The 115,343-nt window shown below is 65.7% G+C and carries 102 protein-coding genes and 4 pseudogenes; 45 read left to right on the forward strand and 61 right to left on the reverse strand.

Features of this window, described 5'->3' with window-relative positions; all coding sequences use genetic code 11:
* The 7 genes and pseudogenes from QM685_RS27045 to QM685_RS27075 all read left to right on the forward strand — a co-directional run.
* Positions 1-337 (forward strand): annotated as a pseudogene (locus QM685_RS27045) (hypothetical protein); the annotation flags it as partial.
* A complete protein-coding gene (gene bcsQ / locus QM685_RS27050) occupies positions 334-1,119 on the forward strand; it encodes a cellulose biosynthesis protein BcsQ (RefSeq protein WP_415121214.1) in 786 nt (261 codons plus the stop codon). The pseudogene QM685_RS27045 and the gene bcsQ, both read left to right, overlap by 4 nt.
* Complete coding sequence (gene bcsA / locus QM685_RS27055) at positions 1,116-3,323, forward strand: UDP-forming cellulose synthase catalytic subunit (RefSeq protein ID WP_415121216.1); 2,208 nt, start codon at positions 1,116-1,118, stop codon at positions 3,321-3,323. Before bcsQ ends, bcsA begins: the two co-directional genes overlap by 4 nt.
* A gap of 3 nt (positions 3,324-3,326) precedes the next feature.
* A complete protein-coding gene (gene bcsB, locus QM685_RS27060) occupies positions 3,327-5,894 on the forward strand; it encodes a cellulose biosynthesis cyclic di-GMP-binding regulatory protein BcsB (protein WP_415121218.1) in 2,568 nt (855 codons plus the stop codon).
* A gap of 19 nt (positions 5,895-5,913) precedes the next feature.
* A complete protein-coding gene (bcsZ, locus tag QM685_RS27065; protein ID WP_415121220.1) occupies positions 5,914-7,095 on the forward strand; it encodes a cellulose synthase complex periplasmic endoglucanase BcsZ in 1,182 nt (393 codons plus the stop codon).
* Positions 7,086-11,840, forward strand: a complete 4,755-nt coding sequence (locus QM685_RS27070; RefSeq protein ID WP_415121222.1) for a cellulose synthase subunit BcsC-related outer membrane protein — start codon at positions 7,086-7,088, stop codon at positions 11,838-11,840. Before bcsZ ends, QM685_RS27070 begins: the two co-directional genes overlap by 10 nt.
* Positions 11,841-12,110: 270 nt before the next feature.
* Positions 12,111-14,726 (forward strand): response regulator, encoded by a 2,616-nt coding sequence (locus QM685_RS27075; RefSeq protein WP_415121224.1) that lies wholly within the window; start codon positions 12,111-12,113, stop codon positions 14,724-14,726.
* Between the two features lie 152 nt (positions 14,727-14,878).
* Here the strand turns inward: QM685_RS27075 and QM685_RS27080 are convergent, their stop codons facing one another.
* The gene (locus tag QM685_RS27080) at positions 14,879-15,442 is read right to left on the reverse strand and encodes a MarR family winged helix-turn-helix transcriptional regulator (RefSeq protein ID WP_415121226.1); all 564 of its coding nucleotides are present in this window, start codon (positions 15,440-15,442) and stop codon (positions 14,879-14,881) included.
* Between the two features lie 260 nt (positions 15,443-15,702).
* On the opposite strand from QM685_RS27080, the gene QM685_RS27085 reads away from it, so the two are divergent.
* From QM685_RS27085 to QM685_RS27110, 6 genes are all read left to right on the forward strand, one after another.
* Positions 15,703-16,857 (forward strand): M20 aminoacylase family protein, encoded by a 1,155-nt coding sequence (locus QM685_RS27085; protein ID WP_415121228.1) that lies wholly within the window; start codon positions 15,703-15,705, stop codon positions 16,855-16,857.
* 35 nt (positions 16,858-16,892) lie between these two features.
* On the forward strand, positions 16,893-18,209 hold the full coding sequence (locus tag QM685_RS27090) for an MFS transporter (RefSeq protein WP_415121230.1): 1,317 nt from the start codon (positions 16,893-16,895) through the stop codon (positions 18,207-18,209).
* Between the two features lie 83 nt (positions 18,210-18,292).
* On the forward strand, positions 18,293-19,048 hold the full coding sequence (locus tag QM685_RS27095) for a GntR family transcriptional regulator (RefSeq protein ID WP_415121232.1): 756 nt from the start codon (positions 18,293-18,295) through the stop codon (positions 19,046-19,048).
* Between the two features lie 11 nt (positions 19,049-19,059).
* On the forward strand, positions 19,060-19,938 hold the full coding sequence (locus tag QM685_RS27100; protein ID WP_415121234.1) for a sulfite exporter TauE/SafE family protein: 879 nt from the start codon (positions 19,060-19,062) through the stop codon (positions 19,936-19,938).
* Positions 19,935-20,291: a DUF1634 domain-containing protein gene (locus tag QM685_RS27105; protein WP_415121236.1), complete on the forward strand. Its 357-nt coding sequence runs from the start codon at positions 19,935-19,937 to the stop codon at positions 20,289-20,291. The genes QM685_RS27100 and QM685_RS27105 overlap by 4 nt, the downstream gene beginning before the upstream one ends.
* Positions 20,292-20,446: 155 nt before the next feature.
* Entirely contained in the window at positions 20,447-20,713 is a 267-nt protein-coding gene (locus tag QM685_RS27110; RefSeq protein ID WP_415121238.1) for a hypothetical protein, read from the forward strand.
* A gap of 55 nt (positions 20,714-20,768) precedes the next feature.
* Here QM685_RS27110 and QM685_RS27115 read toward each other — a convergent pair whose 3' ends face one another.
* From QM685_RS27115 to QM685_RS27125, 3 genes are all read right to left on the reverse strand, one after another.
* Positions 20,769-22,133 (reverse strand): ATP-binding protein, encoded by a 1,365-nt coding sequence (locus QM685_RS27115; protein ID WP_415121240.1) that lies wholly within the window; start codon positions 22,131-22,133, stop codon positions 20,769-20,771.
* Positions 22,130-22,843 (reverse strand): response regulator, encoded by a 714-nt coding sequence (locus QM685_RS27120; RefSeq protein ID WP_415121242.1) that lies wholly within the window; start codon positions 22,841-22,843, stop codon positions 22,130-22,132. The genes QM685_RS27115 and QM685_RS27120 overlap by 4 nt, the downstream gene beginning before the upstream one ends.
* Before the next feature lie 126 nt (positions 22,844-22,969).
* Entirely contained in the window at positions 22,970-23,260 is a 291-nt protein-coding gene (locus QM685_RS27125) for an EF-hand domain-containing protein (RefSeq protein ID WP_415121244.1), read from the reverse strand.
* 482 nt (positions 23,261-23,742) lie between these two features.
* Between QM685_RS27125 and QM685_RS27130 the strand changes: the two genes are divergently transcribed.
* Positions 23,743-23,994: a hypothetical protein gene (locus tag QM685_RS27130; protein ID WP_415121246.1), complete on the forward strand. Its 252-nt coding sequence runs from the start codon at positions 23,743-23,745 to the stop codon at positions 23,992-23,994.
* Between the two features lie 136 nt (positions 23,995-24,130).
* Here QM685_RS27130 and QM685_RS27135 read toward each other — a convergent pair whose 3' ends face one another.
* Positions 24,131-24,718, reverse strand: a complete 588-nt coding sequence (locus tag QM685_RS27135; protein WP_415121248.1) for a hypothetical protein — start codon at positions 24,716-24,718, stop codon at positions 24,131-24,133.
* Positions 24,719-24,803: 85 nt separating this feature from the next.
* A complete protein-coding gene (locus QM685_RS27140) occupies positions 24,804-26,054 on the reverse strand; it encodes an arsenic transporter (RefSeq protein WP_415121249.1) in 1,251 nt (416 codons plus the stop codon).
* 225 nt (positions 26,055-26,279) lie between these two features.
* Between QM685_RS27140 and QM685_RS27145 the strand changes: the two genes are divergently transcribed.
* The 4 genes from QM685_RS27145 to dinB all read left to right on the forward strand — a co-directional run bounded on the left by QM685_RS27145 (position 26,280) and on the right by dinB (position 29,558).
* Positions 26,280-26,843 carry a cytochrome b gene (locus QM685_RS27145; RefSeq protein WP_415121251.1) on the forward strand — a complete coding sequence of 188 codons (564 nt, stop codon included), beginning with the start codon at positions 26,280-26,282 and terminating at the stop codon, positions 26,841-26,843.
* 135 nt (positions 26,844-26,978) lie between these two features.
* Positions 26,979-27,554, forward strand: coding sequence for a YceI family protein (locus tag QM685_RS27150; protein ID WP_415121253.1), 576 nt, complete (start codon positions 26,979-26,981; stop codon positions 27,552-27,554).
* Positions 27,555-27,613: 59 nt separating this feature from the next.
* Positions 27,614-28,192: a YceI family protein gene (locus QM685_RS27155; RefSeq protein WP_415121255.1), complete on the forward strand. Its 579-nt coding sequence runs from the start codon at positions 27,614-27,616 to the stop codon at positions 28,190-28,192.
* 199 nt (positions 28,193-28,391) lie between these two features.
* A complete protein-coding gene (gene dinB / locus QM685_RS27160) occupies positions 28,392-29,558 on the forward strand; it encodes a DNA polymerase IV (protein WP_415121257.1) in 1,167 nt (388 codons plus the stop codon).
* On the opposite strand, the gene QM685_RS27165 is transcribed toward dinB, so the two are convergent.
* The 6 genes from QM685_RS27165 to QM685_RS27190 all read right to left on the reverse strand — a co-directional run bounded on the left by QM685_RS27165 (position 29,525) and on the right by QM685_RS27190 (position 38,731).
* Entirely contained in the window at positions 29,525-30,985 is a 1,461-nt protein-coding gene (locus QM685_RS27165) for a heavy metal sensor histidine kinase (protein WP_415121259.1), read from the reverse strand. The two genes, dinB and QM685_RS27165, sit on opposite strands and share 34 nt — an antisense overlap.
* Positions 30,982-31,668, reverse strand: a complete 687-nt coding sequence (locus tag QM685_RS27170; protein ID WP_042328199.1) for a heavy metal response regulator transcription factor — start codon at positions 31,666-31,668, stop codon at positions 30,982-30,984. The genes QM685_RS27165 and QM685_RS27170 overlap by 4 nt, the downstream gene beginning before the upstream one ends.
* A gap of 144 nt (positions 31,669-31,812) precedes the next feature.
* Positions 31,813-33,318 carry an efflux transporter outer membrane subunit gene (locus tag QM685_RS27175; RefSeq protein ID WP_415121416.1) on the reverse strand — a complete coding sequence of 502 codons (1,506 nt, stop codon included), beginning with the start codon at positions 33,316-33,318 and terminating at the stop codon, positions 31,813-31,815.
* Positions 33,319-33,395: 77 nt separating this feature from the next.
* Positions 33,396-34,616 carry an efflux RND transporter periplasmic adaptor subunit gene (locus QM685_RS27180; RefSeq protein ID WP_415121261.1) on the reverse strand — a complete coding sequence of 407 codons (1,221 nt, stop codon included), beginning with the start codon at positions 34,614-34,616 and terminating at the stop codon, positions 33,396-33,398.
* A gap of 23 nt (positions 34,617-34,639) precedes the next feature.
* A complete protein-coding gene (locus tag QM685_RS27185; protein ID WP_415121263.1) occupies positions 34,640-37,894 on the reverse strand; it encodes an efflux RND transporter permease subunit in 3,255 nt (1,084 codons plus the stop codon).
* 402 nt (positions 37,895-38,296) lie between these two features.
* A complete protein-coding gene (locus QM685_RS27190; RefSeq protein ID WP_415121265.1) occupies positions 38,297-38,731 on the reverse strand; it encodes a VOC family protein in 435 nt (144 codons plus the stop codon).
* 54 nt (positions 38,732-38,785) lie between these two features.
* Between QM685_RS27190 and QM685_RS27195 the strand changes: the two are divergent.
* The 3 genes and pseudogenes from QM685_RS27195 to QM685_RS27205 form a co-directional block, all read left to right on the forward strand.
* Positions 38,786-38,962: pseudogene (locus tag QM685_RS27195) on the forward strand (helix-turn-helix domain-containing protein); the annotation flags it as partial.
* 166 nt (positions 38,963-39,128) lie between these two features.
* Entirely contained in the window at positions 39,129-39,767 is a 639-nt protein-coding gene (locus tag QM685_RS27200) for a LysE family translocator (protein WP_415121267.1), read from the forward strand.
* A 94-nt stretch (positions 39,768-39,861) separates the two neighbouring features.
* Positions 39,862-40,224, forward strand: coding sequence for a hypothetical protein (locus tag QM685_RS27205; RefSeq protein WP_415121269.1), 363 nt, complete (start codon positions 39,862-39,864; stop codon positions 40,222-40,224).
* Between the two features lie 39 nt (positions 40,225-40,263).
* On the opposite strand, the gene QM685_RS27210 is transcribed toward QM685_RS27205, so the two are convergent.
* The 11 genes from QM685_RS27210 to QM685_RS27260 form a co-directional block, all read right to left on the reverse strand.
* On the reverse strand, positions 40,264-41,976 hold the full coding sequence (locus QM685_RS27210) for a SulP family inorganic anion transporter (protein WP_415121271.1): 1,713 nt from the start codon (positions 41,974-41,976) through the stop codon (positions 40,264-40,266).
* A gap of 471 nt (positions 41,977-42,447) precedes the next feature.
* Complete coding sequence (locus QM685_RS27215) at positions 42,448-43,497, reverse strand: substrate-binding domain-containing protein (RefSeq protein ID WP_415121418.1); 1,050 nt, start codon at positions 43,495-43,497, stop codon at positions 42,448-42,450.
* Positions 43,498-43,542: 45 nt separating this feature from the next.
* The gene (locus QM685_RS27220) at positions 43,543-44,739 is read right to left on the reverse strand and encodes an ABC transporter ATP-binding protein (RefSeq protein WP_415121273.1); all 1,197 of its coding nucleotides are present in this window, start codon (positions 44,737-44,739) and stop codon (positions 43,543-43,545) included.
* A gap of 3 nt (positions 44,740-44,742) precedes the next feature.
* Entirely contained in the window at positions 44,743-45,669 is a 927-nt protein-coding gene (locus QM685_RS27225) for a carbohydrate ABC transporter permease (RefSeq protein WP_415121275.1), read from the reverse strand.
* Positions 45,669-46,634 (reverse strand): carbohydrate ABC transporter permease, encoded by a 966-nt coding sequence (locus QM685_RS27230; protein WP_415121277.1) that lies wholly within the window; start codon positions 46,632-46,634, stop codon positions 45,669-45,671. The genes QM685_RS27225 and QM685_RS27230 overlap by 1 nt, the downstream gene beginning before the upstream one ends.
* Positions 46,635-46,643: 9 nt before the next feature.
* Complete coding sequence (locus tag QM685_RS27235) at positions 46,644-47,882, reverse strand: ABC transporter substrate-binding protein (RefSeq protein WP_415121279.1); 1,239 nt, start codon at positions 47,880-47,882, stop codon at positions 46,644-46,646.
* 188 nt (positions 47,883-48,070) lie between these two features.
* A complete protein-coding gene (locus tag QM685_RS27240) occupies positions 48,071-49,486 on the reverse strand; it encodes a GH1 family beta-glucosidase (RefSeq protein ID WP_415121281.1) in 1,416 nt (471 codons plus the stop codon).
* 364 nt (positions 49,487-49,850) lie between these two features.
* Positions 49,851-50,663, reverse strand: a complete 813-nt coding sequence (locus QM685_RS27245) for an ATP-binding cassette domain-containing protein (RefSeq protein ID WP_415121283.1) — start codon at positions 50,661-50,663, stop codon at positions 49,851-49,853.
* Positions 50,663-51,673, reverse strand: coding sequence for an ABC transporter permease (locus QM685_RS27250; protein ID WP_415121285.1), 1,011 nt, complete (start codon positions 51,671-51,673; stop codon positions 50,663-50,665). Before QM685_RS27250 ends, QM685_RS27245 begins: the two co-directional genes overlap by 1 nt.
* On the reverse strand, positions 51,673-52,782 hold the full coding sequence (locus QM685_RS27255) for a sugar ABC transporter substrate-binding protein (RefSeq protein ID WP_415121287.1): 1,110 nt from the start codon (positions 52,780-52,782) through the stop codon (positions 51,673-51,675). Before QM685_RS27255 ends, QM685_RS27250 begins: the two co-directional genes overlap by 1 nt.
* A 413-nt stretch (positions 52,783-53,195) precedes the next feature.
* Entirely contained in the window at positions 53,196-53,813 is a 618-nt protein-coding gene (locus QM685_RS27260) for a dihydrofolate reductase family protein (protein WP_415121289.1), read from the reverse strand.
* A 107-nt stretch (positions 53,814-53,920) separates the two neighbouring features.
* Here QM685_RS27260 and QM685_RS27265 point away from each other — a divergent pair.
* Positions 53,921-54,097, forward strand: a pseudogene (locus QM685_RS27265) (FAD-dependent monooxygenase); the annotation flags it as partial.
* Positions 54,098-54,258: 161 nt separating this feature from the next.
* Here QM685_RS27265 and QM685_RS27270 read toward each other — a convergent pair.
* Both QM685_RS27270 and ftrA read right to left on the reverse strand, forming a co-directional pair.
* A complete protein-coding gene (locus QM685_RS27270) occupies positions 54,259-55,473 on the reverse strand; it encodes a DUF2252 domain-containing protein (RefSeq protein ID WP_415121291.1) in 1,215 nt (404 codons plus the stop codon).
* A gap of 182 nt (positions 55,474-55,655) precedes the next feature.
* Entirely contained in the window at positions 55,656-56,621 is a 966-nt protein-coding gene (ftrA, locus tag QM685_RS27275) for a transcriptional regulator FtrA (protein WP_415121293.1), read from the reverse strand.
* Positions 56,622-56,746: 125 nt separating this feature from the next.
* Here ftrA and QM685_RS27280 point away from each other — a divergent pair, with 125 nt between their 5' ends.
* Positions 56,747-57,163, forward strand: a complete 417-nt coding sequence (locus QM685_RS27280) for a rhodanese-like domain-containing protein (RefSeq protein ID WP_415121295.1) — start codon at positions 56,747-56,749, stop codon at positions 57,161-57,163.
* 66 nt (positions 57,164-57,229) lie between these two features.
* Here the strand turns inward: QM685_RS27280 and dapA are convergent, their stop codons facing one another.
* A complete protein-coding gene (dapA, locus tag QM685_RS27285; RefSeq protein ID WP_415121297.1) occupies positions 57,230-58,135 on the reverse strand; it encodes a 4-hydroxy-tetrahydrodipicolinate synthase in 906 nt (301 codons plus the stop codon).
* 429 nt (positions 58,136-58,564) lie between these two features.
* Between dapA and QM685_RS27290 the strand changes: the two genes are divergently transcribed.
* Positions 58,565-59,857 (forward strand): aspartate carbamoyltransferase, encoded by a 1,293-nt coding sequence (locus QM685_RS27290; RefSeq protein WP_415121299.1) that lies wholly within the window; start codon positions 58,565-58,567, stop codon positions 59,855-59,857.
* 27 nt (positions 59,858-59,884) lie between these two features.
* Here QM685_RS27290 and QM685_RS27295 read toward each other — a convergent pair whose 3' ends face one another.
* Together QM685_RS27295 and QM685_RS27300 are read right to left on the reverse strand one after the other, a co-directional pair.
* Entirely contained in the window at positions 59,885-60,733 is an 849-nt protein-coding gene (locus QM685_RS27295) for an alpha/beta hydrolase (protein ID WP_415121301.1), read from the reverse strand.
* 178 nt (positions 60,734-60,911) lie between these two features.
* On the reverse strand, positions 60,912-61,736 hold the full coding sequence (locus QM685_RS27300; RefSeq protein ID WP_415121302.1) for an NAD(P)H-dependent oxidoreductase: 825 nt from the start codon (positions 61,734-61,736) through the stop codon (positions 60,912-60,914).
* Between the two features lie 70 nt (positions 61,737-61,806).
* Here QM685_RS27300 and QM685_RS27305 point away from each other — a divergent pair, with 70 nt between their 5' ends.
* Positions 61,807-62,715 (forward strand): LysR family transcriptional regulator, encoded by a 909-nt coding sequence (locus QM685_RS27305; RefSeq protein WP_415121304.1) that lies wholly within the window; start codon positions 61,807-61,809, stop codon positions 62,713-62,715.
* 16 nt (positions 62,716-62,731) lie between these two features.
* Here QM685_RS27305 and QM685_RS27310 read toward each other — a convergent pair whose 3' ends face one another.
* A complete protein-coding gene (locus QM685_RS27310; protein WP_415121306.1) occupies positions 62,732-63,619 on the reverse strand; it encodes an aldo/keto reductase family oxidoreductase in 888 nt (295 codons plus the stop codon).
* Positions 63,620-63,724: 105 nt separating this feature from the next.
* On the opposite strand from QM685_RS27310, the gene QM685_RS27315 reads away from it, so the two are divergent.
* The gene (locus QM685_RS27315; protein WP_415121308.1) at positions 63,725-64,699 is read left to right on the forward strand and encodes a LysR family transcriptional regulator; all 975 of its coding nucleotides are present in this window, start codon (positions 63,725-63,727) and stop codon (positions 64,697-64,699) included.
* Here QM685_RS27315 and QM685_RS27320 read toward each other — a convergent pair.
* Positions 64,635-64,997 carry a response regulator gene (locus QM685_RS27320; protein ID WP_415121310.1) on the reverse strand — a complete coding sequence of 121 codons (363 nt, stop codon included), beginning with the start codon at positions 64,995-64,997 and terminating at the stop codon, positions 64,635-64,637. The genes QM685_RS27315 and QM685_RS27320 overlap by 65 nt on opposite strands.
* 225 nt (positions 64,998-65,222) lie before the next feature.
* Here QM685_RS27320 and QM685_RS27325 point away from each other — a divergent pair, with 225 nt between their 5' ends.
* Both QM685_RS27325 and QM685_RS27330 read left to right on the forward strand, forming a co-directional pair.
* Positions 65,223-66,431 (forward strand): sensor histidine kinase, encoded by a 1,209-nt coding sequence (locus QM685_RS27325; protein ID WP_415121312.1) that lies wholly within the window; start codon positions 65,223-65,225, stop codon positions 66,429-66,431.
* Between the two features lie 136 nt (positions 66,432-66,567).
* Positions 66,568-67,059 (forward strand): GNAT family N-acetyltransferase, encoded by a 492-nt coding sequence (locus QM685_RS27330; RefSeq protein ID WP_415121420.1) that lies wholly within the window; start codon positions 66,568-66,570, stop codon positions 67,057-67,059.
* 11 nt (positions 67,060-67,070) lie between these two features.
* On the opposite strand, the gene QM685_RS27335 is transcribed toward QM685_RS27330, so the two are convergent.
* The 10 genes from QM685_RS27335 to QM685_RS27380 all read right to left on the reverse strand — a co-directional run bounded on the left by QM685_RS27335 (position 67,071) and on the right by QM685_RS27380 (position 76,774).
* The gene (locus tag QM685_RS27335; RefSeq protein ID WP_415121314.1) at positions 67,071-67,493 is read right to left on the reverse strand and encodes a hypothetical protein; all 423 of its coding nucleotides are present in this window, start codon (positions 67,491-67,493) and stop codon (positions 67,071-67,073) included.
* Positions 67,490-68,509: a hypothetical protein gene (locus QM685_RS27340; RefSeq protein ID WP_415121316.1), complete on the reverse strand. Its 1,020-nt coding sequence runs from the start codon at positions 68,507-68,509 to the stop codon at positions 67,490-67,492. The genes QM685_RS27335 and QM685_RS27340 overlap by 4 nt, the downstream gene beginning before the upstream one ends.
* A gap of 275 nt (positions 68,510-68,784) precedes the next feature.
* A complete protein-coding gene (locus QM685_RS27345; protein WP_415121318.1) occupies positions 68,785-69,363 on the reverse strand; it encodes a hypothetical protein in 579 nt (192 codons plus the stop codon).
* A gap of 257 nt (positions 69,364-69,620) precedes the next feature.
* A complete protein-coding gene (pcaF, locus tag QM685_RS27350) occupies positions 69,621-70,823 on the reverse strand; it encodes a 3-oxoadipyl-CoA thiolase (RefSeq protein ID WP_415121320.1) in 1,203 nt (400 codons plus the stop codon).
* 324 nt (positions 70,824-71,147) lie between these two features.
* Complete coding sequence (gene denD / locus QM685_RS27355) at positions 71,148-72,128, reverse strand: D-erythronate dehydrogenase (protein WP_415121322.1); 981 nt, start codon at positions 72,126-72,128, stop codon at positions 71,148-71,150.
* A gap of 49 nt (positions 72,129-72,177) precedes the next feature.
* Positions 72,178-72,966, reverse strand: a complete 789-nt coding sequence (gene otnI / locus QM685_RS27360; protein ID WP_415121324.1) for a 2-oxo-tetronate isomerase — start codon at positions 72,964-72,966, stop codon at positions 72,178-72,180.
* Between the two features lie 114 nt (positions 72,967-73,080).
* Positions 73,081-73,743 (reverse strand): aldolase, encoded by a 663-nt coding sequence (locus tag QM685_RS27365; protein WP_415121326.1) that lies wholly within the window; start codon positions 73,741-73,743, stop codon positions 73,081-73,083.
* The gene (gene otnK, locus QM685_RS27370) at positions 73,740-75,068 is read right to left on the reverse strand and encodes a 3-oxo-tetronate kinase (protein WP_415121328.1); all 1,329 of its coding nucleotides are present in this window, start codon (positions 75,066-75,068) and stop codon (positions 73,740-73,742) included. The genes QM685_RS27365 and otnK overlap by 4 nt, the downstream gene beginning before the upstream one ends.
* A gap of 15 nt (positions 75,069-75,083) precedes the next feature.
* Positions 75,084-75,974, reverse strand: coding sequence for an L-threonate dehydrogenase (gene ltnD / locus QM685_RS27375; protein WP_415121329.1), 891 nt, complete (start codon positions 75,972-75,974; stop codon positions 75,084-75,086).
* A 95-nt stretch (positions 75,975-76,069) separates the two neighbouring features.
* On the reverse strand, positions 76,070-76,774 hold the full coding sequence (locus tag QM685_RS27380) for a FadR/GntR family transcriptional regulator (RefSeq protein ID WP_415121330.1): 705 nt from the start codon (positions 76,772-76,774) through the stop codon (positions 76,070-76,072).
* A gap of 236 nt (positions 76,775-77,010) precedes the next feature.
* On the opposite strand from QM685_RS27380, the gene QM685_RS27385 reads away from it, so the two are divergent.
* Complete coding sequence (locus tag QM685_RS27385) at positions 77,011-77,835, forward strand: IclR family transcriptional regulator (protein WP_415121331.1); 825 nt, start codon at positions 77,011-77,013, stop codon at positions 77,833-77,835.
* A 28-nt stretch (positions 77,836-77,863) separates the two neighbouring features.
* On the opposite strand, the gene QM685_RS27390 is transcribed toward QM685_RS27385, so the two are convergent.
* The 10 genes from QM685_RS27390 to phnF form a co-directional block, all read right to left on the reverse strand.
* Complete coding sequence (locus tag QM685_RS27390; RefSeq protein ID WP_415121332.1) at positions 77,864-79,054, reverse strand: M20 aminoacylase family protein; 1,191 nt, start codon at positions 79,052-79,054, stop codon at positions 77,864-77,866.
* A 231-nt stretch (positions 79,055-79,285) separates the two neighbouring features.
* Positions 79,286-79,672 carry a RidA family protein gene (locus QM685_RS27395; RefSeq protein ID WP_415121333.1) on the reverse strand — a complete coding sequence of 129 codons (387 nt, stop codon included), beginning with the start codon at positions 79,670-79,672 and terminating at the stop codon, positions 79,286-79,288.
* Positions 79,673-79,729: 57 nt separating this feature from the next.
* Entirely contained in the window at positions 79,730-80,479 is a 750-nt protein-coding gene (locus QM685_RS27400; RefSeq protein WP_415121335.1) for an IclR family transcriptional regulator, read from the reverse strand.
* 102 nt (positions 80,480-80,581) lie between these two features.
* Positions 80,582-81,334, reverse strand: a complete 753-nt coding sequence (locus QM685_RS27405; RefSeq protein ID WP_415121336.1) for an amino acid ABC transporter ATP-binding protein — start codon at positions 81,332-81,334, stop codon at positions 80,582-80,584.
* Positions 81,331-81,975, reverse strand: coding sequence for an amino acid ABC transporter permease (locus QM685_RS27410; protein WP_415121337.1), 645 nt, complete (start codon positions 81,973-81,975; stop codon positions 81,331-81,333). Before QM685_RS27410 ends, QM685_RS27405 begins: the two co-directional genes overlap by 4 nt.
* Positions 81,976-81,996: 21 nt before the next feature.
* Positions 81,997-82,713 carry an amino acid ABC transporter permease gene (locus tag QM685_RS27415; protein ID WP_415121339.1) on the reverse strand — a complete coding sequence of 239 codons (717 nt, stop codon included), beginning with the start codon at positions 82,711-82,713 and terminating at the stop codon, positions 81,997-81,999.
* Positions 82,714-82,764: 51 nt separating this feature from the next.
* On the reverse strand, positions 82,765-83,598 hold the full coding sequence (locus QM685_RS27420) for a transporter substrate-binding domain-containing protein (RefSeq protein ID WP_415121341.1): 834 nt from the start codon (positions 83,596-83,598) through the stop codon (positions 82,765-82,767).
* 350 nt (positions 83,599-83,948) lie between these two features.
* Positions 83,949-84,500 (reverse strand): phosphonate metabolism protein/1,5-bisphosphokinase (PRPP-forming) PhnN, encoded by a 552-nt coding sequence (phnN, locus tag QM685_RS27425; RefSeq protein WP_415121343.1) that lies wholly within the window; start codon positions 84,498-84,500, stop codon positions 83,949-83,951.
* Between the two features lie 7 nt (positions 84,501-84,507).
* The gene (locus QM685_RS27430; RefSeq protein WP_415121345.1) at positions 84,508-85,260 is read right to left on the reverse strand and encodes a DUF1045 domain-containing protein; all 753 of its coding nucleotides are present in this window, start codon (positions 85,258-85,260) and stop codon (positions 84,508-84,510) included.
* A complete protein-coding gene (gene phnF, locus QM685_RS27435; RefSeq protein WP_415121347.1) occupies positions 85,257-86,015 on the reverse strand; it encodes a phosphonate metabolism transcriptional regulator PhnF in 759 nt (252 codons plus the stop codon). Before phnF ends, QM685_RS27430 begins: the two co-directional genes overlap by 4 nt.
* 187 nt (positions 86,016-86,202) lie before the next feature.
* Between phnF and phnG the strand changes: the two genes are divergently transcribed.
* The 7 genes from phnG to QM685_RS27470 all read left to right on the forward strand — a co-directional run bounded on the left by phnG (position 86,203) and on the right by QM685_RS27470 (position 92,207).
* Positions 86,203-86,700: a phosphonate C-P lyase system protein PhnG gene (phnG, locus tag QM685_RS27440; RefSeq protein ID WP_415121349.1), complete on the forward strand. Its 498-nt coding sequence runs from the start codon at positions 86,203-86,205 to the stop codon at positions 86,698-86,700.
* Complete coding sequence (gene phnH, locus QM685_RS27445; protein WP_415121351.1) at positions 86,700-87,311, forward strand: phosphonate C-P lyase system protein PhnH; 612 nt, start codon at positions 86,700-86,702, stop codon at positions 87,309-87,311. The genes phnG and phnH overlap by 1 nt, the downstream gene beginning before the upstream one ends.
* Positions 87,311-88,444: a carbon-phosphorus lyase complex subunit PhnI gene (locus QM685_RS27450; protein WP_415121353.1), complete on the forward strand. Its 1,134-nt coding sequence runs from the start codon at positions 87,311-87,313 to the stop codon at positions 88,442-88,444. The genes phnH and QM685_RS27450 overlap by 1 nt, the downstream gene beginning before the upstream one ends.
* A complete protein-coding gene (locus QM685_RS27455; RefSeq protein ID WP_415121355.1) occupies positions 88,441-89,385 on the forward strand; it encodes an alpha-D-ribose 1-methylphosphonate 5-phosphate C-P-lyase PhnJ in 945 nt (314 codons plus the stop codon). Before QM685_RS27450 ends, QM685_RS27455 begins: the two co-directional genes overlap by 4 nt.
* Entirely contained in the window at positions 89,382-90,152 is a 771-nt protein-coding gene (gene phnK / locus QM685_RS27460) for a phosphonate C-P lyase system protein PhnK (RefSeq protein ID WP_415121357.1), read from the forward strand. The genes QM685_RS27455 and phnK overlap by 4 nt, the downstream gene beginning before the upstream one ends.
* An 8-nt stretch (positions 90,153-90,160) precedes the next feature.
* The gene (gene phnL, locus QM685_RS27465; protein ID WP_415121359.1) at positions 90,161-90,949 is read left to right on the forward strand and encodes a phosphonate C-P lyase system protein PhnL; all 789 of its coding nucleotides are present in this window, start codon (positions 90,161-90,163) and stop codon (positions 90,947-90,949) included.
* A 124-nt stretch (positions 90,950-91,073) separates the two neighbouring features.
* Complete coding sequence (locus QM685_RS27470) at positions 91,074-92,207, forward strand: alpha-D-ribose 1-methylphosphonate 5-triphosphate diphosphatase (protein WP_415121361.1); 1,134 nt, start codon at positions 91,074-91,076, stop codon at positions 92,205-92,207.
* Positions 92,208-92,238: 31 nt separating this feature from the next.
* On the opposite strand, the gene QM685_RS27475 is transcribed toward QM685_RS27470, so the two are convergent.
* The 5 genes from QM685_RS27475 to manD form a co-directional block, all read right to left on the reverse strand.
* Entirely contained in the window at positions 92,239-93,108 is an 870-nt protein-coding gene (locus QM685_RS27475; protein WP_415121363.1) for a GntR family transcriptional regulator, read from the reverse strand.
* Between the two features lie 58 nt (positions 93,109-93,166).
* Complete coding sequence (locus QM685_RS27480) at positions 93,167-94,471, reverse strand: MFS transporter (RefSeq protein ID WP_415121365.1); 1,305 nt, start codon at positions 94,469-94,471, stop codon at positions 93,167-93,169.
* Between the two features lie 120 nt (positions 94,472-94,591).
* A complete protein-coding gene (locus tag QM685_RS27485; protein WP_415121366.1) occupies positions 94,592-95,638 on the reverse strand; it encodes an L-idonate 5-dehydrogenase in 1,047 nt (348 codons plus the stop codon).
* 32 nt (positions 95,639-95,670) lie between these two features.
* Positions 95,671-97,080, reverse strand: coding sequence for an MFS transporter (locus QM685_RS27490; protein ID WP_415121368.1), 1,410 nt, complete (start codon positions 97,078-97,080; stop codon positions 95,671-95,673).
* Positions 97,081-97,120: 40 nt separating this feature from the next.
* Entirely contained in the window at positions 97,121-98,329 is a 1,209-nt protein-coding gene (gene manD / locus QM685_RS27495; protein ID WP_415121370.1) for a D-mannonate dehydratase ManD, read from the reverse strand.
* 235 nt (positions 98,330-98,564) lie between these two features.
* On the opposite strand from manD, the gene QM685_RS27500 reads away from it, so the two are divergent.
* On the forward strand, positions 98,565-100,064 hold the full coding sequence (locus QM685_RS27500) for a mannitol dehydrogenase family protein (protein WP_415121372.1): 1,500 nt from the start codon (positions 98,565-98,567) through the stop codon (positions 100,062-100,064).
* 62 nt (positions 100,065-100,126) lie between these two features.
* Here QM685_RS27500 and QM685_RS27505 read toward each other — a convergent pair whose 3' ends face one another.
* Positions 100,127-101,950 (reverse strand): diguanylate cyclase domain-containing protein, encoded by a 1,824-nt coding sequence (locus QM685_RS27505; protein ID WP_415121422.1) that lies wholly within the window; start codon positions 101,948-101,950, stop codon positions 100,127-100,129.
* Positions 101,950-102,987 carry an extracellular solute-binding protein gene (locus QM685_RS27510; RefSeq protein WP_415121374.1) on the reverse strand — a complete coding sequence of 346 codons (1,038 nt, stop codon included), beginning with the start codon at positions 102,985-102,987 and terminating at the stop codon, positions 101,950-101,952. The genes QM685_RS27505 and QM685_RS27510 overlap by 1 nt, the downstream gene beginning before the upstream one ends.
* On the opposite strand from QM685_RS27510, the gene QM685_RS27515 reads away from it, so the two are divergent.
* The 4 genes from QM685_RS27515 (at position 102,938) to QM685_RS27530 (ending at position 107,490) form a co-directional block, all read left to right on the forward strand.
* Positions 102,938-103,192 carry a hypothetical protein gene (locus tag QM685_RS27515; protein WP_415121428.1) on the forward strand — a complete coding sequence of 85 codons (255 nt, stop codon included), beginning with the start codon at positions 102,938-102,940 and terminating at the stop codon, positions 103,190-103,192. The genes QM685_RS27510 and QM685_RS27515 overlap by 50 nt on opposite strands.
* Before the next feature lie 601 nt (positions 103,193-103,793).
* Positions 103,794-104,576 carry an ABC transporter substrate-binding protein gene (locus QM685_RS27520; protein WP_415121376.1) on the forward strand — a complete coding sequence of 261 codons (783 nt, stop codon included), beginning with the start codon at positions 103,794-103,796 and terminating at the stop codon, positions 104,574-104,576.
* 251 nt (positions 104,577-104,827) lie between these two features.
* A complete protein-coding gene (locus QM685_RS27525; protein ID WP_415121378.1) occupies positions 104,828-105,943 on the forward strand; it encodes a succinylglutamate desuccinylase/aspartoacylase family protein in 1,116 nt (371 codons plus the stop codon).
* A gap of 398 nt (positions 105,944-106,341) precedes the next feature.
* Entirely contained in the window at positions 106,342-107,490 is a 1,149-nt protein-coding gene (locus QM685_RS27530; RefSeq protein WP_415121380.1) for a porin, read from the forward strand.
* Between the two features lie 115 nt (positions 107,491-107,605).
* Here QM685_RS27530 and QM685_RS27535 read toward each other — a convergent pair whose 3' ends face one another.
* Positions 107,606-108,511 (reverse strand): LysR family transcriptional regulator, encoded by a 906-nt coding sequence (locus QM685_RS27535; RefSeq protein ID WP_415121424.1) that lies wholly within the window; start codon positions 108,509-108,511, stop codon positions 107,606-107,608.
* A gap of 169 nt (positions 108,512-108,680) precedes the next feature.
* Between QM685_RS27535 and QM685_RS27540 the strand changes: the two genes are divergently transcribed.
* Positions 108,681-109,973: an MFS transporter gene (locus QM685_RS27540; RefSeq protein WP_415121382.1), complete on the forward strand. Its 1,293-nt coding sequence runs from the start codon at positions 108,681-108,683 to the stop codon at positions 109,971-109,973.
* A 19-nt stretch (positions 109,974-109,992) separates the two neighbouring features.
* On the forward strand, positions 109,993-111,048 hold the full coding sequence (locus QM685_RS27545) for a serine hydrolase domain-containing protein (RefSeq protein WP_415121384.1): 1,056 nt from the start codon (positions 109,993-109,995) through the stop codon (positions 111,046-111,048).
* Positions 111,049-111,152: 104 nt separating this feature from the next.
* On the opposite strand, the gene QM685_RS27550 is transcribed toward QM685_RS27545, so the two are convergent.
* The 3 genes from QM685_RS27550 to QM685_RS27560 all read right to left on the reverse strand — a co-directional run bounded on the left by QM685_RS27550 (position 111,153) and on the right by QM685_RS27560 (position 114,100).
* The gene (locus QM685_RS27550) at positions 111,153-112,886 is read right to left on the reverse strand and encodes an IlvD/Edd family dehydratase (RefSeq protein WP_415121386.1); all 1,734 of its coding nucleotides are present in this window, start codon (positions 112,884-112,886) and stop codon (positions 111,153-111,155) included.
* Positions 112,887-113,116: 230 nt separating this feature from the next.
* Positions 113,117-113,530, reverse strand: coding sequence for a DUF1801 domain-containing protein (locus tag QM685_RS27555; RefSeq protein WP_415121388.1), 414 nt, complete (start codon positions 113,528-113,530; stop codon positions 113,117-113,119).
* A gap of 165 nt (positions 113,531-113,695) precedes the next feature.
* The gene (locus QM685_RS27560) at positions 113,696-114,100 is read right to left on the reverse strand and encodes a VOC family protein (RefSeq protein ID WP_415121390.1); all 405 of its coding nucleotides are present in this window, start codon (positions 114,098-114,100) and stop codon (positions 113,696-113,698) included.
* Between the two features lie 412 nt (positions 114,101-114,512).
* Here QM685_RS27560 and QM685_RS27565 point away from each other — a divergent pair, with 412 nt between their 5' ends.
* Positions 114,513-115,049, forward strand: a complete 537-nt coding sequence (locus QM685_RS27565; RefSeq protein WP_415121392.1) for a methylated-DNA--[protein]-cysteine S-methyltransferase — start codon at positions 114,513-114,515, stop codon at positions 115,047-115,049.
* Between the two features lie 130 nt (positions 115,050-115,179).
* Positions 115,180-115,287, forward strand: a pseudogene (locus QM685_RS27570) (VOC family protein); the annotation flags it as partial.
* Positions 115,288-115,343: the final 56 nt, after the last annotated feature.

The raw sequence follows: 115,343 nt of genomic DNA on the forward strand, positions 1-115,343 counted from the left end.
CGCGCCGATTCCACCCGCCGCGCCGGCCTGGGCGCGCGCCGCCGCTCCCATCCGCGTCGGCCCGGGCAGCGCGCCCACGGCCCCTATCGTATTCGCATCCACGGCCTCGACGCAGCCCGCCCAGCCGCCGCAATCTCCGTCGATCCTCGGCAGGCTGTTCGCCCCGACATCGTCCGCGCCGGCCGCGTCTGCCCAGGAATCCACGCCGCTGCAATCGGTGTTCGACCGTCTGCGCGGCACGCCCGCCCGGGGTGCCGCCGCGCCGGCCGGCGCTTCCGGCTCCGCCACGCCTCGCGCCTTCCACTCGTGGCTCACCAACGGTCCGCGCCGCTCATGAAAGTCATTGCCGTGGTGTCCGCCAAAGGCGGGGTCGGTAAAACCACCCTCGCCGCCAATCTTGCGTCCGTGCTCGCCAGCAGCGGCCGGCGCGTGATCGCGCTCGACCTCGATCCGCAGAACGCGCTGCGTCTGCACTTCGGCGTGCCGCTCGACAGCATCGACGGCCTGTCGCGCGCGACGCTGTCCGGCAACCCGTGGCAGTCGGTGATGTTCGACGGCATCGACGGCGTGACCGTGGTGCCGTACGGCGCCGTGCTCGAGGACGACCGCCGCCGCTTCGAGACGCATATCGACCAGCATCCGCAGTGGCTCACGCAGTCGCTGCAGAACCTGCGCCTCGACGCCAACGACATTGTGATCGTCGACACCCCGCCCGGTTCGTCGACCTACGTGCGCACCGCGCTGACCGCCGCGACCTTCGCGCTGAACATCGTGCTCGCCGACGCCGCGTCGTACGCGGCGATCCCGCAGATGGAGCGGCTGATAGAAACCTACGCGGCGCCGCGCCCCGAATTCGGCGGCGTCGGCTACGTGATCAACCAGATCGACCAGTCGCGCCAGCTCACCAAGGACGTGCTGAAAGTGCTGCGCCAGATGCTCGGCGCGCGGATCTTTCCGGGCGTCATCCATCTGGATGAAGGGGTGAGCGAAGCGCTCGCGTGCGACACCACGCTGATTCACTACGACCCGCTGAGCCAGGCCGCCGCCGACTTCCGCGCGTGCGGCGCATGGCTGATGGCGGCGCTCGACGCGATCGCCGCGCCGAGGAGCGTCGCATGAGCACCCAGGCCGCGCCGCGGGATCCGGAGGGCGGCGAGCCCTCGCGCTTCTCGCGCTTCATCGACGCGCGTTTCTGGAACAGCCGCATCGTCACCGGACTCCTCACGCTGCTCGCGCTGTACATGCTGTACTTCGTGTTCACGGTGCCGCTCGCCTTCTTCCAGCAACTGACGTTCGCGACCTGCTGCTTCGCGCTCGCGCTCATGTTTCGCCGCATGCGGGGCCGTTACGCGACGATGGTGATGATCATGCTGTCGGTGGTCGCGTCGGGCCGCTATATGTACTGGCGGCTCACCGAGACCACCTCCTGGGAGCATCCGCTCGACGCCTTCTGGGGTCTGCTGCTGGTGTCGGCAGAGGTCTATTCGACGCTCGTGCTGATGCTCGGCTACTTCCAGACCGCGTGGCCGCTCAAGCGCAAGCCGCTGCCGCTGCCCGCGAACCGCGACGCATGGCCGAGCGTCGACGTGTTCATCCCGACCTACAACGAGCCGCTCGGCGTCGTGAAGCCGACCATCTACGCGGCGCTCGCGCTCGACTATCCGGCCGAAAAGCTGTCGATCCACGTGCTCGACGACGGGCGCCGCCCCGAGTTCAAGGCGTTCTGCGAGGAAGTCGGCGTGAACTGGACGATCCGCACGCACAACCGTCACGCAAAGGCCGGCAACATCAACGAGGCGCTGAAGATCACGAGCGGCGAGTACATCGCGATCTTCGACTGCGATCACATCCCGACCCGCTCGTTCCTGCAGATCGGCCTCGGCTGGTTCCTGCGCGACAAGCTGCTGTCGATGCTGCAAACGCCGCACCACTTCTTCAACGCCGACCCGTTCGAACGCAATCTCGGCACCTTCCGCAAGGTGCCGAACGAAGGCGAACTCTTTTACGGGCTCGTGCAGGATGGCAACGATCTGTGGAACGCAACGTTCTTCTGCGGCTCGTGCGCGCTGCTGCGCCGGAGCATGGTCGAGGAAATCGGCGGCATCGCGGTCGAAACCGTCACGGAAGACGCGCACACCGCGCTGAAGCTGCACCGCCTCGGCTACACCACCGCGTATCTGGCGATTCCGCAGGCCGCCGGGCTCGCGACCGAAAGCCTGTCCGGCCACATCGGCCAGCGCATCCGCTGGGCGCGCGGCATGACGCAGATCTTCCGGATCGACAATCCGCTCACCGGCAAGGGGCTGAAGCTCGGCCAGCGGCTCTGTTATCTCAACGCGATGATGCACTTCTTCTACGGCGTGCCGCGGCTCGTGTTCCTGACCGCGCCGCTGTCGTACCTGTTTTTCGGCGCGCACGTGATCGAGGCGGCCGCCGGCACGATCGCGATTTACGCGCTGCCGCACATGATGCACGCGAGCATTACGAACTCGCGCATGCAGCGCCTGTTTCGCCATTCGTTCTGGGCCGAGGTGTACGAATCGGTACTCGCGTCGTACATCACCGCGCCGACGCTGCTCGCGCTGATCAACCCGAAACTCGGCAAGTTCAACGTGACGGCCAAGGGCGGCCAGATCGAGAAGAGCTATTTCGACTGGGCGATCTCGCGGCCGTATCTGTTCCTGCTGCTGCTGAACCTGCTCGGTTTTCTCGCGGGGCTCGTGCATATCTATCTGAACTGGCACGTGCGCAGCGTCGTCGAGACCACGCTGCTGAACCTCGCGTGGACCGGCTACAACATGCTGATCCTCGGCGCGAGCGTGGCCGCCGCGAGCGAGCGCCGGCAGATCCGCGCGGTGCACCGCGTCGCGATGAAGATGCCGGTGATGCTCAAGTTCTCGACCGGCCGCACGCTCGCCTGCGAGACGATCGACTACTCGGAAGGCGGTGTCGGCGTCGCGCTGCCCGCCAGCATCGAAGTGCCGATGCACGAGCGCGTGAGCGTGTCGCTGTTTCGCGGCGACGAGGAGTACGCGTTCCCCGCCACCGTCAGCTTTACCGCGCCGGGACGGGTGGGTCTGCGCTTCTCGTCGATGTCGCGCGAGCAGGAGTACGAGTTCGTCAAGACCACGTTCGCGCGCGCGGACGCGTGGACCGGCTGGGCCGAGGGGCGCAAGCAGGACACCCCGCTGCGCGGCCTGTCGCACGTGCTGGGTGTCGGCGCGCGCGGCATCGCGGGTCTGTTCGAGCATCTTTACGACGACTTGCGCAGTTCGATCAAAGGCCGTCCGGCGGACGTCAGGAAGTTAAAAACCAAAGACTGATTTATGGGCTACAGGATGGTGCAGGCCAATATCGAACGTCCGGTTCACGGACGCAGCAGGACCGGATCACCCTCGCAGTTCCTCGCCCGCCACGGCTCCCGGCGGGTCGTGCGCGGCCTCGCGTGCTGGCTCGCGCTGCAGACCGCGCTCGCGGCGCCGCTCGCGTCGTTCGCGCCGCGGGTCGCGGCGGCCCCGGCAGCCGCCCAATCCGCGTCGGGACCGGCTAAAGTCGCTGACGCGGCGGCGCCGGCGCAGACCCCGCAGGTCGCGACCGGCGTCGGCAACGTGCCCGCGCCCGGCCCGGCGGCGCCGTTCGATCCGAACGCGATCGCCCAGGGGCCGCTCGCGACGCCGTCGCCCGCGCTCGCGGCGGCGTCGGTGAAAGCGCTCGGCCTGCGCACGCCGACCACCGCCGAGCCGGGCACGCTGGTGCCGGGCGGACGCCGCCAGACGCTCACCTTCGCCGACTTCGGCGCGCTCGATCCGCTGCAGTTGCGCGGCGTCGACGGCCAGAACGGCATTGCGTTCTCGGTGCGCGCCGACGAGGTGGTGACGGGCGCGACGCTGCATCTGATCTACAGCTACTCGCCCGCGCTGCTCGCGAACCTGTCGCAACTGAAGGTACTGGTGAACGGCGAAGTCGCCGCGACGCTGCCGCTGCCGCACGAGCAGGCCGGCATGCTGGTCGCGCGCGACATCTCGATCGATCCGCGCTTCATCACCGACTTCAACCACCTGAACGTGCAGTTGATCGGCCATTACACGGTGCGCTGCGAAGACCCGTCGAACTCGTCGCTGTGGGCCACGATCAGCAACGCGAGCTCGCTCGACCTGACCTTTGCGTCGCTCGGCGCCAAGCCGGATCTGGCCGCACTGCCGCAGCCGTTCTTCGACCGCCGCGACGTGCGCCGCCTCGAGCTGCCGTTCGTGTTGCCGCAAAAACCGGGCAACGGCACGCTGGAAGCGGCCGGTATCGTCGCGTCATGGTTCGGCTCGCTGGCCGGCTATCGCGGCGCGCTGTTTCCGGCGCAGCTCGACCACCCGCCGCTGTCGGGCAACGCGGTAATCTTCGCGACCAGCGACGAGCACCCGGCCGGCGTGACGATTCCGGAGATCAGCGGGCCGACCATCGCGGTGGTCGACCGCGAGGCGCCCGCGCGCGGCAAGCTGCTGCTCGTGCTCGGACGCACCGAGGCCGAGCTGAAGACCGCCGCGACATCGCTCGGCATCGGCCACAGCACGCTCTCCGGCACGAGCGCGACGATCACCGCGCTCAACGAGATCACGCCGCGCGTGCCGTACGACGCGCCGAACTGGCTGCCGACCAACCGCGCGGTGAGCTTCGGCGAGCTCGCCGATCCGAAGGATCTGACCGTGTCCGGCTACGACGCCGACGCGGTGCGCATCAACATGCGCGTGCCGCCCGATCTCTTCATGTTCCACACCCACGGCGCGCCGATCGATCTGCGCTACCGCTACACGGTGCGCCCCGCGCGCGACCGCTCGTCGCTGAACGTCAGCGTGAACAACGGCTTCGTGCAGGCGCTGCCGATTCCGTCGCGCAGCACGTCGATATTCGAATTGAGCCGCTACTTCGGCCTCGTGATGCCCGACGGCACCGCCGACGCGCGCCGCAACGTGCGCATTCCGCCGCTGCTGCTGACGCCGCGCACGCAGTTGCGGCTGCACTTCTATTACGACATCCCGAACACCGGCGAATGCACGGGCCGCCTGTTGCAGAACGTGGTCGGCGCGATCGATCCGAACTCGACGATCGATCTGTCGTCGTTCCCGCATTACATGGCGCTGCCCGATCTGGCCGCGTTCGCGAACAGCGGCTTCCCGTTCACGCGCATGGCGGACCTCTCCGAGACAGCGGTGGTGCTGCCGAACGACGCCGATTCGAGCGACTACAGCGTGTACCTGCTGACGATGGGCCGCATGGGCGAATCGACCGGCTACCCGGTCACGGGCGTAACCGTCGTGAATGCCGCGGACGTCGACAAATACGCGGACAAGGATCTGCTGATCTTCGGCGAGCCCGGCAAGCAGCCGCTGTTGCAGCGCTGGGCGAAGTCGATGCCGTTCTCCAGCAACGGCTCCGCGCACACGTTCCAGCTCTCCGACATCGTGTTCAAGCTGCAGGACTGGTGGCACGGCGAGCGCGGCGTCGAGCGCGCGCCGGCGCGCGCCGATCTGACGATGGTCAGCTCGAACGGCGCGGCGCTGCTGACCGGCTTCGAGTCGCCGCTGCACGGAGGCCGCAGCGCGGTCGCGCTGGTGAGCGCGGCCGGCCAGTCGGACGCCGATCTGTCCGCCGCGCTGCTCGACGCCGACGTGCTGCCGAAGATTCAAGGCGCGATGGCGGTAATTCACGGCCGCGACGTGACGATCACGTCGAACGGCAGCGCGTACTACGTCGGCCATCTGTCGCCGCAGGAGTACCTGCGCTGGGCACTGTCGTCGCATCCGCTGCTGTTGCTGCTCGGCGGCGTGCTCGCCGCGCTGATCATCGCGGGCCTGTTTTACCGGATGCTGCGTGCAATCGCCGCGCGTCGCCTGAAGGACTGATAGGACTGATATGGCTCGTATGCGGTTTCGGATCGGCCGGAATACCTCTATTGCGCTGGCGCTCGGCGTCGCCGCGTCGGCGGGTTTCGCCGCCGGCGCGCCAGCCGCTCAGGCGAGCACCGCGCCTGGCGCGTGCGGCGACTGGAGCGCTTATCGCAGCTTCATCGAGCGCTTCATGCAGCCCGACGGCCGCGTGATCGACTACTCGACACCGGCCCAGCAGACCACTTCGGAAGGCCAGTCGTACGCGCTCTTCTTCGCGCTCGTCGCGAACGACCGCGCGACCTTCGACAAGCTGCTCGGATGGACCCGCGCGAACCTCGCGGGCAATCAGTTCGATCCGCGCAACGCGCGGCTGCCGGCCTGGCAATGGGGCAGGAAACCGGACGGCTCGTACGGCGTGCTCGATCCGAATTCGGCGTCGGACTCCGACCTGTGGATCGCCTATGACCTGTTGCAGGCCGGCCGTCTGTGGCGCGATCCGGACTATACGCAGCTCGGCGAAGCGCTCGCCGTGCGCATCGCGCACGACGAAGTCGCGAATCTGCCGGGGCTCGGGCCGATGCTGCTGCCGGGGCCGCAGGGCTTTCGCGACGGCAACCTCACGCGCCTGAATCCGAGCTATCTGCCGCTGCCGGTGCTGCGCGGGCTCGCGCACGACGTGCCGGACGGTCCGTGGAGCCAGATCGCCGGCAACGCGCACCAGTTCGTGCGCATCGTGTCGCCGCAGGGCTTCGCGCCCGACTGGGCGGCGTGGCAGAACGGCCGGTTCGTCGTCGATCCGAAAAACGGCGACGTCGGCAGCTATGATGCGATCCGCGTCTATCTGTGGGCCGGCCTCGCGGCGAGCGACGATCCGCTCGCAAAGCCGTGGCTCGCCGCGCTCGGCGGCATGCGCGCAAAGGTCGCGCAAAACGGCTTCCCGCCCGAAAAGGTGTCGTCGACCACCGGCGCGTCGAGCGGCGAAGGCCCGCTCAGCTACTGGGGCGCGCTCGCGCCGTACTTCAAGGCGCTCGGCGACGAGCACGGCCTCGGCCTCGCGCGCGCCCGGCTCGCCGCGCTCGACGCGGGCGTGCCGGGCCGCGAGCCGGTTTACTACGATCGTGTGCTGGGTCTGTTCGGCACGGGGTTTATCGACGGCCGCTACCGCTTCGATGAAGCCGGCCGTCTCGTGCCTGCCTGGAGGAATGCATGCGATTGAACGCTGTCGCCGTGTCGTTGCGCATCGCGCTGTCCGCCGGCGCGCTCTGCTGGGTGGCCGCGGCCGCGCCGGACGCGCTCGCGCAGGCGTCGAAAGACCCGCTGGCTGTGCTGGTCGATCAGGGCAAGTACTGGCAGTCGCATCAGCGCGGCGACCTCGCCGAGCAGGCGTGGCAGAAGGTGCTCAGCATCGATCCGAAGCAGCCCGACGCGCTCTTCGGCATGGGCATGGTGCTCGCCGACCGCAAGGACGGCGTGGGCGCTCAGCAGTATCTCGCGCGCCTGAAGGCGGCCGCGCCGAACTATCCGGATCTCGACGAACTGGGCCGCCGCCTCGGCGAAACCAGCGTGCGCGACCAGACCATCAACGACGCGCGGCGGCTCGCGCAAAGCGGCCATAGCGCGAGCGCGGTGCAGCAGTATCAGCACGCGCTCTCCGGCAAGCCGGCCACGCCCGAACTGCAGCTCGAGTACTACCAGGCGCTGTCGGCGACGCCGCAGGGCTGGGACGAGGCGCGCCGCGGGCTCGAGCAGCTCGCGCGCGACAACCCGGACGACCCGCGTTACGCGCTCGCGTACGCGCAGCATCTGACCTATCGCGACGTCACGCGGCGCGACGGCATCGCACGTCTGCAGAAGCTCGCGGGCGACAGCGCGGTCGGCGCGGCCGCGAAAAAGAGCTGGCGCCAGGCGCTCCTGTGGCTCGACGCGCGGCCGTCCGACGCGGCGATTTACGAGGCCTATCTGCAAACCGCCGGCGACGACGCCGCCGTCAAGGCGCGCTACGAGTCGATGGTCCAGCAGGACAGCGCGGCGCGCGCCCGCGCACAGGAAAACGCCGCCGCCGACGCGCGCGGCCGCGTGATCGCCGACGGCTTCGCCGCGCTCGACCGCAACGACGTGACGACCGCGCGCGCGAAGTTCTCGTCGGTGCTGGCGACGAGCCCGAACGACACCGACGCGCTCGGCGGCATGGGCATCGCCGCGCTGAAGCAGGAGCGCTTCGCCGAGGCGCGCAACTATCTGGAGCGCGCGTCGCGCGGCGGCAACCCGGCGCGCTGGAAAACCGCGCTCGACAGCGCGACCTACTGGACCTACACGAGCGACGCGATCGGCGCGCGCAGCAACGGCGAGTTCGCGAAAGCGAAATCGCTGTTCGAGCGCGCGATCGCGCTGAATCCGTCCGACGTCACCGCGCAGGTGCTGCTCGGCGAAATGCTGCTGCAGAACCGCGACCCGGCCGGTGCCGAGCAGGCATACCGGATGGCGCTGCGCCGCCAGGCCGACAACCCCGACGCGATCCGCGGTCTGGTCGGCGCGCTCGCGGCGCAGGGCCGCGGCGACGAAGCGCTGCGGTTCGCGAACCAGTTGAACGCCGAACAGCAGGCGAAGGTCGGCGGCATCGACCGTCTGCGCGGCGACGCGCAAGCGGCGCAGGCGCGCGCGGCCGAAGCGCGCGGCGATCTCGGCGCCGCGCGCAGCCTGTTCGAGGACGCGCTGCTGAACAAGCCCGACGACCCGTGGCTGCGGCTCGACCTCGCGCGCATCTACGTGCGCGAGGGCGCGGTCGCGAACGCGCGCAGCATGATGGACGGCCTGCTCGCGACGCACCCCGACATGACCGACGCGTTGTACGCGAGCGCGCTGCTGTCGGCGGAAACACAGGACTGGTCGACCGGTCTCGCGCAGCTCGACCGCATTCCGGCCGCGCAGCGCACCGACGCAATGACGACGTTGCAGCATCGGCTGTGGGTGCATCAGCAGGCCGAGCTCGCCACGCGGATGGCGAAGAGCGGCCAGACGCAGCAGGCGTTCGCCACGCTGCGCGCGGCCGAGCCGACGGCCAGCGGCAGCCCGGAGCTGATCGGCGTGATCGCCGGCGCGTACCAGCAGGCCGGCGACCCGGCGCGCGCGCTCAGCCTCGTGCGCGGCGCGATGAGCGCGGCGCCCGGCAACACCGACCTGCTGCTGCAATACGCGGGCATCCTGTCCGCGACCAACCAGCAAGCGGAACTCGGCAACGTGATGCGCCAGTTGCAAGGGATGCAACTGACGCCGCAACAGCGCACCGACTTCAACAATCTGAATCTCGGCATCGTCATCCGGCAGGCCGATTCCGTGCGCCAGCGCGGCGATCTCGCGAGCGCGTACGACGTGATCGCGCCGTGGCTCGCGGCGATGCCCGACAACCCCGACCTGCAGGCGGCGCTCGGCCGCATGTACTCGAGCGCGAGCGACGACCGCGACGCGCTCGCGAGCTATCGCGTCGCGTTGCAGCGCCGCCCGGACGACCTGAATCTGGTGCAGGCGGCGATCTCCGCCGCGTCCGGCGCGAAGGAGTTCAAATACGCCGAATCGCTCGCGCAGCAGGCGCTGAAACTGGCGCCCGACGATCCAGGCGTGCTCGCGACGGTGGGCCGCATGTACCGGGCCGAGGGCAAGCTGTCGCTCGCGTCGACCTATCTGCAACGCTCGCTGGTTGCGGCCAATACGCCGCTCACGCCGAACGCGCCGCGCAGCGGCGCGGCCGGCAACGTGCCGCGCGGCTGGGAAACGGCGCTGAGCCGGATCGGCGCGACGCCGCTGCCGGGCACCAATCCGTTCGAAGGGAAAACGGCGATCGTCACGTCGACCGATGCCGACGCCGCCGCGCGTCCGGCGCCGACGTTTCCGCCGACGTTCCCGCCGACGCTCCCGAATATGCAGTCCTCTTCGCCGACGCAGACCGTGCCGAACTATCCGCCGCCTCCCCCGCCCGCGCCGTATGTTGCGCCTTATACGGCACCCTATAACGCGCCGGCCGCGCAGCCTTATATGCCACCGGCGCCGAATGCCGCACCCGTCGCACCCGTGGCGGCGCCGTACGGCGCGCCGCGCTCCGACGCCGGATCCGGCGGCTACGGCCAGGAAGCCTACGGTTCGAGCCAGTCGGGCGCGCCGCCGCAGCCCTATCCGGGCCAGGGCCAGCCGATGCCGGCGCCGCCCCAGCAGCCGTATAACGCGGGCTATGCGCAGCAGGCTCCGCAGCAAGCCCCCTACGCGGCGCCGCAACAGCCCCCTTATGGCGCGCAGGACGGCTATACGACGACGCCGTGGCCGATGTCGCCGGCCGCGCGCGAAGCACAGGCCAACGGCGGCTCGATGCAGCCGCTGCCGTACGGGTCGCCGCGCGCCGCGACGAAGCGTGCGGCCACGGCCGCGAAGCACGGCGCGTCGAAGACGAACCGCGGCGCGTCGAAGACGAACCGCGGCGCGCCGGTCTATGCGCAGCAGCCACCGTATCCGCCGCCGCAGCAGGGTTACGCGCAGCCTTATCCATATCAGCCATACCAGCCGTATCCGCAACAGCAGCCGTACCAGCCTCAGCCCTACCCGCCCTACGCGAACCAGGGCTACTACGCGCAGCAGCCGTACATTCCGCAGCCGCCGGCCGGTTACGCGCAGCCGTACTACCCGCCCGGTGCTCAGCCCGGAACCTCGCCCGGCGGCACCGGCAACAACGCGCAGACCAACGTCGCGAACGCGCAGACGCTCGGCGTCGCCGAAGAACTCGCGCAGGTCAATCGCGAGCAGTCGAGCACCGTGACGGGCGGCATCGTGTTCCGCAACCGCGTGGGCGAGGACGGCCTGTCCTCCGTCACCGACATCGAAGCGCCGATCCAGGGGCGCATCAAGGCGGGCAACGGCCACGTCGTCGTCACCGCGACGCCGGTCACGCTCGACGCCGGCACCGCGTCGAACAGCACGTCGACGCTGGCGCGCTTCGGCTCGGGCCTGTCGACGGCGTCGTCGTCCACCGCGGCGATCGGCGGCAACAACACGTATGGCAGCCAGACCGCGAGCGGCGTGGGGCTGTCGGTCGGTTACGAGAGCCGCAGCATCAGCGGCGATATCGGCGTGACGCCGCTCGGTTTCCGCGAGACGAACATCGTCGGCGGCGCCGAATACAACGGCGGCATCACCGACAAGGTTTCCTACTCGCTCGCGGTCGCGCGGCGCGCGGTGACCGACAGCCTGCTGTCGTACGCGGGCGCGCGCGACGACGGCGCGGGGCTCGAATGGGGCGGCGTCACGTCGAACGGCGCGCGCGCCGCCCTCTCGTGGGACGACGGCACGAGCGGCCTCTACGCGAACACATCGTTCCAGTATTACGACGGCCACAACGTGCCGAGCAACAACGCGATCAAGGGCGGCGGCGGCGTCTATACGCGTCTGCTGAAGGACGCCGACCAGACGCTGACGGTCGGCGTGAACACGACGCTGATGGGCTACAACCGCAACCTGTCGTATTTCACGTACGGCCAGGGCGGCTACTTCAGTCCGCAGCAGTACGTGATCCTGAATCTGCCGGTCGAATGGTCGGGCCGCAACGGCCAGTTCACGTACGACGTGAAGGGCTCGATCGGCGTGCAGCATTACCGCGAGGATCCATCGAATTACTTCCCGACCGACGGGTCCCGGCAACGCGACGCAGTCGGGTTCGCGAACAACGCCACCGGCATTCAAAGCAACCAGATCTACCCCGGCCAGAGCAAGACCGGTGTGTCGTATTCGATCAGCGGGGTCGGCGAATATCAGCTCGCGCCGCAACTCGCGTTCGGCGCGACCGCTTCTTTCGGCAACGCTTACGAATATCGCGAGTGGCTTGCGGCCGTGTACGTGCGGTACAGCTTCAGCAAGCAGACCGGTTTGCAGCCGTTCCCGCCGGTGCCGCTGACGTCGCAATATCTGTCGTTGTCGAACTGATGGTTGCTTGCGGTAGCGTGGGCCGTTTCGTGTGATGTTTCTCCCGCGCAAAGCCGTCCTCGGGTAAAAGCGGCGCGCGCCGGCGCGCGCCGCAACGGCGCGGTGTTGTGACCTACAATGATCGCAGCCCATGAGGCTGCCTGCCGCCGCTTCGCGCCGCAAGCTAGCCTCGCCTCGCTGTCCGCGCTTCGTCCGCCCGCCGTGCACGCAGCCCAGGAAGCGCCGGCAACGAGGACACACTCATCGACGTGATCTCACGTGGAGCGCAGCATGCCCTTTCCGGCACAAGACTACGGCTGCGCCGGCTGGCGCGGCGAGATGGCGCGGCGCATCAGCGAATTCGACTGGCGCTCCACCAGCCTCGGCGCGCTCGAAACCTGGCAGCGCAGCCTGAGCTCGACGGTCCAGTTGATGCTCGCGTCGCCGGTCCCGCTCGTGCTGTTATGGGACGAGCCCGGCTACATGATCTACAACGATGCGTACGCGGTGTTCGCGGGCGGACGCCATCCGTATCTGCTCGGCTGTCCGGTCGAAAACGGCTGGCCCGAGGTCGCGGACTTCAATCGTCACGTGATGAACACCTGCCTCGCGGGCGGCACGCTGTCGTACCGCGACAAGGAGCTCGTGCTGCTGCGCGACGGCAAGCCCGAAGACGTGTGGATGGACCTCTACTACAGCCCGGTCGCGGGCGACAGCGGCGCGCCGGCCGGCGTGCTCGCGATGGTCGTCGAAACCAGCGGACGCGTGCTGGCCGAGCGCCGCCGCCAGAGCGCCGAAACCGAACTGCACGAAATCAACGAGCGCTTGCAGCTCGCGCTGAACACGGGCGCGGTGCTCGGCACCTGGGTGCTCGACGTGCACACCGGCAAGGTCACCGGCGACGAACGTTTCGCGCGCACCTTTTCGTTTTCGCTCGACGAAGCCACCAAAGGCGTCGTGCGTCACGACGCCACGCAGATGATCCACCCGGACGACCAGGCGCAAAACGATCGCCTGACCGCCGAGGCGATCCGCACCGGCGAGCCGTTTCGCGCCGAATACCGGATCCGGCGGCCTGACGGCGACTATCTGTGGGTACAGGCGAACGGCCGTTGCGAGTTCGACGAGCGCGGCGAGCCGACGCGTTTTCCGGGCGTGCTGATCGACATTCACGAACGCAAGATTGCCGAACAGTCGCTTGTCCAGCTAACCGAAACACTCGAGCAGCGCGTCGCCGATTCGATCGCGGCGCGCGCGCTCGCCGAGGAGCAGCTACGCCAGGCGCAGAAGATGGAAGCGATCGGCAGCCTCACCGGCGGCGTCGCGCACGACTTCAACAACGTGCTGCAAGTGATCAACGGCAATCTGCAGATGCTCGCCGCCGATACGGGCCAGGATCCGGTCACGCAGCGGCGTCTGTCGGCCGCGACCCATGCGGTCAAGCGCGGCGCGAAGCTGGCCGCGCATCTGCTCGCGTTCGCGCGGCGCCAGCCGCTGTCGCCGATCGTGCTGAATCCGCGCCGCCTGCTCGGCGGCATGAGCGAAATGCTGCATCGCGCGCTCGGCGAAACGGTGCGCATCGAAACGGTCGTCAGCGACGATCTGTGGAACGTGCAGATCGACCGCAACCAGCTCGAAAACGCGCTGCTGAATCTCGCGATCAACGGGCGCGATGCGATGCGCGCGGACGGCGTGCTCACCGTGTGCGCGACGAATCGCGTGCTCGACGATGAGTTCTGCCGCGACAAGCCAGAGCTGTCGCCCGGCGAATACGTCGAGTTCTCGGTCGCCGACACCGGTTCGGGAATGACGCCGGACGTGTTGCAGCGCGTGTTCGAACCGTTCTTCACGACCAAGCCCGACGGCCACGGCACCGGACTTGGCCTGTCGATGGTGTTCGGCTTCGCGCGGCAAAGCGGCGGCCATGTCGCGATAGAAAGCGAAGTGGGACGCGGCACGCTCGTGTCGCTGTTCTTTCCGCGCTGCTGCGAGCCGGAGACGCCGGAGTCCGTCGACGGCGGCACCGCGGCATCGATCGGCGGCGGCGGCGAAACGATCCTCGTGGTCGAGGACGATGCCGACGTGCGTCTGACCGCCGTCGAAATGCTCGCGCAGCTCGGCTACAAGGTGCTGATCGCATCGAATGGCGACGCGGCGCTCGAATTCATCGACAGCGACGTGCCGATCGATCTGCTGTTCACCGACGTCGTGATGCCCGGCAAGCTGAAGAGCGTCGAGCTCGCGCAACGCGCGGCGGCGCGCACGCCGCCGGTGCCGACATTGTTCACGTCCGGCTATACGCGCGACGAAATCGTCCACCACGGCAGGCTCGACGCGGGCATCACGCTGCTGTCGAAACCCTACCGGCGCGACGATCTCGCGAACATGGTGCGCGACGTGCTGCGCGTGAACGCGGCGGCGGACATACGCGATGAACGCGTCGCCGCGAGCGTGCCGGCCGGCGCGTACAGCGATACTGCCGCGTCCGGCAGCACACGCGAACCGCCGATACCGGGCCAGCCGCGCGCGGCGAACCGGGCCGCGCGCGTGCTGTTCGTCGAAGACGACGCCGCCTCGCGCGACGCGCTCGGCGAACTGCTCGGCGCGTTGGGTCTCGACTGCACCGCGGTCTCGAGCGCCGAGGAAGCGCTGCCGCTCGCGGCCGCGCAACGCTACGACGTGCTGCTCACCGACCTCACGCTGCCCGGCATGGCCGGCGACGCCCTCGCGCGCGAGGTACGGCGCGTGCAGCCGGAGATACACGTGCTGCTGGTGTCGGGTTACGGCCGCGGCGCGCAGATCGGGGAAACGATTCCGGACGCGCGGCTGCTGGGCAAGCCGCTCGATATCGCGCAGTTGCGACGCGAACTCGCGCAATGGCTCGATCACAGCGAGACGGCGTCGTAGGGATCGTCGTATTCGGGGATGACGGTAAGGCTTTGCCGGATGTAGTCAACCGGGACATTGCGGTTGCAAGCTGATTGCATCGGGCCCTGACGCGACCCTCGAATAACCGCAAGCAATTCTCCTTGACCGGAACGAACCAGCGGCGCCGGCCATTACCGCTCCGCCCCACCCCTCCCCGCTTTACGGAACACGTCGACGAGCTTGTCGACGATACGGTTCAACTGGCCGCGCTCGTCGGCCGACAGCATCGACAGCATCTCCGTTTCCAGCGACTGACCCAGTTCGTCGCTCGCCACGCGCACCCGCTTGCCGGCCGCGGTCGCCCATAGCTGGAAGTGCCGCGCATCGTCGGGATGAATCGAGCGCCGCACCAGCTTGCGTTCGATCAGGTCGGCGACGAGCTTCGACAACAGCGTCTTCTCGATCAGCGTCTGCTCCTTCAGCGCGGTCGCGGTGATGCCGGCCGCGTCGCAAATGATCCGCAGCACGCGCAGCGAACGCACGTCGAGCCCGAATGCGGGCCGGTACGCCGCGTTCGCGCGGCTGATCATTTCGCTCTTGATCAGATCGAGCTTGAAGGTCAGGAAATAGGCCCGTTCGCGGTCGGCGGCGGCACCGTTGCCGTTCGGCGTCTCGTTCCCCGCATCCCTGGCCGGATCGTTCGAGCGGTCTTTCGCATTGCCCTTCTCTACCGCCGATGGCGTACCTGCTCGCATGTGCTGGCGTCCTGTCTGAAGACTTTGCTTAACTCGAGACCCGTTGGCCGGCGCGGCCGCCTCGCAATCCGCCCGAGCCCCCGCCGGCCCGCTGCCCGGTCAACGACGATGATATCCCAGCCATCCCGCCGCGGCCGATTACCAGGGAAAAGCATTAGTTGAAAATTTCAACTAATGAATTATTCTTCGAACCGCGCCGGGTGCCTTGCGATTGCACGGGTGCCCTGCACATTGATCCATCACAGGCGAGGGTTGGCGGTATGCAGACGGACATCGAATTGAACGCGCTCGGCGAGCAGATGCGCGCATGGCGCAGGGATATCCACCAACACCCCGAGCTGGGTTTTCACGAGCATCGCACCGCCGGTCTCGTCGCGAAGCTGCTCGCCGACTGGGGAATCGACGTGCAGACCGGCATCGGTGGCACCGGCGTGGTCGGCACGCTTCGCGGCACGCGCGGCGACGGTCCGTCGCTCGGGCTGCGCGCCGACATGGACGCGCTGCCGATGAGCGAAAAAGGCACGCCCGCGCACCGCTCGACCCACGACAACGTATTTCACGGCTGCGGCCATGACGGCCATACCTCGATCCTGCTCGGCGTCGCGAAGTACCTCGCGTCGCATCGCGACTTTCGCGGCACCGTCCGCCTGATCTTCCAGCCGGCCGAGGAAACGCTGCGCGGCGGCTCCGCGATGATCGACGACGGCCTGTTCGAGCGCTTCCACTGCGACGAAATCTACGCGCTGCACAACAACAACCAGTTGCCCGCCGGCAAGATCGGCGTGCGCAGCGGCGCGATCCTGTCCGCGTGCGACCTGTTCCGGATCAACATCAAGGGTGTCGGCAGCCACGCGGCGATGCCGCACAAATCGATCGACCCGCTGATCGTCGGCACGACCATCGTGCAATCGATCCAGAGCATCGTGAGCCGCAACATCAATCCGCTCGACACCACCGTGGTCAGCGTCTGCAAGTTCCTGTCGGGCACCGCGATCAACGTGATTCCCGATACCGCGGTACTCGAAGGCACCGTGCGCACGCTGTCGGTCACAGCGCAGGAAACCACGCTCGCGCGTCTGCGCGCGATCTGCGAAGGCGCGGCCACGATGTACGGCTGCGAAGTGAGCTTCGAGCATCTGCAAACCTCGCCGCCGACGCTCAACACGCCCGCCGAAACCGAGACCGTGCGCCGCGCCGCCGGGCGCGTGCTTGGCGTGGACAACGTGATCGTCGACGTCGCGCCGCTGATGGCCTCGGAAGACTTCGCGTTCATGCTGCAACAGCGCCCCGGCTCGTATTTCTTCCTTGGTCACGACGGGCTCACGTGCCACCACCCGGAGTTCGACTTCGACGACGACACCGCGCCCGCCGGCGCGGCCGTGTTCATCGAAATCGTCCGGCAACGGCTCGGCTAATCCGCATTCAGGCAATCGATCAGAGGGGAACGGCAATGAGCGGAAAAACGGCGCCTTCGCCGGCGATGGTGCGAAAAGTAGTCATTGCTTCGGTACTCGGCAATGCATTCGAATGGTTCGACTTCGCGATCTACGGCCTCTTCGCCGTGATGATCGCGAAGCTGTTTTTCCCGGGCGGCAACGACTTCGCGTCGATGTTGCTCACGCTCGCGACGTTCGGCGTCGGCTTCGCGGTGCGTCCGCTCGGCGGCGTGCTGCTCGGCCTGTACGGCGACCGCGTGGGCCGCAGGAAAGCGCTGTCGCTGACGATCGTGCTGATGTCGGTCGGCACCGGCATGATCGGCTTGCTGCCGACGTATGCGGCGATCGGCATCGCGGCGCCGATCCTGATGGTGCTCGCCCGATTGATCCAGGGCTTTTCGGTCGGCGGCGAATTCAGCGGCGCGACGACGATGCTGGTCGAGTTCGCGCCCGAGAATCGCCGCGGCTTCTATGGCAGCTTCCAGATGTGCTCGCAGGCACTGGCGTTTTCGCTCGGCGCGCTGGTCGCGTGGCTGTTGACCGTCAATCTCGCACCGCGCGATCTCGAGTCGTGGGGCTGGCGTCTGCCGTTTCTGCTCGGCATCCTGATCGGCCCGGTCGGCTGGCTGATCCGCTCGACGGTCGACGAGTCGCCGGAATTCCTTGCGTACGCGAGCGAGGTGCAACGCGGCAGGATCAAGCCCGTCGACACGCCGCTGCGCACGGTGTTCCGCGACTATCCGCGCGCGGTGCTCGGCAGCATCGGCATGTCGGTGGTCGGCACCGTGTCCGCTTACGTGTTCGTGTTCTTCCTGCCGATCTTCGCGAAGAAGCAACTCGGCATGTCGGCCTCCGACGTGAACCTGAGTACCTTTATCGGCACCGCGATCATTCTCGTGCTCTGCCCGCTCGCCGGCTATCTGTCGGATCGCTATGGCCGCAAGACCGTGCTGCTGCCGGCGATCGTCGCCTACGGCATCGCGTCGTGCGTGCTGTTCAGGCAGCTCGTCAACGTGCCGACGTTCGGCTCGCTGCTCGCGGTGCAGATCGGCGTGTCGTGCCTGATGAGTTTCTTCTGGGGCCCGACGCCGATCGTGCTGACCGAGGTCTTCCCCGTCAGTGTCCGTTCGACCGGCGCGGCCGTCACGTACAACCTCGCGGTACTGATTTTCGGCGGCCTCGCGCCGTTCGTGAACACGTGGCTCGTGCACGTGACGGGCAGCAATCTCGCACCGGTCTACTACGTGCAGGCGAGCGTGGTGATCGGCATTGCCGGCGTGCTGGTGTTGCCGTCGACCGCGCGCCGCACGTCGGCCGGATTCGCGACCTGAGCCTCTTCCGCTTCCGCGGCCACCACGACGGCCGGCATCGGCGACTGAACCGGCGATTGACATAGTGACGTCATGACGTCACTATGTCACGCATGACTCCCGGCCGCCCCAGCTCGCTCCCCCTTTACGCGCAAGTCGAGGAAGCCCTCGCCGCGCGCATTACCGACGGCACCTATCCGCCCGGCTCCCAGTTGCCCAACGAAGCCAGCCTGCTCGCGAGCTTCGGCATCAGCCGCACCACGTTGCAGAAAACGGTGCAGAACCTGATCGCGCGCGGGCTGATCGAGATCCGTCGCGGCAAGGGCACGTTCGTCACGCAACCGCGCCTCGCGCAGCCGCTCACCGAGCTGAGCGGCTTTGTCGAAGACATGCGCGCGCATGGCCGCGAGGCGAGCGCGCGCGTGCTGGCCAAGCGAATCGAAAGCGCCAGTGAAAACGTGGCCGCGAGGCTGTCGCTCAAGGCGGGCGCATCGGTCGTGCATATCCAGCGCGTGCGCCTCGCGGACAACACCCCGCTCTCCTTCGACGAAACCTGGCTGCCCGCGGACATCGGCGAAAAGATCATCGAAGAAGATCTCGAAGCCGAGCCGATCTTCACGCTGCTCGAGGAAAAGTACGGGGTGCCGCTGATCGAAGCCGAATACCGGCTGGAAGCAGTCGCCGCGGACAAGGCCGTCGCGCGGGCGCTGGAAATCAAGGGCGGCAGCCCGATTTTCCGGATCGAACGCACGTCGTATCGCGACGGCGGCCGTCCCGTCGATTACGAAAAGCTGTACTACCGCGGCGACCAGATCCAGTTCGTCACCCGGCTCGCGCGGCGCAAGCCGGCCGGCTCATGAGCGGCGCGGCGATGGATCTGCACTACACGCTGTGGCTGTTCACGGTGTCGTTCGGCGCGAGCGCGCTCGGCGGCATGCTCGGCATGGCGAGCGGCATCTTTATCGTGCCGATCCTGACGACGTTCGGCCACCTCGGCATTCACGTCGCGATCGGCGCGAGCATCGTGTCGGTGATCGCGTGTTCGTGCGGCGGCGCCGCGCCGTTTCTGCGCGGCCGTCTGACCAACGTACGGCTCGCGGTCGTGCTGGAAACGGCGACCACGCTCGGCGCGTTGTCCGGCGTGCTGTTGAGCGGACTCGTGCCGGTGGCGGCGCTGTATTTCATCTTCGGCGTGATCCTGATCGTGTCGGCACGGCAAATGCTCGCCCGGCGCGCCGATCCGGCCCCGGCCGAAACCGCCGCCGGCGACGACGCCATGCACCGCCGCTCATGGGGCGCCGCGCTGCAACTCGATTCGAGCTATCCGGATCGCGCGAGCGGCCGCGAGCTCGCGTATCGCGTGCGGCGCATTCCGCTCGGTCTGTCGCTGATGTACTGCGCCGGCCTGATTTCGGCGCTGCTCGGCATCGGCAGCGGCGTACTGAAGATTCCCGCGATGGACACCGCGCTGCGTCTGCCGATCAAGGTGTCGTCGGCGACGTCCAACTTCATGATCGGCGTGACGGCGGCGGCCAGCGCGGGCGCGTATTTTCTGCGCGGCGAGATCGTCACCGCGATTGCCGGACCGGTCGCGCTGGGGTCGGTTGCCGGCGCGGCGCTCGGCGCGCGCCTGCTGATGCGCGTATCGAACGAGCGGCTGCGCCTGCTGTTCGTCGCGGTGCTGGCGCTGCTGGCCGTGCAGATGCTGCTGGAGGCGTTCGGCGTTCATCTGTTCGGAGCGTCGCCGTGACGCGCGCGGCCGGCGGCCTGACGCGCGGCGTCAGGAGACGAAGCGCGCGGCTCGAACATTGGCTCGCCAATCTGCTGCACTACGGCACGTGGCTCGCGTCGATCACGATCGCCACCGGCCTCGCTCTGACGCTCGCGCTGCCCGCCGCGCCGACCGGAACCGCCGCATCCCATGCGACATCGGCCGGCATGTCCGTGATGACCGCCGGTGTCGCGCTTTTTATCCTGCTGCCGATAATGCGGCTTATATTGATGTTAGGGGTGTTCCTGCGGCGGCGGGACTACCGGTTCGGCGCGATTGCGGCGCTCGTGCTGGCGATCGTCGCCGTCGGGCTGGTGGTCGGCGCGGCCTGATCCGCGCCCCGATCTGCATGAACGATGCGCGTGCGGGTATGATGCCGGGCGCGCCCCGCCGTCATTCGAGCGGGAGCGGTGTGGCGGCGCAGAGCAAGCGCGGTGCGGGCCACCGTCCCCGCTCCCGAAGCCGCTTTTTTGTCACGAGAACCATCATGCCTGCCCAACACGACGAAGCCCCCGGCACGCGCAACGCGCCGGACAAGGCGAAGCGCAAGACGCTGTCCATGACCGTGCGCAATCTCCTGATGGTCCTGATCGGCGTGATCGTGTTCGCGATCGTGGCGGGCGTGGTGCTGTACGACCCGATCATGTACGGCGACCAGATCCCGAACTTCGGCATCATCCTGATGCTGACGGTGCCGGTCATCGCGGGTGTCGCGTTTCGCGTCGGGCTCGATGCGTGGGTCGACCGGGAGTGAGCGCCCCGGCGCCGTCACCGTCCTCACGCCCTCACGTCCTCACCGCCGCGCGCGCTTATCGTGCCGCCCTGACCGGCAGCACGACCCACACCTCGAGCCCGCCGCCGTCGCGCGCATGAAACTGAAGGCCGCCGCCGTGCAGCCGCGCGATCCGTTCGACGATCGACAAGCCGAGCCCCGTGCCACCGCTGTGCGCGCGCGCATTGCGGCCGCGCTGAAACGGCGCCTTCAGCTTCTCCAGCTCCTGCGCCGACAACCCCTTGCCGCGATCGCCGACCGCGACCGTCACCGCGTCCGCCGTGGCCCACGTGCGCACCGCGAGCCCTGTGCCGCCGTAGACGATCGCGTTCTGCATCAGGTTCATCAATAGCCGCATCATGCTGATCGGCCGGTACGGGATGGCCGGCAACGTCCCGAGCGACAATTCGAACTCGTGCCCGAGCCCCGCGAAGTCGCCGGCGAGCCGTTCGATCAGCGCGTTCAGATCGCCGGGCCGCGCTTCCTCGCGCTCGCCGCTGCCCGCGTAATCCATGAACTGTTGCAGGATCGTCTCGATCTGGTCCAGATACGATTCGGCGGCGATCACGAAGTTGCTGTCGTCGTCCCGCGGCATGGCCATCGCCATCGACAGGCGCAGCTTCGTCAGCGGCGTGCGAATGTCGTGCGAGATGCCGGCGAGCATCAGCGCGCGCGTCGCTTCGGCTTCCTGTAACGCTTGCGTCATCTGATTGAAAGCGCTGCCGACCGCGGCGATTTCGACGGGCCCGTCGGTCGGCAGCGGCGCGGGCGTTTCGCCGGCACTCACGCGGCGCGCCGCGCCCGTCAGCTCGCGCAGCGGCTCGTTCAGATGCAACTGGATCGCGTAGCCGGCAAGCGCCGCCAGCACGGCGAGTCCGAGCGACAGAAAAATCGCCGCTTCGAGTCCGTTGCCCTGCGCGTCCTCCGGAATCGGCAGCGCGATCCAGTACGGCGTGCCCGGCGCGGCGCCGTTCCCCGCCGCCGGCGCATGCATGCGAATCCACAGCCGCTGCGCGCCCTTCATCTGCCACGTGACGGGCATGTCGGCGGGCAAATGCTTGCGCAGGCTGTCGAGAAACACGCCGCGCTGATAGGTACGATACGCGCGCAGCAAACCGGCCGGCGGCATTTCGCCGGCCTCGGGCGGCAATTGCTCGCGCGCATCGAGGCGCGCGGTCAGCGCGGCGCGCGGCGCGGCCGGCGTCGCCGCGAGCAGACTGTCGAGCGTGGACACGTAAGTCGCGAACACGGCCGCCGCGCGCTCGACGCGCGGGCGCTGCACGTAATGCAGCAGCACGAGGATCGAGCAGATCTGGCTCAGCATCACGAGCACGATCAGCAGCGCGATGTTGCGCGCGAGCAGCGTTCTCGGCAGCAGCTTTCGCAACAATGGGCGCGTCATGCTTCGACGTCCGCGACGAGCATGTAGCCGACGCCCCATACCGTCTTGATGAAACGCGGCTTCGACGGATCGGCCTCGACGATCTGCCGCAGCCGCAGCACCTGCACGTCGATGCTGCGATCGAGCGCGTCATGGTCGCGCCCACGTGCGCGCGCGAGCAGGTTGTCGCGGCTCACCGCGCGATTCGGCGACGACGCGAGCGCGACCAGCAGCAGCATCTGCGCCGAATGAATCTCCAGCGGCTCGCCCGCGCGCGACAGTTCCTGCTTGCCGACGTCGAGCGTGAAGTCGCCGAAGCGCACGCATTGCGAGGTCACGGTCGGGTCGCCGGCGGCCATCTTCTGGCGGCGCAGCAGCGCGTTGATGCGCGCAACCAGTTCGCGCGGCAGGAACGGTTTGGCGAGGTAGTCGTCGGCGCCGGTTTCGAGGCCGGTCACGCGGTCGAGCGGATCGCCCTTCGCGGTTAGCATCAGGATCGGCAGCGTCTGTCCCTGCGCGCGCAACTTCGCGCAGATTTCGAGGCCGTCCTCCTCGCCGATCATCAGATCGAGTATCAACAGATCGAACGGCTCGCGCTCGAGATAGCGGTTCAGACGCTTGCCGTCCTCGGCCGCGCGCACGTCGAAGCCGTGGCCGCGCAGAAAACGCAGCAGCATGTTGCGCAACTCGACTTCGTCGTCGAGCACGATGATCCTGGCGGGGCGTTCCATGCGAAAGCTCCTCGTTTAGACGTCCGCGTATGGCCGGGCGCTCCGTGGAGGGTTGCGGAAAATGCTCGGGAGAATGCGTCGCGGCGCGCGGCCGCGCCCCTACGATCCCGCCGATATCCGCGCCGTTCAGTGCGCTGCCCCGCGCTCCTGCATGAATGCCTCGATCTGCGGCAGGGTGATGTAGCCGGCTTTTTGCGTGTGGATTTCGTCGAAATGGCGCGCGACCATCGGCATGCCGGAGGCGGCCTGCTCGCGGGTGAGCTTGCCGTCGTGCGTGGTATTGGCGTTTGAAAAGCGCGTTTGCAACTGCTGCTCCATGCGCGCCATCCGCTGCGGATTCATGCCTTGCGGCGCGGCCTGAGCGAACGCGACGGTGGACGCGCAGCACAACAAAACGGCGGCGAGCAACTTCTTCATGACTGACTCCTTCGGTTGAGCCATCGGCCGTCGCCTGCTTCGTGCCGCGATCCGTTTCGATGACAGGCCGAATTCTTGGTCAGGCGCCGCCGGATCGCAATTGAAGAATCATGTCGAGTTATGTCACGGCTTGTGTCGCGGTTTTGTCGCGACATCGAATGAAATGAGTTTGCCGTTTCGTTTTTCCCGCGCCGGTGGTCGGCTACGCGCAGCCGGTCATGGACCTGGGCCACGCGGGCCTGCCTCGCGAATTCCCGTAGTCCTGATGAAAGGAAGAACGGTCGTGCGGCGCACGCCGCGCCGTGCGTAAAGCTTGCACATGTTGGCGGGTTTTTACCGTCGCGTGGCGCACGCAACCTGATTTCCAACGGTGCGGCCGCCCGCCAAACCTTATGCGGACGGCATGCATTCAACCTGGAACGAAGCTTGCTACCAGGTTAAGGTTCGCGCGGGCTAATCCCCCATTTTTCCGGAACCTTCAGATGAGTTACCAGGACATCGACAAAGAAATTGCCCATCTTCAAGTCGTCTTCGGGCTGATCTCCGCGCGCGACCGTTTTCCGTTGTCGTATTGGTATAGTCGGCTGCACGCGCTGAACCGTTTATCGATGATGCCCGCGCAACGCGAACGTGTCGCGCACCTTGAAACCATGTTGCGCTCGATCGGCGCGAGGATCGATCAGGTCACGGGGGCGGCGCGGCTGCGTTGCTCGACGGCGCACACCGGCGCGTGACGTGCGGATGGCGAAACCGGGCGCGGAGCCGGATCGCCGCCAAGCCTCGTGGCGTTGTTGCCCGCATCCTGGGCGCACGTGATGCCACCGGCTTGAACGTTGGCCATGCTGGGCGGTATGCCCTCGACGAGCAATACTAGCGGCTATGGCCGAATCGCCGTCGTAACCTTGTCCAGAGTCCCGCAGGATTTTGCTTTGCCATGTCTTGCTGGAGATGCAGGCCATCCAGCCGGATTTGCGCCAACCGGTCGTCGTCCGTCACACCAAGCGCCAAAGGCGGGGCAACCGCATACCAGGTTGATACGTCGTCCCACGAGAGGTAGAGCGTGCCACGAAGCGGTTCATAGAGAGCGGCAGGCTCCGGCATGCTCTCGCCCTGTCCGTTTTCATCGAATACCGTGTCGACGTGCAGCGAGCGCGGCGCCGCGTCGACAAACGGAATCGAGCATACCGTCCATTGCTCCGGGTTAGTGTAAAAATCGAACGCCTTGATCCGCTTCCCGGAATCGAAGAGCATCGACAACATACCGGCATTAATCACGTACTCTGGCGCGCGAATATCAAACTGCTCATCGATCAACTGCCTGAGATCGGGATTTGACGCGTGACGAAGCGATTGCGTCGCGTAGTCAATTTTGCAGATTACGGAGCGGCCATCCTCGTCCCATCGCACATTTGCGGTCGGATTCTCATATTCCGCGACGCGAACGTGGACTTGGCTCATTTCAGGTGCTCATACATAAGGTAAGTGACAACGACGTCATGCAATGTAATTCCGACGTTCGCAATGTGTAGCGTACGGCGTCCACTCAACCAGTCAGAATCCGCGCCCCAAACGCAAGCACCAGCGCGGGCACCATCACGAGCGCACCGACCCTCAGGAACTTCATGAAGCTCACGTCTTCGCCCTCGCGGCGAATCGCGTTGAGCCAAAGAATCGTCGCGAGCGACCCGGTGATCGACAGATTCGGCCCGAGATCGACGCCGATCAACAGCGCGTCGATCACGCGCTCGGGACTATGCGCCTGCATCACGGTCGAACTCGCGATCAGCCCGGCCGGCAGGTTGTTCATCAGGTTGCTGCCGAACGCGATGATCGCGCCGGCCCAACCCGCCGCGGCCATTTCGTTGCGCTCGGTCGCACGCCGCAACTCAGTCGCGAGCGTCGTGATGACGCCCGTGTGATCGAGCATTTCGACCAGCACGAACAGCGCGGCGACGAGCGGCAGTACGTTCCACGAGATTTCGCGGATCATCGGCAGCGGCGATTTGCGTTCCTTGATCAACACGACGAGTGCGGTCAGCGTGCCGAGTATCGCGGTCGGCATGCCGAGCTGGATGTCGTATGCGGAGACCGTCAGCAACGCGCCGGCCGTGACGGCGATGCCCGCGAGCGCGACGCGCCCGCTTGCCGACAGTTCCACCGCTTCGAGATTCGCCTCACAGACGCCCGCGAGCGCATCGCGCTGCGTCCAGCGCAGCATCACGAAGGTCGCGGCGATCGACAGCAGCGAAGGCAGCGTGAAGCGCAGCATCCACGGTCCGAGCGGCGGCGTGTGATTGCCGTACAACACGATGTTGGCCGGATTCGAAATCGGCAGCACGAAGCTCGCCGCGTTGGCGACGAACGCGCAGACGAACAGCAGCGGCAGCGGCGGCGTCTTCGCCTTTTTCGCGGCGGCGAACACGGCCGGCGTGAGCACGACCGCGGTCGCATCGTTGGAGAGAAACGCGGTAATCACGACGCCGACGAGATATACGAGCACGAACAGCTTGCGCGGCGAGCTGCGCGCATGATTGACTGCGAGCACCGCGACCCAGTCGAACAGCCCTTCGCGGCGGCCGACTTCGGAGAGCAGCATCATGCCGAACAGGAACAGATAGACGTCGGTGCCCTTGCCGATCGCCTCGAACGCGAGATCTACCGGCAACAGGCCCAGCGACACGAGCAGCACCGCGCCGGCCACGGCCCACACGGCCTCCGGCCATTTGAACGGCCGCGCGATGACGCCGGCGGTGGCGACGGCGGCGATACCCCACGAAAGGAAAACGGAATTCACTGCGTGAGCCTGGATAATGGGTTGGTCCGGTGCTGCGCAAGCCCGCGCAACATCGTTGTTCGGGCCACAAATTACCACAGCGCCAGGTCCGGCGCGAACGCCTTTCAAACCCATTAGCATCACGGCGACAACAATCTGTTCCCGCGCACCCGCCTATTCAGTTTCTATTGCCATCCCTACTATCCGCATTCTCACGCGGCCCTCGCGAGCAACGGATAGAACACGATGCGAACTCAAGCTTCCGCTCCCGCACGCTACAACGGCGCGGCCATCGCGCTGCACTGGCTGATCGCGGCACTGATGATCTGCGGCTTCTATATCGGCTGGATCATGACCGATATCCCCGGCTTCACGCCCACCAAGCTCAAGTACTTCTCGTGGCACAAATGGATCGGCGTCACGGTCTTCGCGCTCGCGGTGGTCCGCCTGCTGTGGCGCGCCACGCACCGCGCACCCGCGCTCGACGCCGCGACGCCCGTGTGGCAGAAGGCCGCCGCGCATGCGGTGCACGGCGTGCTGTACCTGCTGATGCTGGCGATTCCGCTGTCCGGCTACTTCTATAGCTCGGCGGCCGGCATTCAGGTCGTGTATCTCGGCATCGTGCCGCTGCCGACGATCATCGGCCCCGATCAGGCGCTCAAGGCCACGCTGCGCACGGTCCATGTGCTGCTCAACTACGCGCTGCTCGCGCTCGTCGCGATGCACGTACTCGCGGCGCTCAAGCATCAATTCGTCGATCGCGACGGCTTGCTCGCGCGAATGGTTCCGTTTCTGAAGGTCCGTCAGTAACGCCCCGGCGCGCGGCCCGGCACCGCATAAACGGCTTCGACAGTCTTTAACCGCCGATTGGCTACGGCTGGTTGGCAATCTAATTCCTCGCGGTGTGCAATCCGGCCGCGCGGCTCGGATAGGATGCGTACCACCATGAAAACCACCTTCTATCAATCCACCCTTCGCGCGGCATTCGCTTCTGTTGCCGCCCTCGCACTGTTCGGTGCCAACCTCGCGCACGCCGATGTCGACCTCGCCAGGAGCAGCGTCATCGCGACGACGAAACAGATGAACGTGCCGGTCGACGGCAAGTTCAGGAAGTTCTCCGCGCAACTGAATTTCGATCCGGCCAGACCCGCCGCGGGCAGCGCAAGCGTATCGATCGACACCGCGAGCTACGACCTCGGCGCCGACGACTACAACAGGCAGGCGCAAGGCAAGGAATGGTTCGACAGCGCGACGTGGCCCGCCGCGACTTTCGTGTCGAGCTCGATCGCGCCGGCCGGCGGCAACCAGTACAAGGTGACCGGCAAGCTGACGATCAAGGGCAAATCGCAAACGGTCGTCGTGCCGGTCGTGATCGCCAGCCAGGGCGCGACGCAAACCTTCGACGGCTCGCTGCCGATCAAACGCACGCAGTTCGACGTCGGCACCGGCGAATGGAAAGACACGTCGGTCGTCGCCGACGAAGTCGTCATCAAATTTCATCTGGTCGCTTCGAAGAAATAACCCGGCACGCCGAAGCGCCACCTGAAACACCACACTACCTTCCGACCTCTGGAGTTCAAATGAAGCAATCCTTCCTGCTCGCCGCCGGCGCACTCGCCGCCGCGCTGTCGTTCAACGCGATGGCCGCCGACACGTACATGCTCGATCCGACCCACACGGCCCCGAGCTTCGAGACCGACCACTTCGGCGGCCTGTCGATCTGGCGCGGCAAGTTCAGGAAAAGCAGCGGCACCGTCGTGCTCGATCGCGCGGCGAAGACCGGCACCGTCGACGTGACGATCGACCTGAACTCGGTCGATATCGGCAACGACAAGCTCGACGCCGAACTCGTTACCGACAAGTTCTTCGACACCGCGAAGTACCCGAGCGCGACCTACAAGGGCACGCGGGTCCGCTTCGACGGCGACAAGCCGGTCGAGGTGATCGGCACGCTGACGATGCACGGCATTACGAAGCCGGTCAATCTGAAGATCGAGTCGTTCAAGTGCATGCAGCACCCGATGCTGAAGCGCGAAGTGTGCGGCACGGAATCGACCGCGACGTTCAATCGCGACGACTTCGGCATCGACTTCGGCAAGGCGTACGGCTTCAACATGAAGACGACGCTGCATATTCAGGCTGAAGGCATCAGGCAGTAAACGCATTACACGGTTGCGGCAATCGAGGTTGCCGCAACCGCTCGAAAGCCCGTGGTGAACGACCACGGCGCGTCCCGACCCCGCACCGGACCCGGCTCCCTACCCGCCGCAAGGTACTATTACGCATTGGCGCCGGCGCAACGCCCGCCAGCACAGCCATCGTTCACCGCCATCGCGCCATCGCCCGCCTCGACCGTCCATGAACTCCCCGCTCCGCCGCATCGCGCACCTCGACATGGACGCGTTCTACGCATCCGTCGAGCTGCTGCGTTATCCGGAGCTGCGCGGGCGCGCGGTGGTGATCGGCGGCGGCCGCAACAGCGCGCCGGAAGTGCTCGCGGACGGCAGCCGCCGTTTCGCGAAACTGCGCGATTACGCGGGCCGCGGCGTCGTAACCACGTCCACGTACGAAGCACGCGCGCTCGGCGTGTTTTCGGCGATGGGCATGATGAAAGCCGCCGCGCTCGCGCCCGACGCGGTCCTGCTGCCGACCGACTTCGAGTCGTACCGCCACTACTCGCGGCTTTTCAAGGCGGCGGTCAGAACCTTCACGGACCGCATCGAGGATCGCGGCATCGACGAAATCTATATCGATCTGACCGGCCTCGCCGGAGAATCGCGCGATATCGGAATGCGCATCAAGCAGGCCGTCAACGAGGCGACCGGCCTCACGTGCTCGATCTGCGTCGCCCCGAACAAGCTGCTCGCGAAGATCGGCTCCGAGCTCGACAAGCCCGACGGCCTCACGATCCTCACGCCGGCCGACGTGCCGCTGCGCGTGTGGCCGCTGCCGGTGCGCAAGGTCAACGGCATCGGCCCGAAGGCCGCGGAAAAGCTGACCGCGCTCGGCCTCGCGACGGTCGGCGAGCTGGCCGCCGCGGATGCGGGGCTGTTGCAGGACAACTTCGGGCGCAGCTATTCGGCGTGGCTGATGCGGATCGCGCAGGGTCACGACGAGCGGCCGGTGATGGTCGAATCGGAGCCGAAGTCGATCAGCCGCGAGACCACCTTCGAGCGCGATCTGCATCCGCGTCATGACCGGCCGGCGTTGTCGAGCGCATTTACGGGGTTGTGCGTGCGCGTCGCCGAGGACCTGGTGCGCAAGGGCTACGTGGGCCGCACGATCGGCATCAAGCTGCGCTACGACGATTTCCGCACCGTCACGCGCGATCTGACGCTCGACGACCCGACCGCCGACGCGACCGAAATCCGCCGCGCGGCGACCGAATGTTTGCGACGGGTGGAGTTGAACCGCAAGCTGCGGCTGCTGGGCGTGCGCATCAGCACGTTGACCCCGGCGAGTGAGCAGGCGCTGAAGCCGCGCCTGCCGGTTCAGGCCGACTTGCCTTTTGCGAGCGACGAATAGGCGGTATCGGAAGCCACACCCGCGTTCGCGCGCGCCGCCGCGGATATCTCGCTCACCGTCGCCATCGCCGAAGCCGCCACCGAAAATGCAAACGTATTGACGCCGTTCGCGCTATGCGCGGACACGGTGCCGCTATGCATCTCCGCAATCGCCTTCACGATCGCGAGCCCGAGCCCGTGGTTTTCGCGGCTGTTGGTGCGCGAGACTTCCGCGCGATAGAAGCGGTCGAACAGATGTTCGAGAATGTCCGGCACGATCGGCGCGCCCGGATTCGCCACCGCGACGCGCACCTGGTCGCCGTCGCGCGCGATCGTCACGCTGATCGACGCCCCCGGCTCGCAGTGCTGGATCGCGTTCATCAGCAGGTTCGTGCAGGCGCGGCCGAACAGCGAGCGGTTCACGCGCGCGAGCGCGTCGCCCTGCAATTGCGCGTGCACGCGCGCCTCTTCGAGCGGAATCTCCAGAAACTCCAGCGTATGCGCGACTTCCGCGGCCAGCGACACCTCGACGAGCCCCGTCGCGCGTTCGCCCTGATCGGCGCGCGCGAGGAACAGCATGTCGTTGATGATCGCGCGCATGCGCTCGAATTCCTCGAGGTTCGATTGCAGCGTATGGCGCAGATCGTCGACCGAGCGGTTGCGCGTGAGCGCCACCTCGGTCTGGCCGATCAGGATCGTGACCGGCGTGCGCAATTCGTGCGCGACGTCCGCGTTGAACGATTCGAGACGGCCATATGCGCCGTCCAGACGTTCGAGCGCGCCGTTGAACGAGTTCGCGAGATCGTTCAGTTCGAGCGGCAGCGACGCCGTGTTCAGGCGCTGCGAACGATTGTTCGGACTCACCGCCGACGCGTCGCGCGTGAGGCGCGTGAGCGGCGCGAGGCCGAGCCGCGTGACCGAATAGCTGAGCAGCAGCACCGCGAGACTGCCGAGCGCGGACAGCGCCGCGAGCGCCGAGCCGAACACGCGCATCGTGCGCAGGTTCGGCGAATAGCTCGCGGCAACCTGCAATTGCACGGGCGGGCGCGCGCCGTTGGCCGGCAGCGTGACCGTGGAAGTCAGCATGTCCTGACCGCCCCCCTCGGGCGTGATACGCGCGTAGCCGCCGGACCAGCTCTTCACGACCGTGCCCTGCACCGCCGTGCCGAAGTGGAAGTTCGGGTCCTCGCTCGACACCGCGTACACGGTACTGCTGTCGTGCGGCGTCATGTCGGTGAGTTTTTCGCGGGCCATCCGCCATTTGTCCGGCGTGACCGCGTGATAGACGATGATGCGCGCGATCTGCGTGCGATCGTCGAGCGATTCGCGCAGATGATGCTCGAGTTGCGTGCGCAGCACGAGAAAGAGGCCGGTGCCGATGAGCGTGAACACGAACAGCGCGACGAGCGCGAACATCGACGCGAGACGCCGGGCGATCGAGCGGTTCATGACGACTCAGCCTCTTCGCGCACTTCGAGCACGTAGCCCATGCCGCGCACGGTGTGCAGCAGCTTCGACGGGAACGGGCCGTCGAGTTTCGCGCGCAACCGCTTGATCGCGGTTTCGACGACATTCGTGTGGCTGTCGAAATTGACGTCCCACACGAGTTCGGTAATCGCGGTCTTGGAGAGAATGTCGCCCTGACGGCGCGCGAGCACGCTGAGCAACTGGAATTCCTTCGCGGTGAGGTCGAGCCGCACGCCGTCGCGTGTCGCGCGCCGGCCGATCAGATCGACGAACAGATCACCGACCGAGATCAGCGTGGATTCCTGCGAACGCGTGCGGCGCGCGAGCGCATGCAGCCGCTCGACGAGTTCGAGAAATGAAAAGGGTTTGGTCAGATAGTCGTCCGCGCCTTCGCGCAGGCCGCGCACGCGGTCGTTCACGTGATCGCGCGCGGTCAACATGATGACCGGCGTCGACTTGCGCATGCGCAATGCCTTCAGCACGCTGAAGCCGTCGCGCTTGGGCAGCATCACGTCGAGCACGATCACGTCGTAATCGAATTCGGTGGCCAGATGCATGCCTTCCTCGCCGTCGAGCGCGACGTCGACGACCCAGCCCTGCTCTGTCAAACCGGAGCGCAGGTAGTCCACCACCTTGTGCTCGTCTTCAACAATCAGCAATTTCATGCCCATCCCCTGTCGATCGGCGTGAGCGTATTAGCTCCGATCCGATCCCATGCAACGCCGTTGCACGACTCTGCATTATACGAAACGCCCCGGATTTCTCGCGCCGACGCCAACCCATCGGCGTGGCGACCGGGCCGCGGCGGCTCAGCGTGCGGGAGCCGGCGTCTCCTTCTGCTGTGCACTCTTCGGCACGTTGGCGACGTTCGCTACGTTCGTGGCCTGGGTGCCGCCGTCGCCACCCGCGCTATTCCCACCGCTATCCCAACCCCCGCCCAACGCCTTCACGAGCGCGACCGACAGCGTCAGTTGCTGACCGTGAATCTGCACGTCCTGGCGTTCGCTCGTGAGCAGCGACTGCTGCGCGTCGATCACGTTCAGATACGCGACGAGGCCGCCCGAATAGCGGTCGTTCGCGAGCGACAGCAGCCGCTGCGCATCCTCCACCGCCTCATGCGACTGCTTCGCCGCGCCGTCCAGCACCGACAGGCCCGTGATGCCGTCCTGCACCTGCTGGAACGCGGTCAGCACGGTCTGCCGGTAAGTCGCCTCGGTGGCCTTGTAACCTTCGCTCGCATACTTGACGTTGGCCACGCGGCGCCCGCCGTCGAACAGCACCTGGCCGACCGTCGCGCCGAGCGTCCACATCAGCGTCGGCGCGCTCAGCAGATTGGCGAACTCGGTGCTTTCCCAGCCGATGCCGGGTGTCAGCGTCAAGCTCGGGAAGAACGCGGCCTTGGCCACGCCGATCTGCGCGTTGGCCGCCGCCATCGCGCGTTCCGCCGACGCGACGTCGGGCCGGCGTTGCAGTACGTCGCTCGGCACGCCGAGCGGAATCGTGGGCGCCTTGATGTCGAGCACCTTCGGTTCGATCGCGAACTGCGGCGCCGGCACGCCGACCAGCGCGGCGATCGCATGCTCGAACTGCGCGCGCTGATTCACCAGCAGTTGCGCCTGCACGCGCGTCGCGTCGAGCTGCGATTTCTGCTGCAGCACGTCGAGGCCCGACACCGCGCCGAGGTCGTGCTCGGAGTTCACGTAGTCGAGCGCTTTCTGCTGCAGCTTGACCGACTGGTTCAGCACGTCGATCTCGGCGTCGAGTTCGCGCAGCGAGAAATAGTCGGTCGCGAGATCGGTCGTCAGCACGAGGCGCGCATTCGCGAGATCGTCGGCGGACTGCTCGGCCGATGCCTGCGCGCCTTCCACCTCGCGGCGGATGCGGCCGAACAGATCGGTGTCGTACGTGAGCGTCGGGCCGAGCTGGATGTTGTTCTGCACCGTCGATTGCGTGGGCGTCGCGTAGTTCGTCAGCGGCCGGTCACGCGAAATCCGGAAGCGCGAGCCCGATGCGCCCAGATCGACTTCCGGCACGCGCTGCGCGCTGACGTTCGCGAGCGTCGCCTTCGCCTGCTCGTAGTGCGCGCTCGCGGCGACGAGCGTCTGGTTCTGCGCGAGCGCCTGCGTTTCCAGCCCGGCTAGCATCGGGTCGGCGAAGCCCGTCCACCAGTCCGGCGCGATCGGCGCATGCGACGGCGCGGCGACGCGCCAGAACGAATCGGTGTGCCAGTCGGGCGGCACCTCGGCTTGCGGCCGTTGATAATCCGGACCGACCGTGCAGGCGGCGAGCAGCACCGCGCCCGCGCAGGCGGTGATCGTCGTGAACGCCGTGCCCGAAGCGCGTGCCGCGAGCGCCGTCAGCGCCGCGCCGGCCCGGTTGGGAGCCGCGAACTTCACGACGCCCCCTTGCCGCTCTTCTGCGGCTCGACCTGCACGTGATCGCCGTCGGCGATCGAATCGCTCGGGTTGATGATGATGTGATCGCCCGGCTCGATGCCGCTTTCGATTTCGAGCGTCTGACCGAGGTCCTGCGCGATCACGACCTTGTGCAGGCTCACGTTGCCCTTCGCGTCGACGACCGCGAGGCGCGGACCTTCGGCGCGAAACAGCAGCGCATTGCCCGGCACAGTCAGGCGCGCATGCGCGGCCGCGGGCACCGCGACCTGCACGTAAGCGCCGGGGCGCAACTTGTCGTCCGGATTGGGCAGCGTCACCTCGATCTGCAACGAACGCGTGGGCACGTCGATCGCGCCGGATATGTGCGTGATCGTGCCGTCGAACTGCTGGCCCGGCAACTCGGCCTGCGTGACCACGACCTTCTGCCCGACCGCGACGTTCTGCGCATACGCCTGCGGCAATTGCACGTAGACGCGCAGCGGATCCGACTGCGCGAGCGCGAAGAGCGCCCGGCTGGTGCCGCTGCCCGCGTCGATCAGGTCGCCGACGTCGACGTTGCGCTGCGTGACCACGCCGGTAAACGGCGCGACGATCCGCTTGAACGATTCGAGCTGCTGCAAGCGCTTGACGTTCGCGTCCGCCGCGGCGAGATTCGCGACGTCCTGCGTGTAGGTGCTTTGCCGTTCGTCGAGTTCCTGTTGCGAGACCGCATCGCGCTGGCGCAACTGCTGCCAGCGTTCGAGCGAGCTTTTTGCGAGGCCGAGGCTCGAACTGATCTGCTGACGCTGCGCCAATGCCTGCGCGAGCTCCTGGTCGATTTCGGGCGTGTCGAGTTCGGCGAGCAACTGGCCCTGCTTCACGTGCGCGCCGATATCGGCGTACCAGTGCAGCAGATAGCCGGTCGCACGCGCGTAGATCGGCGACTCGACGTAGCCGCGCAACGTGCCCGGCAGCAGCGTGCTGGCGCCGCTGTCGGTCTGCTTCGGCATCACGGTGTTCACGTACTGGGTGGCGTTCTGCTGCGTCGTCGCCTCGACCTCGCGGCTTTGCAGCACGTTCGCGATCACCGTGCGCAACGCGCCGATCGCAAGCAGCACGAGAACGATCAGGGCCGCGATCTTCGCGCGCTTCCATTCGCGATGGCGCGGCGGCAGCATGTGCCCGTCTTCGGTTTCCCGCGCGGGGATCGCCAGCGATGCATGAGTCTTTTCTGTCATCTCAGTCAACCATCGTTTAACTTTTACGCGGGCGTGGCCGCACTGCTGTGCTCGGGCGCGGCACCGCCGCCCTCGCCACCGTTGCCGCCGTTGCCGTCACCACCGCCATGAGGATCCGTCGGGTCCGTGTCGCCGTCACCCTTACGGTGTGCCAGCCACGAATGAATACCCGCGAACACGAGCGGCACGAAAAACAGCGTGGATACCGTCGCGAACAGCAGGCCGCCGATCACCGCGCGGCCGAGCGGCGCGTTCTGCTCGGCGCCTTCGCCGAGACCGAGCGCCATCGGAATCATGCCGATGATCATCGCGAACGCGGTCATCAGCACCGGGCGGATCCGGCTTGCGCCCGCCTCGAGCGCGGCCGTGAGCGGCGGCGCGCCGCCCGACAGCCGCTGCCGCGCGAACGCGACCATCAGAATACTGTTCGCGGTCGCGACGCCCATCGTCATGATCGCGCCGGTCAGCGCCGGCACGCTCAGATGCGTACCGGTCAGGAACAGCATCCACACGATGCCCGCGAGCGCCGCCGGCAGCGCGCTGACGATGATCAGCGGATCGACCCACGACTGGAAGTTCACGACGATCAACAGATACACGAGCACGATCGCCACCGCCACGCCAATTCCTAGCCCGAAGAACGAGCTGCGCATCGTCTGCACCTGGCCGCGCACCGTGATCGTACTGCCGCGCGGCAGCGACGCGCGCACCTGATCGACCAGCTTGTCGACCTGATTCGCGACGCTGCCGAGATCGCGCTTCTCGACGCTCACGTACAGATCGATCACCGGCCGGATGTTGTAGTGCGAGACTTCCGCGAATTGCGCTTGCGGCGAGATGCGCACGAGGTTGCCGAGCAGTTGCGTCGGCCCGTTCATCGTCGCCGACACCGGCGTGCGCAGCAGCTCGTCGATCGACGACACCTGGTATTGCGGCGTCTGCACCGCCACCTTGTATTCGACGCCGTTGCGGTTATTGATCCAGAATCCCGGCGACGTCTGCGAGCTGCCCGACAGCGAAACGAGCACGTTCTGCGCAACGTCGTTCGCGCTCAGGTTCAGTTGCTGCAGGCGCGTGCGGTCCATGTGCAGATCGATCACCGGTTCGTCCAGCTTCTGCTGGATATGCGTGTCGACCGTGCCGGGAATCAGCCGCACCTGTTTCAGCAGCTTGCGCGCGACGTCGAAGTTGCCCTGCTGGTTCGCGCCGGAAATCTGCACGTCGACCGCGGCGGGCAGGCCGAAGTTGAGGATCTGCGTGACGATGTCGGCCGGCTGGAAGAAGAATTCGGTACCCGGAAAGCGCTGCGGCAGGATCTTGCGCAGCTTGTCCATATAGAGCTGCGACGACTCGTGGCCTTCGTTCAACGCAATCTGGATCTCGCCGTCGAGCGTGCCCATCGTGCCCGAGTTGCTGTACGACAGGTTGATGCCGCTATACGGCAGGCCGAGGTTGTCGAGAATCGTGCCCAGTTCCCGCGGCGGCACGACTTCGCGGATCACCTTTTCGACCTCGTCGGCAAGCCGCGCGGTTTCCTCGATGCGCGTGCCGGTCGGCGCGCGCATATGCAGACGGATATCGCCCGCGTCGACGCTCGGGAAGAAGTCTTCGCCGAGCGCGAAAGCGAGCCCCATCGACAGCACGCAGAAGCCGAGGAACACGCTGCAAAACAGCTTGCGACGCACCAGCAGGCTGCTCAGGATCATGATGTAGGTCGCGCGCATGCGCTCGAAGCCGGCGTCGAAGCGGTGATAGAGCCGCATGAACAGATTCGGCCTGGTGCCCGCCTTCGGCTTGTGCGCGTGCCCCATCAGCAGCATCGCGAGCGTCGGCACGAGCGTCCGCGACAGCACGTACGACGCGAGCATCGCGAACACCACCGCTTCGGCGAGCGGCACGAACAGATAGCGCGCGACGCCGGTCAGGAAGAACATCGGCACGAACACGATACAGATACACAGCGTCGACACGAGCGCAGGCACCGCGATTTCGCCCGCGCCGTCGAGAATCGCATCGTGCAGATTGGTGCCTAAATGCAGATGCCGTTCGATGTTCTCGATCGTCACCGTCGCGTCGTCCACCAGAATCCCGACCGCGAGCGCCAGGCCGCCGAGCGTCATGATGTTGATGGTCTGCCCGAGCGCGTGCAGCACGATCAGCGACGAGAGAATCGACAGCGGAATCGAAATCGCGATGATGCAGGTGCTGCGCCAGTTGCCGAGAAACAGCAGGATCATCGCGGCGGTCAGCGCGGCGGCGACCAGCGCCTCGCGCACCACGCCCTGCACGGCCGCCTTCACGAACACCGACTGATCGAACAGCGCGGTGATCTGCAGATCGGGCGGCAGCGAGGCGCGCGCACCCGGCAACAGCTCTTTCAGCGAATCGACGATCGACAGCGTCGACGCGTTGCCGTTCTTCAGCACCGACATCAGCACGCCGCGATGGCCGTTCTGCCGCACGATATTGGTTTGCGGCGAATAACCGTCGCGCACGTGCGCGACTTCGCGCAGATAGGTGGTCGCGCCGTTGACCGTGCGCACCGGAATGTCGTTGAGCCCTTCGATCGTGGCCGGCGACCCGTTCATGTCGACCGTGTATTCCTTCGGCCCGATCTTGGCCGTGCCGGTCGGCAGAATCAGGTTCTGCGCGTTGAACGCGTTGACCACGTCGGTGGGCGTCAGGCCTTTCGCAAGCAGCGCGCGCGTGTCGAGGTCGACCGAAATCAGGCGCGATTTGCCGCCGTATGGATAGGGCACGGCGGCGCCGGGAATCGTCACGAGTTGCGGACGCAGGAAGTTCAGCGCGACGTCGTTGAGATCCTGTTCCGAGAGCTTCGGACTCGACAGGCCGAGCTGGATCACCGGAATACTGGAGGCCGAATAGCTGATGACTAGCGGCGCCGTGGCGCCCGGCGGCATCTGCTTCAACTGCGCCTGTTCGACGGCCACGGTCTGCGCGATCGCGGTCTGGATATTCGCGTTCGGCTGCAGAAACACCTTCAGGATCGCGATGCCCGGCAGCGATTGCGATTCGATGTGCTCGATGTCGTTGACCGTGGTGGTCAGACTGCGCTCGTTGACCGACGTCATGCGGTCGGCCATGTCCTGGGCCGACAAGCCCGTATACGTCCAGATGATACTGACGACCGGAATGTTGATTTCCGGCAGCACGTCAACAGGCGTGGTGAACAGCACGAATGGCGTCGCCAGCACGATCAGAATCGCCATCACGATGAACGTGTATGGCCGCTTAAGCGCTACGTTGACGATCCACATTGAAACGGGCCAGAGAGGATGCTGGGTGGGAGGGAGGGATTCAATCTGCGCTTATGCTAGATCGATAGGACCAACACCTGCATGGCGCCAAAATGGCGAAATTGTCAGGAAGGTAGTTGTAAGGAGATGGGGAGTTTTTGGCGATGCGTGAGGCGTCGCGGGTTTATCGCCTGTTTGCCGATATGCAAACGTTTGTTGAATCAAGTTAACCGCAGTTAATGGAACGTTTGCCGAGGCGCCGCGCGGCTCTGCGCGAAATATTGTGAAACATGCTTTCGGATTGATTCGCGCGAAGCGGCGATCTGCATGCATGCGCTCACAAAAAAGGCCGGTCAACCCGCGCGGTTGACCGGCCTTGTCATCTGCAATTATTCGCCTGTTTGGTAGCGGCGCGGTCGGCGCTTATTTGGCGAACAGCGACGACATATCGGCGAATGCCTTGAGCTCGAGCGCATTGCCCGACGGATCGAGGAAGAACATCGTCGCCTGCTCGCCGACCTCGCCCTTGAAGCGCACGTGCGGCTCGATGATGAATTCGATGCCGGCCTTCTGCAGTTTGTCCGCGGCGGCCTGCCATTGCTCCATCGACAGCACCGCGCCGAAGTGGCGCACCGGCACCGCGTCGCCGTCGACCTTGCTCGTATGACGATGGCCGATTTCGTCCGGCGCGAGGTGCGCGACGATCTGATGGCCGTAGAAATTGAAATCGATCCACGCTTCCGAGCTGCGCCCTTCCGGACAACCGAGCAGTTCGCCGTAAAACTCGCGCGCGGCGGCGAGGCTATGAACAGGAAACGCCAGATGGAACGGCGGCAAAACGGTGTCGGCAACGCTCATGGTGAAAGACTCGCTGGTGAATATGTAGGGATGATTGTCGGGCCAAGTTTAACCATAAATAAAAATGCTGAGAAACGATATATATTTGATCTGACCAACACGAAAATCGATCAATCGATCATGCCCGGCGAACTGAAGACCTTCATCGCCGTCAGCCAGTACGGCACGTTTTCCGGCGCGGGCGCGCGCATCGGGCTCACACAATCGGCCGTGAGCGCGCGGATGCAGCGGCGCGGATCGGATCGGCGGCATTCGCGCCGGTGAACCGCGCACCGATTGTCCTGCCATACGCACGGGCAACTGTATCTGTGCGTTGCGCGTCGCGGCGCGCAGAATCGGCGCTTGCGCGCCATCTCACATCATCTCGCGCGTTCCGTCGCCCTCACTTCTTCCCGCCATGATCGCCAGCCCGCTGCTCACCGCCGATGTCCTGATCGCCTACAGCGCCTATTTCGTCGGCACCGCGAGCCCCGGACCGAGCAATCTCGCCATCATGTCGCTCGCCATGAGCTCGGGCCGGCGCGCCGCGCTCATGTTCGCACTCGGCGTGGTGTCGGGCTCGTTCTCGTGGGCGCTGCTCGCGTCGCTCGGTTTGTCGGCGATGCTCGCCAGCTACTCGCAATGCCTCGTCACGATCCGGATCGCGGGCGGCCTGTATCTGCTGTGGCTCGGTTTCAAGTCCGCGCGCTCGGCACTCGGCGCCGGCCAGCCGGCCGCGAGCGCGGCGCAAGCCGACGAACCGCTCAGGCGGCTTTATCTGCGCGGCCTGCTGCTGCATCTGACCAATCCGAAGGCGGTGCTGGTGTGGCTGTCGATCGTGTCGCTCGCGATGTCGCCGGTACACGGCGCGGCACACGTGATGCCGGTCGTGCTCGGCTGCATGGTGATCGGCGCGACGGTGTTCAGCAGCTACGCGGTGCTGTTTTCCACCGCGTCCGCCCGGCGCATCTATACGGCGATCCGGCGTTGGCTCGACGGCTCGCTCGCCGTCATGTTCGGGATTGCCGGGCTCAAGCTGCTGACGTCGAAAAACTAGCGCGTGGCTTGCGGTCCGGCCGGATTTGCCGCCGCTCTGCGATACTGGCGCCATCGCTCCAGGAACGGCCAGCCAGCGCGCCCCTACACAAACGATGACCGGCAAAGACAACGAAACACCCCCGTCGACCCACCGCTCGCCGCTGCAGAAGCGGCTCTATTTCACCGGCACGGCGATCCTGCTCGCCGGCTTCATCGCCGCCGCGCTCATCTATGCGAGCGCGCCGCCGCCGGATAAAGCAGTCGCGATGTACGGCATGGTCGATCCGCGCTACCAGATCGAGCTACAGCAAATCGGCGGCAATGCGGCGGTGCTGATGGCCCAGCTTCACCAATGGTTCGACAGTCTGTGGCACGGCGTCAGGCTCGCCTATACCGTCGCGGTGCTCGGTATCGCGGTCGCGGGCGTGTGCTTTTTCATCGGCTATTTTTTCGCGGACGACGCGGCGCCGCGCTAGGTGCGGCGTCGGCGCGCCGTCCGTCCGCTACGGCGCGCCCTACAGCGCCCCCTTCACCTGCTCATGCGGCTTCTCGACCCCAACCGCCAGCAACGCCTCGTGCAGCGTGCCGAAAATACAGCGCTCCTCGACAATCGGCGTGATCCCGTGCCGCTCCATATCGGAGCGCAGATACCGGTTCACACGCGCGAAAATCACCTCGATGCCGCCGTGCTTGAGCGACGCGCACAGCTCGCCCACCGAGCGCGCCGCCGAATAGTCGAGATCGGTGATCGCGCTCGCGTCGACCACGAACCAGCGCACCGCGCTCGGCGCGTGATCGATCAGGCGGCGCGTGTCGTCGGCGAAAAAGTGATCGTTCGCGTAGAACAGGTCGGCGCCGAAGCGATAGACGATCAGCCCCGGCGCGGTCTCGATGCCGGGCACGGCCGGCACCGGCACCCACGTGCCGTCGTCGCCGGGGGTGAGCACCATCGTGTGCGGCCGGTAGCTGTGCCGTACGTGACGCAGTAGCGACAACGCGACCGCCACCAGAATGCCGTGCTCGACGCCGATCAGCACGACCGCCGCCGCGGTGAACACGGCCAGCGCGAATTCACCGGGACTTTCGCGGCGGATCGCGAACAGCGTCCGCAGATTGACGAGGCCGACCGCGATCGTAAACACGATGCTCGCGAGGATGCAGTGCGGCAGGTACTGCAGATAGCGGCTGAAAAACAGCAGCACCACGACGACGACCGCCGCGAACACGAGCTGCGCAAACTGGCTGCGCGTGCCGGCGCGATCGGCCATCGCGGTCTGCGTCGGGCTGCCGTTGACGACAAACGCCCCCGAGAACGCCGCCGCCGCGTTGGCCGCCGCGATGCCGAGCAGGTCCGCGTCGATATCGACCGGTTCGTGGTAACGCTCGGCGAACACGCGGCTCGCGGCGGCGCTTTGCGCGACGATCATCACGAAGCAGGACGCGGCGACCGGCATCAGGTCGAGCATCTGCTGCCACGTCACCGACGGGACGCGCAACGGCGGCAGTCCGCCCTCGACAGGTCCGAGAATCGAAATGCCGTGGGCCGCGAAGCCGAGCACGTCGCTGGCGACAATGCCCGCGACGACCACGATCAACGGCACCGGCAGGCGCGGCCAGAAACGTTTGCACACGAGAATCGCGACCACGACGAGCACCGAAATCGCGAGCGTCGGCGGGTGAATCCGCGCGGCGTCGCGCACGACCAGCAGCAATTGATCGACGCTGCGCGCCGCGTGTCCCGACACGCCGACCATGTCGCCGAGCATCGCGATGCCGACCTGCACGCCGACGCCGGCGAGAAAGCCGACCAGCACGGTACGCGACAGGAAATCGGCGAGAAAACCAAGCTTGAAGATGCGCGCGACGAGCAGCAACGCGGCGGTCAGAAGCGCGACCATCGCGGCAAGCGCGGCATAGTCGGCGCTCGACGCAGGCGCCATCGTCGACAGACGGCTCGCGAAAATAGTGGCGGTGGCGGAGTCGGCCGCGACGACCAGATGCCGCGACGCGCCGAAAAACGCGAACGCGACGAGCGGCAGGAAAGCGGTGTAAAGCCCCGTGACGGCGGGCATGCCGGCAATGCGCGCGTAGCCGAGCACCTGCGGAATATCCATCGACGCAAGCTGCACGCCGGCCAGCGCATCGCGCGCCGCCGCGACCCGGCTCAACGGAAGAACGCCCTTCAGCACGCCGATGCGTGCCCCCTTCTGCTCCAGAAAATCTCGCATACGCGATAGTGCCCTCAAAACCTTAGGTTATCGCGCATCGTGCCGCGAGTCGGCACGCAAAGGCAAGACTTGATAAATGGCCGGGGGGTTATCTCGGGAAATGGAAAACAGAAAGCTTATCGAAAGAAATCGAATGGCCGCTCATCTGGAAACTAACTAAAAGCTGACCATACGCGAGGTTCTTCCCGGCGTTTCCGCAGGGAAGAACCGGCTTAAGAATTTAACGTTTGAACTGGCCTGTCTGTGGATCCACATGCCGCGCAAAACCGAACAGCGCAGCGATACAGATCGGACAGGCGATCAGGAAGATAGCCAACATCACTCACCCCGTAACAAATTGTTACCGGCAAGTTTAAAGAAATTCAGAACGAATTAAATGAGGGAAAACGCAAAGCACTATTGCAAAGGATTACAACAGTCTTCTAAAAAGATCACAGCCGACGCCAGCGGGTTAGAAGAAAACCGTTTCTATCACGCTGCCCCCGGCGCCCTCTTCTTCATGCCGGCCACCGATCCCACCGACTCGCGCATCGTCACGCTCACCGGAAACTCGCGAAAAATCTCCCACGTGGTCCGGTAGCACCGGTTGATCAGCCAGCGCACCGCGTTCCGCGTCAGCTCCGCGGTCGGAATATGAACCGACGTGAGTCCGGGCGCCGCATACGCGGCCGAGTAATCGTCGTCGTAGCCGATCACGGACATATCGTTCGGTACCGAGATGCCCGCCTGATGAAAGCGCGCGAGCACGCTGACCGCCATCGTGTCGTTCGCGCAGAACAGACCCGTCACGCGCCGCTTCGAATCGAGCAGCGTCTGCGCGGCGGCATAGCCGCCTTCGGGCGAGAAGTCCGATTCGATCAGCGTGACGTCGTCGCGCGCGATGCCGGCGCGCGCCAGTTCGGCGAAAAAGCCTTCGATCCGCATCAGGTTGTCCGACGCGGTGGACGGCCCCGAAATCACCGCGATGTCGCGATGCCCGAAGTCGAGCAGCGTGCGCGCCGCCAGTTCGCCGCCGCGCCGGTGGTCCGCGCAGAACGACGCGTCCGGCAACTGCTCGAACGCGCGATTGAGGAACACCATCTTCGGATGCATGCCGTGCAGCATGATCAGGTCTTCGTCGTGCAGATCGTGGCTGATCACGACGACGCCGTCGCAATCGCGGCCGATCAGGAAGCGCACCGCCTCGATCGCCTGCTCGCGCGGCGACACTTCCCCGCAACCGGTCGCGACCACCACGTGGCGGCGCACCGCGCGCAGCTCGGTGTCGGTCTGCTTCAGGATCGTGCCATAGTAGGAGCCGAAAAACGTCGGCACGAAAATACCGATGATGCCGAGTTGCTGCGTCGCCATCGCCCGGCCGATCGACGACGGGCGGAAGTTCAGCGCCTCGATCGCCGCCTTCACGCGGGCCGCGGCATCGGCTGAAACCGGTCCTTTACCGGAAATGGCTCGTGAGGCGGTCGACATGCCCACGCCGGCCAGTTCCGCGACATCCTTGAGTGTTGCCACGCGGTTCTCCATCAAGCCTTGTGTCGACGAGCCGCGGCGCACGTGCGCGCTGCGGCGTTACAGGCGCGCGCCGCCCGCTTCGTCGAACAGCGAGACATGCGCGGCGTCGAGCGAAAACGCCACGGTGCCGCCTTCGGCAACCGGCGTTCTGGTCTGATCGATCGACGCGATCTGTTCGCCATGATAGTCGAGCCAGATCACCCGGTGGTTGCCCATCGGCTCCATCAGCGAAACTTTTGCGCACTCCGCGCCGCTCGTGCCAGCGCCGGTGCCAGCGCCCGCGCCCCCGTTTGCATCGACGCGCACGTCTTCGGCCCGCACGCCGAGCACGCACGGCAGTCCTTGCGCGGGTGCGGCCTTGAACGCATACGCGGACACGTCGAGCCGCAGGTGCGCGGAGCGGAAGTGCACCGCGCCGTCGCGCAACTCGAGCGTGCCCTTCAGCAGATTCATCGCGGGCGAGCCGAGGAACGTCGCGACGAACAGATTGTTCGGCCGCGTGTAGACCTCGGCCGGCGTGCCGAACTGCTGGATCACGCCGCCGCGCATCACGGCCATGCGGGTTGCGAGCGTCATCGCCTCGACCTGATCGTGGGTCACGTAGATCATCGTCGCGCCGAGCCGTCGATGCAGTTGCTTCAGTTCGCGGCGCAGCTCGGTGCGCAGCTTCGCGTCGAGATTCGACAGCGGCTCGTCGAACAGGAACACGTCGGCTTCGCGCACGATCGCGCGGCCGATCGCGACGCGCTGCCGCTGTCCGCCGGAAAGCTGCGCCGGCTTGCGCTCGAGCAGCGATCCGAGTTGCAGCATTTCGGACGCGCGCGCGACGCGCCGCGCGATTTCCGCCTTCGGGGTGCCGTTGATGCGCAGCGCGAACGACAGGTTGCGCTCGACGCTCATCGTCGGATACAGCGCGTACGACTGGAACACGAGCGCAATGCGGCGGTCCTTCGGGTCCGCCCACGTCATGTCTTCGCCGGCAATCTCGATGCTGCCGTCGCTGACGTCGATCAGCCCCGCGATGCCATGCAGCAGCGTGGACTTGCCGCAACCCGACGGGCCGAGCAGCACGACGAATTCGCCGGCGAGCACGTCGAGATCGAGATTCTCGATGACGGTGTTCGAGCCGAGCCGAATCGTCAGATTACGGATCGCCACATTGGCGGGATGCGTGAGCGCCGCGGCGTCGGCGTCAGTGTCGGCGCTTGCGCCCGGCACAGCGGCCGCGTCGATCGTATTAGCGATGTTTGCCATGCCCTACCCCTTGACGGCGCCCGACGCAATGCCGCGCACGAACCAGCGGCCCGAAATGAAGTAGACCGCGAGCGGCACCATCGACGTCAGAATCGTCGCGGCCATGTTGACGTTGTACAAACGCTCGCCGGTCGTCGTGTTGATGATGTTGTTCAGTTGCACCGTCATCGGCAGGTTCTTCGTGCCCGCGAACACGAGGCCGAGAATGAAGTCGTTCCAGATATTCGTGACCTGCATGATCAGTGCGACGACGATGATCGGCGTCGACATCGGCAGCATCAACTGGAAGAAGATGCGCCAGAAGCTACCGCCGTCGATGCGCGCGGCCTTGAACAGCTCCTGCGGAATCGATGCGTAGTAGTTGCGGAACAGCAGCGTCATCACCGGCATGCCGAAGATCGTATGAATCACGACGATGCCCGGCAGCGAGCTGAACAGATGCACGCTCGCGAGCACGCGCACGAGCGGATAGACCATCACCTGCACCGGAATGAACGCGCCGAGCAGCAACACCCCGAACAGCACGCCCGCGCCGCGCGGCCGCCAGAACGACAATGCATAGCCGTTCACCGCGCCGACCACGATCGAGAAAATCGTGCTCGGCACGACGATGCGCACCGAGTTCCAGAAGCCGACGCGAATGCCGTTGCAGTCGAGCCCGGTGCACGCGGATTGCCAGGCGGCGCTCCACGCGTCGAGCGTGAAATGCGTGGGAAACGCGAGCAGATTGCCGAGCCGGATCTCGCTCATCGGCTTGACCGACGTGACCAGCATCACATAGAGCGGCAGCAGGAAGAACACCGCCGCGCTCAGCAGAAACGCGTAGATGCCGACGCGCGCCGGCGAAAACGCCGAGCGGCGCGGCCGTGGACGTGCGCGACCCGCGCGGTCTGGCGGGCCGCCGTTGAACGAAGTATTGAGCGTGTTCATCACCTCTCCCCGCGCAGTGCCGCGCGGCTGCGCGCATGGAAGAACGGCGCGAGAATCGCGAGCACCGTCGCGAGCAGCACGATCGACGCCGCCGACGCGAGGCCGATGTTCGCGCGTCCGAACAGATAGTCCATGATGAATTTGGCCGGCACTTCGCTGGCGGTGCCGGGGCCGCCCTGCGTCATCGCGACGACCGCGTCGTAGAGCTTCACGACCATCACGAACAGCAGCACGAACGCGGTCGAAATCGACGGCCCGAGCATCGGCACGACGATGCTCGCGTACACGCGCCAGCGTGGAATGCCGTCGATGCGCGCGGCCTTCCACAGCTCTTCGTCGATGCCGCGCAAGCCCGCGAGCAGCAGCGCCATCACGAGGCCCGACGCCTGCCACACGGTCGCGATCACGATCGTATAGATGACCCAGTCCTGATCGACGATCCAGTCGAAGCGCGCATGCGTGAAGCCGAGCCGGTGCAACACCTGCTGCGCGCCCAGTTCCGGGTTGAGGATCCATTGCCACACGAGCCCGGTCGCGACGAACGACATCGCGTACGGATACAGAAACACCGTGCGCAACACGCCTTCGGCGACCACCCGCTGATCGATGAAAATCGCCAGCAGCAAACCGATCACCATGCACGCGACGATGAAGCACGCGCCGTAGATCACGATGTTCTGCAGCGACACGAGCCAGCGGTCGTTGTGGAACAGCCGCGCGTACTGCGTGAAGCCCGCGAAGTCGTTCGACGGAAACGTGTGCGAATTGCTGAGCGACACGCGCGCGGTCCAGACCATCGTGCCGAGGTACGCGCACACGACGGTCAGGATCATCGGCAGCAGGGCCAGCCAGACCGCGATCGAAAAGCGCCGCTTCAGCGGTTTGTGATGCGGTTTGCCGTGCGGCTGGTTATGCGGCTGATTGTGCGACTTCTGACCGGCGGCCGGCATCTTGAGCGCGTGCATGGCGGCGCCCTAGCCCTTCAATGCGCTGGCGAACGCTTTCTGCGCGTCGTCGACCGACTGGTTCCTGTTCCAGAAGTTCGTCACGACGTCAGTCAGCGCCCCCTGCATATCGGGCGAGAGCAGCATTTCCGGATTCGGCAACTGACGCGACTTGTCCTTCATGATCGCGATGCCCTCCTTCGCGCACACGTCGAGGCTGGCCGCGTCGACGTCAGGGCGGATCGGAATCGAGCCCTTCTTCGCGCTGAACGCGACCTGCGCGGACGGCGAGGTCATCACCGTGGCGAGCAGGTTCTGCGCCTTGATCGCCGACGCGTTGTCGGTCTTCGGGAACACGAACACGTCGCCCGCGACCAGATACGGCGAATGCGGACCAAAGCCGGGGAAGCAGCCGAAGTCCTTGCCCGCGGTCTGGTTGGCCGCGACAAATTCGCCCTTGGCCCAGTCGCCCATGATCTGTACGCCGGCCTTGCCCGACGTCACCAGCGCGGTCGCGTCGTTCCAGTTGCGGCCCGGCGAGCCCGGATCGACGAAATCGCGCAGCCGCTTGAACGACACGAGCACCTTCCTGAACGCATCGGAATTCACCGCGTTCACGTCGTGATCGCGATAGACCTTCATATACAGGTCCGGGCCGCCGACGTCGGCGAGCACCGCGTCGAACGTGATCTTCTCCTGCCACGGCTGGCCGCCGAACGCGAGCGGAATCACGCCCGCGGCCTTCAGCTTGCCGAGATCGGCGATGAATTCGTCATAGCTTTTCGGCTCGCTCGTGATGCCGGCTTTCTGGAACACCGGCTTCGAGTAGAAGAACCAGGCCGGCATATGGATGTCGACCGGCGCGGCGTAGTAATGGCCCTTCACCTTGATGCTGTCGAGAATCGACTGCGGGAAGATCGTATTCCAGTTTTCTTTCGCGGCGACGTCGTCGACGTTGTTCAACAGCCCCTGATCGATCAGGTCGTGAAACTGTTTCGACGTATTGAACTGCGCGGCGGTAGGCGGATCGCCGCCGACGATGCGGTTGATCGCGGTGGCGCGCGCCTGATCGGCGCCGGCGACCGCGTTGTCGACCCATTGGCCGCCGGCCTTGTTGTACGCATCGGCAAACTGGCGGATCGCGGCCGATTCGCCGCCCGAGGTCCACCAGTGAATCACGTTGGCCTTAAGCGGCTCCGCCTGCGCGACGGCGCCATACAGCGCCAGTGCCGCAACCACGCCTCGCAAGACCATTCTGCTGCTGTTCATTCCGTCTCCTCCGGGCGTGCCGCCCGTGTATCAGGTCACCAGGTCATCGGGTCGAAAGACACACCCGCTCCACCCTTTTTACGTCGTCGTGTGCGCCGCGCGATGCGGCGCCTGTTGTGTTGTCGTTGTTGTGTTGCCTGAATCGGGTTGCCCGGGTTGCACGGTCTGACGCGCACCGCTTCATGCCTTCACGCGAGCGCGTCGCGCTCTTTCAGGAATTTCGCCACCAGCTCGGCGCTGTGCTTGAGCGTGCGCTTCTGCGTGTCGTAATCGACATGCACGATGCCGAAGCGCCGCTCGTAGCCGAACGCCCACTCGAAGTTGTCCATCAGCGACCACAGGAAATAGCCACGCACGTCGACGCCGGCCTTGATCGCCTGATCGACCGCGGCGAGATGGCGCTTGAGGAACGAGATGCGTTGCGGGTCCTCGACGCGGCCGTCGACCACCTGGTCGTTCGACGCCATGCCGTTTTCGGTGATGTAGATCGGCGGCAGATTGGCGTAGCCGGCCTTGAAGCCGGTCAGCAGATCGCGCAGGCCGTCGGGGTAGACCTCCCAGCCCATCTGCGTGCGCTCGACGTCCGCGAGCGGCACGTCCCTGAAACCATGCACGCCATCGCTCGCGACATTCGTGCGGAAATAATAGTTGATGCCGAGAAAATCGAGCGGCGCGGCAATGGCTTGCATGTCGCCGTCGAGCACGAGCGGCTCGGTGCCCGGCCATAGTTCGAACAACGATTGCGGATACTCGCCCTTGAACAGCGGATCGAGAATCCACGCGTTGTGCTGGACTTCGAACAGTTCGGCCGCGCGGCGGTCGGCGGCGCTGTCGCTATCCGGCGTGCCGCGCCCGACGTTCGCGACGATGCCCTTGCGCGAGCGCGGATCGTTCGCGCGCAGCACCGGAAGCACGAGACCGTGCGCGAGCAGCAGATGATGCATCGCCTGCGTTGCGAAGCGCACGTTCGCGAGTCCCGGCGCGTGATGGCCGTTGCCGTAGCCGAGATACGCGGAGCACCACGGCTCGTTGAGCGTCGCCCATGCATCGACCATGCCGTGCAGCTCGCGGCTCATCAGATCCGCGTAATCGGCGAAACGGTACGCGGTTTCGCGATTGAGCCAGCCGCCGCGATCCTCGAGATGCTGCGGCAAGTCCCAGTGATAGAGCGTGACGAAGGTCTTGATGCCCTTCTCCCGCAAACGCCCGAGCAGGCGCTTGTAGAAGTCGAGGCCCTTGCGGTTCGGCACGCCGCCGGCATCCATCACGCGCGGCCACGCAACCGACAGCCGGTACGCTTCGAGGCCGAGTCCCGCGAGCAGTTCGACGTCCTCCTCCCAGCGATGGTAGTGATCGCACGCGACGGCGCCGGTGTCGCCGGCCAGCACCTTGCCCGGCGTCGCCGAGAACGTGTCCCAGATCGACGGCAGACGGCCGTCTTCGTTGACCGCGCCTTCGATCTGGTACGACGCGGTAGCCGCGCCGAGCAGGAAATCCTTGCGCCACAGCGACGAATCGGCGGGCGGCGTGAACGGGTCGGTATGCGGGTCCCCGTGAGATCGCGGCGAGATGGCGTCGATGACTGCGGATGCGTCGTTTTCCACGGATTCTCTCCTGCGCTGAGGTCGTTGAACCGGGTGTGGCGGAAATCGTCGCGCCGCCGTTCGAGCCTGCCGCGAAGCAGTTGTGAACTCGCAAGTGGAAGCGCTTCCACACAAACCAGCGAACGATAGCAGCGGGCAATTCCTGGCAGCAATCAGGGTTTGTCCGGGGCTTTCCCGGCACGCGGAACGAGAGGATGCGGGGTGCATCGAGAGGGGTTGGATAGCGGCTTCCGGAGGGCTTGCGGGTGGGCTTCCTCAGAATCCCAGCGGATCGTCATGGGGCTTCTTGCAGCGGGCTTCGTTTTGTTTCAGCACAGCAAGTCATCCCAGCAATGGTCCGGGCGGCTGGCGCTGCCCGGCCATCTCAATGCGCGCCGGCGGTGCGCATTGCCCGGTATTCCCGCCGCACGATATCCATCAGCTCCGCCACCGAAGTCAGCGCGCTCTTTTGCTCGTAGGTCACGCGGCCTCGCTGCATCAACATGATGCGATCGGCGATGTCGAGCGTCTGCGCATAGTTGTGCATGATCATGATGATGGACAGGCCGCCTTTTTCCTTCAGGCGCATCAGCAAGTCGATGATGAGCCCCGCTTCGCGCGCGCCCATCGCGGCAAGCGGCTCGTCGAGCAGCAGAATCTTCGCATTGGAATGCACGGCGCGCGCCACGGCGATCGCCTGGCGCTGGCCGCCCGAAAGGCGCTCCACGGGCAAATCCACCGAAGGCACGTGCACGCCGATATCGTCGAGGCATTGCGCCGCGCGCTCGCGCATCTGCTTGTGGTCGAGCAGCCTGAACGGGCCGCGCCGCACGATCTCGCGGTTCAGGAACATGTTGTGGTAAATGCTCAGCGAATTCGCGAGCGCGAGATCCTGATACACGCATTCGATGCCGAGCGAACGCGCATGATCGACCGAGCGCAGCAGCGTCTCCTGGCCGTCGACATAGAGCGTGCCGCCCGTTTGCTGATGAAAGCCGGTGAGGATCTTGACGAGCGTGGACTTGCCCGCGCCGTTGTCGCCGAGTACGCCCAGAATTTCGCCCTTGCCGAGCGTGAGCGAAACGCCATCGAGCGCGGTCACCGCGCCGAAACGTTTGACGAGACTTTCGCCGCGCAGCGCGAGCGGCGCATCGGGCGTGGCATTCGCGCCCGGAAAGGAAGCCTGCGATTCGTCCATCAGCGCCCTCCCTTGCGGCGAATGCGCCCGACGTGGATGTTGAAGATCATCGCCGCCAGAATCGCGGCGCCGAGAATAATGTTGAACGTGAACGCGTTGATGCCGATCAGCGTGAAGCCGTCGTTGAGAATGCCGAGCACCGCCGCGCCGATGAGCCCGCCCACGATGGTGCCCGAGCCGCCCGTGAGCGGCGTGCCGCCGATCACGGCGGCGGCCACCGCGAGGAACATGATCTGGTTGCCGCCCGCCTGCGGATCGATCGAGGTAATGCGAAACGCTTCGAGCATGCCGGTGAAGCCCGCGAGCACCGCGGCGAGGATGAAGTTGCCGAGGCGCAGCCGGTTCACGTGAATGCCGGCCTCGCTCGCGCCGACTGGATTCGCGCCCGCGGCCTGCGTATGCAGACCCCAGCGCGTATGCCGCAGGAGCACGTGCATCGCGAAAGCGATCGCCAGCGTCCAGATGATCTCGCTGTAGCCCCACGCGCCCATGAACGCGGAGAACGCGGGAGACCCCGGCGTGGGAGCGGGCGTGCCGCGCGAGACGGTGAGCGTGATGCCGTTGATCAGAAACAGCGTGCCGAGCGTGGTGACGAACGAAGGCAGCCGCAGCCACACCGTCACCGCGCCGTTCACGAAACCGATGATCGCCGCGGCCACGAGCCCCGCGATCACGGCGAGCCACATGGGTGCGCCCGCGTCGTTCGCGAACACCATCATGAACGGCGCGAATGCGAACACCATGCCCGCCGAGAGATCGATGTCGCCGCCGATCATCAGCATGATTTCGCCGAACGCGATAATCGCAACCGGCGCGATGAACTGCGAGAGGTTGACGAGGCTCGCGTTGGTGAGCAGGAAATCGTGGTTGGCGAATTCGAAGTAGGCGGCCAGCAGCACGGCCACGAGCAGGATGCGCAGCTCGGCCGCCCAGTGCGATGCGAATGAAATGCTCGCGCGCCGGGGCGCGCGGGCCGCTTCGATCTTGCTGGTGTCGTTCACTGTATCCATTACGACCGGATTGCGCCGTTCATCGGAACGATTTGCGGCTTGGTGGTCTTGCCTTCATAGCGCGTCGAGGTATTGAGGTACGGCTCGACGGTCTCCTTCGTCACGAATTTCAGGCCGGTATTGGTATCGGCCGGGCCGACCAGGCCGCCGGAGGCCAGCGTCACGAACGCCTGCATCACCGTATAGAAACCCTGCACGTACGGCTGCTGGTCGATCGTGAAGTCGAGGAAGCCTTCGTGAATGAGCTGCACCGTGGTGGGCAGCAGATCGAAGCCGCCGCCATGCACGCCCTTCGAGGGCAGGTTCGATTCCTTCATCACCTGCGCGACGCCCTGGGTGCTGCCCGCGTCCACGGCGAACATGCCTTTCAGGTCCTGGTGGCCGAGGTAGAACGACTTGATCTTCGAAAGCTCCTCGTTGACAGTCGCGCCCGTGGCCACGGTCTGGATGTCGATCTTCTTGCCGGACTTCTTGATGGCGTCGCTCGCACCGTCCAGGCGCGGCTGGATGTTGAGCTGCCCCGGCGTCGCGATGAACAGCGCGACCATGCCGCTGTCGATGAGGCTCACGATGCGCTCGCCCATCTGATAGCCCGACAGATACAGGTCCTGCCCGATATAGGCGAGGCGCGGATTCTTCTTGCCGCGCGGTGCGTCGGCGTTATAGGCGAACACCGGAATGCCGGCGTCGAGCGCGGCCTGGATCGGTTTGTCGAAAGCGCTCGGATCGACGATCGGCACCGCGATGGCGTCGGCCTTCGCGGCGATCGCCGAGTTCACGGCGCGGACCATTTCGCCCGCATCCGACGTGGCCGAACCGGTCCACTGATAATCCATGCCGAGCAGCGAGCAGGCATCCTGAATGCCGTACTGCGTGGGCACGAAGAACGGGTTGGTGGTGACGTGATTGACGAACACGATCTTCCACTTCTTGTGCGCGGGGAAAGCGGCCTCCGCCGCCTGCGCGGTGCCGATCAACCCGCCCGCGCCGCCTAGCGCGCCCATCAGCGAAAGCGCCGCGCCCAATCCCGCGCCCTGCATCAGCCCCCGCCGCGCCGCGCTGAAACCGTTGCTGCTGTGTTCCTGGTCTTCATCCCGTTGCTGTGCCATCTCTTCCTCCGGTTCTTTTCTTCGTTGGTCGATGTGGTCGACGTCGCGTCGATCGCGTGCAGATGCTGGACGGCACCGGGAGTGCGCTGGACAGCGCGGGACTGGGGCGTGGAGATGTGCAACCCCGATTCGGAAGCGCTCGAGATGCGCCGTGCGGTACCGAAAAAAATGTTAGTGCAACGCGGTTGCGCCTCCTAATCCATGTATACCCCTAACTAGTCCGACACCAACCCGACTATTGGGATACCTGGTTCGAGACGCCGCGTTTGAGACGCCCAGTCAGGATTCGAAGCGACAAAGCGCTTACGCGGGGTTTACCGTCTCTTGCGCGAGATCGCGGTGGCGAGTTTCGCCTGACGCTCCACCGCTATCATCCGCTCGCTGCTCCTGCTTGCCGCTCCTGCTTGCTGCTCCTATTCGAACTCCCCTGTCCGCACCTCACCGCTTCTCAGATAGCGGGTAATCAGCACGCCGCCCGGCGTGCTCGTCGAATGCGTCAGCGTGAAAGCCGATGCCAATGCGTCGTCGCCGAACAGGCGCTTGCCGCGCCCCAGCATGACGGGATAAATCAGAAAACAAAGCTCGTCCACAAGGCCGGCTGCGAGCAACTGGCGCACCATGTCGCCGCTGCCGAAAGTCAGCAGATCCGCGCCGTCCTGACGTTGAAGCGCGCGTATCGCGTCGACAAGATCGCCTACGAGCGCATGACTGTTATGCCAGTCAAGGGCGCCGGATCGATGCGTGGCCACGTGCTTGGGTACGCGGTTGAACAGATCGGCAATCGCGCGGCTGCCTGAGTCGGCCGATACATGCGGCCAGTACGACGCGAATATGTCGTAGGTGCGACGCCCCAGCAGCAACTCGAACGGCTGCGCGAGCAGATCCTGCACGTGCTGGCCGACGGCTTCGTCCGCGTAGGGAACGATCCAGCCACCCAGGCGGAATTCGCCGCTGGGATCTTCTCGTGCCCCGCCGGGGCCCTGAGTGACGCCATCCAGACTGATGAAAGTGGAAACGGTGAGCTTGCGCATGAAGTTCTCCAGATCGATGGACCCGATCGGTCCATCGATACGACGAACGATTCGCATGGAAATCGACAAGCGCGCGCGGCCCGACCTGAATCGGTCCGTGTCGCCGGGTGTTCATTGCCGGCGACGCCGCGCACATTCATCCTCCTGTGGGCGGCCAAGGTATGAACACGGGCCTGCAAGATGCGCACAATCTTGTGTGGAAACTCGCACATGTCGCGAAAGTCCTCGCAAGTCCCGTATTGCCCGACAGTTACCGGGCGGAACGGCATCCGGTCGGCGTCGACGTCGTCAGGTCGACGACCGCCACGCTCAACGCCGTGCTCGCGTGGCAGGCCGCCAATCCGGCGATGCGCGAAACTCAACTGCTGATCACGTATCAGGGAAGCCCGATCGTAGCCAATATGTGGCCCGGCGCCGATCCTGCCGCGCCGGCAGCATTCCCCACTCACCCCTTTCCCGTCAAATCAAACGCTCCGCGATCATACGCATCGCAATACGCCTTCCAGTCCGCCGTCACCTGCTTCTCGCATTGGGTCGCAAGATCGATCAATGGCAATTGCCAGTCGCGCCGATTGCCGAACGCGATCAGATCATCGGCGATCGCCGACTTCTGCCGCCCCCCGCTGCGCAGATGCGCCCACGCGCTCAACTCGGCCATGCTGTTGATCACTTCCTCCAGCCGCGGCAACTTGCCGTCCCAGTCGGCGAGCGCGACGCGGTCTTCCGATGGCTGCAGACTGCGCAGCACATACGAACGTCCGTTGAAATCGACCGCGTGCAGAAACGCCTGCGACACCGCCTGATTGCGCCGTTGCACTTCGACGACGCGCTGCGCGTCGGTCTGCCATTGCGGCTGCGCCACGCGCACGCGCGGGCTGACCGACGACGGCAGCGCTTCCTTCAGATCGATCAGGTAGTTGCCGTCCGGCGAACCCTTGCCTTCGACCAGGATCACGTAACGATCGACGCCGAGGCTCCCGGTGCCGGCGATGCGCCGCGCGACATCGAGCGTGCGATAGAACTCGGGATTCGGCTCAGCCGCCGCGAATTGCTGCATGAACTGCATGACGGCCGCGCGCCGTTCGTCGCTCACCGGCAGCGCCTTCTTGCCGTCGATCTTGAGCACGCGAGTCTTGCCCTTGAGCACCGTGCGCCGGTCGAGATGCGCGGCGCGCGTGCGGCTCGCGAGCGCGTCGAACAGATCGCGCACCATGCCGGTCGCGGTTTCCGCTTCGATCCAGCGCGACTTGCCGAACGCGAGCGCCGCGCCGTACGCGTCGAGCGCGGTGTGGCACAACGCGAGCGCCTGCGCGCGGCTCAGCTTCAGATCGGCCGCGCCGACCAGCACGCTCGTCAGCAAACGCACGAGTTCGTACAGGGCCGGCGCGAGACAGGCTTCGTCGAAATCGTTGTTGTCGAAGTAGATCAGGCGATTGTCGGCCTTGTAGCTGCCGAAGTTCTCGAAGTGCATGTCGCCGCAGATCCACACCGTCGGCGCATCGTCGAGCACCTTCGCGCGCGGCAACCGTTCATAGAACAGATGACAGGTGCCGCGCAGGAACACGAACGGCGAGCCGCGCATGGCCTTGTATTTCATCGCGAGCCGTTCGGGGTCGCGGCCGGCGTTGAAACCGGCGATGATCTTCGCGATGTCGGACATAGGTGCTCCGTTGAATGAGCGCTGCGTTGCGTGACTTCGGCGGCCTACATGGTTTCCATGACCTCGGCGCGCTGTGCATTCATGCACGACCGTTTGCATGATAAGCGCGGCGGATGTGTCGCGACCAGATCGCGGCAAACCCGATATGCGATGAGTCGGCCGACAAATGCACACCCACGCGGTCACCCCGCTTCCGGCACCCCGAACTTGCGCCGATACGCGCCCGGACTCGTCAACGCAATCCGGCGGAAATGCCGCCGCAACGACTCTTCCGAACCGAAGCCCGCGAGTTCGGCGACCCGCGCCATCGGCATGGCCGCCGGCGCTTCGAGCAGTTCGCGCGCAAACGCGACGCGCTCCCGCAGCAGCCACTCATAAGGCCCCATGCCGGTCGCGTCGCGAAACTGCCGTTGCAGCGTGCGCGGGCTCATCGCCGCGCGCCCGGCGAGCGAGTGCAGCGTATGCGGCTCGGCCGGATGGCCGCGCACCCAGTCCATCAGCTTCGCGAGGCGGCCGCTTTCGTCGGGTGGCACCGGGCGCGGCACGAATTGCGCCTGACCGCCTTCGCGATGCGGCGGCACCACGAGCCGTTGCGCGACGCGATTTGCGACCGCGCTGCCGTGATCGCGCCGGACCAGATGCAGCAGCATGTCGAGCCCGGCCGCCGACCCCGCCGACGTGATGACCTGCCCTTCGTCGACATACAGCGCATCGGGCCGCACGCGCAGTTGCGCATAGCGCTGCTGCAATTTGTCCGCATAGCGCCAGTGGGTCGTGACGGTCTTGCCGTCGAGCACGCCGGCCGCCGCGAGCACGAACACGCCCGAGCAGATCGAACAGAGCCGCGCGCCGCGCTCGTACGCCGCGCGGATTTTTTTCAGCAGCGCGGCGGGCGGCACTTCGTCCGCGTCGCGCCAGCCCGGAATCACGATCGTGTCGGCGCGCGCAAGCAGTGTCAGCTTATGAGGCGCGGCGATGGTGATGCCGCCCGCCGCGCGAATCGGCCCCGGCTCTGCCGCGCAGACCGCGAAGCGATACCACGGCACGCCGAGTTCAGGACGCTCGAGCGCGAACAGTTCGGTCACGCAGCCGAATTCGAAGGTGCAGAGCCGGTCGTAAGCCAGCGCGACGACGAGATGGTTTTGCATGGCGCGATGTTACCGGAGATTGACGATTACGCCACTTACCCGGTGGCAGCGTGGGCGGCACAATCAATCGAATCGCCTGACTCGCGCGACACATAATCCGATCAACCTTGCCACCGCGCTCCGCCATGTCCATTGCCAGCCCCGCCACCAACGCCGTCACCGCGACCCCCGCCGCCGACAGCGCCGCCGCGCTCGCGCACTTTCGCGCATCGCTGCAATTCGAAACCGATTGCGCGGACGTCCACGCCGCGCTCGCGAGTGGCGCGCCCGGCTTCGTGCTGCTCGACGTGCGCAGCCCCGCGCTGTTCGCGCAAGGCCACGTGCCGGGCGCGCTGAATCTGCCGCACGGCAAGATCGTCGAGTCGAAGCTGGCCGCGTATGCACCGGACACGCTATTCGTCACGTATTGCGCCGGCTCGCATTGCAACGGCGCGGCACGCGGCGCACTGCGGCTCGCGCAACTGGGGCGGCCCGTCAAGCTGATGGCGGGCGGCATCACCGGCTGGCTCGACGAAGGCTTCGCGCTGAGCCGCCCGGACTGAGAGCTGCCTACGATCCGACGCGACGCGCGGGCGGCATGCGGTGGTCCGCGCTTCACCTGCATCGCTTCATGCGCGCTCGACCAGCGCCACAAGCTGCCCGGTCAACGCCGCGCTTGCGCGCGTCATCGGCATGCGCAGTTCGTTGCGGATCCAGCCTTCGGCCGCGAGCAATGCCTTCACCGGCGCAGGATTCGGTTCGGCGAACGCGAGCTGGATCTGCGGCACGAGCGCATGGAAAATCCGCCGGCCTTCAGCGAGCCGCCCCTCGGCCAACGCGCGATACAGCGCGACGAAACGCTCCGGCCGCCAATGCGCGGATGCGGCGATCGCCCCGCTGCCACCCGCGCACAACGTATTGAAGATCGCGAGGTCGTCGCCCGCGAGCACCTGCAGGCGGCCATCGCGAATCAGCGCGAGCGTCGTGTCGAGCGAGCCGGCGCAATCCTTGATCGCGCGAATCCGCGGATGCGCGGCGAGCGTCAGCAACGTGCCGGGTTCGAGCCGCACGCCGGTGCGTTGCGGAATGTCGTAGAGCACGACCGGATGCGCGCTGGCGTCGGCGAGTGCGCTGAAATGCGCGACGATCCCCTCCTGCGCGGGCCGGATGTAGTACGGCGCGGCGATCAGCAGGCCCGCGAGCGGCAGTGCATTCAGTTGCTCGATCCGCGCGCGCATGCTCGCCGTGTGATTGCCGGACACGCCGACCAGCACCGGCAGCGCGTGCCGTTGCGGCGCGTCGGCGGTGCGGGCGGTGCCGGCGGTGGCCTGCGCGGCGTCGAGAATCGTCGCGAGCACCGCATCCTGTTCGGCGGCGTCGAGCATGGCCGGCTCGCCGGTGGTGCCGAGCGCGACGAGGCCGGCCACGCCGGCGTCGGCATAGCGGCGCACGAGCGCGCGCAACGCCGCGTGATCGACGGCGCCGTCGGCGAACGGCGTGATCAGCGGAATCCAGATACCCGAGAAATCAGACATGTTTTTCTACCTCGATGACGACCGTATCGAATCCGCTCAGCGGTGCGAGGAAGAAAACAGGAGAAAGCCGCAGGCGGGCGGTCGACCGGTCGTTCCGTCGCACATCTGACGACGGAACAGCGTGCCCCGGTCAGATGAGCGGCTGTTTTTTGGCTTTGGCGCCAGCGTTGCTCGAGCGGCGGTTCGCGCGTGCGACCGCCGCGCTCGTAAGAGCGGCGCGGACGGAAGTCGACGAACGGAGTCGGAACGTGGGGCCGGAGTACATGAACGGCAGTGTAACCGCGACGGACGCGCAACGGGGCGCCCGTCAGGCGCGCGCGACAACCTCGCGTGAAAAAGGCTTGACTTCCGTAGCGGGGAAACTAATATACGCACCGCGTACATTTCGTATCGCACTCCCGCCGCCCCCTCTTTCCGACAGGTGCCTTCATGAGCGTTCCGCAGCAAGCCTTCCTACGCGATGCGATGCGTCGCCTGAACATGACGCGCGACACGTTCGCGAGCCGCATCGGCGTGTCGCGCCGGGCGCTCGACACATGGCTGCTGCCGGACGACTCGCAGGAATCGCGGGCGATGCCGGAGATCGTCGAGCGCTTCGTGTCGGAGATCGTCGTCAACGCCGAGCCCGGCGAAAAATATACGCAAAGCGTAGACTCGCAGTCGCTCGCGAGCCAGATGCTGTTCGAAGGCAAGCCGCAACTGCTGTCGGTCGATCAGTTCTCGCGCGACGCGGTCGAGGCGCTGTTTCGGGTCGCCGACATCATGCAGCCCATCGCGCGACGCCGCAAAATCTCGCGCGTGCTCGAAGGCGCGGTGCTCGGCAACCTGTTCTTCGAGGCAAGCACGCGCACACGCGTGAGCTTCGGCGCCGCGTTCTGCCGGCTCGGCGGCTCGGTGTGCGACACGACCGGCTTCACGTTTTCGTCGATGGCCAAGGGGGAATCGATCTACGACACGAGCCGCGTGATGAGCGGCTACGTCGACGCGCTGGTGATCCGCCATCCGGAGCAAGGCTCGGTGGCCGAATTCGCGCGCGCGACCAACGTGCCGGTGATCAACGGCGGCGATGGCCCCGGCGAGCATCCGAGCCAGGCGCTGCTCGATCTGTACACGATCCAGCGCGAGTTCTCGCGGCTCGGCAAGATCGTCGACGGCGCGCACATCGCGCTCGTCGGCGACCTCAAATACGGACGCACCGTGCACTCGCTGGTGAAGCTGCTCGCGCTCTACCGCGGCATCAAGTTCACGCTGATCTCGCCGCCGATGCTCGAAATGCCGGGCTATATCATCGAGCAGATTTCGCGCAACGGTCATGTGATCGAGCAGACGCACGATCTGCACACCGGCCTCGCCGGCGCCGACGTCGTGTACGCGACGCGCATCCAGAAAGAGCGCTTCACCGACGAATCGTTCGAGGGCTATACGCCGGACTTCCAGATCAACCAGGCGCTGGTCGACGCCGTCTGCGGCGCCGATACGCTGATCATGCACCCGCTGCCGCGCGACAGTCGCCCCGGCGCGAACGATCTGAGCACCGACCTCAATCACGATTCGCGCCTCGCAATTTTCCGCCAGACCGATAACGGCATTCCGGTGCGGATGGCAATTTTCGCGGTGCTGCTCGGTGTCGAGAAACTGGTCCAGCATTCGATGCGCGATGCCGCGTGGCGTCCGCCCGCGTATCTCGGCCCGGACGACGCGGTGTTTCACGGAATCGACTGAGCGGCCCCGCCTCGCATTGCCGGCCGCTCAGATCGCGGCGCCGTTCGCTTCGCGCGTCGCATGTCGGAACGTGCCGGCAAAGAACAACACCTGATACTTCACCGCGTTCGACCAGTACTTCCACGTGTGGCCGCCGGGCCGCTCGGCGTAATCGTGCGGCACGCCGAGTTCGACGAGCCGTTCGTGCAGCAGACGGTTCGACTGAACCAGTGAGTCGTTGACGCCGCAATCGATCGTCAGCGCGATATGCTCGCGGCCGAAATCCTGCGCGTTCGCGACGATCGCCTCGCTGTTCCAGAAGTCGGCATCGCGCGACGGATCGCCGAACACGCGCTCGATACCCGGCTCGTCCTCGCTGCCACGCGGGTCCACCGCGCCGCTGATGCTGCCCGCCGCGCCGAATGCGTCGGGCCGGTCGAGCGCGATCCGCAACGCGCCGAAGCCGCCCATGCTCAGGCCGGTAATCGCGCGCGCACGCTTCGTGGCGATCGTACGGAAATGCTGGTCGACATAGGCCACCACTTCGGTGCCGACGTAGGTTTCGTAACGGCTGCGCGGATCGACGGGACTGTCGATATACCAGCTCTCGTGCCCGCCGTCGGGCATCACGAGAATCACGTGATAGCGGTCGGCCAGTTTGCCGATATGCGAATTCGCGGTCCAGTCGGTGTAGTCGCCGCCCGAGCCGTGCAGCAGGTAGACGACCGGAAAGCGCGCGGCCGTGTTGCCGCGCGTGTATTGATCCGGCAGCACGACGGTCGCATCGAACGAACGATGCATCGCCGCGCTCGGAATCGTGACGACCCGCAACTGGAACGCCCACGCCGGCGACGCGATCAGCATCAGAATGAGCCAGAACGCACGAACTGGATTCATGGTGGGTCGCTCTCCCGCTTTTCTTGCGCCTTCCTTCGCTGTCAGGCATCCGAATGAAACGCTACGGCATGCATCGGCAAATCTTCGCCGACGACTCTAGCAACGGCGACTTACAACCATATTTCAGCGAAACATACGATCCCGTCAGGCTCCAGTCATCGAGCAACAACCGGACAAGTCATGCATCGGACATCACGGCCGTTTCAGACGCCTTCACTTCACTGGCATCCTCGACGTGCGCGGCAAAGCCGACCCGATCCGGCGCGAGATCGTCCCGCAATGTGAGCGCCGGAATCGCATACGCGCCGCTGTTTTGTGGCCGGAACGCGATCGGCGCCGTGTTCCATAGATCGTCGAGACGCTGCCCGAGCGCGTCGCGAACGTCGAGGTACTTCGCATCGTCGACCCGGCCCGTGCGATAGACGACGAACGGCGGCAGCACATCGAAGCCGGGGTAATAGAGGATGCCGTGCTGGATCGGGAACAGGATGTCGTCGATCGGGCCGTTGATGCCGCGCGCGCTGTAGTGCGACTCCCAGCCGCCCGTCGTCACGACCAGCATCGCGCGCTTGCCCGCGAAGCGGCCCTCGCCGTAACGCTCGCCCCAGCGCGCATCGGAATGCTCGCCGACACCGTAGGCAAGACCATACGCATAGACGCGCTCCACCCAGCCCTTCAGAATCGCCGGCATCGAAAACCACCACAACGGAAACTGCAGGATCACCGCATCCGCCCACATCAGCTTCTGCTGCTCACGTGCGATGTCTTCGCTTTGCAAGCCATTCTCGAAGGCATGCCTCGATTCGAGCGACGGATAAAAGCGCTCGCTGCTGTGCCGCTCGAGGCTGTCGCCTGCATCGAGCGAGGCTTTCCAGTTCATCGCGTACAGGTCGGACACCTGCACGCGATGCCCGGCGCGTTCGAGATGCTGGACGGTAAAGTCCTTCAGGGACCCGTTCAACGACCTGGGTTCGGGGTGCGCATAGACGAGAAGAACGTTCATGACGATACCTTCGTGGCTGAAAGCAACCACGATAGGTGTCGCCGAGGTATATTGGAAATGAATTCCCGATATGTCAGGTATTTCCGTGGTTAATCTCAGAAGGCTGGACCTCAATCTGCTCGTCACGCTCGACGTGCTGCTCGCCGAGCACAACGTGACGCGCGCCGCCGAACGGCTGAACTTCTCGCAGCCGTCGGTCAGCGTGCATCTGGCGAAATTGCGCGACGTGTTCGGCGATCCGTTGCTCCTGCCCGGGCCGCGCGGCATGCGGCCCACCGCGAAAGCCGAGGCGCTGCGCGAGCCGTTGCGCGAAGCGCTCGAAGCACTGGAGCGCGCGGTCGCGCCCGCGAGCCCGTTCGATCCGGCCGCGGCAACGCACACGTGGCGCATCGCCGCGACCGACTACGCGGAATCGACGATCATCCTGCCGATGCTGGCCGGCTTGCGCGCGGCGGCGCCGGGCGCGCGTCTCGCGATCGTCGAGGCGGTGCCGCCGCGCCTTGCGCGACAGGCCGAACAGGGCGAGATCGATATCGGTTTCCACACCAGCGAGGGCGCGCCCGAAGGTTTGCGGCGCCGCGTGCTGTTTGCCGAACGCTACGTGCTGGTGGGCCGCGCCGGTCATCCGAAGCTCAAGCGCCGGCCGACGCTCGCGCAGTTCTGCAAGCTCGAACAGGTGATCGTGTCGCCGGACGGTGGCGGCTTCCTCGGCGTGACCGACGAAGCGCTCGCGCAAGTGGGACTCGCGCGCAAGGTCGTGCTGTCGGTGCCGCACTTTCTGTTCATGCAATCGGTGCTCGCCAGCACCGACCTCGTGGGCATGCTGCCGGCGCGTCTCGTGCGCGGCTCGAACGCGCTGCGGACGGTCGAGCCGCCGGTCGACGTGCCGGGCTACGAAATGGCGATGCTGTGGCACGAGCGGGTGCATCGCGACCCCGCGCATCGATGGTTGCGGGAGTTTATTGCGGCGTCGGTGTAGGTGGCGTGGCGTGCGCTCAGCTCTGGCCGTTGCCGCCGCTGTTGCCGATCGCATTCAGTTCGTCGAGCACATCGTCGCTCAGCTTCAGTTGCGCCGCCTGCAGGTTTTCGCGCAGATGCCCGACCGACGAAGTGCCCGGAATCAGCAGGATGTTCGGCGCCCGATGCAGCAGCCACGCAAGCGCGAGTTGCATCGGCGTCGCGCCGAGCTTGCGCGCAATCTCCGACAGCGCCGACGATTGAATCGGCGTAAAGCCGCCGAGCGGAAAGAACGGCACGTACGCGATGCCCTGCTTCGCGAGACTGTCGATCAACGCATCGTCTTCGCGATGCACGAGGTTGTAATGATTCTGCACGCACACGACCTGCGTGATGCGCTGCGCCTCGGCGATCTGCGCGGCCGTCACGTTGCTCAGGCCGATATGACGCACGAGCCCACGCTGCTGCAGCCCGGCCAGCGCGCTGACCTGCTTCTCGATCGAGCCTTCGCTCGGCGCATGCACGTTGCCCATCACGCGCATGTTGACCACCTCGAGCGCGTCGAGGCCGAGGTTGCGCAAATTGTCGTGCACCGCGCGCTCGAGGTCGGCCGGCTCCTGCGCCGGCAGCCATGCGGCGTCGCTGCCGCGCACCGCGCCCACTTTCGTGACGATCGTCAGATCGTCCGGATACGGATGCAGCGCTTCGCGGATCAACTGGTTGGTCACGTGCGGCCCGTAAAAATCGCTCGTATCGATGTGATTGACGCCCGCCTCAACCGCTTCACGCAGCACCGCAAGCGCCGCGTCGCGATCTTTCGGCGGCCCGAAGACGCCGGGCCCGGCGAGCTGCATCGCGCCGTAACCCATGCGCCGCACCGTGCGGCCGGCCAGTTGGAAAGTATCCGGGGTGCTGAAGTTCGGCATGACGATCTCCTTGAGAGAAGTGTTTGAGCGGCAGTATCGCCGGATTGCGTTGTTGAATAAACCGGTTTAACGTGTACGGGTTGTTCAAAAATATGCACAGTGGACATGGAACTGAACGATCTCGCCGCCTTCGTTTCGGTCGCCCGCGCGGGCGGCTTTCGCGATGCCGCGCGCGTCGCCGGGGTGTCGGCATCGAGTCTGAGCGTCGCCGTGCGCCGGCTCGAAACGAAGCTCGGCCTGCGGCTGCTCAACCGCACCACGCGCAGCGTCGCGCCGACCGAAGCGGGCCGGCGTCTGATCGAAAAACTGACGCCGCTGTTCGGCGAAATGGAAGCGGCGCTCGACGTGCTCAACGGCTTCAGGGACAAGCCGACCGGCACGCTGAAGCTCAACGTGCCGTCGAGCGCGGCGCGCATCGTCCTGCCGGACGTGGTCGCGCGCTTCCTGAAGCAGTATCCGGACATCCGCGTCGAAGTGGTAGTGGAAGACGGTTTCGTCGATCTGCTGTCGATCGGCTGCGACGCGGGCATTCGCTATGACGAGCGCCTCGAGCAGGACATGATCGCGGTGCCGATCGGCGCGCGCGTGCAGCGCTTCGCGACGGCCGCGTCGCCCGCGTATCTCGACGTGCACGGGCGCCCCGGGCATCCCGGCGAGCTGCTGTCGCACGCGTGCCTGCGCGGTCAATTCGCGAGCGGCGCGACGCCGACCTGGTACTTCGAGCGCGACGGCGAACTGCTGCAACTGAACCCGACCGGGCCGCTGCTCGTGCGGCCCGGCGCCGCGATCGATCTCGCGATCAGTTGCGCGGCCGCGGGCGTGGGCATCATTCATCTGTTCGAAGACATGTTGCGCCCGCATCTCGACAGCGGCGCGCTCGAACCGATTCTCGAGCCGTGGTGGCAGCGCTTTTCCGGGCCGTTTCTCTACTATCCAGGACATCGCCACGTACCCGCGCCGCTGCGCGCGTTCGTCGAGTTCCTGAAGAACGATCCGGTGGGCAGCCCGGCCGGGCTCAACGCCCCGGCCCGCACAGGCGCGCGATCGTCGTCAGAAACAGGTCCACCCCGATCGGCTTGAGCAGACAGACGTTCCAGAGGTTCGCGGCGATGCCGGTCGGCGGCACCGCGGTATGAAGCAGAATCGGCACGTTGGCGAGCTGCGGCATCAATTTCAGGCGCCGGCACAATTCGGCGCCGTCCATGATCGGCATCATCCAGTCCGTGACGATCAGATCGGGCACGCAGGCGCTCACGCTCGCGAGCGCTTCGGCGCCGTTGCTTGCGCAACTCACCTCATACCCTTCGCTTTCGAGAATCAGGCGCCATGCGGCCAGAATTTCCGGCTCGTCATCGACCAGCAGGATTGAACGCATCATCGTTTTGTGGCGTAAAGGCCTGGTTTGTCTGCCGAGACTACGCAAGAGGTGTTCCACGCACCGCGATTGCGTGGATAATGTGGCGCATTGCCGGAGCGCGTCGGCCTGTTCGCCGATTCGCGGCGAAATATGAGCCGCCGCGCCGTGAAATCGATACGATCGGGACAATTCGTGCGTTCGTATCATGCATTCGTACGTTGTAGAAACTTCATTGCCGCATTCATCATGACCGACACACGCGAGAGTCCGCTGCGCAGCTTCGCCGCCTTCGTCAGAGCGGAACAGGACCGCCTCACCAGACAATGGATGCACGCCGTCTCGACCGATCCCGATCTCGTCGAGGCGGACAAGCTGACTTACCAGCAGCTTGCCGATCATCTGCCGGAAATTCTCGAAGGACTGTGCGCGGCGCTCGACGTGGAGGATCTCGAGCGCGTCGAAACGTCGATCGAGCGCGACGCGAGAAAGCACGGCAAGGTCCGCTGGCGCCAGGGCTACCGGATCGAAGAACTGGTGCGCGAGCTGGATCTTTTCCAGCATGTGCTCGCCGACGCGCTGGAGGAATTCGCCGCGCGCGAGAACAGATTCACGCGCCGCCACGAAAGCCGCGCGCGGCGGCTCATCGCCGAAGCGTTCAGCATGGTCGCGTTTGCGTCGATCAAGGAAGTCGTCAGCGAACGGGATCGCAAGATCGACGAATATACCGGGCGGCTCGAGCGCGCGAATCACGAATTGATGCTGAAGCAACGGCTGGTCGGCGATCTGCACGAATCGCGGATGCAGATCACGCGCAGCGTCGTGCACGATCTGCGCAATTTCCTCAATGCGTTTTCGATCGCACTGCAACTGATCGCGCGGGCGCCTTCCAAAGCCGAGACCGCGTTGACGCTCGCGAACCGCCAGGCCGCCGATATGAAGCAGCTCGTCGACCAGATGGTCGAGTACTCGGTCGTGCTGGGGGACGCCGCGCCGCTCGCGCTCGAATCCGTCGATCTGCGCGAGCTCTACGACGAACTCGTCGCGTCGACGCGGCCGTCGATCGAGGCCAAGGGGCTCGCGTTGCGCACCACGTTCGACGTGGCGCTGCCGGCCGTCATGTCGCATCGTCTGAAGCTCAAGCAGATCGCGGTCAATCTGCTGTCCAACGCGATCAAGTACACGAAGTCGGGGCAGATCGAATTGCGGTTCGCGATGGACGGGCCCGAGCACTGGACGATTCGCGTGTCCGATACCGGCGTCGGCATCGCGGCCGCGGATGCGGATCGCGTGTTCGACGAATTCGAGCGCGCGGCCGGCGAGGACATTCCGGGTACGGGGCTCGGGCTCGCGATCGTCAGGGAGCTATGCCGCGTGCTGGACGGACGCATCGAATTCGCATCGCGTGAGGGGGTGGGGACGACGTTCGTGATCCGCTTTCCCGTGCGGCTTCAGTAATGTTTGCGCGAGGTCCGCGCGGTAATTTATGCAGGCGCCGCGGGGCGGCCGCGGGTGTTCCGCTAAATTGCCCGCATCGCAACGGTGGCTTTCCTTCAGCCCCTCGGCCCGCCCTCCGCAATCGCGCATGATCCGCATGATCCATATCCAGCTCGCCCACTTCCCCGAACAGCTCGAGATCGTCCGGACCATCTTTCGCGAATACGCCGAAAGCCTCGGCATCGATCTCGGTTTCCAGCAATTCGATGCCGAACTCGCCGGCCTGCCCGGCAAATTCGCGGCGCCGCGGGGCCGCGTGCTGCTCGCGAGCAACGACGACGGCGAGATCGTCGGCTGCGTCGCGATGCGTCCGCTCGACGCAACGACCTGCGAAATGAAACGCCTCTATGTGCGCCCCGCGGGGCGCGGTCTGCATGTGGGCCGGCAACTCGCCGTGCAGATCTGCGCGGCGGCGAAACAGGCCGGTTATCGGCGCATGCGCCTCGACACGCTGCCGACCATGCACGCGGCCCTCGGCCTCTATGCGTCGCTCGGTTTCGAACCGATCGAGGCCTACGTGTTCAACCCGATCCCCGGCGCGATTTTTCTCGAGTGCGATCTGACGCGACAGCGCGAGCCATCGGCGTAGCCTCGCATCGCTCACCGCGGCGCCGGTGCGCCACGGCCGGCGGCCAGGCAATCGCTCAGCGCGCCGCCCTGCTCGCTCAGGCCGCGCACGACCACCTCCGACGATTTGCCGTCGCGCCGCGCGAGTTCGGCGAGATCGAGCAACGCCGCGTATCGCGCGGAACAGTCCCGTGGCGCCGCACGGGTGTGATTCGCGTGACGGTCGTCGGCGGCCGCGACGAATGCGTTTATCGCCAGCAGCGTCGCGATGACGATCGTTGCGAATGCAGCGACGTGGCAGACTGCGCGCCTCGGTGACGTGTCGAGCAGCGGCCGGGGCGCCGCACTCGCCTGCCGCGCTCGCGTCGTAGCGCCGCTCGCGTCGCGCCGGACGGCACGACGCAAGCGCAGAGATTCGATGCAGGCTCTGATTCGCATCGCCGTGTTCATCGTCATGCCCAATGCGCCGGTACCCAGACCCGGCCGACCCAGTGGCCCGGCACCCACACGACGGCCCGCGGCGCGACATAAACCGGCCGCGGCGCCACGTACACGGCAGGCGGCGGGAGCGGCGGCGCATAAACGACCGGCGGCGGCGGAACATAGGCCGGCGCGGGCGTTATCACCACCGGCTTCGGTGGCACATACACGACCGGCGGCGGCGGTGGCGTCACAACCACCGGCTTCGGCGCAACGACGACCGTCGTGCCGGTCGTCGTTCCACCCGCCACCACGACGCCGCCCGTGACCACCGTGCCGCTCGTCGCCACCGTGCTGCCGTGCGTGCCGGTCACGCTCGTCGAGGTCGTCACGACGCCCGGCGCGACACGCGTGGCCGTGCCCGAGTGATAGACGCTGCCGTTATCGGGGCCGGTCACCGTGCCCGAGCGCGAGCAGGTCGAGCCCGCGCAATTCGTCGATGCCGAATGGTTGTAGGAATTGCCGTTCGAACCCGTGACCGTGCCCGACGACGAATACTGACCCGGCGCGGTGCGCGTCACGTCGCCGGAGGTGGTCGCCGTCTTGCCGTCCGGGCCGGTCATCGTGCCCGTGTGTGAGCAGGTGCCGCTCGCGCAGCTAGTGTCGCCCGAATGCTGTACCGAATTGCCGTAGCGGCCGGTCGCGGTGCCCGAGTTCGAGAACTGGCCCGGCGCGGTGCGCGTGACCGTGCCGGTATTGCTCGCGAAACCGCCGTACGGGCCGGCGACGCCGCCCGCATGCGAGCAACTGCCGCCGCCGCACGAGCCGTAGTGCGCGCCGTTATAGATGCCGCGCGACGTGTATGCGGTGCCATGCCCCGACCACGCGAACGCCGATGCGCTGCCGAGCGCGAGCACGGCCGCTGCCACGCCGAATACGAGTTTGCGCAACACGCCGCGCACGGAGGAACGGTCAGACGATGCTTCGACACAAACGGCGCCGGCAACGTGGGCGTCGGCCTTGACGGAACCTGCGAATGAACGGTTTTTCACGGTATGTCCTTGCTGGATTCGGGCCACCTGGGTCACTGCTGCGTGGCGACGAACGGACTATAGAAGGACATGCCGGGTAAATCATCACGGAAGATATGTCACGCTGTTTCACCGCGACGGAGGGCCGCTGGACAAGGGTTTGCGGGCGTTTTGAGGGTGCCGCGACATATTTCGACATAGTTTGTCGCGGGCGGGCGGCGGCGGAAAAGGACGCAAGCGCGGGTGCGAATGCAGAGTCGCCTGCGACCACATGGGTACATGCAGCGCAGGCGCACTCACTGCTCCGCCGGCGTCACCTGCACGGCCGCGGCCGACACGAACGCCGCATGCACGGTATCGCCGACCTTCACGTCGCTCAGATCGACGTCGGGCGCCGCCTGGAACATTTGGGTCTGGTACGCGCCGCGCAACGTGACGAGGCGCTGCTTGCGATCGATCTTCAGCACCGTCGCGAGCACCTCGGTCTGACGCGCCGACTCGTATCCGCCCGACGCCGGCGTGTACGTCTGTTTGTCGACCCGCTCGCGGATGCCCTTGCCCGCGCCGCTGACCTTGTCGACCTTCGTCAGCAGCGCGTTCTTGTAGAGGACGTCGACGCGATCGCCGACCTTCAGTTGATCGAAGCCGACCAGTTGCTGGCTCACGAGCACGACCGCGATATTGCCGTGCTCGCCCTTGAGCGTGAGCGTGCGGGTGCCCGGATCGATGCCGACGATCTCCGCCTTCATATGCACCGGCTGCGCCGCGCTGAGCACGCCTTGCGCGGTGCTCGCCATGTCATCCTGCGCGCGCGCCGGCTGGGCCGCGGCGACCAGCACGATCATCAACGCCGCGCCCATCGTTGCTGTTTTCATTTGCGTTCCCCTTGATGAATGCCCGCATCTTCAGAACGACTACTTCACGCGGTATGACGCGAACGATTGTACCCATCCGATCAATACCACTTTCCCGTGCGCGCCGATACGCAATCCGACCGCGCGCGACGCAAAAAGAAACAGCCCCAATCGCCGAAACGATGGGGCTGCTGGATGACGCTGGATGAAACCCGCGAGGCGCGGTGAACGGCGAGCACGAGTCGAAACCGCGTGCCCCGCTTCCCGCGCTACACCTATTACACGCGCTCGATAGCGATCGCGATACCCTGGCCGACGCCGATGCACATGGTACACAGCGCGAAACGGCCTTGCGTGCGCTGCAACTGATACGTCGCGGTCGTCACGAGACGCGCGCCGCTCATGCCGAGCGGATGGCCGAGCGCAATCGCGCCGCCGTTCGGATTGACGCGAGGATCGTCGTCGGCGACGCCGAGCGCGCGCAGCACCGCGATACCTTGCGACGCGAATGCTTCGTTCAGCTCGATCACGTCGAACTGGTCGATCGTCATGTTCAGGCGCGCGAGCAGCTTTTGCGTGGCGGGAGCCGGGCCGATGCCCATCACGCGCGGCGCGACGCCGGCCGTGGCGACACCCAGCACGCGGGCGCGCGGCGTGAGGCCGAAGCGCTTCGCGGTGGCTTCGTTCGCGAGCAGCAGCGCGGCCGCGCCGTCGTTCACGCCCGATGCGTTACCGGCCGTGACCGTGCCGTCCGGACGCACGACGCCCTTCAGCTTCGCGAGCGCCTCGAGGCTGGTCTCGCGCGGATGCTCGTCCTGCGACACCGTGATCGGATCGCCCTTCTTCTGCGCGATCGTCACGCCGACGATTTCCTGCGCGAACGTGCCGTCGCGTTGCGCGCGCGCGGCCTTCTGCTGGCTGCGCAGCGCGAATGCGTCCTGATCGGCGCGGCTGATGTTGTAGTCGGTCGCGACGTTCTCGGCGGTTTCCGGCATCGAGTCGACGCCGTACAGCTTCTTCATCAGCGGGTTGACGAAACGCCAGCCGATCGTCGTGTCGTAGACCTCGTTCTGACGCGAGAACGCGCTGGTCGCCTTGGGCATCACGAACGGCGCGCGGCTCATGCTTTCGACACCGCCCGCGATCATCAGCGCCGCCTCGCCCGACTTGATCGCGCGCGCCGCGATGCCGACCGCGTCCATGCCCGAGCCGCACAGACGGTTCACCGTCGACCCCGCCACGTCCTTCGGCAGACCCGCGAGCAGCAGCGACATGCGCGCGACGTTGCGGTTGTCGTCGCCGGCCTGGTTCGCGCAGCCGTAGATCACGTCGTCGATCGCGCTCCAGTCGACGTTCTTGTTGCGCTCCATCAGCGCCTTCAGCGGCACCGCGCCGAGGTCGTCGGCGCGCACCGAGGACAGCGAACCCGCATAGCGGCCAATGGGGGTGCGAATCGCGTCGCACAGGAAAGCTTCGGTCATGAGATGTCTCCAGTTGAGATGCTGCGTGCGCCGCGCCGCGGCCGCCTTGCCGCGATGACGCGGGTTCGATGCGCTGACGCATCGCCCGGCGAGGCATGACGGCAAGCTGCGAGGATCGTGAACGATGGGCGTGGGATTGCCGATGGTTGCGGCTATCACCTTTCGTTGCCCGGCCTTTTGTTCTTTACACGAACACAAGGTCACATATCGAACAAACAGGCACGATGATGGCGCGTGCGCGAAAGCATGTCAAGCATGGCCGGACCGATGCCAGGAGATACCAGGGAATACGCGCAGGTTCCTTTCCGCAAACGTCAACGCACGTCAGCGCACGTCGATCCCCTCGTCCTCGATATAGCCGCGGATCACGTCCGCGAAGCCGCGCTCGCCGGCAAGCCCCAGCCGTTCGGCGCGCGACGTATCCCACGCATCCGGCCAACTGCCGACGATCTTCTCGATGCGCTCGTCGGGTTGCCGCACGATACGGCTCGCCACCGCGTCGCCCGCGACCTCGCGCAGCGCCGCGATCATTTCGTCGACGCTGACTGAAATTCCCGGCAGGTTCACCACACGCTGCCGGCCGAGCGCGGCGCCATCAAGTTCGAGTCCGGCGATCAGGCTTTCAATCGCCTTGCGTGGCGACAGCAGCCAGAGCCGCGTCGAACCTGCAACTGGACACACGGCTTCTTCGCCGTTCAGCGGCTCGCGGATGATGCCGCTCGCGAACGACGACGCCGCCGCGTTCGGCCGCCCCGGCCGCACGCTGATCGTCGGCAGCCGCAGCACGCGACCGTCGACGAAACCGCGTCGCGAGTAGTCGTTGAGCAGCAGCTCCGCGATCGCCTTCTGCGCGCCATACGACGATTGCGGATTGAGCGCGGTGTCGTCCCGCACGACGTCGGGCAGATCGCCGCCGTAAACCGCGACCGAACTCGTGAACACGACGCGCGGCTGGTGCCCGCGCTGCCGGCAGATCTCGAGCAGCAACCGCGACGCGTCGAGATTGATGCGCATGCCGAGATCGAAATCCGCCTCGGCCTGCCCGCTGACGATCGCGGCCAGATGGAAGATCGCCGAAGTCCTGTCGTCGATCGCGCGTTCGAGCACGCTGCGCCCGGCAATGTCGCCCACTTCGGTGCGCACGCGTCTGTCGCCGAAATCGTTGGCGCGCACGACGTCGAGCAGCACCAGCTCGGTAATCGCTTGCGGCGCGCCGTGTGCGTCCTTCAGCGTCTCGCGCGCGAGCAGTTCGCGCGCGAGACGCTGGCCGAGAAAACCGGCGCCGCCGGTGATCAGTACTTTCATGGTTGCGTGTCCGTGGTGATGGAGGGTGATGAGCGGTTCTACGCGGCGCTCAACTCGCCGTGTCCAGATATGGCCTGATCCAGCCGAGCCCCGCCGACGTCGCCGCGCGCGGCCGGTATTCGCAGCCGATGTAGCCGTCGTAGCCGAGCGAATCAATGAGGTCGAACAGGTACGGGTAATTCAGCTCGCCGATATCCGGCTCGTGCCGCTCGGGCACGCCGGCAATCTGTATATGGCCGATGCCCGGCATATCGCGGCGCAGTTTCATCGCCAGATCGCCTTCGACGATCTGGCAGTGATAGCAGTCGAACTGCACCCGCAGATTCGGCGCGCCGACTTCGGCGCAGATCGCCTGCGCGTCGTCCTGGCGATTGAGGAAATAGCCGGGGATGTCCCGCGTATTGATCGGCTCGATGACAACCATGATCTGTTCGGCTTGCGCCTGCTGCGCGGCATACGCGAGATTCTTCAGATAGACGTCGCGATGCCTGTCGCGCGGCTGATCCTTTGCGATCAGACCCGCCATCACATGCAGCTTGCGATTGCCGAGCACGCGCGCGTAGTCGAGCGCCGTCTCGACGCTGCGCCTGAATTCGTCCTCGCGGCCGGGCAACGACGCAAGGCCGCGCTCGCCGCCGCTCCAGTCGCCGGGCGGCGCATTGAAGAGCGCCTGCGTGAGAGCGTGCGCGTCGAGCCGCGCCTTCAGCTCGCCCGCGCGGAACTCGTACGGAAACAGGAATTCGACCGCCTTGAAGCCGTCGCGCGCAGCGGCGGCGAAACGATCGAGAAACGCGTGCTCGTTGTACATCATCGTCAGATTGGCAGCGAAGCGAGGCATGGCGGCAACTCCTTGAAAACGGGGTGATGCGGGGTGAGATGGCGTACGGCGCTCACAGCGGACAAACGCGCCGCACGCAAGCGGCAACGGGCCGGCTCGTCGCGGCGCGGGCCGCTACCAGCGCGCGCCGAATACGGCACGCAGTTCTTCGATGGCGGCTTCGTCGAGCGGCGCGGGCCGCGGATTCGTCATCAGCCACAAACGCGCGGTTTCCTCAAGTTCCTCGAGCGCATACGACGCCTGCGCGACCGACCGCTCCCACACCACGGGCCCCAGACGTTCGAGCAGCACCGCGCGCACGCTATCGGCGAGCGCGGCGATCCGCGCGGCCACTTGCGGATCGCCGGGACGGCGATAGCGAATCAGCGGGACGTGGCCCACTTTCATCACGTAGTACGGCGTCAGCGGCGGCAGCACGTCGGTCTCGCTCCACACGCCCGCGAGCGTCAACGCGACCAGGTGCGTCGAATGCGTATGGACGATCCCCCGCGCGTCGCCGTTGCGCGCATAGATGCCGCGATGCAGCGCCAGCGTTTTCGATGGCTTGCCGCCCGACACCGCGCGGCCGTCGACGTCGACCTTCGCGATATCGGCGGGGTCGAGACGGCCAAGGCATGCGTCGGTGGGCGTGATGAGCCAGCCGTCGTCGAGCCGAGCGCTGATGTTGCCGGCGGTGCCGACCGTATAGCCGCGCTGGTAGAGACTCGCGCCGACTGCGCAGATTTCCTCGCGCACGCGAGCTTCAGCGGAGGTGTGGAGTGCGGGCGCGCCGGTCATTGCGCGCCTCCATCGAGATGGCGCAGCGCCTTTTCGAAGAAATCGGGCGAGCCGAAGTTGCCGGACTTCAACGCGAGCGCGAGCGGCTCCGCGCCGGTCGTCGCGGTGGCCGGCACGCCGGGATCGATCTGCGCGCCGATACGCAGCGTGCGCACGTCGAGCGCCTGCACGACCGCGCCCGAGGTCTCGCCGCCCGCGACGATGAACTTGCGCACGCCGCGCTCGCGCAGCCCGCGCGCAATCGACGCCAGCGTCGCCTCGACCAGGTGCCCCGCCTCGTCGACGCCGAGTTCGCGCTGCACGGCCTTCACTTCGTCGGGCGACGCGGTTGCATAGATCAGCACCGGCTCCGCGCGATCGAGGCTCGTCTGCGCAAACGCGAGCGCCTGTTCGACGACGGGCTCGCCGCGCGCCGCCGCGAGCGGATCGATGCGAAACGCCGGCCGCGTGGCGCACCATGCGGCGACCTGCGCATTGGTCGCTTTCGACGCGCTGCCCGCGAGCACCGCCGCCAATCCCGCGACGCGCGGCAGTTGCGCGGCATCGTTGTGCTCGCCGAGCAGACCCGCGCGCCGGAAGTTGGCCGGCAAGCCGAGCGCGACACCGGAGCCGCCCGTGATCAGCGCGAGATCCGCGCATGCCGCGCCGAGCGTGTGCAGATCGGCATCGGAAATCGCATCGGCAATCGCGATGCGCACGCCGTCGGCGCGCAGTGCGTCGAACGCGGCACGCACCGCCGGCGTGCCTTGCGCCACCGCGTCATAACGCACGAGGCCGACCTTCGATGCGGTCTGCCGCCGCAGCACGCGCACGAGATTCGCATCGCGCATCGGCGTGAGCGGATGGTTTTCCATGCCCGACTCGTTGAGCAGCGCATCGCCGACGAACAGATGGCCGCGAAAGATCGTGCGGCCGTTCTCCGGAAACGCCGGACACGCGATCGTGAACGACGCGCCCTCGGCAAACTCAGCGGACAGCGCATTCAGCAACGCATCGGTCACGGGACCGATATTGCCCGCATCGGTCGAATCGAAGGTCGAGCAGTACTTGAAGAAGAACTGGCGGCAACCTTGCGCGCGCAGCCAGTCGAGCGCGGCAAGCGATTGAGCGACCGCGTCGGCGGCGGCGATCGTGCGCGACTTCAGCGCCACCACCAGCGCGTCGGCCTCGAGCGCTTCGTTCGACGCCGGCACGCCGATCGTCTGCACCGTACGCATGCCGCCGCGCACGAGCATGTTGGCGAGGTCGGTGGCCCCGGTGAAATCGTCGGCGATACAGCCGAGCAGCGCGCCGTTCGCGCCTACCGCTTTTGTGCTAACCGTCATGACAGAGGCTCCCGCTTATTGCGCCGCCGGCAGTTCGATGCCGGGGAAAATCCTGATGACCGCGGAGTCGTCTTCGCCGCCGTGGCCCGCCGCCGACGCCATCATGAACATCTGGTGCGCGGCCGCCGAGAGCGGCAGCGGAAATTTCGTGCGGCGCGCAGTGTCGAGCACAAGCCCCAGGTCCTTGACGAAGATATCGACCGCGGACAGCGGCGTGTAGTCGCCCGCGAGGATGTGCGGCACGCGGTTCTCGAACATCCACGAATTGCCCGCGCTGTGCGTGATCACGTCGTACAGCGCGTCGGGATCGACACCTTCGCGCAAACCGAGCGCCATCGCCTCGGCCGCCGCCGCGATATGCACGCCGGCGAGCAACTGGTTGATGATCTTCACCTTCGAGCCTGCGCCATGCGCCGACCCGAGCCGGTATACCTTGCCGGCGATCGCGGCCAGCACGTCCTCGCACGCGGCATAGGCCGCCGCCGGACCGGAGGTCATCATCGTCATTTCGCCCGATGCCGCGCGCGCCGCGCCGCCGGACACCGGCGCGTCGAGCATCTGCAAACCGGCCGCCTCGACGCGCCCGCCGAGTTCGCTCGCGAATTCGGGCGCGACTGTTGCGCTCGAGATCACCACGCCGCCCGGCTTCATCGCCGCGAGCGCGCCGTGCTCGCCGAACAGCACGGTTTCGGTTTGCGCGGCATTCACGACCAGCGTGATGACGACCTCGCATTGCGCGCCGAGCTCCGCAGGCGTCGCGCAGCCGATGCCGCCCTCGGCGACGAACGCCTGCAGCACGCCGCTGCGCAGATCGCACGCGTGGACCCGAAAACCCGCGCGCAGCAACGAGCGCGCGACACCGAGCCCCATTGCGCCCAGACCGATGACACCGACATTTCTCGACATACGTAACCTCTACGGATTGGTACTGCGTTCGTCGTCTCCGGCAGGCAGCGCGGCCCCGCCGATTCGTCTTCCTGCGCGTGCGCGCGCAAGCCGCCTCAGGCGATGCCCGCTTCGGCGAGCCGCCGCGCGGCGTTGTACAGATGCGTCTGCGCGGCATTGCGCGCCGCCATCGGATCGCCGGTGCGAATCGCCGCGGCGATCGCCGCGTGCTCGTCGCGCACCTGACGCGAGAAGTCCTCGCGCAACGCCTCGTTGCGGCGCGTGACGACCGTACCCGCCTCGAGGTACTGGTTCAGGAACGTCAGCGTCTTCAGGAAATAGGGATTGCCGGTGGCCGCCGCGATCGCGCGATGAAACGCGACGTCTTCGGCGACGCCGTCGTCGCCGTCGGCCACCGCCTGATCGATGTGGGCGAGCGCGGCGTCGATCGCGGCCATGTCGGCGGCGCTGCGGCGCATCGCGGCTTCGGACGCGACCTCGGCCTCGATCGCGCGGCGCAGCGCGAGAATCTGCACGACCGCGCCCGGCTCGATCGCCTCCGCGTAGTCGATCCGCAGCGGCCGGATCGCGCCGTGCCCGGCGACGAACACGCCGCTGCCCTGGCGCGGCTCGACCACGCCCTCGTTCTTGAGCCGCGAAATCGCCTCGCGGATCACCGTGCGGCTCACGCCGAACTGCTCCGCGAGCACGGCTTCGGTGGGCAGCTTGCCGCCGCGCGCGAAGGTGCCCTTGTCGATCTGCTTGAGCAGTTGCTGCGCGACGGTGTCGCTCAGCGCCCGTACTGGAATCTTCTCGAACATGAGGTGCCGGCTGGATCGGGTCGAATGAATGGATCGGGTTATCAGGTCATCATACAAATTTCAGGCGACGAGTCGCATCCGCGCAAACCCTGGGATTTTTGAACGGATGCACATCATTTGGCGAAACAGAAGGCTTAAGCTATCGTCTCGCCTTTGCGCCACATTGCGCCGCGAGGCGCCGCGTCAACCGGCGCGCCCGTCGCGCGCACTCTTTTCGAACGCATTCTTCAAGGTCCATGAGCAAAGCCCTGCCGCCGTCTTCCGTCGTGCCCGTCAACGCCGAACCGGCCCCGGAGAAACCGGGCGACTCGTACGTGCAGTCGTTCGCGCGCGGCCTCGCGGTCATCCGCGCGTTCGACGCGACGCGCCCCGAACAGACGCTCACCGACGTCGCCGCGGCGACCGGCCTCACGCGCGCCGGCGCGCGCCGGATCCTGCTAACGCTGCAGACGCTCGGCTACGTGGAGGCCGAAGGACGCCTGTTCCGTCTGACGCCGAAGATTCTCGACCTCGGCTTCGCATACCTGACGTCGATGCCGTTCTGGAATCTCGCGGAGCCGGTGATGGAGAACCTGTCGGCGCAGGTGCACGAAAGCTGCTCGGCGGCCGTGCTCGACCGCACCGAGATCGTCTACGTGCTGCGCGTGCCGACTCACAAGATCATGACGATCAACCTGTCGATCGGCAGCCGTCTGCCCGCGTATTGCACGTCGATGGGCCGCGTGCTGCTCGCCGCGCTCGACGACGAAACGCTCGACGCGACGCTGAACCTGTCGCCGCTCCACGCGCACACGCCGCGCACCGTCACCGACAAGGAAGAGTTGAAGAAGCTGATCGCGCAGGTGCGCCGCCAGGGGTGGGCGATCGTCGATCAGGAACTGGAAGGCGGACTGATTTCGCTGTCCGCGCCGATCCGCAACCGCCAGGGACGCGTGATCGCCGCGATGAACATCAGCGGCAACGCACAGCGCAATTCGGCGAAGCAGATGGTGAAGGCGTTTCTGGAGCCGCTGCAGGAAGCCGCGCAGACAGTGTCGGAGATGGTGGCGCGGCGCGGGTAAGACAGCGCGCCGCCCTCGTTCGGGCCACTCATTGCGCCAGATAGCGCTCCACGAGCCGCGCCCAGAACGCCGCGCCGATCGGCAGGCTGCGGTCGTTGAAATCGTAGTGCGGGTTGTGCACCATGCAGCCATCCTCGCCGACGCCGTTGCCGATGCGCAGGAACGTGCCCGGCCGCTTCTGCAGCATGAACGCGAAGTCCTCGCTGCCCATCAGGATGTCGGTCTGCTCGACCACCTTGTCGTCGCCGACCAGTTCGCGCGCGACCCGCACCGCGAAATCGGTCTCGGCATCGGTATTGACGACGACCGGATAGCCTTCGATGTACTCGACGACCGCCTTGCCGCCATAGCTCGCGGCCTGGGTTTCGGCGAGCTCGGTGATGCGCTTTTTCAGTAGCGCGCGCACGTCGGGGCTGAACGAGCGCACGCTGAGTTCGAGCCGCGCGCTGCCCGAAATCACGTTGTTCGCGGTGCCCGCGTGCATCGAGCCGACCGTCACGACCGCCGGCTGCGACGGATCGACGTTGCGCGCGACGATCGTCTGCAACGCCATCACGATGCTGGCGGCCACCACCACCGGATCGACGGTCAGATGCGGACGCGCCGCATGACCGCCGACGCCTTCGATCGTGATGATCGCCTTGTCGCCCGCCGACATGAACGGCCCCTTGCGGAACAGCAGCATGCCCGGCTCCGCGCCCGGATGGTTGTGCAGCCCGAACACGGCGTCGCACGGGAAGCGCTCGAACAGGCCGTCGTTGATCATTTTCACCGCGCCGCTGTCGATGCCGCTTTCCTCGGCCGGCTGGAAATACAGATGCACGGTGCCCGAAAAATTGCGCGTGGCGGCAAGCCGTTGCGCGGCGCCGAGCAGGATCGTCGTGTGACCGTCGTGGCCGCATGCGTGCATCTTGCCGTGCGTGCCGCTCGCATACGGCAGGCCGGTCTGCTCAATGATCGGCAGCGCGTCCATGTCCGCCCGAATGCCGATGCTGCGCTTGCCGTCGCCGACCTTCAGCGTGCCGACCACACCGGTCTTGCCGACCCCGCGCGTGACCTGCCAGCCCCACTGCTCGAGCTTTTCCGCGACCAGCGCGGCGGTCTGCACTTCCTCGTAAGCGAGTTCGGGATGGTGGTGAATGTGATGGCGAATCTCGCGCAGGCTCGCGGCGGCGGGTTCCAGATCGGACACTTCGGTCAAACGCGGGGTCTCGTTCATTTGTTCCATTGCTCCAGGTTCAAGGGCCGGCAGGCAGAGGCGGCGAAAAGGCAATTAAACCCCGTAGGCCCGGGTCGGCATCATCGAAGTCGTACGCACTTCGGGATTATGCCGGGCAAGTGTAGCGAACGATACAACCGTCGACGAGTCCATCATGCAGCGCCGGACATCCTCAAAGCGCTATCCTGGACGCACGCTTTGAACCTTGAAGATTGGCGAGGCTCCTGTCACCTACTCCCGCGGTTCCTTATAAGCGACGCAATCGACCTCAACCTTGCAGTCGATAACCATGCTCGACACGACAGCCGCACGCGCGGGCGGATGCTCGCCGAAGTACTCGCGAAACACCTTGTTGAAGGAAGCGAAATCGCGCGGGTCATCGAGCCAGACACCGCAGCGCACGACGTGTTCGGCGCCATACCCGGCTTCCCGCAGGATGGCGAATACGTTCTTCAGCGCCTGATGCGATTGCTCCACGATGCCGCCGTTGATGACTTCACCGTTTTCCATCGGCGTCTGGCCGGAAACGAACAGCCAGCCGTTCGCCTCGACCGCGCGCGCGAACGGCATGTGTTGACCGCCGGTTCCCTTGCCGCCTTCCACGCCATAACGCTTCATCGTTTCTTCTCCTTCGAGCATTGTTGAATACCGGCCATGTTCTTCGCACCCACCAGGCTATCTATACGACAACGCCTTCGCGGACTGCAGGAGGTCTTCGAGCATTCCGGCCCGCTTCTCGGGGCTCGTGTCGCGACTCGTCATGAAACAGAGCGCGGCAACCGGCAAGCCCGCGCGGTCACGCACGGGCGCCGCCATGCAAAGCCGGAAGGCATCGGACAGCCCTTCGGTGCAGCAGTAGCCTTGCTCCTTCGCAAGCTGCACATCCTGAAAGAATTCAGCGAAGTCGATACGCGTACCGTTGTCGAGGACGAAATCGTCGCCCGGAATGAGCGCACGAATTTCGTCCGCGCTCAGATGACCAAGCAGCAGGCGTCCTGTCGCGGTCCACGGAATCGGTACTCTCACGCCGATGTCAGAGCTGATGTTGAAAGGGCGCGCGCTGCTCTCCGACAACACGACCGTATATTTATTGCCCTCGAGCATGCACAACTGCGTGGTTTCTTCGTACTTCCTGACCAGCGCCAGGATGGCCTGATGCGAGCGGCTGATCAGGTCGTTGTGAGTCGCGTAATCAGACCCGTAGTAGTGCATTTCGCGCCCGAAAAACACGCTGCCGTCCGCGGCCGTCTCGAGCCAGCCTACCCCGGTGAGGATCGCGACCAATTCATAAATGCTCGAACGAGGTGCTCCGGTCGCATCGATCAACTCACGCATCGTCATTGGCCGCTGGGCGATATGGAGCTGCCGAAAAATTTCGATCACGCGGTCGACACCTCTGGCCCGCGACGATTCTGTAACCGCCATGCATTCACTCCATTAACGCGTTGGTAAAGTCGTTTGTCTGTCGAGGGGTGCGAGTTTACCGCGCGCGAACACGCTCAGGGATGACATCCGGCATGCAATTCGTTAATGGTCGAGAACCCGGTGAAGAAACTGTCGCGTGCGCTCGTTCGAAGGATTGACGAAAATCTGTTCGGGGTCTCCCTGCTCGGCGATAACGCCCTTGTCCATGAACACGACGCGGTCGGCGGTCTTGCGCGCAAAGCCCATTTCATGGGTGACGACCACCATGGTCATGCCGTCGCGCGCGAGACCGCGCATGACCTCCGTGACTTCGCCGACCAGTTCCGGGTCCAGCGCCGAAGTCGCTTCGTCGAAGAACATGATGCCCGGCTCTACCGCAAGCGCCCTCGCAATCGCTACACGCTGTTGCTGGCCACCCGACAACTGACTCGGGTAGTGCTCCGCGCGTTCGGCAAGCCCGACCCGGTCGAGCGCGTCCATCGCGCGCTTGCGTGCGTCCGCGGGCTTCATCTTGCGCGCCTTGATCAGCGCGAGCGTGACGTTGCCGAGCGCGGTCTTGTGAGGAAACAGATTGAACTGCTGGAAGACCATGCCCACGTGGCCACGAATATCGCGCGCGCGGCGAGGATCATGAAGCGGAACCTCGTTGACCCAGACTTCGCCGGAATCCGACGTTTCCAGTCCGGCCATGATCCGCAACACGGTGCTCTTTCCGGAGCCGGAAGCGCCGATCAGCACCAGCACTTCGCCCGACCGGACATCGAGATTGATTTCGTTCAACACACGGGTTGAACCGAATGATTTGCTGACGCCCGTCAGTGAAATGATGGGCCTGGTTTGTGTCTGGCTGCTCACGACAATCTCCTGCGGTCATGGTGGCGTACCCATTGCGAGAGTGGGAAGCACACGGCAAAGTAAATCAGGGCGACGAGTCCGTAAATCTCGACCGGCTTGCCGACCCGGTCGACGATGGCCTGGCCGCCGTGCATCAGTTCGGACATCCCGATCATGCTGACAATCGACGTGTCCTTGATGAGCGACAGATACTGGCCGATGAGCGGGGGCAGCACGATCTTTCCGGTCTGCGGCAGCACGACGAACGAGAAGGCCTGGGTTTTCGTGAGGCCGAGAATCTGCGACACCTCCCACTGGCCCTTAGGCACCGACTCGATGCCGGAGCGGAACACCTCGGCGATATACGCGCCCTGATACACGCTCAAACCGATGACCCCTGCCGCGAATACGTCGATCGCGTAACCGAAGTAGGACACCCCAAAGTAGATGAACATCAGGGTGATGAGCACGGGCGTACCGCGAAACAGCTCGGTGTAAAGTTTCGCGATGCGGGGCGTGCCCCACGGTCCGAACGACCTCAAAACAGCGGCAAACAGGCCGACCAGCGTGCTGCCCACGATGGCCGCCACGGAAAGCAGCAGCGTCGTCACCAACCCTTGCAGCAGAATTGAAAGACTGGTTTTCAGCAGTTCAACTGACATGATCCAACTCCGATGCGAAGATTAAGCCCGGTTGGCCCGGCGTATTGAAAGGCCGCCGAAACGGGCGCGAGGCCGGATGACGAGAGGCGGATGAAAAATTCGCGCTCCGAGTTGGCTTGCAAACCACGACAGTACGTTGCTGAGTACGAGATACGCGACGAGCGTCACGGCGAACGTCTGGATATAAAGAAGGGTTCGCGAGTTGATCACCGTCGCGGTTCCGGTCAATTCCGGAAGCGCAATGGCGGACAACAGCGAGGTACCGAGCAACAACTGGATCAGGTAATTCACGATCGCGGGATAGACCGCTCGCGCCGCTTGCGGCAGCACGATCGTCGTGAAGATCTGCCCACGCTCGAGCCCGAGAATGCCGGCCGCTTCGAGCTGGCCACGCGGCACCGACTGGATGCCCGCGCGAAACACTTCCGACAGATAAGCGCCGACGTTGAGTCCCAGTGCAATCACGCCCGCCCAGTACGCGTCCAGTGAAATGCCGGCGGACGGCAAGCCGAAGAACACGATGAAGATCTGCAGCAGCACAGGCGTATTGCGGATGATTTCGACATAGCAGCGCGCGACGAGTCGCAGCACGGCGACTGGACTGACACTGGCGAGCGCGGCCAACAACCCGAGGCACACCGCCAGTACGAACGCGAGCACGGTCACCTGCAGCGTGAGCCAGCCTGCTCGCAGGAAGTCGGGCACGTAGCCCCATAACGTTAGCCATTCGTAACCCATCACATCCTCCACGTCGCTCGAGTCTCGTGCGCTTTCGACATCACCGGCTCCCTAGAACTGCGGGTTCAGAGGATAGTGCGGGTCGGTGCCGAACCACTTCTTGTAGAGCTCGGCGTTCTGCTTCGACGCATTGATGTTGAAGAGGAACAGGTTCAGATAGTTGAGCCACTCCTGATCTCCGGCCTTGACGCCGAATGCGTTGTACTCGAGCGGCACGAGGGCTTCGTTGGTGACCGTAAGCTCCGGGTCGAGCTTCGCCTGATAGGCTAGGAAGTTGTTGTCTTCGATCATTGCATCGGCCTGACCCTGCTTGACAGCGAGAATCGCGGCCTGCGAGCTGTCATATTCCTGAATCTTGACAGCCATGTTCAGCGCGCGCACTTCGTCGCCGTTGGTCGATCCCTTTACCGTGGCGATCGTGCGATTGCTCATATCCTTGATGGACTGGATGCCGCTGCTCTTCTTGACCAGCAGTGCTTCGCTGGCGACCACGTAGGGCGTCGTGAATTCGACGACTTTCGCGCGCTCCAGGTTACGCGTGAAGTTGCAGAACACGACGTCGACCTTGCCGGTCTGCAGATTCGGAATCCGGTTTGCGCTCGTCGTGTTCACGACCTCGAGCTTGACGCCCATCTGTTTGGCGAGCTCCTTCGCGAGGTCCACGTCGTATCCGTCGGGTTGGCCATCCTTGTCGTAGAACCCGAAAGGCGCGAAAGTCAGGCAATCGCCAACGCGCAGGGTGCCGCGCTGCTGCACGGCCTGCAGGGTCGAGGAAGCCGTTGCGCCTTGTCCCGGCGTCGATACCTTGGTGCAGCCCGTCAGCGCGAGCAATCCGGCAACAGCGAACAGGAAGGCAGTCTTGACGCCACGTTTTGCAGGTTTCATATGCAGGTCCTAAGCGGAGATGGGTGTTCCGGGGACGGACGTATCGGTTCCAGTGTTTTCGATTCGCTCGGGAATCCGCTGGCTCACTCATCCGTTTGTCCGATATACCGGACATGTGTCTGGTTAAACGGATTGAGACAGAGTGTTAGATACGAAAAACGGCGGAGCAAGTAGCCCGAACACCTATTGCGTCTTTATTTTTGTTCGGGCAGCTCAGAACACTCGATCGAGCCCTTTAATGGCTCCGCATGCTTGCTGCCAGCGCCGAGAGCGAGGATGGGGGGGACGTACAACAGGATGGCTGGGGGTGGCTGCGGGGGACTTGTCGCGGATGCGCGTTTTGCCGCGCACTATGCGCTCACGGATTCCTTCAGCACCGCGATCAGCTCGCGCCCCGCGTCTTCGAGCGCGCCGGAATTATCGATCGTCGTGCAGCGCACCCCGTCGGGCAACGAAAACGGCGCGCGCCGCGCCAGCCGTGCCGCGACCTGCTCCGCCGATTCGCGCGCCCGCGCGCCGAGCCGCGCTTCGAGAACAGGCGCGGCCGCATTCACGTGAACCACTTCCGCGCGCGGATAACGCGCGAGCGCATGCTGCACGTACTGCCGCGAACCGTTGACGACCACCGTGCAGCCGCGCGCGAGCCACGCATCGAGTTCGATACCGATGCCATAGCGCAGCGAATGGCTCGACCATTCGAGCGCGAACAGCCCCAGCAGCGAACGCGCGGCGAACTCCTCGACGCTCAGCGCGACGTGCGCCTCGCCGTTGCCGCTCGGCCGCGTGATGTAGCGATGCGCGAATACGATCGGCTTGCCCGCGAGCCGCTGGCGAGCGAATTCGAGCAGCGAATCCTTGCCCGCGCCCGACGGGCCCATCACATAGATCAAACGCGCTGCCATTGCCGGTTCACCTCGTTGCACTGCTGTCGTTGCGATCGTCGCGCGGCTCGCCGCCGCGAAACGGCAGGCGTTGCCATAGCACGAACGGCTCGCCCGGCGCGGGCTCGACGAACAGTGCGGCCTGATCGATCGCGAGCGGTCCGAGCCGAGGCGTGCGCTGCCGCCACCATGCGAGCAGCGTCGCGCGCTCATCGGCATCGGCGAGCGAGCTCGACAGCGTCATATGAAAACGGAATTCGTCGAACACGTACGGATAGCCCCATTGAAGCAGCAGCATCCGTTGCCGTTCGCTAAGGGGCGCGGCGAGCCGGCGCGCGAGATCGGCCGCCGACGGTTGCGCGCGCAACGCATCGAGCGATTGCAGCGCGCTCGCCGCGACCTCGCGCATGCATGCATCGCCGTGTGCATCGGCGGGACGCAACGCGACGAAATCGCCGAGCGTCGCGGCTTCCACCGGCAATGCGAACGGGTGCTGCGTGAGCGCCCACGCGCGTGACGCGGCGAGCAGGTCGTCGTGCGTGACGTTATCGGCGAGCCGGAACGGCGCGACCAGCGTCCCATGCCAGCCATAGCGGCGCGGCGCATCGGTCAATGCCGCGAGCGGACGCGTCAAACCCGGCGGCTGCGGCGATACGCAATGCTCGCCGCTTTGCGCATCGCGGCCGAGCCATGCCGATCCGGCCTGCCACCACGCAGATTCCCGCGACGGCGCGTAGTACACGGCAAAGCGCGCGCGCGTGCCCCAGGCAGCGTCGCTCACAGATCATGCTCCACGAAAAGCTGCACACGGTCCGCCGCGAAATGCGTAAAACCGTATTTGACCGGCGTGCCCTGCATATCGACGTCGACGTTTTCGACCCACAGCACCGGCTGCTGACGGTTGATGTTCAAACGACGCGCCACTTCCGGCTCCGGCAGCACGCTGCCGATGCGGCTCCACTTGCGCAGATAATCGTTCACGCCGAATTCGGCGAGCGCCTTCGTCATGCCGCCGACCCGCTGCACCACGTCCGGCAGATCCGCGAAACGCGCGGCCGGATACCAGCTACGCGCGAACGTGAGCGGCACGCCGTCGGACTCGTTCAGCGATTCGATGCGATACACCGCCGTGCCGGCGCGCAGGCCCAACGCCTTCGCGACACCCGGCTCGGCTTTCATGCGCGCGGCCGACAGCATCTTGCCCGCCGCCGCATGATGCTGCTGGCGCAGGTTTTCGGTGAAGCGCGTGCGGCGGCCGATCGTATAGTCGATCGCGCCGGGCTGCACGAACGTGCCGCGCCCCTGCTCGACGCTGACGAGGCCGAGCGCGGCGAGACCGAGCATCGCGCGGCGCACTGTATGGCGGTTGACGTCGAAGCGCCTGGCCAGTTCGCCCTCGCTCGGCAGCCGGCCCTCCTCGCCGAAACCGCTGGCCGCGATCTCGGCGGCGAGAATCTGTTCGATCTGCCGCCAGACGGCCACGCCCGCGCCACGTTCGAGTGTCGTGGCCGGCGTCGCGCTGTCGTTCGATGTCATGGTGCTGTCATTCCCCCAGGTTCAAATGATCGCCATGACGTGCATTGTAGTGCGCAAGCCGTGATGGAAATATGAAACGGCCGCTACACGCGGCGGCTCGCGGTACATCCAAGCACACCTATAAATGTCTAGACGTTTAGATGAATAGATGCTCAAATGCCCACTCGCTGGATCGACAGGAAATCCGATGAGCGCCCCCTCCACCGCACCTTCTTCCGCCGTGCCGACGTCGGCGCGGCGCACCTGGATGGCCGTGCTGGCCCGCACCCCGCGCGCCGACCTCGAAGCCGCGCTGGAGCACGCGCTGCAAGGCCTCCCCACTCCCGCTTACGACTGGCTGCGGCCGCCTGAAACCGGCCTTGCAATGGTGCGCGGACGCATCGGCGGCAGCGGCGATCCATTCAATCTCGGCGAAGCAACGGTCACGCGCGCCACGCTGCGTTTGCGCGCGACCGGCGGCACGGATGCGACCGTCGGCGTCGCCTGTCATCTGGGCCGCGACCGGCGCCGCGCCGAACTCGCCGCGCTCGCGGATGCACTGCTGCAAATGCCCGAGCATCACGACAGGTTGCATCGTCAACTGATCGATCCGTTCGCCGCACGGCAGCAGGCACGCCGCGCGCAACGGCAACAGGACGCCGCGTCGACGCGCGTCGAATTCTTCACGATGGTGCGGGGCGACTGATGGAAAGCTCCCAGATTGCGTTGTCCGCGCTGACACCGGGCTTCGCGGATCCGGTCCACGACACGCAGGCCGTGTTTCGCACGCTGCTCGATGCACTGTCGCGGCCGGGCACGATCGGCCTCATCGGCGACGTGCTGCCCGAGCCGCATGGTACGCGCGCCGAACCCGCCGCGTTCGCGGCACTGTTGGCCCTCTGCGATGACACAACGCCGGTCTGGCTCGCGCAAGCCGATACCGCGCTCGCATCGGCCGTGCGTTTTCATACCGGTGCGCCGCTCGTCGACGCGCCCGCCACGGCCGCGTTCGCGTATATCCATGAAGCCGGCGCATTGCCGCTGCTGGAAAGCTTCGCGCCTGGCAGCGCCGAGTCGCCCGAGCAGTCGGCCACGCTGCTGATCCGCGTCGAGGCGCTGACGGGTGGCGCGCCGGTGGTGCTGAGCGGCCCCGGCATCCTCGACACCGCAACCATTTCACCTGCCGGCCTGCCCGCGCGGTTCTGGCGCGAACGCGCGGCGCTCGCGCCGCTTTTCCCGTGCGGCGTCGACTGTTATCTGGTTTGCGGCACGCGCCTGATCGGCCTGCCGCGCACAACTGAAGCGAAGGTGAACTGATGTACGTTGCCGTCAAAGGTGGAGAGCGCGCGATCGAAGCATCGTGGCGCCTGCTCGACAACGCGCGCCGCGGCGATACGCGGATCGCCGAACTCAGCGTCGCGCAGATTCGCGAACAGTTGCGTCTCGCGGTCGCGCGCGTGATGACCGAAGGCTCGGTCTACGACGAAGAACTCGCGGCGCTCGCGATCAAGCAGGCCGCCGGCGATCTGGTCGAGGCGATCTTCCTGCTGCGCGCATACCGCACCACGTTGCCGCGTTTCGGCTACACGCGCGCGATCGACACCGAAACGATGCAGGTCGAGCGGCGCATTTCCGCGACCTTCAAGGATGTGCCGGGTGGCCAACTTCTCGGCGCGACCTACGATTACACGCAGCGTCTGCTCGATTTCGCATTGCTCGCCGACGGTCCTCATGAAGCGGATGCACAGTATGGCAACGCGTCGACGCCGCGGGAACCGTCCGCGACGGAACCGATGCCGCGCGTCGTTTCATTGCTCGACAAGGAAGGCCTGATCGAACAGGAACGCCCGACCCCCGGCGGCGTGGAACCCGGCGATCTGTCGCGCGAGCCGCTTGCGTTTCCGGCAAGCCGCGCGACGCGTCTGCAGAATCTCGCGCGCGGCGACGAAGGCTTCCTGCTCGCGATGGGTTACGCGACGCAACGCGGCTACGCGCATTCGCATCCGTTCGCGGGCGAGATCCGCTTCGGCACGATCGCGGTCGAGATGGAGCTCGACGAACTTGGCGAAGCCGTCGATATCGGCGATATCGACATCACCGAATGCCAGATGATCAACCAGTTCGCGGGCAGCGGCGCCGTGCCGCCCACGTTCACGCAAGGCTACGGCCTCGCGTTCGGCCACTCGGAGCGCAAGGCGATGGCGATGGCGCTCGTCGATCGCGCGTTGCGTGCCGAAGAACTCGGCGAAACGCTTGCATCGCCGACGCAGGACATCGAATTCATGCTGTCGCACAGTGACAACGTCGAAGCGTCGGGCTTCGTGCAGCATCTGAAGCTGCCGCATTACGTCGATTTTCAGGCTGAGCTCGAACTGGTGCGGCGTCTGCGCGCGCAGCATCGGCGCAGCGATGAAGCCGGCCACGCCACCGACAGGGAGCAGGCAGCATGAACGCGCCGGACACCGCTCTTTCTCCCGCCTCGTACGACAGCGCCGCGCACGGCTACAACTTCGCGTATCTCGACGAGCAGACCAAGCGCATGCTGCGCCGCGCGTTACTCAAGGCGGTCGCCGTGCCGGGCTATCAGGTGCCGTTCGCGTCGCGTGAAATGCCGCTGCCGTTCGGCTGGGGCACCGGTGGCATCCAGGTGACGGCCGCGATCATCGGCAGGAACGACACGCTGAAGGTCATCGACCAGGGCTCGGATGAAACCACCAATGCGGTCAACATCCGCCGCTTTTTCGCGCGAACGACCGGCGTCGCGACCACGCGCCGCACGAGCGAGGCGACGATCATCCAGACCCGTCACCGGATTCCCGAAACGCCGCTCACCGAGCGGCAGACTCTCGTCTATCAGGTGCCGATGCCCGAGCCGCTGTACCGGCTCGAACCGCGCGTCGCCGAATGCAAAAAGCTGCATGCGCTCGCCGATTATGGGCTGATCAGCGTGAAGCTTTACGAGGACATCGTGCATCACGGCAGCATCGCGACCACCTACGACTATCCGGTGATCATCAATCATCGCTATCTGACCTCGCCGTCGCCGATTCCGAAATTCGACAACCCGAAGATGCATATGAACCCCGCGCTGCAACTGTTCGGCGCGGGCCGCGAACGCCGCATTCATGCGATTCCGCCGTACACGCCGGTGCGCAGCCTCGACTTCGATGATCATCCGTTCGAAGTGCAGAAATGGCAGCATGCATGCGCGCTGTGCGGATCGAAGGAAAGCTTTCTCGACGAAATGATCGTCGACGACGCGGGCACGCGCATGTTCGTCTGCTCGGATAGCGACTACTGCCACGCGCGGCGCGGCGATGGTGAAACCGCTGCCGATGCCGAAGCACAGCAGCCGCTGCCCCGCGGCACGCGCGAAGGAGAATCCGCATGACGCCGCTGCTGAGCGCCCGCGCGCTCATCAAACAGTATGGCGGCCGCAACGGTTGCCGCAACGTGAGCTTCGATCTGTATCCGGGCGAGGTGCTGTGCATCGTCGGCGAATCGGGCTCGGGCAAGACCACGCTGCTCAACACGCTCGCGTTGAAGACCGGGGCCGACAGCGGCTCGCTGCATTACACCGCGTCGCATGGCGACACGCTCGATCTGCGCGCGCTGTCCGAGCCGCGCCGCCGTCTGCTGATGCGCACCGAGTGGGGCTTCGTGCAGCAGAATCCGCGCGACGGATTGCGCGGCGGCGTGTCGGCCGGCGCGAACATCGGCGAGCCGCTGATGGCCGTCGGCGCGCGCCACTATGGCGAGATTCGCCGCGCGGCGACGCAGTGGATGGAGCGCGTCGAACTCGACCCGATGCGTATCGACGAATTTCCCGCCGCGTTTTCGGGCGGTATGCAGCAGCGCCTGCAGATCGCGCGCAATCTCGTCACCGGTCCGCGCCTCGTCTTCATGGACGAACCGACCGCCGGCCTCGACGTATCGGTGCAGGCGCGTCTGCTCGATCTGCTGCGCACGCTGACGTCCACGCTGCATCTGTCGGTGCTGATCGTCACGCACGATATCGGCGTCGCGCGTCTGCTCGCGCATCGGCTGATGGTGATGCAGGCGGGCGAAGTCGTCGAGGCGGGATTGACCGATCAGGTGCTCGACGATCCGCAGCACCCGTATACGCAAACGCTGGTTTCCTCGGTTCTGCCGGCTTGAGACTCACCATGCGATTCATTGAAACAGGCATCGAAACAGGCGTTCAAACTCGCCACGCCGGGTGCGCTTTCGCCGCCAACGCGGCGCTGATGCTGCGCGCCGCCGGCATCGGCAAGACCTTCACGCTGCACGGCCAGGGCGGCGTGCGGATCGAAGCGCTCGCAAACGTGTCGCTCGACGTCGAACGCGGCGAATGCGTGGTGCTGGTCGGACCGTCGGGCGCGGGCAAAAGCACGCTGCTGCGTTGTCTGTACGGCAACTATCTCGCGAGTGCCGGTTCGATCGAGATCCGCGACACGAGCGATGGCGGCCGACCCATGTCGATCACGGGCGCCGAGCCGCGCGACGTGCTGCGCCTGCGCCGTAGTGTGGTCGGCTACGTGAGCCAGTTTCTGCGCGTGATTCCGCGCGTGCCGACGCTCACGCTCGTCGCCGAGCCGCTGCTGTTGCGCGGCGTCGCCGAAGACGAAGCACGCGCGCGCGCCGCTGCGCTGCTCGCGCGCCTGAATGTGCCCGAGCGGCTATGGGCGCTCGCGCCCGCCACGTTTTCCGGCGGCGAACAGCAGCGTGTGAATATCGCGCGCGGTTTGATCGCCGGGCATCCGTTGCTGCTGCTCGACGAACCGACCGCGTCGCTCGACGCGGAAAACCGCGACGTGGTGGCCGATCTGGTCGTCGAGGCACGCGAGCGCGGCGCGGCGATCGTCGGTATCTTTCACGACGAGGAGACGCGTCGCAAGGTGGCGACTCGTCGCGTGGAACTGCGGCCGCCGCGGCGCCACCAGGCGAGCGGGTGAGATCGACATCGCCGGGGACTAAACTGAAGCCAGGTGACGCGACAGGCCGCGCGTTCGAGCGCCACGCGGCACGTGCCTGAACGCACACGGCAACCACCAGCCCGACTGACTACGGAGCAAGTCGATGTTGATCAGCAACGCGCGCATCGTGACGCGAGACGAAGTATTCACCGGCGCGGTACGCATCGAGGACAGCGTGATTCGCGACGTCGAACGCGGCGCGACTTCCGCGCGCGATGCCGAAGACTGGGACGGCGACTATCTGCTGCCGGGTCTGATCGAACTGCATACGGACAATCTCGAGAAGCATCTGGCGCCTCGCCCCGGCGTCGAATGGAACACCGACGCCGCCTTCGTGATTCACGACGCGCAGGTCGCCGCCGCCGGCATCACGACCGTGTTCGACGCGCTCGCGATCGGCTCGCGCTGGAATGTCGGGCTGCGCGGCCGCGATCTGCAAATGAAATGCGCCGACTCGCTGCTGCGGCTGTCCGCGCGCCAACTGCTGCGCGCCGAGCACTTCCTGCACCTGCGCTGCGAGGTCGCGACCGCCGACATCGTCGACGTATTCGATTCGTTGTGCGTGCATCCGCTGCTGCGGCTCGCGTCGGTGATGGACCACACGCCCGGTCAGCGGCAATGGCACGATCGCGAGCAATGGCGCCGCTATCAGGAGCGCAACGGCAAGCTGAGCGACGAGCGCATCGCCAGCGCGCTCGCCGAACTCGCGGTCGAACAGGAACGCTACGCGGATGCGCATCGCCGCGAAATCGTCTCGCGCTGCAAAACGCTCGGCATTCCGGTCGCGAGCCACGACGACACGCTGATCGAACACGTCGAACAGGCGCGGGCGGAGGGCATCGTGCTCGCCGAATTCCCGACCACGCGCGTTGCCGCCGAAGCCGCGCGCGAGCACGGCATCGCGACGATCATGGGCGCGCCGAACGTGGTGCGCGGCGGTTCGCACTCGGGTAACGTGTCGGCTCTGGAACTCGCGCGGGCGGATCTGCTCGACATTCTCTCGTCGGATTACGTGCCGTCGAGTTTGCTGACCGCGGTGTTCGATCTCGTGGAAAAAGCAGGCTGGACGCTGCCGCGCGCGATGTCGACGGTCTCCGCCGAGCCGGCGCGCACGGCCGGGTTGAGCGACCGCGGCGCGATCGAGCCGGGCCTGCGCGCGGACTTCGTGCGCGTGACGATGCTCGGCGCGCTGCCGGTGCCGCGCGCGACTTATCGGGGTGGAGTGCGGATCGTTTGAGTGGTAGCAGGCGTAAGCGCCCGCTGGACCCTCAGGTCGACAACGGCACGCGCTCCGGCTCGTCCGCTTCGAACCAGGCGGGATTGCGCTCGGCAATCGGCCCGAGCGATACCAGGATCTCGCGCAGATGGCTGCGCATCGCGTCTTCAGCGGCACCGGGGTCGTGCGCGCGCAGGCCGGCAAGAATCTTCGCGTGCTGCCGGATCAGCAGATCGAGCGGCGAGACCTCCGGCAGGCTCAGATAGCGCACCCGGTCCATCTGCGCCTTGATGTCCTGAATCGTTTCCCATGCGGCCGTGCAATCTATCGCCTGCGCGATCGCGTAGTGAAACGCTTCGTCGAGTGCGAGAAACGCGGCGGTGTCGTTCGATTTCGCCGCAAGCCTCTGCTCACGCAGATTGTCCGCGAGCGCCTGCAACTGCTCGTCGGTGATCGCGACGGCTGCCTTGCGCACCACCGCGGTTTCGATCGCCTCGCGAATGAAACGCCCTTCGCGCACCTGACGCGGCGAAATCCGCTTCACGAACGTGCCGCGCTGCGGCAGCACCTGCAACACGCCCGCCTCGACCAGCTTGATGAACGCCTCGCGCACCGGCTGTCGCGACACCTGGAACATGTCCGACACTTCCTTCTCCGACAGCGGCGTGCCCGGCACCAACTGGCCGGCGAAAATCGCCTCGCGCAGCGCGCGGAAAATCTGTTTGCCGATCGGCTCGTGTGAATCGAACGACAGATTCGCGGTCAGGTCGGGCAGCGCGGCGCGCGCGCGGCATCGGTGGAAAGAGACGAGGCGATGGCGAAGGGGTTGCGGGTCGGCATTGGCAAGGCAACGGATAGCGGCGGATCGAAGGCGACAAGCGGGTGGAAGAGCAGATGGAAGGCCGGTGCGTCGCGCGGTCACGTGAAGCGCGATGACTGGCACACTGCGCAGGCCCACACACTGCGGGCTTCGCACCATACTACCATGCGCGCTCGACCGCCAACGCGCCCGTGCGCGGCTCGCGCACCCATACGAACGAACACAGCGCGCCGAGCACCGCGACCGCGCCGGCCAGCACGAACGCGCTGCCGTACGTGCCATGCGTCGCCTCGACGATAAAGCCCGTTACCGCGGGGCCGATCACGCCGGCGAGATTCGCGAGCAGATGCACGAAACCACCCACCCCGCCGACGTGTTCGCGCGGCACGGTGTCCTGGATCACCGCCCAATACACGGCGCCCGTCACATACAGAAAGAAGATCGACACCGACATCAGCGCGACCGCCCCTTGCGTGCTGGCCACGCGGCCGGCCAGCGCGACGCACACCGCCGCCGCGCCGAGGCAGGTGCCGAGCACGAGCTTGCGCGACAGCAGCGGCTTGCCGGTGATACGCAGGATGAAGTCCGAGATGAAACCGCCGGCCGCGAGTCCGACGCTGCCGAGCAGCCACGGAATCACCGTCGCGATGCTCATGTCCTGCAGGCTCAGGTGATGCGCCTCGGTCAGATAGCTCGGGAACCACGACAGGAAGAAAAACAGCACGTAGTTATACGAGAAGAACGCAAAAGCGGTCGCGAGAATGATCGGCTTGCGCAGAAAGTAGCCGAGGCCCGGCTTGCCGCCCTCGCCCGCATGGCCGCCCGCGTGATCGCCCGGATGCTCGCCCGCCTGGCCGGCGCGGATCAGGTCGAGTTCGGCCGGCGTGATGCGCGCCTGCTCGTGCGGATGTTCGGTCGTCGTGAGCGACCACAGCACGAGCCACGCGAGCCCGAACACCATGATCGCGACGAACGCCCAGCGCCAGCCGAACTGCACCGCCATGAAGCCAACCACCGGCCCCGCCAGCGCGCCGCCAAGCGGCGTGCCCGAACTGATCACGCCGATCGCGCTCGCCACCTCGCGGCGCGGAAACCAGTTGTTGACCATCTTGCTCGTCGACGAACTGAACGGCCCTTCGCCCATGCCGAACAGCACGCGCAGAACGATCAGCGAACCGATGCCGCCCGCGAGCGCGGTCGCGCCGCAAAACACCGACCACACGCCCATCGCGGTGCCGAACACGCGCTTCGCGCCCACCTTGTCCGACAGCAGGCCGCCGACGAAATTGAACAGCGCATAACCGATGAAAAAGCTGCTGAACACGACGCCCATCTGCGCGTGCGAAAAGTTCAGATCCTTCTGGATCAGCGGCGCGGTGATCGACAGCGCCGCGCGATCGAGGTAATTGATGACGCCCGCCAGAAACAGCAGCGCGACGATAAACCAGCGTTGACTCTTGATCATCAGGTGTCTCCTTCGACGCGCCTCTCGAGGGGCGTTCGGAACCGTCTGGGGGTTGGGTTCGAGGGTTGAATGCGGGAGCGTGATCCCCCTGGGGATCACGGCATGCGCAAGCGCTTTTTATCAGTCGAACGTCAGATGCACTTTCATCGACTGCGAACGGTCCTGCGCGACTTCGAACGCATGATTGGCGTCGTGCATCGTGAACGCGTGCGTCATCAGCGGACGCAGGTCGAGCTTGCCGGACGCGATTTCATCGGCGGCAATCGCGTATTCGCTGGTGAAGCGAAACGAGCCCTGATAACGCAGCTCCTTCGCCATCACGAGGTTCGCCGCCACCGGCGACTGGCCCGCGGGCAGGTTGCCGACCTGCAGCACGGTGCCGCCCGCGCGCGCCGCGCGCAATGCCGTATCGAGTCCCGCCGGACTGCCCGACGCTTCGATCACCACGTCGAACGTGCCGCGCTCGGCGGACCACTGTGTGATCGTCGCGGTATCCGCGGCATTCACGGTCTGATCCGCGCCGAGTTGCCGCGCGACCTGCAACGCGCGATCGGACAGATCGAGCGCAACCACACGATGCGCACCGGCCCGGCGCGCCACGCCGAGCAGCATGCAGCCGATCGGGCCGCAGCCGACCAGCAGCACGCGCGCGCCGACCAGCGAGCCGGCCTGCTTCACCGCATGCAGCGCGACGGCGAGCGGTTCGGCCATCGATGCCTGCGCGAAATCGACGCCGTCCGGCACCGGCACGCATTGCCGCGCGGCCACCACGATGTACTGGCGGAACATGCCCTGCGTGTGCGGAAAGGTCGACGCGCTGCCCATGAAGCGCATGTTCAGACAATGATTCGGCATCCCGGTCGCGCAGAACCGGCAGGTGCCGCACGCGAGCCCCGGATTGACCGCGACGCGCTGCCCGCGCGCGAGACCCTGCTGCGCGCCGACGCCTTCACCGAGCGAGTCGATTTCGCCGGCCACCTCGTGACCGAGCACGAACGGCTCGCGCACCGCGAAGTCGCCGCTTTTGCCCTTGAAGTAGTACGACAGGTCCGAGCCGCAAATGCCGCCGGCGCGCACCCGCACGCGCACCTGCCCAGGACCGGGTTCGGGCGGCTCGACTTCGTCGATGCGGATCAGTTTGGGTTCGTGAAGCACGGCAGCGAGCATGATGGACTCCGGAGATGACGAAGCTCGTGCAATCAGTGACGCGCGAGCGGAGAAGACTGCGATGCAGCAGCAAAGGTGGCGGCGGCGTTCCCGGCGGCGTCGGTTGCGGCGCCGCCGGCCCAGTCGTGCAGATCGCCGCCGCGGCGGCGCGGCGCGGTCTCCGGCAATGCGAACAGCGAGACGGCCGACACGATGCCGAGCACGGCCACGTAGACGATCAGCGCGAGCGAGCTGCCATGCGTCGCCTGAATCAGCTTGACCGCGACGAGACCGAGCACGCCGCTGCCGAGCAGCGAGCCGATCTGCCAGATCAACGCGATGCCGCTGCACCGCACGCGCGCCGGAAACAGTTCGGGGAACAGCGCGGCTTGCGGCGCATAGCACAGGCTGTGGCCGACGCTGATCGCGAGAATCATCACGAGCTGCGTCGCGCCGCGCTGGCCGCTGTCGATCGCGATGAAAAACGGCACGACCAGCGCGACGTGCAGCAACGCGCCGGCGATGAACGTCGCGCGCCGGCCGATGCGATCGGACAATGCGCCCGCGAGCGGAATCGTCACGAGTTCGAGCGCTACCGCGACGATCACGGTTTGCAGCAACATGCCTTGCGCGACACCGTGCGCGTTGCCGTACGCGAGCACGATCATCGTGTACATCGCGAACGTGCAGGCCTCGATCAGCTTCGCGCCGACGCCCTTCACGATGGTCGGACCGAACTGCCGCAGCACTTCCACCACCGGCCGCGACGCGACCGCCTTGGTGCGCTGGATCGTCGCGAAGATCGGCGACTCCTCGGTACGCAGGCGGATATACAAACCGAGCGCGACCAGCAGCGCGCTCGCGAGGAACGGAATGCGCCATCCCCAGTCGAGCAGTTGCGCGGACGTCAACGTGGCCGACAGCAAGGCGAACAGGCCGGACGGAATCAGGAAGCCGGCGGGCGCGCCCAGTTGCACGAGACTCGCGAAGAAGCCGCGCCGCGCGGGCGGCGCGTATTCCGCGGTCAGCAGGACGGCGCCCGCCTGCTCGCCTCCCACGCCGAAACCCTGCAACACGCGGATCACGATCAGCGCGATCGGCGCCCAGATGCCGATGGTCTGATAGCCGGGCAGCAGTCCGATCGCGAAAGTCCCGAGACCCACGATCAGGATCGTCACGATCAACGCCTTCTTGCGGCCGACGCGATCGCCGAAATGACCGAACACGATGCCGCCGAGGGGCCGCGCGAGAAAGCCGACCGCGTAGGTTGCGAAAGCGGCGAGCGTGCCGATCAGCGGATCGGCGGCGGGAAAGAACTTCTGGCCGAACACCAGCACGGCCGCTGTGCCGTAGACGAAGAAGTCGTAGTATTCGGCCGCGGTGCCGATGGTCGACGCGACGGCCACGCGGCGCAGCATCGCGGTGCTGGCCGGCGCACTGCTTTCAGGACGGGCTGGGTTCAAGGGTGTCTCCGTGATCTTGTTGTGAGCGTGCAAGGCGCGCCTACCAGTTCCACAACGTGCCGTCTTCGAGACGCGCGACCGGCAGGTACGCCGGGTCGTACGGATAGCGCGCGGCGGCCGCCTCGTCGATATCGACGCCGTGGCCGAGCGCGTCGCCCGGATGCATCATCCCGTTGTCGAAGCGCCACGCGTGCGGGAACACGTCGAGCGCCTCCCGCGGAAAGCCCATGTATTCCTGGACCCCGAAGTTCGGCACCCACAGATCGAAATGCAGCGCCGCGCCCATGCAGACCGGCGACAGATCCGACGGACCGTGGCAGCCCGTGCGCACCTGGTATAGCGAAGCGAAATCGGCGATGCGCCGCAGATGGGTAATGCCGCCCGCGTGCGTGAGCGTGGCGCGGATGTAGTCGATCAGTTGCTCCTCGATCAACTGCTTGCAATCCCAGATGCTGTTGAAGACTTCGCCGACCGCGATCGGCGTGACCGTGTGCTCGCGAATCAGACGGAAACCCGCCTGGTTTTCCGCGGGCGTGGGATCTTCCATCCAGAAGAGCCGACAGGGTTCGACGGCTTTGCCGAGACGCGCGGCCTCGATCGGCGTCAACCGGTGGTGCACGTCGTGCAGCAGATGCGTATCGAAGCCGAAGCGCTCGCGCACCGCTTCGAACAGCTTCGGCACGAAATCGAGATACTTTTCCGACGACCAGCTCTGCTCTTCCACCGCGCCCTTGGTGGCCGGCTCGTATATGCCGCTGCCTTTCGCGACGCCGTACACCGAGCGCATGTTCGGCACGCCGCACTGGATGCGGATGGCCTGATAGCCGGCCTCGATATGTTCGGCGTAGCGATCGAGCGCTTCCGGAATGTCGCGGCCGGTCGCATGGCCATACACCATCACGCCTTCGCGCGACGCGCCGCCGAGCAGCCGGTACAGCGGCATGCCCGTCACCTTGCCGAGGATGTCCCACAGCGCCATATCCACCGCGGCGATCGCCGTCATCGTGACCGGCCCGCGCCGCCAGTACGCGCCTTTGTAGAGGAATTGCCAGGTGTCCTCGATGCGGCCGGGATCGCGGCCGATCAGCAACGGACATACGTGGTCCTTCAGATACGACGCAACCGCCAGTTCACGGCCGTTCAGCGTGGCATCGCCGATGCCGTGAATGCCTTCGTCGGTGACGATTTTCAGCGTGACGAAATTGCGGCCCGGACACGTGACGATCACGTCGGCGCGAACGATCTTCATGGGTTCTTCCTTGCAGGGAAACGATGAGCAAAAGGTGGATGAGCGAACCGCGCGATCACGCCTATCGCAACGCATGCGGCCCGCCATGCGCGGGTCGCCGCGGGTCGCTCGCGGGCGGCGACGGGCACATAAAAATCAGTGCGTCAGCCTGTCTCAAGCTGTTGGAACGATGCTACCATACAAGTATAGTTAATCGTCAAATCAGGGTTTCCCCGCACCATCAGGACTTCATCCCATGAGCTCTGCCACCCTGCCGCTCCCCCAACAATGCCTGTCGCGCGAGGCATTGCCCGCGCTGCGAACGCATCTGCTGTCGCCGCACTGGAGCGAGCCGCGCATCGGCATCGTGCATCTGGGCATCGGCAACTTTCATCGCGCGCATCAGGCGCTGTACACCGAAGAAGCGATGCTCGCCGCCGGCGGCGACTGGGGCATTTGCGGCGTGACGCTGCAAGGCGACGTCGGCAAGCGCGACGCGTTGATGGCGCAGCAGGGGCTATACGGTGTCGTCGAGCGTGGGCCGCAAGGCGCGCAAGTGACCGTGGTGCGCGCGCTGTGCGAAGTGCTGGCGATGCCCGCCGACGCGCCCGCGTTGTTCGCGCGTCTTGCCGATCCACTGGTGCGGATCGTTTCGCTGACCGTCACCGAAAAAGGCTATTGCCGCGACCCGAAGACCGGCGACGTCGATCTCGACGATCCCGCCGTCGCGCACGATCTCGCGCATCCGCGCGCGCCGCGCACGGTGCCCGGCATTCTCACGGCGGCGTTGCGCGCGCGGCGCGACGCGCCGAACGGCCAGCCGTTCACCGTGCTGTCGTGCGACAACCTCTCGCATAACGGTGCCGCGCTGCGTCAGGTCGTGTGCTCGTTCGCACGGCAACTCGATACGGCGCTGGCCGACTGGATCGCCGTCGAGGTCGCGTTTCCGTCGACGATGGTCGATCGCATCGTGCCGGCCACGACGGACGCCGAACGCGCGACCGTGGCCGAACAGCTCGGCTATCGCGACGACGTGCCGGTGCCTTGCGAGCCGTTCCGGCAATGGGTGATCGAGGATCGTTTTCCGCGGGGACGCCCCGCATGGGATGCCGTCGGCGCGCAGCTCGTCGACGACGTCACGCCGTTCGAGCTCGCGAAGCTGCGCATGCTGAACGGCACGCATTCGACGCTCGCGTATCTGTCGATGCTCGGCGGCTTCGCGACGATCGACGCGGCGATCGCCGACCCCGCGATGCGCAATCTCATTCACACGCTGATGACCGAAGAAATCGCGCCGACGCTGAGCGTGCCCGCCTCGTTCGATCTGCTCGGCTATCGCGACGCACTGCTCGCGCGTTACGCGAACCCGGCGCTCAAACACCGCTGCGCGCAGATCGCGATGGATGGCAGCCAGAAGCTGCCGCCGCGCCTGCTCGCGACCATCGCGGCGCGCATCGAGGCGGGCAAGCCGTACCGCAGACTCGCGCTCGCGGTCGCCGCATGGATGACGTTCCTGCGCGCTCACGCGGACGACGGCACGCGCTATGAGATCAGCGATCCGCTCGCGGACAGATTGACGGCGCTCGCGGCGTCCGCGCAAGGCGAACCGCGCGCATTGATGGATGCGCTGCTCGGCGTACGCGAAGTGTTCGACGCAGGCCTCGCCGGTCACGACGCCTTCAGGGCGACGCTCTATGACGCATTGCGTCTGCTGCGGGAAAAAGGCGCGCGCGGCGCAATCGCGGCGTTGCAGTAAGCAGTGGGCCACGGGCGGCGGGGCGGCGGGGCGGCGGACCACCCAGCCAACCCGCGCAGGGTTCAGGCAGTCGGCTCCGCTCCGGCGGCTTCGGCCGCTTTCGCATCCGGCGTCTTTTCGTCTTCTCCGGCCGCCTCGGCTGGTTCGCCCAGACGCGCTTCGAGCAAGTCCCGATAACGCAGATACGCGCACCGTCCGCTCGATTTCGCCGCGTACATCGCGGCGTCGGCGTTCAGCAGCAGTTCCTCGGCGTTGCCGCTGTCATGAGGGAACTCGCTGATGCCGATGCTCGCGCCCACCGTCATGCTGTTGCCGTCGATGGTCAGCGTTTCGTTCAGCGCGTCCATGATGCGCGCGGCGATCGCGGGTGTCGCATCCTCAATGCGCGTCCCCTCGATCAGCACGATGAATTCGTCGCCGCCGAGCCGCGCGACCACATCGCCGGAACACAGCACGTCCTTGAGCCGCCCCGCGACCGCGACGAGCACCTTGTCGCCGACCGGGTGACCGAACTGATCGTTGATCTGCTTGAAGCGGTCGAGATCGACGAACAGCACGGCGAGCCCTTCGCGATGCCGCTTCGCCGCCTCGAGCGCGCTTTCGAGCTTCTGCATGAACAGCATGCGATTGGGCAGACCGGTCAGCACGTCGTGCGACGCCAGATGCGCGAGCTCGCTCTGCTTGCTGTGCAGCGTATCCATCTGCGCGTGGATTTCGCGGCGCAGACGGTCGAAGCAGCGCGCGAGCACGCCGATTTCGTCGGTGCGCCTGAGCGGCAGCGTGTTCATCGCGTGGTCGGCGAACTGATGCGTCGCCGCATATGCGAGCAGATGCAGCGGCTTGGTCAGCGCCCGCGCGAACAGGATCGCCAGCAATACCGACAGCGCGCTGAACACGAGCACCATGCGGATGATCCGCGTGCCGAGCTGATGCGCGCCGACCAGCACGTCCTCGAGCGGTTTCGCGAGGCCGAGCACGATAAAGCGGTTGCCTTCCGAGCCGCCGAACGGCCGGCGCACGAACGCGAGCACCTGACCGGCCGCTTGCCGCGGGCGCGCAAGACCGTTCGCCAGCACGGTGCTTTGGGTCTGATCGAAGAGCGGCTTCGTGACCGGGAAGCTGTCCTGCATCAGCACGCGGCGGCCGCGGTCGAAGCCGAATGTTTTCGACGGATCCGGATGAATCAGGAAGTCGCCCCATTCGTTCGCGAGATAGACCTGGTAGTCGCTCGGCAAATCGCTCTGCAAACGCCGCAGCATGCCGATCAGATCGATGTCGATCACGACGACGCCGACCACCTTGCCGTTCGCATCCGCGATCGGCGTGCCGAGGCGCAGCGTCGGCTTGCCCTGTGCGGCATGCGTGCCGTATTCGTGATTGACGGTGATCGGCGACGTGTAGATGCGGCCCGGCGAAAACGCGAGCGTATCGAACACGTACGCGAACTGGCCTTTTTCCTGCAGATCGTCGCCTTCGACGCGCACCAGCCCGTCGCGGTCGCGGTCGAAGCGGATCAGCTCGAGCCCGTGATGCTGACGCGTGATCAGCCGCACCTGCAGGTATTCCGGGTGATGCAGCATGAAGCTCGAGTACACCTGCGCGAGGCGCTCGCGCCCGGGGTTCGGGCCGATGCCGTCGTCGCTCTGCGCGACGCGCACCGAAGACGGCATCGTCGCGAGCACGAGTGCATCCGACGCGACGTCGTCGATCGAAAACGCAATGCGCTGGCCGAGCAGTTCGGTCGACGTCAGCAGGCTGCGCTCCGCTTCGTTGACGAGCATCGTGCGGTTCGCGTGATACGCGTAGTAGCCGGTCGCGCCCGATGCGAGCACGCCGATGCACGCGAGCAGCACCGAGAGCTTGAAGGTCAGGCCGCGCCGCAACATCAGAAGCGCCCCGAACGGTCGCCCGACACGATCCGCGTCCACAGGTCCTCGCGCCGCTGGATGTCCTCGACCGGACCGATCCAGACGATGTGCGCGTCGGCACTCGTTTCCGCGGGCTCCGTCAACGTGTTCGCGAGCCCCTGGCGCTGCGTCAGCAGCCTGCTCACGCTCGGCTCGAGCATGTAGTTGATCCATTCGAGCGCGAGCGGTCTGTCGGTCGCCGCGCGCGTCATCGACCAGCAGTCGAGCCACGCGAGCGCACCTTCGTCGGGAATCACGTAGCCGACGTCCGCGCCCGCGCGGCGCAGCAACTGAAGCTGCTGCGTGCCGTAGTTGCCGAACATCAGCGCGACCTTGTGCTGGATAAAGAACGCGGTCGCCTCTTCCGGCAACGTGTAGTACGTGAGCAGATTGCGGCGCAAGTCGACCAGCTTGTGCGCGATCGCGCGCATCTGCGTGGGGTCGAGTTGAAACGGATTGGGATAGCCGAGCGCGAGCGCCGTAAACGAGAAATTGTGCTGCGCGCTGTTGAAGTCGAGCACCTTGCCGCGGTAGCGCGGGTTCCACAACTCGAGCATCGAGCGCGGCGCGACCGGAATCTGCCTGCGATCGTAGATGAGCCCCATCGACGAGTAGGTAAAGGGAATCGCGTACACCTTGCCCGCCGACGTCAGGCCCTCGATCGAACCGAGCGCCTGGAAGCGCGGCAACTGCTTCTTCGTATTCGGCAAGCTCGCGAGATCGAGCGGCGCGAGCAGATTCGCCTGCGTATAGCGGCGGATTTCGGCGGTGTTGGCGGCAAGCACGTCGAAAGGCGGCGTGTCCTTGCTGTGCATCTGCGCCCACAACGCCTCGTCGGAATCGACCAGCGTGACCTCGACCTTCGCGCCGTAGCGCGTTTCGAATGTCTTCACGACGTCCGGATCCGCATAGCCGGGCCACGCGAGCACGCGCAGCACTTTTTCGGCGGCGATAGCGGGCGCGGCCGTGCCTAAACCCGTGCAAAAAAATACGCAACTCAAAACCGGCAAAAGCACGGAAAAAATCAAGGACAAAGCCGCGGACCCAAAATCCGTGGAAGCCGCCGGTAAAACCGCCGGCAAAAAAATACTGAAAACTTCGCGCCGCGCTAAACGCACGCGGGCCGACATGAAAGCGGCCGGAATTCGCCGGCGCAAAACCTGCTTACAACAGTTTGTTTCATCCGCGGTCAACATCGTGTGCATGGATAACACCGTTTAGCAGAAGGCCTTTTGACCCAGCGCAAACGCGCGGCATTTAAATATCGGCGGATTGCCCGACGACTTTCTTCAGACCGATACGCCGGTCACGCGGCGACCAGCGGGGAATGGAAGGAGCATCGATGATAGCGCCAAAGCATTCATTTTTTTGCCCTCGATCGAAATAGCATCGAAAAAATATCCGGTGCCGGCAATAATGAGTAAGGTATCGTCCGACGCAGCGCGGTTATTAACGGCAATTCAGGCGGAATCTTTAACTGTTCCACTTCGCCCCGTTCTCAAACGGGCGGCAGCCGTAATCCGCGGGAAAACCCAGATAAATAGGCTTGATAACGCGAGCGGCCGCGCTTTTTACGTTTTACTTATTACAATTACATTACGCAACTGCAAACCCACCGATTCACGCGCGTCTAGAAGGTATCCTCATACGCTATCCGGTGTTTTACTAGCTTCCCAATATTTTTGACCTGATAAGCTTGGCGCGCGTTGCAGGCCACCCCGGCCCGCAGCCTGAACCAAGCCCGGTTGCCAGTCGCATCGGGCATCCCCGTGGCGGCACAACCGCCGCGGGCGTAATTGAACTACACCGAGGAGTAAAAACAGTGAAAAAACTGCTAGCGGCTTTGACGGTTGCTCTGCTTGCCACCGTCTCGATCGGCGCACACGCTAAAGATTGGTCGACGATCCGTTTTGGCGTTGACGCCAGCTATCCCCCGTTCGAATCCAAGGGCGCGGACGGCAAGCTCGTTGGCTTCGATATCGACCTCGGCAACGAAATCTGCAAGCGCGTGGGCGCGAAGTGCGTGTGGATCGAGAACGACTTCGACGGCATGATTCCCGCGCTGAAGGCGAAGAAGTTCGACGGCGTGCTGTCGTCGATGTCGATGACGCCGCAACGCGCCGAGCAGATCGCTTTCTCGTCGAAACTGTTCAACACGCCGACGCGCCTCGTCGCGAAGCAGGGCTCGGGCATCCTGCCGACCGCCGATTCGCTGAAGGGCAAAACGGTTGGCGTCGAACAGGGCACGATCCAGGAAACCTACGCGAAGACCTACTGGGAACCGAAGGGCGCGAAGGTCGTGCCGTATCAGAACCAGGACCAGGTCTACGCGGACCTGCTCTCGGGCCGTCTGGACGCGGCGCTGCAGGATGCGGTGCAGGCTGAGCAGGGCTTCCTCAAGACGCCGCGCGGCGCGGGCTTCGCGTTCGTCGGCCCGAACCTCGACGATCCGAAGATCCTCGGCAACGGCGCGGGCATCGGCATGCGCAAGGAAGACACCGATCTGAAGGCGAAGGTCGACAAGGCGATCGCCGACATGATCAAGGACGGCACGTACAAGAAGATCGAGCAGAAGTACTTCGACTTCGACGTGTACGGCGGCTAAATCGGCTCGGGCGCGCCGCCCGGCGCGCCCGCTGCTTACCCCGGACGGGCTCCGCATCGCGGAGCCCGTTTTGCTTCCGGGGCCCCGTTTCCCGCCACATCGCGTGTCATATTCGGCTAAGATCGTGCGACACGCGGGGCTCATCGGATATCCCCGCGGCGCTCCGCCCACCCGCAGCGGCGCGCATCTTTCCCCTTGCAATCAACTACATAGCGCGGCTCATCATAGTGTTGGCCGCGAATCCGCAAACCATGCAAACGCAAACTCATCCGCTGATCGCCCCGTCGCTTGGCACCGCCCGCAGCCTGACCAGTTTCCACTACGGCCCAGGCGGCGGACAGAAGATCTACATCCAGTCGTCGCTGCACGCGGACGAACTGCCCGGCATGCTGGTGTCGTGGGCGCTGCGCCGCAAGCTCGCCGCGCTCGAAGCCGCCGGCAAGCTGCGCGGCGAAGTCGTGGTCGTACCGGTACCCAATCCGATCGGTCTCAATCAACATCTGCTCGGGCAGATGCTGGGCCGCTTCGAAACCGGCACCGCGCAGAACTTCAACCGTAATTTCTACGACCTCGCGGCGCTCGTGCTGCCGATCATCGAGTCGCGCCTCAGCGGCGACATCGACGCGAACCGCGACGCGATCCGCGCGGCGATGCGTGAAGTGCTCGACGCGCAGCAACCGGCCACCGAGCTCGCATCGCAACGCCTCGCGCTGCAAAAGCTCTCGTACGACGCCGACGTCGTGCTCGATCTGCACTGCGACTGGGAAGCCGCGATGCACCTGTACACGAACCCGGACCTGTGGCCCGAAGTCGAGCCGCTCGCGCGCTATCTCGACGCGAAGGCATCGCTGCTCGCGCTCAATTCGGTGGGCAATCCGTTCGACGAGATTCACAGCTTCTGCTGGTCGGATCTGCGCGGCCGTTTCGGCGAACGCTTCCCGATTCCGAACGGCGGGATCTCGGTCACGATCGAACTGCGCGGTCAGCGCGAAGTGTCGTACGAATACGCGGAGAAGGACTCGCAGGCGATCATCGAATATCTGACCTCGCGCGGCGTGATCGACGGCGAGCCGGCCCCGCTGCCGCCGCTCGAATTCGCCGCGACGCCGCTCGCGGGCACCGAGCCGCTCGTCGCGCCGATCAGCGGCGTACTCGTGTACCGCTGCGAAGTCGGCACCTGGGTCGACGTGGGCCAGGAAATCGCGGACATCGTCGATCCGTTGGCGGACCGCGTCGTCACGATCAGGAACAGCGTGGCCGGCGTGCTGTACGCGCGGCATCTGACGCGTTTCGCGACCGCCGGGCTCGAGTTCGCGCGCATTGCCGGCGCGAAGGCGTTCAGAACCGGCTCGCTGCTGAGCAACTGACACGCGATGCGGCCGGCCTGTTCCGCCAGCGGCGAAAGTCGCACGGACGCCAGTCGCTCGAACACCTAAGCCGATTCATCGGCTGACAACGCAGATCGCCCACCGCCCTGGTGGGCGATCTGCTTTTGCGCACCTGCCTATCCGTCATGCGCAACGCCGCGCAAAAGCCGGCCGTTTTTCATCCGTTCATCTGCACGCCCCGCCGAACGCTCACGCGAGCACACCCGTATGTGACAAAACCCGCCAAACCGGCAAAGGTGTCGCGCCGGCACGACAGCGGATAAAAAAATCCAGGCTGTCACATAGCGTACTCAGCATCCCCTTAAATTGCCGCCCATCGCGCGACATTGCCGCAGAGCAGCGCGCCGCGATCGTCCAATTTCTAACCGGAGAGTGTTTTGAACAAGAAAATCCTGACCGCCGCTACGTTTGCCGTTTTCGCCAGCGCCGCGCACGCGCAAAGCAGCGTCACGCTGTATGGCCTGATCGATGCGGGTATCAGCTACGTGAACAATGCGAAGTCGGCTACCGGTCACGACAGCCTCACCAAGTACGACGACGGCGTCGCGCAAGGCAGCCGCTGGGGCATCCGCGGCACGGAAGACCTGGGCGGCGGCCTGAAGGCGCTGTTCGTGCTGGAGAACGGCTTCAGCAGCGCGAACGGCACGGCCGGCCAGGGCGGCGCGATGTTCGGCCGCCAGGCGTACGTGGGTCTGTCGAAGGACGGTATCGGCTCGCTGACGTTCGGCCGCCAGTACTCGTTCACGACCGACGTTCTGGGCAGCAACTACTCGACCGGCGGCCTGACCGTCGCGGGTAACTACGCTTACCACATCAACGATATCGACCAGCTGACGTCGAGCCGTATCAACAACTCGGTCAAGTACAGCAGCGCGAACTTCTCGGGTCTGACGTTCGGCGCAATGTACGGCTTCTCGAACCAGGCCGGCGCATTCGCAGGCGCGCCGGCAGTCGGCACGACCGCGGGTTCGTCGCGCGCCTACAGCTTCGGCCTGAACTACGCGAACGGTCCGTTCGGCATCGGCGCGGCCTACACCGACATCACCTACCCGAGCCAGGCAAGCCCGGCATTCTCGACGGCAGTGGCGAACGTGTCGATCAGCGGCGTGCACGATCTGCGCTCGTTCGGCGTCGGCGGCCGTTACATGTTCGGCCCGGCTACGCTGTGGGCGTTGTACACGAACACGCGCCTCGAGCCGACGACGGGCAGCTCGACGACGTTCGCGGCATACGAAGCAGGCGCGAAGTACGCAATCACGCCGGCTATCACGGCAGGCGCCGGCTACACGTACATGCACCTGAGCAACGCGAACCGCGGCCACTGGAATCAGGTGGACCTGAGCGCCGACTACGCACTGTCGAAGCGCACGGACGTGTACGTGCTCGGTATCTATCAGATCGCGTCGGGCCGCAACGGCACGCAGGATCTGCAGGCACAGATCGGTTCGAGCACGAGCTACTTCGGTACCTCGGGCACGGCCGACAACCAGCTCGCGTTCCGTCTCGGTCTGCGTCACAAGTTCTAAGCAGCCTGTTGCCGGCAAGGAGCGCATGCGTTGCCTGCCGGACTGCCTGGATGCGAAAACGCCCCTACGCAGGGGCGTTTTTCGTTCTGGCGCGCGGTTGTTGGCGCGGCTTCTGTCAGTCCAGCAGCGCCGGATCGTCGATCGCGGCGGTCAGCAACTCGACGAACGTCTGCATCACGCGCGGCAACGTGCGGCCCGCCATCGTCTGTACCTGCAGCGTACGCTGATGAAGCTCGGGGTTGCTGATCGGGATCGCGGCAAAGCCATCCGCGTCGAGCCGCCCGCGCACGGTCAGCAAACCGGTGATCGTGACCGCGTCGGTATGCAACACGAAACTGTGCAGCGCCGCATGATAATTGCTGACGAATACCGGATCGAACACGAGCCCTTCGAGGCTGCACGCGATGTCGAATAACTGGCGGATCGTCACACCCTGGCCGTTGATCGCGAGCGGCCACGGCAGCAGGTCCGCGAGCGAAACCGAAGCGCGCGTGCCGAGCGGATGATCGCGCCGCACCAGCGCGAAAATCGGCGCGCGCTGCGAGTGCACGACGTTGATGTCCTGCTCGGGCGCCATGCTGAAGCACACCGCGATATCGACGATACCGTCGCGCACGCGCTGCGTCGCGATCGACGGCGCGGACACGTCGAGCTGAAAATGCGTGGCCGGATGCGTCTTCAGAAAATGCGCGAAAACCTGCGGCAGAAAATGCGGCGCGACACCTTCCGAACTCGCGACGCGAATCGTCGCGCGGCCGCCGTTGCTCAAGCCGCGAATCTCCTCGGTCACGCGCTCCGCGTCGAGCAGGCTGCGCCGCGCGTAATCGGCGAGCAGCCTGCCCGCGTCGCTCAGGACCATGCCGCGCGGACGCCGCTCGAACAGCGCCACGCCGACCTCCTCTTCCAGTTTCGCGATCTGCCTGCTCAGCGCGGACACCGCGACGTACAGGTTCCCCGACGCCTTGCTGAGCGAACCGCTGCGCGCCACTTCGAGAAAGTAGCGCAGCGCGGTGTTATCCATCTGGGTCATGACCATTCCGCTTTGCCGTTTCGGCAACGATATCTGCCAAATATTGTAATTGTCTATAAATATCGGCCACGCCAAGATCGCGACAGGACTTCGAATCCAGCGCCCGCGCCGCCGCTGCGACAGCGCCGGCGCATCTCACACGCCGCCAGAGGACTTCGTCATGAGCATGGACTCCGCCACCACGGCCGACACGATTGCCCAGCACGCGTCGCGCTCGAGCATCTCGCGCCTGATCCTCGCAACTTCGATCGGCAATGCGCTCGAGTTCTACGACCTCGTCGTGTACGGCTACTTCGCGGCCGTGCTGTCGCGCACGTTCTTTCCGGCCCACGACCGCACGGTGTCGCTGCTGCTCACGCTCGGCACGTTCGCGCTGTCGTATCTGGCGCGCCCGGTCGGCGCGCTCGCGCTCGGCTCGTTCAGCGACCGCAAGGGCCGCAAGGCGTCGCTGACGCTCTCCATCGCGATGATGACGCTCGGCACCGGCCTGATCGCGCTGATGCCGTCGTATGCGGCGATCGGCGTGCTCGCGCCGATCGGCGTGTTCGCGTCACGGCTGTTGCAGGGCTTCTCGGCCGGCGGCGAGTTCGGCAGCTCCACCGCGTTTCTGATCGAACATCAACCGGCGCGCAAGGGCTTCATGGCGAGCTGGCAGTTCTCGAGCCAGGGCGCGAGCACACTGCTCGCGTCGCTGTTCGGCGCGGTGTTGACAGGCGTGCTCACGCAAACGCAGCTCGAAGCATGGGGCTGGCGCATTCCGTTCCTGTTCGGCATGCTGATCGGCCCGGTCGGCTTCTACATTCGCCGCCGTATCGACGAAACACCGGAGTTCGAGCGCGCGGAAAAATCCGCGGCGCCGGTGCGCGAACTACTCGCGACGCAGAAGGAGTCCGTGCTCGTGTCGATCGGCTCGCTCGTGCTCACCACCACGGCCAACTACATGCTGCTCTATATGCCGACTTACGCGGCGCGGCAACTCGGGCTGTCGCCGTCATCGGGTTTCATCGCGACACTGCTCGCCGGTCTCATCATGATGGTGCTCACGCCGATCGTCGGTCATCTGTCCGACAAGGTGGGCCGCGTGCGCATCATGCTCGGCGCCGGCGTGCTGTTCTTCGCGACGGTCTACCCGGCTTTCATGCTGATGAACGCGCACCCTTCGCTGGCAACGCTGCTCGCCGCGGTCGTGTGGGTCGCGCTGCTGAAGGCCACCTACTTCGCGCCGATTCCCGCGCTGATGTCCGAGCTGTTCCCGACCCGCACGCGCACCACCGGCATGGCGCTCGGCTACAACATCGGCACGACCGTATTCGGCGGCTTCACGCCGCTCGCCGTCGCCGCGCTGATCGCGGCGACCGGCAACAATCTCGCGCCCGGGCTTTATCTGATGCTCGCGGCCATCATCAGTCTTTTCGCCGTGACGTGGGCCCGCGTGCGCCTGCATGCGCGCTAGAACCGACAGGACCTCATTCATGCAAGACCGTTTGCAGCAAGCCGTGCAGTTCTCCGTGGATCATGAATCGCCGTGGGATCGCCATGTGGATGGCGCGTGGGGCGTGCACGTCAACGACCCGCCGCCGTGGAACCGGCTGCTCGGCCCGGTGCACGATCGCGGCCCCGTGTCCGGCGCGATCGCGCTCGACGGCCGCGTGCTGACCACCTGGGGCGAGCCCGACCGGGCCGATCTGACCTTCAGCGTCGCGAAGATGTATCTCGCGCTGCTCGCCGGCGTCGCGCACGATCGCGGCCTGCTGCCCGACGTCGACGAACCGGTGCGCGCGCGCGTGCCCAACCTCGGTTTCGACGACGAGCACAATGCGCCGATCACATGGGCGCATCTGCTGCAGCAAACGAGCGAATGGCGCGGCACGTACTTCGGTCTGTCGGATCAGGCGGACCATTACCGCGCGGTCAACTTCGCGGCGCCGCCCGCTGGCAGGAAGGGCGACCTGCGTCCGGCGCAACGCCCGGGCACGTACTGGGAATACAACGACGTGCGCATCAACCAGCTCTCGCTCGCGCTGCTGCATCTGTTTCGCCAGCCGCTGCCCGAGGTGTTTCGCGAGGCGATCATGCGCCCTTGCGGCGCGAGCGAAAACTGGCAATGGGTCGGCTACGACAACGCGTGGGTCGAGATCGACGGACGACGCATGCAGTCGGTTCCCGGCGGCACGCACTGGGGCGGCGGCATGTCGGTCAGCGCGAACGATCAACTGAAGGTCGCGCAGATGCTGCTCGACGACGGCGTCGCGCATGGCCGGCGCGTGCTGTCGTCGGAGTGGATCGCGCGGATGCGCACGCCGTGCGACATCGCGCCGTTCTATGGCTACCTCGTGTGGCTCAATACGGATCGCAAGGTGTTTCCGAACGTGCCGGAGTCGAGTTATTTCGGCGTCGGCGCGGGCAGTTCGTTTACGTGGATCGAACCCGAGCGGCGCATGGCGCTGGTCGTGCGCTGGCTGAATCCGGCCGCCGCGAATGAGTTTTTCGGGCTCGTGCTCGACGCGGTGGATGCGATGGCCCGATAGCATTGCGGGCGATGCCGGAGAGCATCGCCCGCACGTTCGGATCGCCAGAGGTGCGCAACGTCAATGCGTGACGAGACGTGATGAGGCGTGATGAGGTCACGGCCTCAATGCGAATGCCGTGGCACCGCGGCGCCGCGGCAACCGACGAGAAAATCCAGATCGCAGCCATCATCGGCCTGCAGCACATGATCGATGTAGAGGCGCCGGTAGCCGCCGCCTTCCGGCGGTGGCGGCGGCACATGTTGCGCGAGACGGCGCTCGAGCTCCGCGTCGCTGATATCGAGGTGCAGCGTGCCCGCGTCGCAATCGAGCTCGATCCAGTCGCCGTCCCGCACGGCGGCGAGCGGACCGCCCGCCGCCGCTTCCGGCGTCACGTGCAGCACCACCGTGCCGTAGGCGGTGCCGCTCATGCGCGCGTCCGAAATGCGCACCATGTCCTTCACGCCCTCACGCAGCAGCTTCGGCGGCAGTCCCATGTTGCCGACTTCGGCCATGCCCGGATAACCCTTCGGGCCGCAGTTCTTCATCACGAGTACGGAGTTCGCGTCGACGTCGAGCGTTTCGTCGACGATGCGCGACTTGTAGTGCTCGAAGTTCTCGAACACCACCGCGCGCCCGCGATGCTTCAGCAATTCCGGGGTCGCCGCCGATGGCTTCAACACCGCGCCGCGCGGCGCGAGATTGCCGCGCAGCACGCGGATGCCGCCATCGGCGACGAGCGGTTTGTCGAGCGGACGGATCACTTCGTCGTCGGTGTTCGGCGCATCCTTCACGTTGTCCCACAGCGATCTGCCGTTGACGGTCAGCGCGTCCGGATGCGGCAGCAGGTTCGCTTCGCCGAGCCTGCGCAGCACCGCGGGCAAACCGCCCGCGTAATAAAACTCTTCCATCAGGAAGCGGCCCGACGGCATCAGGTCGACGATGGTCGGCGTATCGCGGCCGATACGCACCCAGTCGTCGAGTTCGAGATCGATGCCGATGCGCCCCGCGATCGCCTTCAGATGAATCACCGCATTGGTCGAGCCGCCGATCGCCGCGTTCACGCGAATCGCGTTCATGAACGCGTCGTGCGTGAGGATCTTCGACAGCTTGAGATCTTCATGCGCCATCTCGACGATGCGAATTCCCGACATATGCGCGAGCACGTAACGGCGCGAGTCGACCGCCGGAATCGCCGCGTTGTGCGGCAACGACGTGCCGAGCGCTTCGGCCATGCAGGCCATCGTCGACGCGGTGCCCATCGTGTTGCAGGTGCCCGCCGAACGCGACATGCCCGCCTCGGCCGACAGGAACTGATGCAGGTCGATCTCGCCGGCCTTCAGCGATTCGTGCAGTTGCCACACCGCGGTGCCCGAGCCGATGTCCCTGCCATCGAGCTTGCCGTTCAGCATCGGCCCGCCGGTGACGACGATCGCCGGCACGTCGCAACTCGCCGCGCCCATCAGCAGCGCCGGGGTGGTCTTGTCGCAACCGGTGAGCAGCACGACCGCGTCGATCGGATTACCGCGGATCGCCTCCTCGACATCCATCGCGGCGAGATTGCGCGTGAGCATCGCGGTCGGACGCAGATTCGATTCGCCGTTCGAGAACACCGGAAACTCGACCGGGAAACCGCCCGCTTCGTAGACGCCGCGTTTCACGTGCTCGGCGAGCTTGCGAAAGTGGGCATTACACGGCGTCAGTTCCGACCACGTGTTGCAGATGCCGATCACCGGGCGGCCATCGAATTCGTGATCGGGAATGCCCTGGTTCTTCATCCAGCTTCGATACATGAAGCCGTTCTTGTCAGCCGTGCCGAACCATTCGGCTGAGCGCAGTTTCCGCTTTTTTTCCGACATGCTATGTCCTTGATGCATGTGCCGGGACATCAACACCGGCCAGTGTGACCGAACCGCGCGGCGCGACCGGCGATACGACGGAACGCTGTCGCTCAGGCTCGGGCGATGGTGAAGTGTACGGAGCGGGTTGATATCTTTCCAATCATATTTTTGGTGATATCGATATCAGTTCTGGTATTGATCGGCAGGCCGCTCCAGCGCTGGATCGCAGGCTCGATACCGGGCTGCCGTCAGGTTTTCTTACTCCCAGCTTTCGATGGCGCGGGCCGCGCGTTCTTCTTCAAATGGGCCCGGTTGTATTCGATCGCGGCGCGCACCAGCGCCTTGAGCGCGCGCGCGTCGATTTTGTCGCCCTCGAAGAAATCGATCGCGCGCCGCGCGTTGCCTTCGAGGCCCGCGTTGAACAATGTGTCGGGATCGGGCAGGCCCGCTCCATGCGCGAAGGTCAGCTTCACCTTGCCCTTGTGCGCATTGGCGACCGCGATCATGCCGTCGCGCGACCAGACCGGGCTGCCCATCCACTTCCATTCCTCGACGATCTCCGGATCCGCCGCGAGGATGCATTCACGGATACGCGCAAAGGTCGCACGACGCCAGTCGGAGAGTCCCGCGATCATCTGGTCGATACGTTCGGATGCATTCATCGAAGTTCGTGCCTCGCAAACGGTGGGACGGCCGGGATGCCGTAACAGTCGAACATTGTAAGCCCGATATCCGGCTGAATCTTCCCGGCGGCGGTGCTGTCGCGCTCATGAGCGCGCCCGTTGGTGCGATGCGCGTATCGTCGCGCATCGCACCGCGCACTATTCTCAAAGGTCGAACGTACCGCGATATCTGTCGTCGGCATCCGAGCGCGTATTGATCTCGACGAGCACGCCGCCCGGCACTTCACAGAAGAATCGCGAGCCGCGCTCATGCTTGAACACAGCGGTTTTCATCGCGACGCCCGCGGCGCTCATCCGCTCATGGAGCGAGCGCACGTCGTCGAGCGACGGCAATTCGAAACCGATATGAAAATTGTGCGGCCAATCGACCGGATGACCGGCCGCGTCATCGATCACGATGTCGAAGCCGGGGCGCTTCAGAAGCCAGCTCGCGCCGCGCGCCGAGATCGTGCAGCCCAGATGTGTTTCGAAGAATGTCGCGGTGGCGCTGACATCGGATGAGGGGAAGCTCACGTGATTGAACTTCATTGTCCTGGTGATATCGGTCATATCGATCTCCGTAGATGCGGAACACGGGTCGCGTTCCTTAGGGAGAATCTTATGAGCGAATGCTCATATTTGATACTCGCGTCGGCGGGTGCATGACGATCGTCGCGAAGGCTTGTGGCGCGGGCGTTTGCGGGCGCGTGTAAAGATCGCGTGAATGGTTTGCTCGCGTTTGCTCGTGCATTGCTCGTGCATTGCTCGTGCATTTACGGCTGCTTTTGTACGCGCCGCGAAGTCGACACTCCCGGGCATCAGTGCATTCGGTCGCAATAGAGTGGATCGAATTTGACAGCAAAAAACAGAGTGAAACGAACGGCTCAGCGATCTATCGTATCCAGCAGACCCCGACGAGGAAGGCGTGTTGCCTTCTTCCGCCCCCCCGGCTGCAAAGCCGACCCGAGGACCGATACCGCTCATGCAACTGCTCCTTAGCCATCTTGATTCTCCGCTCGGCGACATGCTGCTTGTCACCGATGCGCAGCACGTCATCCATGCGCTCGACTTCGCCGATCATCGCGCACATCTGCGGCGCGGTCTGCGCGAGCACTACGGCGAGCCGCAATTGATCGACGCCGAAGCACCGGCTGAAATTGCCGAGGCGATGAACCACTACTTCGCCGGCGAATTCACCGCGCTCGACGGCCTGCGGACCGCCACGGCCGGCTCCACGTTGCAGCGCGAGGTCTGGACCGCGCTGCGCCGCATTCCGGCCGGCACCACGACGACCTACGGCAAGCTCGCGAAACAGCTCGGCTTTGACGATCCGCGCGCGGCGATCGACATCGGCGCGGCGAATGCCGCCAATCCGATCGCGATCGTCGTGCCCTGCCATCGCGTGATCGCGAGCGACGGCACGCTCAAAGGCTATGCGTGGGGATTGAAACGCAAGCGCTGGCTGCTCGAACACGAGAAGGCGATACCATCGCGCGCCGGCGAAGATCCGGTTAAATAGCATCCGCGATTTACCGCGCAAGTTCAGAATTGCCGCGCGATTAACGCAATGCGCCGGCATCGAAAATGTAAAAGATCTCGTGAATCGATGCGTTTCTCCGATAATCGTCACCAGCAACCTGGAGACGACGATGAACGCGATTCATGAAGTCTATCCGTACCTGAGCGTGCGCAACGCAGCCCAGGCAATCGGGTTCTACGCGCGGGCATTCGACGGTGTCGAACCGTTCCGGCTGTCCTGACCGTGCATGTTGCAACGCCGCGCGGTACTTTTCCCGCACAGGCCTTTACACAA

It is taken from the genome of Paraburkholderia sp. (assembly GCF_047605525.1).
In the GTDB taxonomy this organism is placed as follows: Bacteria; Pseudomonadota; Gammaproteobacteria; order Burkholderiales; family Burkholderiaceae; genus Paraburkholderia.

Coding starts and splice junctions, on each gene's coding strand:
- bcsQ (WP_415121214.1), top strand. CDS start 334: ATGAAAGTCATTGCCGTGGTGTCCGCCAAAGGCGGGGTCGGTAAAACC.
- bcsA (WP_415121216.1), top strand. CDS start 1,116: ATGAGCACCCAGGCCGCGCCGCGGGATCCGGAGGGCGGCGAGCCCTCG.
- bcsB (WP_415121218.1), top strand. CDS start 3,327: ATGGGCTACAGGATGGTGCAGGCCAATATCGAACGTCCGGTTCACGGA.
- bcsZ (WP_415121220.1), top strand. CDS start 5,914: ATGCGGTTTCGGATCGGCCGGAATACCTCTATTGCGCTGGCGCTCGGC.
- QM685_RS27070 (WP_415121222.1), top strand. CDS start 7,086: ATGCGATTGAACGCTGTCGCCGTGTCGTTGCGCATCGCGCTGTCCGCC.
- QM685_RS27075 (WP_415121224.1), top strand. CDS start 12,111: ATGCCCTTTCCGGCACAAGACTACGGCTGCGCCGGCTGGCGCGGCGAG.
- QM685_RS27080 (WP_415121226.1), bottom strand. CDS start 15,442: ATGCGAGCAGGTACGCCATCGGCGGTAGAGAAGGGCAATGCGAAAGAC.
- QM685_RS27085 (WP_415121228.1), top strand. CDS start 15,703: ATGCAGACGGACATCGAATTGAACGCGCTCGGCGAGCAGATGCGCGCA.
- QM685_RS27090 (WP_415121230.1), top strand. CDS start 16,893: ATGAGCGGAAAAACGGCGCCTTCGCCGGCGATGGTGCGAAAAGTAGTC.
- QM685_RS27095 (WP_415121232.1), top strand. CDS start 18,293: ATGTCACGCATGACTCCCGGCCGCCCCAGCTCGCTCCCCCTTTACGCG.
- QM685_RS27100 (WP_415121234.1), top strand. CDS start 19,060: ATGGATCTGCACTACACGCTGTGGCTGTTCACGGTGTCGTTCGGCGCG.
- QM685_RS27110 (WP_415121238.1), top strand. CDS start 20,447: ATGCCTGCCCAACACGACGAAGCCCCCGGCACGCGCAACGCGCCGGAC.
- QM685_RS27115 (WP_415121240.1), bottom strand. CDS start 22,133: ATGACGCGCCCATTGTTGCGAAAGCTGCTGCCGAGAACGCTGCTCGCG.
- QM685_RS27120 (WP_415121242.1), bottom strand. CDS start 22,843: ATGGAACGCCCCGCCAGGATCATCGTGCTCGACGACGAAGTCGAGTTG.
- QM685_RS27125 (WP_415121244.1), bottom strand. CDS start 23,260: ATGAAGAAGTTGCTCGCCGCCGTTTTGTTGTGCTGCGCGTCCACCGTC.
- QM685_RS27130 (WP_415121246.1), top strand. CDS start 23,743: ATGAGTTACCAGGACATCGACAAAGAAATTGCCCATCTTCAAGTCGTC.
- QM685_RS27135 (WP_415121248.1), bottom strand. CDS start 24,718: ATGAGCCAAGTCCACGTTCGCGTCGCGGAATATGAGAATCCGACCGCA.
- QM685_RS27145 (WP_415121251.1), top strand. CDS start 26,280: ATGCGAACTCAAGCTTCCGCTCCCGCACGCTACAACGGCGCGGCCATC.
- QM685_RS27150 (WP_415121253.1), top strand. CDS start 26,979: ATGAAAACCACCTTCTATCAATCCACCCTTCGCGCGGCATTCGCTTCT.
- QM685_RS27155 (WP_415121255.1), top strand. CDS start 27,614: ATGAAGCAATCCTTCCTGCTCGCCGCCGGCGCACTCGCCGCCGCGCTG.
- dinB (WP_415121257.1), top strand. CDS start 28,392: ATGAACTCCCCGCTCCGCCGCATCGCGCACCTCGACATGGACGCGTTC.
- QM685_RS27165 (WP_415121259.1), bottom strand. CDS start 30,985: ATGAACCGCTCGATCGCCCGGCGTCTCGCGTCGATGTTCGCGCTCGTC.
- QM685_RS27170 (WP_042328199.1), bottom strand. CDS start 31,668: ATGAAATTGCTGATTGTTGAAGACGAGCACAAGGTGGTGGACTACCTG.
- QM685_RS27180 (WP_415121261.1), bottom strand. CDS start 34,616: ATGACAGAAAAGACTCATGCATCGCTGGCGATCCCCGCGCGGGAAACC.
- QM685_RS27185 (WP_415121263.1), bottom strand. CDS start 37,894: ATGTGGATCGTCAACGTAGCGCTTAAGCGGCCATACACGTTCATCGTG.
- QM685_RS27190 (WP_415121265.1), bottom strand. CDS start 38,731: ATGAGCGTTGCCGACACCGTTTTGCCGCCGTTCCATCTGGCGTTTCCT.
- QM685_RS27200 (WP_415121267.1), top strand. CDS start 39,129: ATGATCGCCAGCCCGCTGCTCACCGCCGATGTCCTGATCGCCTACAGC.
- QM685_RS27205 (WP_415121269.1), top strand. CDS start 39,862: ATGACCGGCAAAGACAACGAAACACCCCCGTCGACCCACCGCTCGCCG.
- QM685_RS27210 (WP_415121271.1), bottom strand. CDS start 41,976: ATGCGAGATTTTCTGGAGCAGAAGGGGGCACGCATCGGCGTGCTGAAG.
- QM685_RS27215 (WP_415121418.1), bottom strand. CDS start 43,497: ATGGAGAACCGCGTGGCAACACTCAAGGATGTCGCGGAACTGGCCGGC.
- QM685_RS27220 (WP_415121273.1), bottom strand. CDS start 44,739: ATGGCAAACATCGCTAATACGATCGACGCGGCCGCTGTGCCGGGCGCA.
- QM685_RS27225 (WP_415121275.1), bottom strand. CDS start 45,669: ATGAACACGCTCAATACTTCGTTCAACGGCGGCCCGCCAGACCGCGCG.
- QM685_RS27230 (WP_415121277.1), bottom strand. CDS start 46,634: ATGCACGCGCTCAAGATGCCGGCCGCCGGTCAGAAGTCGCACAATCAG.
- QM685_RS27235 (WP_415121279.1), bottom strand. CDS start 47,882: ATGAACAGCAGCAGAATGGTCTTGCGAGGCGTGGTTGCGGCACTGGCG.
- QM685_RS27245 (WP_415121283.1), bottom strand. CDS start 50,663: ATGGACGAATCGCAGGCTTCCTTTCCGGGCGCGAATGCCACGCCCGAT.
- QM685_RS27250 (WP_415121285.1), bottom strand. CDS start 51,673: ATGGATACAGTGAACGACACCAGCAAGATCGAAGCGGCCCGCGCGCCC.
- QM685_RS27255 (WP_415121287.1), bottom strand. CDS start 52,782: ATGGCACAGCAACGGGATGAAGACCAGGAACACAGCAGCAACGGTTTC.
- QM685_RS27260 (WP_415121289.1), bottom strand. CDS start 53,813: ATGCGCAAGCTCACCGTTTCCACTTTCATCAGTCTGGATGGCGTCACT.
- QM685_RS27270 (WP_415121291.1), bottom strand. CDS start 55,473: ATGTCCGACATCGCGAAGATCATCGCCGGTTTCAACGCCGGCCGCGAC.
- ftrA (WP_415121293.1), bottom strand. CDS start 56,621: ATGCAAAACCATCTCGTCGTCGCGCTGGCTTACGACCGGCTCTGCACC.
- QM685_RS27280 (WP_415121295.1), top strand. CDS start 56,747: ATGTCCATTGCCAGCCCCGCCACCAACGCCGTCACCGCGACCCCCGCC.
- dapA (WP_415121297.1), bottom strand. CDS start 58,135: ATGTCTGATTTCTCGGGTATCTGGATTCCGCTGATCACGCCGTTCGCC.
- QM685_RS27290 (WP_415121299.1), top strand. CDS start 58,565: ATGAGCGTTCCGCAGCAAGCCTTCCTACGCGATGCGATGCGTCGCCTG.
- QM685_RS27295 (WP_415121301.1), bottom strand. CDS start 60,733: ATGAATCCAGTTCGTGCGTTCTGGCTCATTCTGATGCTGATCGCGTCG.
- QM685_RS27300 (WP_415121302.1), bottom strand. CDS start 61,736: ATGAACGTTCTTCTCGTCTATGCGCACCCCGAACCCAGGTCGTTGAAC.
- QM685_RS27305 (WP_415121304.1), top strand. CDS start 61,807: ATGTCAGGTATTTCCGTGGTTAATCTCAGAAGGCTGGACCTCAATCTG.
- QM685_RS27310 (WP_415121306.1), bottom strand. CDS start 63,619: ATGCCGAACTTCAGCACCCCGGATACTTTCCAACTGGCCGGCCGCACG.
- QM685_RS27315 (WP_415121308.1), top strand. CDS start 63,725: ATGGAACTGAACGATCTCGCCGCCTTCGTTTCGGTCGCCCGCGCGGGC.
- QM685_RS27320 (WP_415121310.1), bottom strand. CDS start 64,997: ATGATGCGTTCAATCCTGCTGGTCGATGACGAGCCGGAAATTCTGGCC.
- QM685_RS27325 (WP_415121312.1), top strand. CDS start 65,223: ATGACCGACACACGCGAGAGTCCGCTGCGCAGCTTCGCCGCCTTCGTC.
- QM685_RS27330 (WP_415121420.1), top strand. CDS start 66,568: ATGATCCATATCCAGCTCGCCCACTTCCCCGAACAGCTCGAGATCGTC.
- QM685_RS27335 (WP_415121314.1), bottom strand. CDS start 67,493: ATGACGATGAACACGGCGATGCGAATCAGAGCCTGCATCGAATCTCTG.
- QM685_RS27345 (WP_415121318.1), bottom strand. CDS start 69,363: ATGAAAACAGCAACGATGGGCGCGGCGTTGATGATCGTGCTGGTCGCC.
- pcaF (WP_415121320.1), bottom strand. CDS start 70,823: ATGACCGAAGCTTTCCTGTGCGACGCGATTCGCACCCCCATTGGCCGC.
- denD (WP_415121322.1), bottom strand. CDS start 72,128: ATGAAAGTACTGATCACCGGCGGCGCCGGTTTTCTCGGCCAGCGTCTC.
- otnI (WP_415121324.1), bottom strand. CDS start 72,966: ATGCCTCGCTTCGCTGCCAATCTGACGATGATGTACAACGAGCACGCG.
- QM685_RS27365 (WP_415121326.1), bottom strand. CDS start 73,743: ATGACCGGCGCGCCCGCACTCCACACCTCCGCTGAAGCTCGCGTGCGC.
- otnK (WP_415121328.1), bottom strand. CDS start 75,068: ATGACGGTTAGCACAAAAGCGGTAGGCGCGAACGGCGCGCTGCTCGGC.
- ltnD (WP_415121329.1), bottom strand. CDS start 75,974: ATGTCGAGAAATGTCGGTGTCATCGGTCTGGGCGCAATGGGGCTCGGT.
- QM685_RS27380 (WP_415121330.1), bottom strand. CDS start 76,774: ATGTTCGAGAAGATTCCAGTACGGGCGCTGAGCGACACCGTCGCGCAG.
- QM685_RS27385 (WP_415121331.1), top strand. CDS start 77,011: ATGAGCAAAGCCCTGCCGCCGTCTTCCGTCGTGCCCGTCAACGCCGAA.
- QM685_RS27390 (WP_415121332.1), bottom strand. CDS start 79,054: ATGAACGAGACCCCGCGTTTGACCGAAGTGTCCGATCTGGAACCCGCC.
- QM685_RS27395 (WP_415121333.1), bottom strand. CDS start 79,672: ATGAAGCGTTATGGCGTGGAAGGCGGCAAGGGAACCGGCGGTCAACAC.
- QM685_RS27400 (WP_415121335.1), bottom strand. CDS start 80,479: ATGGCGGTTACAGAATCGTCGCGGGCCAGAGGTGTCGACCGCGTGATC.
- QM685_RS27410 (WP_415121337.1), bottom strand. CDS start 81,975: ATGTCAGTTGAACTGCTGAAAACCAGTCTTTCAATTCTGCTGCAAGGG.
- QM685_RS27415 (WP_415121339.1), bottom strand. CDS start 82,713: ATGGGTTACGAATGGCTAACGTTATGGGGCTACGTGCCCGACTTCCTG.
- QM685_RS27420 (WP_415121341.1), bottom strand. CDS start 83,598: ATGAAACCTGCAAAACGTGGCGTCAAGACTGCCTTCCTGTTCGCTGTT.
- phnN (WP_415121343.1), bottom strand. CDS start 84,500: ATGGCAGCGCGTTTGATCTATGTGATGGGCCCGTCGGGCGCGGGCAAG.
- phnF (WP_415121347.1), bottom strand. CDS start 86,015: ATGACATCGAACGACAGCGCGACGCCGGCCACGACACTCGAACGTGGC.
- phnG (WP_415121349.1), top strand. CDS start 86,203: ATGAGCGCCCCCTCCACCGCACCTTCTTCCGCCGTGCCGACGTCGGCG.
- phnH (WP_415121351.1), top strand. CDS start 86,700: ATGGAAAGCTCCCAGATTGCGTTGTCCGCGCTGACACCGGGCTTCGCG.
- QM685_RS27450 (WP_415121353.1), top strand. CDS start 87,311: ATGTACGTTGCCGTCAAAGGTGGAGAGCGCGCGATCGAAGCATCGTGG.
- QM685_RS27455 (WP_415121355.1), top strand. CDS start 88,441: ATGAACGCGCCGGACACCGCTCTTTCTCCCGCCTCGTACGACAGCGCC.
- phnK (WP_415121357.1), top strand. CDS start 89,382: ATGACGCCGCTGCTGAGCGCCCGCGCGCTCATCAAACAGTATGGCGGC.
- phnL (WP_415121359.1), top strand. CDS start 90,161: ATGCGATTCATTGAAACAGGCATCGAAACAGGCGTTCAAACTCGCCAC.
- QM685_RS27470 (WP_415121361.1), top strand. CDS start 91,074: ATGTTGATCAGCAACGCGCGCATCGTGACGCGAGACGAAGTATTCACC.
- QM685_RS27480 (WP_415121365.1), bottom strand. CDS start 94,471: ATGATCAAGAGTCAACGCTGGTTTATCGTCGCGCTGCTGTTTCTGGCG.
- QM685_RS27485 (WP_415121366.1), bottom strand. CDS start 95,638: ATGCTCGCTGCCGTGCTTCACGAACCCAAACTGATCCGCATCGACGAA.
- manD (WP_415121370.1), bottom strand. CDS start 98,329: ATGAAGATCGTTCGCGCCGACGTGATCGTCACGTGTCCGGGCCGCAAT.
- QM685_RS27500 (WP_415121372.1), top strand. CDS start 98,565: ATGAGCTCTGCCACCCTGCCGCTCCCCCAACAATGCCTGTCGCGCGAG.
- QM685_RS27505 (WP_415121422.1), bottom strand. CDS start 101,950: ATGTTGCGGCGCGGCCTGACCTTCAAGCTCTCGGTGCTGCTCGCGTGC.
- QM685_RS27525 (WP_415121378.1), top strand. CDS start 104,828: ATGCAAACGCAAACTCATCCGCTGATCGCCCCGTCGCTTGGCACCGCC.
- QM685_RS27535 (WP_415121424.1), bottom strand. CDS start 108,511: ATGGATAACACCGCGCTGCGCTACTTTCTCGAAGTGGCGCGCAGCGGT.
- QM685_RS27540 (WP_415121382.1), top strand. CDS start 108,681: ATGAGCATGGACTCCGCCACCACGGCCGACACGATTGCCCAGCACGCG.
- QM685_RS27545 (WP_415121384.1), top strand. CDS start 109,993: ATGCAAGACCGTTTGCAGCAAGCCGTGCAGTTCTCCGTGGATCATGAA.
- QM685_RS27550 (WP_415121386.1), bottom strand. CDS start 112,886: ATGTCGGAAAAAAAGCGGAAACTGCGCTCAGCCGAATGGTTCGGCACG.
- QM685_RS27555 (WP_415121388.1), bottom strand. CDS start 113,530: ATGAATGCATCCGAACGTATCGACCAGATGATCGCGGGACTCTCCGAC.
- QM685_RS27560 (WP_415121390.1), bottom strand. CDS start 114,100: ATGACCGATATCACCAGGACAATGAAGTTCAATCACGTGAGCTTCCCC.
- QM685_RS27565 (WP_415121392.1), top strand. CDS start 114,513: ATGCAACTGCTCCTTAGCCATCTTGATTCTCCGCTCGGCGACATGCTG.